The 115,343-nt window shown below is 72.9% G+C and carries 95 protein-coding genes and 1 tRNA gene (2 of these 96 cut by a window edge); 57 read left to right on the top strand and 39 right to left on the bottom strand.

The window, feature by feature from the left end; genetic code table 11:
- The 5 genes from DEI99_RS11375 to DEI99_RS11355 form a co-directional block, all read left to right on the top strand.
- Positions 1-177, top strand: the 3' end of a protein-coding gene (locus DEI99_RS11375) for a PTS sugar transporter subunit IIA (RefSeq protein WP_071261476.1). It extends 270 nt beyond the left edge of the window; only the last 177 of its 447 coding nucleotides appear in the window; its start codon lies beyond the left edge, outside the window; it ends in the stop codon at positions 175-177.
- On the top strand, positions 174-452 hold the full coding sequence (locus DEI99_RS11370; protein WP_111040775.1) for a PTS sugar transporter subunit IIB: 279 nt from the start codon (positions 174-176) through the stop codon (positions 450-452). Before DEI99_RS11375 ends, DEI99_RS11370 begins: the two co-directional genes overlap by 4 nt.
- Positions 453-541: 89 nt before the next feature.
- Positions 542-1,369 carry a purine-nucleoside phosphorylase gene (locus DEI99_RS11365; RefSeq protein WP_111040776.1) on the top strand — a complete coding sequence of 276 codons (828 nt, stop codon included), beginning with the start codon at positions 542-544 and terminating at the stop codon, positions 1,367-1,369.
- The gene (locus DEI99_RS11360) at positions 1,366-3,009 is read left to right on the top strand and encodes a phospho-sugar mutase (RefSeq protein ID WP_111040777.1); all 1,644 of its coding nucleotides are present in this window, start codon (positions 1,366-1,368) and stop codon (positions 3,007-3,009) included. The genes DEI99_RS11365 and DEI99_RS11360 overlap by 4 nt, the downstream gene beginning before the upstream one ends.
- 202 nt (positions 3,010-3,211) lie before the next feature.
- Entirely contained in the window at positions 3,212-4,165 is a 954-nt protein-coding gene (locus DEI99_RS11355; RefSeq protein ID WP_111040778.1) for a hypothetical protein, read from the top strand.
- A gap of 120 nt (positions 4,166-4,285) precedes the next feature.
- Here DEI99_RS11355 and DEI99_RS11350 read toward each other — a convergent pair whose 3' ends face one another.
- Together DEI99_RS11350 and DEI99_RS11345 are read right to left on the bottom strand one after the other, a co-directional pair.
- Positions 4,286-6,061 carry an acetyl/propionyl/methylcrotonyl-CoA carboxylase subunit alpha gene (locus DEI99_RS11350; protein WP_111040779.1) on the bottom strand — a complete coding sequence of 592 codons (1,776 nt, stop codon included), beginning with the start codon at positions 6,059-6,061 and terminating at the stop codon, positions 4,286-4,288.
- 79 nt (positions 6,062-6,140) lie between these two features.
- Positions 6,141-6,920, bottom strand: a complete 780-nt coding sequence (locus tag DEI99_RS11345; protein ID WP_111040780.1) for a Maf family protein — start codon at positions 6,918-6,920, stop codon at positions 6,141-6,143.
- A gap of 14 nt (positions 6,921-6,934) precedes the next feature.
- Between DEI99_RS11345 and DEI99_RS11340 the strand changes: the two genes are divergently transcribed.
- The 4 genes from DEI99_RS11340 (at position 6,935) to DEI99_RS11325 (ending at position 11,525) form a co-directional block, all read left to right on the top strand.
- Complete coding sequence (locus DEI99_RS11340; protein ID WP_111040781.1) at positions 6,935-8,194, top strand: class I SAM-dependent RNA methyltransferase; 1,260 nt, start codon at positions 6,935-6,937, stop codon at positions 8,192-8,194.
- 165 nt (positions 8,195-8,359) lie between these two features.
- Positions 8,360-9,076: a response regulator transcription factor gene (locus DEI99_RS11335; RefSeq protein WP_071261508.1), complete on the top strand. Its 717-nt coding sequence runs from the start codon at positions 8,360-8,362 to the stop codon at positions 9,074-9,076.
- Positions 9,077-9,081: 5 nt separating this feature from the next.
- The gene (locus DEI99_RS11330; protein WP_111040782.1) at positions 9,082-10,476 is read left to right on the top strand and encodes a sensor histidine kinase; all 1,395 of its coding nucleotides are present in this window, start codon (positions 9,082-9,084) and stop codon (positions 10,474-10,476) included.
- The gene (locus DEI99_RS11325) at positions 10,473-11,525 is read left to right on the top strand and encodes a DUF8320 family protein (RefSeq protein WP_111040783.1); all 1,053 of its coding nucleotides are present in this window, start codon (positions 10,473-10,475) and stop codon (positions 11,523-11,525) included. Before DEI99_RS11330 ends, DEI99_RS11325 begins: the two co-directional genes overlap by 4 nt.
- 688 nt (positions 11,526-12,213) lie before the next feature.
- Here DEI99_RS11325 and DEI99_RS11320 read toward each other — a convergent pair.
- Together DEI99_RS11320 and DEI99_RS11315 are read right to left on the bottom strand one after the other, a co-directional pair.
- Complete coding sequence (locus DEI99_RS11320) at positions 12,214-12,468, bottom strand: acyl-CoA carboxylase subunit epsilon (protein ID WP_111040784.1); 255 nt, start codon at positions 12,466-12,468, stop codon at positions 12,214-12,216.
- A gap of 13 nt (positions 12,469-12,481) precedes the next feature.
- Entirely contained in the window at positions 12,482-14,077 is a 1,596-nt protein-coding gene (locus DEI99_RS11315; RefSeq protein WP_071261524.1) for an acyl-CoA carboxylase subunit beta, read from the bottom strand.
- A gap of 74 nt (positions 14,078-14,151) precedes the next feature.
- On the opposite strand from DEI99_RS11315, the gene DEI99_RS11310 reads away from it, so the two are divergent.
- The 4 genes from DEI99_RS11310 to DEI99_RS11295 all read left to right on the top strand — a co-directional run bounded on the left by DEI99_RS11310 (position 14,152) and on the right by DEI99_RS11295 (position 18,454).
- Positions 14,152-14,952 carry a biotin--[acetyl-CoA-carboxylase] ligase gene (locus tag DEI99_RS11310; protein WP_111040785.1) on the top strand — a complete coding sequence of 267 codons (801 nt, stop codon included), beginning with the start codon at positions 14,152-14,154 and terminating at the stop codon, positions 14,950-14,952.
- A gap of 4 nt (positions 14,953-14,956) precedes the next feature.
- Positions 14,957-15,505 carry a PH domain-containing protein gene (locus tag DEI99_RS11305; RefSeq protein WP_111040786.1) on the top strand — a complete coding sequence of 183 codons (549 nt, stop codon included), beginning with the start codon at positions 14,957-14,959 and terminating at the stop codon, positions 15,503-15,505.
- A gap of 67 nt (positions 15,506-15,572) precedes the next feature.
- Positions 15,573-16,880 (top strand): UDP-glucose dehydrogenase family protein, encoded by a 1,308-nt coding sequence (locus tag DEI99_RS11300; RefSeq protein WP_111040787.1) that lies wholly within the window; start codon positions 15,573-15,575, stop codon positions 16,878-16,880.
- A gap of 8 nt (positions 16,881-16,888) precedes the next feature.
- Positions 16,889-18,454, top strand: a complete 1,566-nt coding sequence (locus tag DEI99_RS11295; protein ID WP_181434339.1) for a hypothetical protein — start codon at positions 16,889-16,891, stop codon at positions 18,452-18,454.
- Here the strand turns inward: DEI99_RS11295 and DEI99_RS11290 are convergent.
- Positions 18,421-19,608, bottom strand: coding sequence for a glycosyltransferase (locus DEI99_RS11290; RefSeq protein ID WP_111040788.1), 1,188 nt, complete (start codon positions 19,606-19,608; stop codon positions 18,421-18,423). The genes DEI99_RS11295 and DEI99_RS11290 overlap by 34 nt on opposite strands.
- A 48-nt stretch (positions 19,609-19,656) precedes the next feature.
- On the opposite strand from DEI99_RS11290, the gene DEI99_RS11285 reads away from it, so the two are divergent.
- A complete protein-coding gene (locus DEI99_RS11285; protein WP_181434340.1) occupies positions 19,657-20,880 on the top strand; it encodes a polysaccharide pyruvyl transferase family protein in 1,224 nt (407 codons plus the stop codon).
- 104 nt (positions 20,881-20,984) lie between these two features.
- The gene (locus tag DEI99_RS11280) at positions 20,985-21,212 is read left to right on the top strand and encodes a hypothetical protein (protein ID WP_111040789.1); all 228 of its coding nucleotides are present in this window, start codon (positions 20,985-20,987) and stop codon (positions 21,210-21,212) included.
- Between the two features lie 18 nt (positions 21,213-21,230).
- Here DEI99_RS11280 and DEI99_RS11275 read toward each other — a convergent pair whose 3' ends face one another.
- Both DEI99_RS11275 and DEI99_RS11270 read right to left on the bottom strand, forming a co-directional pair.
- Positions 21,231-22,271, bottom strand: coding sequence for a GH25 family lysozyme (locus DEI99_RS11275; protein WP_111040790.1), 1,041 nt, complete (start codon positions 22,269-22,271; stop codon positions 21,231-21,233).
- A 231-nt stretch (positions 22,272-22,502) separates the two neighbouring features.
- Positions 22,503-23,792: an acyltransferase family protein gene (locus DEI99_RS11270; RefSeq protein ID WP_181434341.1), complete on the bottom strand. Its 1,290-nt coding sequence runs from the start codon at positions 23,790-23,792 to the stop codon at positions 22,503-22,505.
- A 103-nt stretch (positions 23,793-23,895) separates the two neighbouring features.
- On the opposite strand from DEI99_RS11270, the gene DEI99_RS11265 reads away from it, so the two are divergent.
- Positions 23,896-25,770, top strand: a complete 1,875-nt coding sequence (locus tag DEI99_RS11265; protein WP_284180801.1) for an ArnT family glycosyltransferase — start codon at positions 23,896-23,898, stop codon at positions 25,768-25,770.
- An 83-nt stretch (positions 25,771-25,853) separates the two neighbouring features.
- Entirely contained in the window at positions 25,854-26,885 is a 1,032-nt protein-coding gene (locus tag DEI99_RS11260; RefSeq protein WP_181434343.1) for a lysylphosphatidylglycerol synthase domain-containing protein, read from the top strand.
- Positions 26,886-27,627: 742 nt separating this feature from the next.
- Here DEI99_RS11260 and DEI99_RS11255 read toward each other — a convergent pair.
- On the bottom strand, positions 27,628-29,124 hold the full coding sequence (locus DEI99_RS11255) for a DUF2142 domain-containing protein (RefSeq protein WP_284180996.1): 1,497 nt from the start codon (positions 29,122-29,124) through the stop codon (positions 27,628-27,630).
- A gap of 99 nt (positions 29,125-29,223) precedes the next feature.
- Positions 29,224-29,772, bottom strand: a complete 549-nt coding sequence (locus DEI99_RS11250) for a GtrA family protein (RefSeq protein WP_258369288.1) — start codon at positions 29,770-29,772, stop codon at positions 29,224-29,226.
- A 112-nt stretch (positions 29,773-29,884) separates the two neighbouring features.
- Here DEI99_RS11250 and DEI99_RS11245 point away from each other — a divergent pair, with 112 nt between their 5' ends.
- The 6 genes from DEI99_RS11245 to DEI99_RS11220 all read left to right on the top strand — a co-directional run bounded on the left by DEI99_RS11245 (position 29,885) and on the right by DEI99_RS11220 (position 36,771).
- Positions 29,885-31,021, top strand: coding sequence for a 5-(carboxyamino)imidazole ribonucleotide synthase (locus DEI99_RS11245; RefSeq protein ID WP_111041190.1), 1,137 nt, complete (start codon positions 29,885-29,887; stop codon positions 31,019-31,021).
- A gap of 217 nt (positions 31,022-31,238) precedes the next feature.
- Positions 31,239-33,221, top strand: coding sequence for a glycoside hydrolase family 6 protein (locus DEI99_RS11240; protein WP_181434383.1), 1,983 nt, complete (start codon positions 31,239-31,241; stop codon positions 33,219-33,221).
- A 204-nt stretch (positions 33,222-33,425) separates the two neighbouring features.
- Positions 33,426-34,523 (top strand): glycosyltransferase, encoded by a 1,098-nt coding sequence (locus DEI99_RS11235; protein ID WP_146247078.1) that lies wholly within the window; start codon positions 33,426-33,428, stop codon positions 34,521-34,523.
- 54 nt (positions 34,524-34,577) lie between these two features.
- A complete protein-coding gene (gene purE, locus DEI99_RS11230; protein WP_175472241.1) occupies positions 34,578-35,045 on the top strand; it encodes a 5-(carboxyamino)imidazole ribonucleotide mutase in 468 nt (155 codons plus the stop codon).
- 200 nt (positions 35,046-35,245) lie between these two features.
- Entirely contained in the window at positions 35,246-35,527 is a 282-nt protein-coding gene (locus DEI99_RS11225) for a hypothetical protein (protein WP_111041186.1), read from the top strand.
- 485 nt (positions 35,528-36,012) lie between these two features.
- Positions 36,013-36,771, top strand: a complete 759-nt coding sequence (locus DEI99_RS11220) for a glycoside hydrolase family 16 protein (RefSeq protein WP_111041185.1) — start codon at positions 36,013-36,015, stop codon at positions 36,769-36,771.
- Between the two features lie 6 nt (positions 36,772-36,777).
- Here the strand turns inward: DEI99_RS11220 and DEI99_RS11215 are convergent, their stop codons facing one another.
- From DEI99_RS11215 to DEI99_RS11190, 6 genes are all read right to left on the bottom strand, one after another.
- Positions 36,778-37,920, bottom strand: coding sequence for a glycosyltransferase family 4 protein (locus DEI99_RS11215; protein ID WP_111041184.1), 1,143 nt, complete (start codon positions 37,918-37,920; stop codon positions 36,778-36,780).
- A gap of 161 nt (positions 37,921-38,081) precedes the next feature.
- Positions 38,082-38,933: a dTDP-4-dehydrorhamnose reductase gene (gene rfbD / locus DEI99_RS11210; protein WP_111041183.1), complete on the bottom strand. Its 852-nt coding sequence runs from the start codon at positions 38,931-38,933 to the stop codon at positions 38,082-38,084.
- Positions 38,930-39,916: a dTDP-glucose 4,6-dehydratase gene (gene rfbB, locus DEI99_RS11205; protein ID WP_111041182.1), complete on the bottom strand. Its 987-nt coding sequence runs from the start codon at positions 39,914-39,916 to the stop codon at positions 38,930-38,932. Before rfbB ends, rfbD begins: the two co-directional genes overlap by 4 nt.
- On the bottom strand, positions 39,913-41,643 hold the full coding sequence (locus DEI99_RS11200; protein ID WP_111041181.1) for a glycosyltransferase family 39 protein: 1,731 nt from the start codon (positions 41,641-41,643) through the stop codon (positions 39,913-39,915). Before DEI99_RS11200 ends, rfbB begins: the two co-directional genes overlap by 4 nt.
- The gene (locus DEI99_RS11195) at positions 41,640-43,193 is read right to left on the bottom strand and encodes a glycosyltransferase family 39 protein (RefSeq protein WP_181434382.1); all 1,554 of its coding nucleotides are present in this window, start codon (positions 43,191-43,193) and stop codon (positions 41,640-41,642) included. Before DEI99_RS11195 ends, DEI99_RS11200 begins: the two co-directional genes overlap by 4 nt.
- A 1-nt stretch (position 43,194) precedes the next feature.
- Positions 43,195-44,136: a glycosyltransferase family 2 protein gene (locus DEI99_RS11190; RefSeq protein ID WP_071261627.1), complete on the bottom strand. Its 942-nt coding sequence runs from the start codon at positions 44,134-44,136 to the stop codon at positions 43,195-43,197.
- A gap of 100 nt (positions 44,137-44,236) precedes the next feature.
- Here DEI99_RS11190 and DEI99_RS11185 point away from each other — a divergent pair, with 100 nt between their 5' ends.
- From DEI99_RS11185 to DEI99_RS11175, 3 genes are read left to right on the top strand one after another with little or no spacing between them, the layout of a single operon-like run.
- A complete protein-coding gene (locus tag DEI99_RS11185) occupies positions 44,237-44,845 on the top strand; it encodes a dTDP-4-dehydrorhamnose 3,5-epimerase family protein (protein ID WP_071261629.1) in 609 nt (202 codons plus the stop codon).
- A gap of 9 nt (positions 44,846-44,854) precedes the next feature.
- Positions 44,855-45,718, top strand: coding sequence for a glucose-1-phosphate thymidylyltransferase RfbA (gene rfbA, locus DEI99_RS11180; RefSeq protein WP_111041179.1), 864 nt, complete (start codon positions 44,855-44,857; stop codon positions 45,716-45,718).
- An 8-nt stretch (positions 45,719-45,726) separates the two neighbouring features.
- Positions 45,727-47,508 (top strand): glycosyltransferase family protein, encoded by a 1,782-nt coding sequence (locus tag DEI99_RS11175; RefSeq protein ID WP_111041178.1) that lies wholly within the window; start codon positions 45,727-45,729, stop codon positions 47,506-47,508.
- 195 nt (positions 47,509-47,703) lie between these two features.
- On the opposite strand, the gene DEI99_RS11170 is transcribed toward DEI99_RS11175, so the two are convergent.
- From DEI99_RS11170 to DEI99_RS11150, 5 genes are all read right to left on the bottom strand, one after another.
- On the bottom strand, positions 47,704-48,558 hold the full coding sequence (locus tag DEI99_RS11170) for a glycosyltransferase family 2 protein (RefSeq protein ID WP_111041177.1): 855 nt from the start codon (positions 48,556-48,558) through the stop codon (positions 47,704-47,706).
- The gene (locus tag DEI99_RS11165; RefSeq protein ID WP_220037120.1) at positions 48,555-49,712 is read right to left on the bottom strand and encodes a glycosyltransferase family 4 protein; all 1,158 of its coding nucleotides are present in this window, start codon (positions 49,710-49,712) and stop codon (positions 48,555-48,557) included. The genes DEI99_RS11170 and DEI99_RS11165 overlap by 4 nt, the downstream gene beginning before the upstream one ends.
- A 74-nt stretch (positions 49,713-49,786) precedes the next feature.
- The gene (locus DEI99_RS11160) at positions 49,787-50,947 is read right to left on the bottom strand and encodes a glycosyltransferase family 2 protein (RefSeq protein ID WP_111041175.1); all 1,161 of its coding nucleotides are present in this window, start codon (positions 50,945-50,947) and stop codon (positions 49,787-49,789) included.
- Positions 50,866-52,095 carry an ABC transporter ATP-binding protein gene (locus DEI99_RS11155; protein WP_111041174.1) on the bottom strand — a complete coding sequence of 410 codons (1,230 nt, stop codon included), beginning with the start codon at positions 52,093-52,095 and terminating at the stop codon, positions 50,866-50,868. The genes DEI99_RS11160 and DEI99_RS11155 overlap by 82 nt, the downstream gene beginning before the upstream one ends.
- A 3-nt stretch (positions 52,096-52,098) precedes the next feature.
- Entirely contained in the window at positions 52,099-53,001 is a 903-nt protein-coding gene (locus DEI99_RS11150; RefSeq protein ID WP_111041173.1) for an ABC transporter permease, read from the bottom strand.
- 256 nt (positions 53,002-53,257) lie between these two features.
- Here DEI99_RS11150 and DEI99_RS11145 point away from each other — a divergent pair, with 256 nt between their 5' ends.
- Positions 53,258-53,794, top strand: coding sequence for a hypothetical protein (locus DEI99_RS11145; RefSeq protein ID WP_284180800.1), 537 nt, complete (start codon positions 53,258-53,260; stop codon positions 53,792-53,794).
- Positions 53,794-56,703 carry a hypothetical protein gene (locus tag DEI99_RS11140; protein ID WP_181434381.1) on the top strand — a complete coding sequence of 970 codons (2,910 nt, stop codon included), beginning with the start codon at positions 53,794-53,796 and terminating at the stop codon, positions 56,701-56,703. The genes DEI99_RS11145 and DEI99_RS11140 overlap by 1 nt, the downstream gene beginning before the upstream one ends.
- Positions 56,704-56,824: 121 nt before the next feature.
- Here the strand turns inward: DEI99_RS11140 and DEI99_RS11135 are convergent, their stop codons facing one another.
- Positions 56,825-58,153 (bottom strand): glycosyltransferase family protein, encoded by a 1,329-nt coding sequence (locus DEI99_RS11135; protein WP_181434380.1) that lies wholly within the window; start codon positions 58,151-58,153, stop codon positions 56,825-56,827.
- 136 nt (positions 58,154-58,289) lie between these two features.
- Here DEI99_RS11135 and DEI99_RS11130 point away from each other — a divergent pair, with 136 nt between their 5' ends.
- Together DEI99_RS11130 and DEI99_RS11125 are read left to right on the top strand one after the other, a co-directional pair.
- Positions 58,290-60,779 carry a glycosyltransferase gene (locus tag DEI99_RS11130; RefSeq protein WP_111041169.1) on the top strand — a complete coding sequence of 830 codons (2,490 nt, stop codon included), beginning with the start codon at positions 58,290-58,292 and terminating at the stop codon, positions 60,777-60,779.
- Positions 60,776-61,522, top strand: coding sequence for a polyprenol monophosphomannose synthase (locus DEI99_RS11125; RefSeq protein ID WP_111041168.1), 747 nt, complete (start codon positions 60,776-60,778; stop codon positions 61,520-61,522). The genes DEI99_RS11130 and DEI99_RS11125 overlap by 4 nt, the downstream gene beginning before the upstream one ends.
- A 787-nt stretch (positions 61,523-62,309) precedes the next feature.
- Here the strand turns inward: DEI99_RS11125 and DEI99_RS11120 are convergent.
- Positions 62,310-63,611 (bottom strand): O-antigen ligase family protein, encoded by a 1,302-nt coding sequence (locus tag DEI99_RS11120; protein ID WP_181434379.1) that lies wholly within the window; start codon positions 63,609-63,611, stop codon positions 62,310-62,312.
- A 94-nt stretch (positions 63,612-63,705) separates the two neighbouring features.
- On the opposite strand from DEI99_RS11120, the gene DEI99_RS11115 reads away from it, so the two are divergent.
- A complete protein-coding gene (locus tag DEI99_RS11115; protein ID WP_111041166.1) occupies positions 63,706-65,040 on the top strand; it encodes a hypothetical protein in 1,335 nt (444 codons plus the stop codon).
- Positions 65,041-65,071: 31 nt separating this feature from the next.
- Here the strand turns inward: DEI99_RS11115 and DEI99_RS11110 are convergent, their stop codons facing one another.
- Positions 65,072-66,451 (bottom strand): O-antigen ligase family protein, encoded by a 1,380-nt coding sequence (locus DEI99_RS11110; RefSeq protein ID WP_111041165.1) that lies wholly within the window; start codon positions 66,449-66,451, stop codon positions 65,072-65,074.
- 64 nt (positions 66,452-66,515) lie between these two features.
- On the opposite strand from DEI99_RS11110, the gene manA reads away from it, so the two are divergent.
- From manA to DEI99_RS11085, 5 genes are all read left to right on the top strand, one after another.
- The gene (gene manA, locus DEI99_RS11105) at positions 66,516-67,724 is read left to right on the top strand and encodes a mannose-6-phosphate isomerase, class I (RefSeq protein ID WP_111041164.1); all 1,209 of its coding nucleotides are present in this window, start codon (positions 66,516-66,518) and stop codon (positions 67,722-67,724) included.
- Between the two features lie 48 nt (positions 67,725-67,772).
- Positions 67,773-68,735: a UDP-glucose 4-epimerase GalE gene (galE, locus tag DEI99_RS11100; protein ID WP_111041196.1), complete on the top strand. Its 963-nt coding sequence runs from the start codon at positions 67,773-67,775 to the stop codon at positions 68,733-68,735.
- A gap of 188 nt (positions 68,736-68,923) precedes the next feature.
- Positions 68,924-69,256 carry a WhiB family transcriptional regulator gene (locus DEI99_RS11095; RefSeq protein WP_083404860.1) on the top strand — a complete coding sequence of 111 codons (333 nt, stop codon included), beginning with the start codon at positions 68,924-68,926 and terminating at the stop codon, positions 69,254-69,256.
- Positions 69,257-69,454: 198 nt separating this feature from the next.
- The gene (locus DEI99_RS11090) at positions 69,455-72,307 is read left to right on the top strand and encodes a glycosyltransferase (RefSeq protein WP_146247075.1); all 2,853 of its coding nucleotides are present in this window, start codon (positions 69,455-69,457) and stop codon (positions 72,305-72,307) included.
- Positions 72,304-73,713 carry a DUF5719 family protein gene (locus tag DEI99_RS11085; RefSeq protein ID WP_111041161.1) on the top strand — a complete coding sequence of 470 codons (1,410 nt, stop codon included), beginning with the start codon at positions 72,304-72,306 and terminating at the stop codon, positions 73,711-73,713. Before DEI99_RS11090 ends, DEI99_RS11085 begins: the two co-directional genes overlap by 4 nt.
- A gap of 54 nt (positions 73,714-73,767) precedes the next feature.
- Here DEI99_RS11085 and DEI99_RS11080 read toward each other — a convergent pair whose 3' ends face one another.
- On the bottom strand, positions 73,768-74,208 hold the full coding sequence (locus DEI99_RS11080; protein WP_111041160.1) for a metallopeptidase family protein: 441 nt from the start codon (positions 74,206-74,208) through the stop codon (positions 73,768-73,770).
- Between the two features lie 59 nt (positions 74,209-74,267).
- On the opposite strand from DEI99_RS11080, the gene DEI99_RS11075 reads away from it, so the two are divergent.
- Positions 74,268-74,483, top strand: coding sequence for a DUF3499 family protein (locus DEI99_RS11075; RefSeq protein ID WP_111041159.1), 216 nt, complete (start codon positions 74,268-74,270; stop codon positions 74,481-74,483).
- 103 nt (positions 74,484-74,586) lie between these two features.
- Entirely contained in the window at positions 74,587-76,065 is a 1,479-nt protein-coding gene (gene ahcY / locus DEI99_RS11070) for an adenosylhomocysteinase (protein ID WP_111041158.1), read from the top strand.
- A gap of 403 nt (positions 76,066-76,468) precedes the next feature.
- On the opposite strand, the gene DEI99_RS11065 is transcribed toward ahcY, so the two are convergent.
- Entirely contained in the window at positions 76,469-77,338 is an 870-nt protein-coding gene (locus tag DEI99_RS11065) for an RDD family protein (protein WP_111041157.1), read from the bottom strand.
- 46 nt (positions 77,339-77,384) lie between these two features.
- On the opposite strand from DEI99_RS11065, the gene DEI99_RS11060 reads away from it, so the two are divergent.
- On the top strand, positions 77,385-78,383 hold the full coding sequence (locus DEI99_RS11060; RefSeq protein ID WP_181434378.1) for a stage II sporulation protein M: 999 nt from the start codon (positions 77,385-77,387) through the stop codon (positions 78,381-78,383).
- On the opposite strand, the gene DEI99_RS11055 is transcribed toward DEI99_RS11060, so the two are convergent.
- Genes DEI99_RS11055 through DEI99_RS11035 form a run of 5 tightly spaced genes read right to left on the bottom strand, consistent with a single transcriptional unit; the run spans position 78,380 to position 84,132 of the window.
- The gene (locus DEI99_RS11055) at positions 78,380-79,771 is read right to left on the bottom strand and encodes a DUF58 domain-containing protein (RefSeq protein ID WP_111041156.1); all 1,392 of its coding nucleotides are present in this window, start codon (positions 79,769-79,771) and stop codon (positions 78,380-78,382) included. The genes DEI99_RS11060 and DEI99_RS11055 overlap by 4 nt on opposite strands.
- Positions 79,771-80,793 (bottom strand): AAA family ATPase, encoded by a 1,023-nt coding sequence (locus tag DEI99_RS11050; RefSeq protein ID WP_502867001.1) that lies wholly within the window; start codon positions 80,791-80,793, stop codon positions 79,771-79,773. Before DEI99_RS11050 ends, DEI99_RS11055 begins: the two co-directional genes overlap by 1 nt.
- Positions 80,790-82,052: a DUF4350 domain-containing protein gene (locus tag DEI99_RS11045; protein WP_111041155.1), complete on the bottom strand. Its 1,263-nt coding sequence runs from the start codon at positions 82,050-82,052 to the stop codon at positions 80,790-80,792. The genes DEI99_RS11050 and DEI99_RS11045 overlap by 4 nt, the downstream gene beginning before the upstream one ends.
- On the bottom strand, positions 82,049-82,690 hold the full coding sequence (locus DEI99_RS11040; RefSeq protein ID WP_146247074.1) for a DUF4129 domain-containing protein: 642 nt from the start codon (positions 82,688-82,690) through the stop codon (positions 82,049-82,051). Before DEI99_RS11040 ends, DEI99_RS11045 begins: the two co-directional genes overlap by 4 nt.
- Complete coding sequence (locus DEI99_RS11035; RefSeq protein ID WP_146247073.1) at positions 82,687-84,132, bottom strand: glycerophosphoryl diester phosphodiesterase membrane domain-containing protein; 1,446 nt, start codon at positions 84,130-84,132, stop codon at positions 82,687-82,689. The genes DEI99_RS11040 and DEI99_RS11035 overlap by 4 nt, the downstream gene beginning before the upstream one ends.
- 170 nt (positions 84,133-84,302) lie before the next feature.
- Between DEI99_RS11035 and mtrA the strand changes: the two genes are divergently transcribed.
- The 6 genes from mtrA (at position 84,303) to secA (ending at position 93,005) form a co-directional block, all read left to right on the top strand.
- Positions 84,303-84,977 (top strand): MtrAB system response regulator MtrA, encoded by a 675-nt coding sequence (gene mtrA / locus DEI99_RS11030; RefSeq protein ID WP_071261730.1) that lies wholly within the window; start codon positions 84,303-84,305, stop codon positions 84,975-84,977.
- Between the two features lie 5 nt (positions 84,978-84,982).
- Positions 84,983-86,701 (top strand): MtrAB system histidine kinase MtrB, encoded by a 1,719-nt coding sequence (mtrB, locus tag DEI99_RS11025; RefSeq protein ID WP_258369284.1) that lies wholly within the window; start codon positions 84,983-84,985, stop codon positions 86,699-86,701.
- Positions 86,701-88,383, top strand: a complete 1,683-nt coding sequence (locus tag DEI99_RS11020) for an LpqB family beta-propeller domain-containing protein (RefSeq protein ID WP_111041152.1) — start codon at positions 86,701-86,703, stop codon at positions 88,381-88,383. The genes mtrB and DEI99_RS11020 overlap by 1 nt, the downstream gene beginning before the upstream one ends.
- Positions 88,384-88,517: 134 nt before the next feature.
- Entirely contained in the window at positions 88,518-89,180 is a 663-nt protein-coding gene (locus tag DEI99_RS11015) for a ComF family protein (RefSeq protein ID WP_111041151.1), read from the top strand.
- A 171-nt stretch (positions 89,181-89,351) separates the two neighbouring features.
- On the top strand, positions 89,352-90,053 hold the full coding sequence (gene hpf / locus DEI99_RS11010; protein ID WP_111041150.1) for a ribosome hibernation-promoting factor, HPF/YfiA family: 702 nt from the start codon (positions 89,352-89,354) through the stop codon (positions 90,051-90,053).
- Between the two features lie 171 nt (positions 90,054-90,224).
- Positions 90,225-93,005 (top strand): preprotein translocase subunit SecA, encoded by a 2,781-nt coding sequence (secA, locus tag DEI99_RS11005; RefSeq protein ID WP_071261754.1) that lies wholly within the window; start codon positions 90,225-90,227, stop codon positions 93,003-93,005.
- Between the two features lie 129 nt (positions 93,006-93,134).
- On the opposite strand, the gene DEI99_RS11000 is transcribed toward secA, so the two are convergent.
- Entirely contained in the window at positions 93,135-93,584 is a 450-nt protein-coding gene (locus tag DEI99_RS11000; protein ID WP_111041149.1) for an Rv3235 family protein, read from the bottom strand.
- Between the two features lie 119 nt (positions 93,585-93,703).
- On the opposite strand from DEI99_RS11000, the gene DEI99_RS10995 reads away from it, so the two are divergent.
- The gene (locus tag DEI99_RS10995) at positions 93,704-95,203 is read left to right on the top strand and encodes a sensor histidine kinase (protein WP_111041148.1); all 1,500 of its coding nucleotides are present in this window, start codon (positions 93,704-93,706) and stop codon (positions 95,201-95,203) included.
- A 310-nt stretch (positions 95,204-95,513) separates the two neighbouring features.
- On the opposite strand, the gene DEI99_RS10990 is transcribed toward DEI99_RS10995, so the two are convergent.
- Positions 95,514-95,762, bottom strand: coding sequence for a WhiB family transcriptional regulator (locus tag DEI99_RS10990; RefSeq protein ID WP_017888820.1), 249 nt, complete (start codon positions 95,760-95,762; stop codon positions 95,514-95,516).
- A 259-nt stretch (positions 95,763-96,021) separates the two neighbouring features.
- Between DEI99_RS10990 and DEI99_RS10985 the strand changes: the two genes are divergently transcribed.
- Positions 96,022-96,444, top strand: coding sequence for a hypothetical protein (locus DEI99_RS10985; protein ID WP_111041147.1), 423 nt, complete (start codon positions 96,022-96,024; stop codon positions 96,442-96,444).
- A gap of 143 nt (positions 96,445-96,587) precedes the next feature.
- Here DEI99_RS10985 and bcp read toward each other — a convergent pair whose 3' ends face one another.
- Positions 96,588-97,058: a thioredoxin-dependent thiol peroxidase gene (bcp, locus tag DEI99_RS10980; protein ID WP_111041146.1), complete on the bottom strand. Its 471-nt coding sequence runs from the start codon at positions 97,056-97,058 to the stop codon at positions 96,588-96,590.
- A gap of 95 nt (positions 97,059-97,153) precedes the next feature.
- Here bcp and DEI99_RS10975 point away from each other — a divergent pair.
- Together DEI99_RS10975 and DEI99_RS10970 are read left to right on the top strand one after the other, a co-directional pair.
- Positions 97,154-97,226, top strand: a tRNA-Lys gene (locus DEI99_RS10975).
- A gap of 457 nt (positions 97,227-97,683) precedes the next feature.
- Complete coding sequence (locus tag DEI99_RS10970; protein ID WP_146247072.1) at positions 97,684-99,903, top strand: hypothetical protein; 2,220 nt, start codon at positions 97,684-97,686, stop codon at positions 99,901-99,903.
- 818 nt (positions 99,904-100,721) lie between these two features.
- Here the strand turns inward: DEI99_RS10970 and DEI99_RS10965 are convergent.
- Positions 100,722-101,372: an IMPACT family protein gene (locus DEI99_RS10965; protein WP_111041143.1), complete on the bottom strand. Its 651-nt coding sequence runs from the start codon at positions 101,370-101,372 to the stop codon at positions 100,722-100,724.
- Positions 101,373-101,449: 77 nt separating this feature from the next.
- On the opposite strand from DEI99_RS10965, the gene DEI99_RS10960 reads away from it, so the two are divergent.
- From DEI99_RS10960 to DEI99_RS10940, 5 genes are all read left to right on the top strand, one after another.
- Entirely contained in the window at positions 101,450-101,890 is a 441-nt protein-coding gene (locus DEI99_RS10960) for a hypothetical protein (RefSeq protein WP_071261790.1), read from the top strand.
- A 171-nt stretch (positions 101,891-102,061) separates the two neighbouring features.
- The gene (locus DEI99_RS10955; RefSeq protein ID WP_111041142.1) at positions 102,062-102,274 is read left to right on the top strand and encodes an SCO4848 family membrane protein; all 213 of its coding nucleotides are present in this window, start codon (positions 102,062-102,064) and stop codon (positions 102,272-102,274) included.
- A gap of 52 nt (positions 102,275-102,326) precedes the next feature.
- Positions 102,327-103,004, top strand: coding sequence for a response regulator transcription factor (locus DEI99_RS10950; protein WP_111041141.1), 678 nt, complete (start codon positions 102,327-102,329; stop codon positions 103,002-103,004).
- A 16-nt stretch (positions 103,005-103,020) separates the two neighbouring features.
- Positions 103,021-104,346, top strand: a complete 1,326-nt coding sequence (locus DEI99_RS10945) for a sensor histidine kinase (protein ID WP_111041192.1) — start codon at positions 103,021-103,023, stop codon at positions 104,344-104,346.
- 109 nt (positions 104,347-104,455) lie between these two features.
- Positions 104,456-105,100 carry a PepSY domain-containing protein gene (locus DEI99_RS10940; protein ID WP_111041140.1) on the top strand — a complete coding sequence of 215 codons (645 nt, stop codon included), beginning with the start codon at positions 104,456-104,458 and terminating at the stop codon, positions 105,098-105,100.
- 115 nt (positions 105,101-105,215) lie between these two features.
- On the opposite strand, the gene DEI99_RS10935 is transcribed toward DEI99_RS10940, so the two are convergent.
- Together DEI99_RS10935 and DEI99_RS10930 are read right to left on the bottom strand one after the other, a co-directional pair.
- A complete protein-coding gene (locus DEI99_RS10935) occupies positions 105,216-105,521 on the bottom strand; it encodes a hypothetical protein (RefSeq protein ID WP_111041139.1) in 306 nt (101 codons plus the stop codon).
- 79 nt (positions 105,522-105,600) lie between these two features.
- On the bottom strand, positions 105,601-107,136 hold the full coding sequence (locus DEI99_RS10930; protein WP_111041138.1) for an amino acid permease: 1,536 nt from the start codon (positions 107,134-107,136) through the stop codon (positions 105,601-105,603).
- A gap of 119 nt (positions 107,137-107,255) precedes the next feature.
- Here DEI99_RS10930 and DEI99_RS10925 point away from each other — a divergent pair, with 119 nt between their 5' ends.
- Positions 107,256-108,419, top strand: coding sequence for a mechanosensitive ion channel family protein (locus tag DEI99_RS10925; protein ID WP_111041137.1), 1,164 nt, complete (start codon positions 107,256-107,258; stop codon positions 108,417-108,419).
- Positions 108,420-108,524: 105 nt separating this feature from the next.
- Here DEI99_RS10925 and DEI99_RS10920 read toward each other — a convergent pair whose 3' ends face one another.
- Complete coding sequence (locus DEI99_RS10920) at positions 108,525-108,716, bottom strand: hypothetical protein (protein ID WP_071261817.1); 192 nt, start codon at positions 108,714-108,716, stop codon at positions 108,525-108,527.
- Between the two features lie 93 nt (positions 108,717-108,809).
- Here DEI99_RS10920 and DEI99_RS10915 point away from each other — a divergent pair, with 93 nt between their 5' ends.
- Positions 108,810-109,961 (top strand): SLC13 family permease, encoded by a 1,152-nt coding sequence (locus tag DEI99_RS10915; protein ID WP_111041191.1) that lies wholly within the window; start codon positions 108,810-108,812, stop codon positions 109,959-109,961.
- Positions 109,962-110,721: 760 nt separating this feature from the next.
- Here the strand turns inward: DEI99_RS10915 and DEI99_RS10910 are convergent.
- Together DEI99_RS10910 and DEI99_RS10905 are read right to left on the bottom strand one after the other, a co-directional pair.
- Complete coding sequence (locus DEI99_RS10910; RefSeq protein ID WP_111042874.1) at positions 110,722-111,690, bottom strand: magnesium transporter CorA family protein; 969 nt, start codon at positions 111,688-111,690, stop codon at positions 110,722-110,724.
- Between the two features lie 67 nt (positions 111,691-111,757).
- Positions 111,758-114,445, bottom strand: a complete 2,688-nt coding sequence (locus DEI99_RS10905; RefSeq protein WP_111042873.1) for a hypothetical protein — start codon at positions 114,443-114,445, stop codon at positions 111,758-111,760.
- Positions 114,446-114,651: 206 nt separating this feature from the next.
- Between DEI99_RS10905 and DEI99_RS10900 the strand changes: the two genes are divergently transcribed.
- A protein-coding gene (locus DEI99_RS10900) for an alpha,alpha-trehalose-phosphate synthase (UDP-forming) (protein WP_071261822.1) crosses the window boundary here: on the top strand, positions 114,652-115,343 show its start. It continues 901 nt past the right edge of the window; the window shows 692 of its 1,593 coding nt (coding positions 1-692); its start codon is at positions 114,652-114,654; the stop codon falls past the right edge of the window.

Raw genomic sequence — 115,343 nt, 5'->3', positions numbered from 1 at the left:
CACCCGCACAACGACCCCGTGCGGGTCGTGCTCGGTCTCGCCGTCGCCGAGGTCGGCACCCACCTCGAGTCGATCGGCGAGATCGCGAACCTGTTCAACGACGCGACCGTCACCGGGCGGATCGCTGCGGCGACCACGGCGGACGAGGTCCGCGCCATCATGGGGGTGTCCGCGTGAAGATCGTGACCATCTGCGGCGCGGGCATCGGCTCGAGCGGCATCCTCAAGGTGAACGCCGAGAAGGCCCTCACCGCGCTCGGCCTGCACGCCGAGGTCGTTGCGGCCGACGTCGCCTCGGTGCGCGATGCCTCGGCGGACGCCAACGTGATCCTGACGAGCCAGGAGTTCGTCGAGGCGATCGGGGACACCTACGCCGAGGTGATCGTGATCCGGAACCACTTCGACCAGGGCGAGATCACGGCGGCGGTGGACCGGGCGCTCGGTGAGCACTGAGATGAGCACTGAGGTGAGCACTGAGGCGAGCACTGAGGCGCGTGTGGCGGCCGCCACCGGAGCGGTCCTCCGCCTCTAGAGTTGGGGGCATGAGCACCGAGAACCCGCTGAACGACCCCGCTGCCGACCCGTTCGAGGTCGCGCGGGCCGCCGCCGCCGTCATCGCCGAACAGTCCGGCATCGAGCGGCACGACATCGCCCTGACCCTCGGGTCGGGCTGGGGCAAGGCCGCCGACATCATCGGCGAGACCGTCTCCGAGATCCCGGCGGACCAGGTCCCCGGGTTCAGCGCCTCGGCGGTCCCCGGGCACTCCGGCACCATCCGGTCGATCCGCCTCACGGACGGCCGGCACGCGCTCGTCATCGGCGCCCGCACGCACTACTACGAGGGCCACGGGGTCCGCCGGGTCGTGCACAGCGTCCGCACCGCCGCGGCGACCGGGGCCTCGGTCATGGTGCTGACCAACGGTGCCGGCGGCATCAAGGAGCACTGGACGCCCGGCACGCCCGTGCTCATCAGCGACCACATCAACCTCACCGCGGACAGCCCGCTCGAGGGGGCGACCTTCATCGACCTCACCGACCTGTACTCGTCGCGACTGCGCGCGATCGCCCGCGGCGTGGACCCCTCGCTGGACGAGGGCGTCTACACGCAGTTCCGCGGCCCGCACTACGAGACCCCGGCCGAGGTGCAGATGGCGAAGACCATCGGCGGGCACATCGTCGGCATGTCGACCGCGCTCGAGGCCATCGCCGCGCGGCAGGCCGGCATGGAGGTCCTCGGGTTCTCGCTCATCACGAACCTCGCCGCCGGCATCCAGACGACGCCGCTGTCCCACACCGAGGTGCTCGAGGCCGGCAAGCAGGCCGAGCCGGTGATCGCGGACCTCCTCGCCCGCGTGGTGGCCGCCCTGTGAGCGTCCTCGACGCCGCGCGCGCCTGGCTGCAGCAGGACCCCGACGACGAGACCCGCGACGAGCTGCAGCGGGTCGTCGAAGCCGGCGACACCGACGAGCTCGAGGCCCGTTTCGCCGGGCGCCTGGCGTTCGGCACGGCCGGGCTCCGGGCCGAGCTCGGGTACGGGCCGCTGCGGATGAACCGGGTCGTCGTGACCCAGGCGGCGGCCGGGCTGGCGCGGTTCCTCATCGACAGCGGACGCTCGCGCAGCGTCGTGATCGGCTACGACGGCCGGGTCAACTCGGACGTGTTCGCGCGCGACTCCGCCGAGGTGATGCGCGGCCTCGGGCTCGAGGTCACGCTGCTGCCCTCGGCCCTGCCCACCCCGGTGGTCGCGTTCGCGGTGCGGCACCTCGACGTCGGCGCCGGCGTGATGGTCACCGCGAGCCACAACCCGCCGCGGGACAACGGCTACAAGGTGTACCTCGGGCAGGACGACGAGGGCTCCCAGATCGTGCCGCCCGTCGACGGCGAGATCGCGGCGGCCATCGACGCCGTCGCGGCCGGTTCGATCACGGACCTGCCGCGGGCGACCGACTACACGGTCGCCGACGCCGCCCTGGTGGACGCCTACGTCGCCGCGACGGCCGCCACGGTGCCGACCCCGGCGCTCGACCCGCAGGACCAGCCCACGGTCGTCTACACGGCGATGCACGGCGTCGGGTGGCAGACCGCCCGCGCGGTGTTCACCGCGGCCGGGTTCGCCGAGCCGGCGGTCGTGCCGGAGCAGATCGAGCCGGACGGTGCGTTCCCCACGGTCTCGTTCCCGAACCCCGAGGAGCCCGGCGCGATGGACCTGGCGATCGCCCGCGGTGTCGCGGTCGGCGCCGACCTCGTGATCGCGAACGACCCCGACGCCGACCGGCTGGCGCTGGCGGTCCCCGCCGTCTCCGACTCGGGCGCTCCGACGTTCCGCCGGCTCTCCGGCAACGAGGTCGGCTGGCTGCTCGGCTGGCGTGCCGCCGCCCGCGCGTCCGACGCCGGGGTCCGTGGCACGCTCGCGGCCTCGATCGTCTCCTCGCCCGCCCTCGCCCGCGTCGCCGCGCGACACGGCCTGGAGTACCGCGACACCCTGACGGGCTTCAAGTGGGTCTCGCGGGTGCCCGAGCTGCTGTTCGGGTACGAGGAGGCCCTCGGCTACCTGGTCGACCCGGAGGTCGTCCGCGACAAGGACGGCATCTCGGCGGCGCTCGCGCTGCTGTCGCTGGCGTCGGAGCTCGCCGCGGCCGGTTCGACGATCGCCGGCCAGCTCGACGCGTTCGCCGCCGAGTTCGGGGCCTTCGCCTCCGGGCAGGTCGCGACCCGCGTGGACGACCTGTCGCGCATCGGCGAGGTCATGGCGTCGCTGCGGGCCACCCCGCCGACGACGCTCGGCGGCCTCGACGTGCTCGGCGTCACGGACTACGTCGACGGCGCCGACGGCTTCCCGCCGTCGGACATCCTGCGCTACGACCTGACCGGCGACGCGCGGGTCATCGTCCGCCCGAGCGGCACCGAGCCGAAGGTCAAGGTCTACATCGACACCGTGGCCGAGACCCCCGCCGAGGCCGCGCGCCTCGTCGACGCCCTCGCCGAGGCGGTGCGCCCGCTCGTGTCCTAGGCGCGGGCCGCCCCCGGGCGGTGCCGTTGCGCTTCCCACAACCAAAGTGACCTCGAACCGCACGAACACGCGGTTTGCGGTCACTTTGGTTGTGCGCGGCCGCACGGCCGGTAGCCGTCCACAAGTGGGCATCCGATGCACTGTGTCCACAGGTGAGTGGTCGAGCCGAGGACATCGTCGGTGGGCCGGGCACCGTACCGGCATGACACGACTCACGATCATCCGTGGCGGTTCCGCGGACCCGACCGGCAGAACCGGTCGTGACCACCGTCGTGGGGTCGACGCGGGACGACTGGTCCGGCTCACGCCCGGGCGCTTCGTCGACGCCGCCGACTGGCGTCGCGCGACTCCCGGCGAGCGACACATCGCTCGCATCAAGGCCGTCCATGACCGCTTGGACGGGCGGCTCGTGGTGTCGCACGCCTCGGCCGCGGCGCTGCACGGGTTACCGTGGCGCGGTGAGTTCCCGGATGTCGTCGAGGTCATCGACCCCCGACGCACGACCTCGCAGGCGCTCACGCACGTCCGCAAGCGTCCGGGCAGGGGCAGGACGCTGCGCACCCAGGTGATGGTCGCGAACGGGCGGGCCCTCACCGATCTGCTCACCACCGTCGTCGACGTGGCGATCTCCTACGAGCTCCGCATCTCGGTGCCCGCCCTCGACGTGGCGCTGCGGTGCGGCGTCACCCCGCGGGCCTTCCGGCTCGAGTTGGCGAGCCGCGAGGCCGTCCACGGCAAGCATCGGGCCGAGGTGGCGATCGAGCTCGCGGACGCAGCCAGCGGATCGCCGGGCGAATCGGTGGCGAGGGTCGCGCTCGACGAGGTCGGCGCCCCTCGGCCGGTCCTGCAGCAGGAGTTCCGCGACGCGGCGGGGTTCATCGGTCGGGTCGACTTCTGGTTCCCCGAGCACGGTGTGGTCCTCGAGTTCGACGGTCGGAGCAAGTACACCGACCCGGCCCTCCGCCCGGCGGGAACGTCCTCGGCCGACGTCGTCGTCGCGGAGAAGCGTCGCGAGGACCGACTCCGTCGGCACCCCGACGTCCGTTCCGTCGGCCGGTTCGGCTGGGACGAGGCGAACGACGCCGAGACATTGCGCGGAGTCCTGCTCGCCGCAGGCCTGCCAACGACGACTCGGACGTTCCACAGACTCCGATGACGCCGTTGGGCGGAGCACGGCGCACAACCAAAGTCACCCCGAACCACGCGATCGTGCGGTTCGGGGTGACTTTGGTTGTGCAAAGAGGATTCGCGCCAGCGGAGCGCGTCGCAGCCGCCGCTACGCGAGCTCGAGCAGCACGTGGCCGGACGAGATCGTCTGGCCGACCGGGGCGTTCAGGCTCGTGACGACGCCGTCCTTGTGGGCCTGGACGGGCTGCTCCATCTTCATGGCCTCGAGGACGACGAGCAGGTCGCCCTTCACCACGGTGTCGCCCTCGGCGACCGCGAGCTTCACGACGGTGGCCTGCATCGGCGAGGCGACGGACCCGCCCGACCCCGCGACGCCGCCGCGCACGGCCGACGAGCGGCGCTTCGGGGGAGCGGAGGGACCGGCGGGACGACGACCCGCGGCCACGCCACCGCCGACGATCGACGGCATCGTGACCTCGATGCGCTTGCCCTGCACCTCGACGACGACGCTCTCGCGGGCGGCCGGGGCGGGGAGCTCCTCGGGGGAGCCGCTCCACGCCGGGATGTCGTTCTGGAAGTCGGTCTCGATCCACTGCGTGTACACGGAGAACGGCTCGTCGTCGGGGGTCGCGAAGGCCGGGTCCGACACGACCGCGCGGTGGAACGGCAGCACGGTCGGCAGGCCGGTGACCTCGAACTCGGCGAGAGCCCGACGCGAGCGTTCCAGGGCCTCGGCGCGCGTGGCGCCGGTGACGACGAGCTTCGCGAGCATCGAGTCGAACGAGCCGGACACGACGTCGCCGGACACGACGCCGGAGTCGACGCGGACGCCGGGGCCCGACGGCGCGTTGAACGCGTGCACGGGGCCGGGCGCGGGGAAGAAGTTGCGGCCCGGGTCCTCGCCGTTGATGCGGAACTCGAACGAGTGCCCGCGGGGCGCCGGGTCGGAGTAGTCGAGCGTGCCGCCCTCGGCGATCCGGAACTGCTCGCGGACGAGGTCGATGCCGGTGACCTCTTCCGACACGCAGTGCTCGACCTGCAGGCGGGTGTTCACCTCGAGGAACGACACGGTGCCGTCGGCCCCGATGAGGAACTCGCAGGTGCCGGCGCCGACGTAGCCGACCTCGCGCAGGATCGCCTTCGACGACTCGTACAGTCGCTCCTGCTGCGCGTCGGTCAGGTACGGCGCGGGGGCCTCCTCGACGAGCTTCTGGTGGCGACGCTGCAGCGAGCAGTCGCGCGTCGAGACGACGACGACGTTGCCGTGCTCGTCGGCGAGGCACTGGGTCTCGACGTGGCGCGGCTTGTCGAGGTACTTCTCGACGAAGCACTCGCCGCGGCCGAACGCCGCGATGGCCTCGCGCGTGGCCGACTCGAAGAGCTCCTCGACCGAGGCACGGTCCCGCACGACCTTGAGCCCGCGGCCGCCGCCGCCGAACGCGGCCTTGATCGCGACGGGCAGCCCGACCTGGTCGACGAAGTCGAAGACCTCGGACACGTCCTGCACGGGCTCGATGGTGCCGGGAGCGAGCGGTGCGCCCACCTTCTCGGCGACGTGGCGGGCGGAGACCTTGTCGCCGAGGCGCTCGATGGACTCCGGCGACGGACCGATCCAGGTCAGCCCCGCGTCGATGACGGCGCGGGCGAAGTCGGCGTTCTCGGCCAGGAACCCGTAGCCCGGGTGCACGGCGTCGGCGCCGGAGCGACGGGCCACCGAGATGATCTTGTCGATGACGAGGTAGGTGTCGGCGCTCGTGGTGCCGTTCAGCGCGTAGGCCTCGTCAGCGAGGCGTGCGTGGAGGGCGTCACGGTCCTGGTCGGCGTAGACCGCGACCGATGCCTTGCCTGCGTCGCGGGCCGCGCGGATGATGCGGACGGCGATCTCGCCGCGGTTCGCGATGAGGACCTTGCTGATACGGGGCATGAGACATCAGCGTATTCGTGCGGTCGCGGGACGAATTGACCGGCATCGACAAAGAACCAGCCCCGCACAGTGTGGATGTCTACAGCGACCAGAGGTCGTGCCAGTCGATCCCGGAGCCCCGCAGGAGCATCGACCGCAGCACCGGCAGCGACATGCCGATCACGGCGGAGGGCGCGCCGTCGATCCGGGTGATGTACGCCGCCGCCCGCCCGTCGATGGTGAACGCGCCCGCGACCTCGAGCGGCTCGCCGGTCGCGACGTACGCGTCGATCTCGTCCGCCGAGACGTCGTCGGCGAAGGTGAGCACCGCGCTGTCGACCGCGACCACGCGGTCGCCCGCGGCGGCCAGCGCCGAACCGCCGGGCGCGACGTCACCCAGGTCGGGGACCCCGGCAGCCGACGTGACCAGGGGGCGGACGGGAGGCACGGCGCGGGCCGGACCCGTGCCTCCCGTCCGTCCCGTGGCCGGGTCCAGATCGCGGCGCCGGTCGACGACGCAGTGTCCGCTCCACAGGGTCCCGCCGCCGGCGGCGAGCATCTGTCGCCAGCGATCCCGGGCGACCGCCGGGTCGTGCGGCTTGCCGTACAGGCGTCCGTCGACCTCGAAGGCGGAGTCGCCGCCGAACACCACGCCGTCCACCGGCGAGCCGGCGACGGCGGCGTCCGCGACGGCCGACGCCTTCGCGACCGCGAGGAGCGAGACGAGCTCGGGGCCGGTCAGGTCACGGCCGAGGGACGCGGCGGCGGCGGCACCGGCGGCGTCCTCGTCGACCCCGGGGGAGACGAGCACCGGCTCGATCCCGGACTGGGCGAGGAGGGCTCGGCGGGCGGGGGATGTACTCGCGAGGTACAGACGCATGGGACCATCTCACCATGGGTGAATCCGTCGGCACGCTGCTCGAACTCGACGTCACCGGGATCGCCCACGGCGGCATCTCGGTGGCACGGCACGAAGGACGGGTGGTCTTCGTGTCGGACGCGATCCCCGGGGAGCGCGTCGTCGCCCGGGTGACCGAGGACCGCAAGAAGTCGTTCTGGCGCGCCGACACGGTCAGCGTCGTCACCCCGAGCGAGCACCGCGTCGACCACGTCTGGCCGGAGGCCGCGCTCGACCGCGACCCCGAGACGCGCCCGGGCGGTGCCGAGTTCGGGCACATCGCCCTCGCCCACCAGCGCACGCTGAAGCACGACGTCCTCGTCGACGCGTTCGCGCGGTTCGCCCGCACGGACCTCGCCGAGGTGCTCGGCCACGACGTCGTCGTCGAGGCGGCGCCCGGCGACGACGCCGCGAACGGCCTCGGCTGGCGCACCCGCGTCCGGCTGCACGTCGACGAGCACGGCACCGCCGGCCCGTTCGCCGCCCGTTCGCACTCCGTCATCCCCGTCACGAGCCTGCCGCTCGCGAGCGCCGCGGTGCAGCAGAGCGCGCCGCTCGGCCGCGGGGTGATGCCGGGCTCGTCGGTGATCGACGTCCTCGCGCCGAGCGGGTCCGAGGGGGCACGGCTCGTCATCGACGAGCAGAAGCCCACGGTCGTGACCGAGGTCGTCGGGGAGCGCACGTTCCAGGTCGACGACAACGGCTTCTGGCAGGTGCACCGCGCCGCGGCGACCGTGCTCACCGAGGCCGTGCAGGACCTGGTCGACCGCGACCGCCTCGACCCCGAGGGCACCCACCTCGACCTGTACGGCGGTGTCGGGCTGCTCGCCGCAGCGCTCGGCGACCTCGTCGGCCCGAAGGCGCGCATCACGAGCGTCGAGAGCGCGGGGCGTGCGACCGAGCACGCGCAGGAGAACCTGTCCGAGTGGATCGGCGCCCGCGCCGAGACCGGGCGCGTCGACCGCTGGCTCGCGAACACGGTGGCCAACGCCTCGCGCGCCGAGCAGGACCGCTTCCGCGCCGGCACGGTCGTCCTCGACCCGCCGCGCGCCGGTGCCGGTCGGCAGGTCGTCGAGCAGATCGCGGCACTGGCACCCGCACAGGTCGTCTACGTCGCCTGCGACCCCGTCGCGCTCGCCCGCGACGTCGCGACCTTCGCGGACCTGGGGTACACGCTCGAGGCGCTGCGGGCCTTCGACCTGTTCCCGCACACGCACCACCTCGAGGCGGTCGCCCGACTCGTGCCGACGCGCTGAGGTCGCCCCGGCGTCGCGCGGGTCCCGCCGGGGGCCGCGCGCGGGAACCTGAGCCGCGTGGCGCACCGTCCGGACTCCCCACCTGAGTCCGGGCTGGGTATCCTGGGTACTCGATGGCGACCCGGTTTCAGGGGCCGGGCCTGCGCATCGGGACGAGAGGCCACAGTGGCAGCAGGAACGACAACCACCAACGAGACACCCGCGACGGCCACCAGGCCGGTCCGGGTCGCGATCGTCGACGACCACGAGTCCGTCCGGCTCGGGATCCAGGCGGCGTGCCAGAACGAGGGGTTCGAGGTGGTGCTCACCGCCGCGAGCGTCCCCGAGTACGTCGAGAACCTCGACGGGCGAGAGGTCGACGTCGTCGTCCTCGACCTGTCCCTCGGCGACGGCTCGACCGTCACCGAGAACGTCAAGGGCGTGCAGGGCACCGGATCGGCGGTGCTCGTGCACTCCATCGCCGACCGCGTCGCGAACGTCCGCGAGGCACTGGCAGCAGGGGCTGCCGGCGTCATCCCGAAGTCCTCGGCGACGAAGACCGTGATGGCCGCCGTCGCGACCGTCGCGCGCGGGGACGTCCTCAACAACCTCGAGTGGGCGAGCGCGATCGACGCCGACCGGGACTTCGCGAAGGCGCAGCTCGGGCGCCGCGAGCGGGAGATCCTGCACCTCTACGCATCGGGCCTGCCGCTCAAGCTCGCCGCGCAGCAGCTCGGCATCGGGTACTCCACCGCCCGCGAGTACCTCGACCGCATCCGCGTGAAGTACGTCGAGGTCGGCCGGCCCGCGCCGACCAAGGTCGACCTGCTCCGCCGCGCGGTCGAGGACGGGATCCTGCCCGGGCTCGACTCGGGGATCGACCCCGACGGCGACGGTCGCTGAGTCCGATGGCGACCGCGGCTGAGCCGGCGCCCGGGTTCGCCGGAGCGGTGGGCCCCGGGGCCGGCGCGCTGCGTCCCCCGGTCGGGCGGGCGGGCGCCCGGGCCGGTGCGGTCCCCGCCTCGCCGGGCGCACCTGAGCACGGCCCGGTCCCACCGGGGCTCGACGGCACGGCACCGTTCGGCGGCGACCCGTCCCGCAACGTCCGCACCTCGATCACCCAGGCGTCGGTCGAGCGCGCGTTCGCCGTGCTGCTCGCCATGGCCGCGGTCGGCCTCGGGATCGTCGACGCGCCGGCCGTGCTGCAGCAGCTGCCGTCGCTCGACCCGTTCTGGGGACCGCTCGTCGCGCTCGCGCTCGGCGCCTCGTTCGTCTTCGTCGGCGTCTCGGCGTTCGTGCCGCGGGTCGCGCAGCTGGCGCAGATCGTCTGCGCGCTGCTGTTCCTCGTCGCGCTCGTCAGCTGGCCGGCCACCGTGCAGGACCCGATCCCGGCGGGGCAGCAGCCCTGGCCGTGGTGGTTCTGCACCGTCGGGTCGACCGCTGCAGCGATGGGCTTCGCCACGTGGCGCGCGACGATCTACACGGCACTCGTCCCCGCGGTCTACGTGGTGGTGCGCCTCGCGCCGGTCGGCGGCGAGGTCGGGCTGACCCGCGCGCTGCTCGACGGTGTCTACACGGCGCTGCTCAGCGGTGCCGTCCTCGTCATCGCGGTCGTCCTGCGCCGCGCGGCCTCGGCCGTCGACTCCGCGCAGTCCACCGCCGTCCGCCGGTACTCGTTGGCGATCCGGGAGCACGCGACCGAGGTCGAGCGGGTCCAGGTCGACGCCATCGTGCACGACAGCGTGCTCACGACGCTGCTGTCCGCCGCCCGCGCGGACACCCTCGAGGCGAAGACGCTCGCCGCGCGGATGGCCCGGAACGCGATCGACCACCTCGAGGCCGCCGCGACGGACGGACCCGGCGAAGCGCTCCCGGTGACCCTCGCCGAGCTCCGCACGCGGATCGGGGACGCCGTCGGTGCACTCGCCGCGCCGGTGCGCATCGTGCCGCCCCGGCCAGCGCACGCCGCGCCGCTCCGGCTGCCGGCCGCCGTCGCCGACGCCCTCGCCTCGGCGGCGCTGCAGGCCGCCGTGAACAGCGTGCAGCACGCCGGCGGCCCCGACGTCGACCGGTGGGTCCGGATCGAGCAGCGCGGCGACGGCGTCCGGGTCGAGGTGGGCGACGACGGTCGCGGCTTCGACGTCGCGGCGATCCCGTCCGAACGGCTCGGCGTGCGGCGCTCGATCATCGAGCGCATCACCACCGTCGAGGGCACGGCCGAGGTGCACACGGCCCCCGGCGCCGGTACCCGCGTCGAACTGCGCTGGACCGGGGCAGCGGCCGGATCGGGGGCATCCGCGTGAGGGTCTCGCTGCCGGCGAGCGTCGCGCTCGGCCTCGCCTCGCTCTTCTCCGTCTACCACCTGGTGCTCGCGCTGTCGTCGCTGTCGCGGGTCACCGAGGTCGGCCCCGTCATCACCTGCATGGTGCTGTACGCCGCGGCGACCGGCACCGCGCTGTTCGTGCCGGGCAAGGTGCTGCCGGTCTGGAGCGCGTGCTTCGCCCTGGCGACCGCGCTCGTGATGCCGGTCGTGTCCGCCCCGGTCGTCGGCGAGCTCACCCCGGGTGCGGGCTACGTCACCTGGTGGATCGCCGCCGTCGGCACGCTCATGGTCGTGCTCGTGGTGCGCGGCCGCGGCCCGTTCGCCTGGGTCGGCGTGCTGTTCCTCGCCGTGCACACCGTCGCGTGGGCCGGGCTCGACGCCCTCGGGTCGCTCGGCGTGCTCGGCAGCGTGGCCTGGGTCGCGATCGCGACGGTCTTCGCCGCGGCGATGAGCCGGGCCACCCGGAACACCCGCGAGCTCGTGCGCGCCGAACAGGAGACCGCCGACTGGCAGGCCGCGCAGGACGCCCACGTGTTCGAGCGGCAGTTCCGCCTGCGCCAGACCACCCGCATGGCCCTGCCGATGCTGCAGCGGATCATCGACTCGTGCGGCGACCTCGACGAGGCCGACCGCGCCGAGTGCCTGAACCTCGAGCAGGCGATCCGCGACGAGATCCGTGGCAGGTCGCTGCTCTCCGACGACGTCCGCGACGAGGTCATGCAGCTGCGGCGACGGGGTGCGACCGTCCAGCTGCACGACGACGGGGGACTCGACGACCTCGACGCCGAGGACGTCCGACGCATCCACGCGCGCATCGCCGAGGCGCTCCGGCAGGCCCGCGACGCCGACAACGTCATCGTCCGCACCGTGGGCGAGGGCGCCGAGGCCGCGGTGACGGTCGTGGGCCTGCGGCTCGACGGCGCGGCGAGCGAGTCGGCCGCGCTCGGCGCCGGCATGGACGACGACGAGGACGGCGAGGACGACTCCGTGGCCCTCTGGCTCGAGATCCCGCGGCACGAGACCGTCTGACGCCGGGCCGCCTGCTCGACCTGCGCCGGGCGCGCGGTCGTGCGGCGACTGCGCACGTTCCGACACGACACGAGGCGATCGACGCGTGGAGCGTCGGAACATGCGCGTGCATGCGGTGCGTGCGCATGTTCCGACACGACACGTGGTGATCGTCACGTGGATCGTCGCGGAGCTGGTGCGCGCGGCAGCGGACGCGGTCCGTGGAGGCCGGGAGGCGCGTGGCGGCGGCGCCACGGGCCTCCCGTCCGCCACCTGGTCGCGCCGCGCCAGCGCCGACGGCTGACGGTCGCCGGCTGGCGCGACCGTCCCGACGACGCACGAGTCGATCGTCGCGTGGACCGTCGCGGAGGGGGTGCGCGTGCGAACGCCCCGGAAACGGGGAACGGGCCGGTCGGAGTCCGACCGGCCCGTTCACGACCCGAGACTGAGCGACAACCCGAATGTCGCCCTGCCTCGATGCGGACGGTGGCGTCGTACCCTAGTCGGCCACCGACCTGCGATGTTCTTCAGAGAAGGACACCGAACACGTCAATCCTGCCCCCACCCGCAACCCGTGTCAGTCATCATTTCGGGGGACAAAACGCCCAGATCTGGTCGGTTTGCGCATCCCGTGTCCCCCGATCGAGGGGATACCGACCGGGAAGTGCAGCCTGCAACGCGGACGGGTCGCGCTCCCCGGAGGGGTACATCAGCGGAGCGAACGGCTCCAGGCGCCCTGCCCGTGGTCGAGCGGGCGTCGCAGGCCGCGGGCCGAGGCGTCCCAGCCTGCCCGGGGCCGGTCGACGACCTCGGCGCGGCCGGCGGCTGCTGCCTCGTCGGCCTGGCGCTGCAGGACGGCGACGACGGCGGCGAGCTCCTCGGGCGACGGCTCGCCGGACACCACGTGGACGTCGGCGACCGACGCCGGTTCGTCCGCGGGGACGGGGGCTGCGTGACGGCCCATCAGTGCGCGCCCATCAGAGGGGGATGTTCCCGTGCTTCTTCGGCGGCAGCGTCGCACGCTTGCCGCGCAGTGACCGGAGCGCCTTGATCACCGAGACGCGCGTGGCGTGCGGCTGGATGATGCCGTCGAGCTCGCCGCGCTCGGCCGCCAGGTACGGCGACGCCACGTTGTAGGTGTACTCGTTCGCGAGCTTCGTGCGCACGGCGGCGACGTCCTCGCCGGACTCCTCGGCGCGCTTGATCTCGGCGCGGTACAGGATGTTCACGGCGCCCTGGCCGCCCATCACGGCGATCTCGGCGGTCGGCCACGCCAGGTTGATGTCGGCGCCGAGCTGCTTCGAGCCCATGACGATGTACGCGCCGCCGTACGCCTTGCGGGTGATGACGGTGACGAGCGGGACGGTGGCCTCGGCGTAGGCGTACAGCAGCTTCGCACCGCGGCGGATGACGCCGGTCCACTCCTGGTCGGTGCCGGGCAGGTAGCCGGGCACGTCGACCAGGGTGAGGATCGGGATGCCGAAGGCGTCGCAGAACCGCACGAAGCGCGCGGCCTTCTCGCCGGCGTCGATGTTCAGCGTGCCGGCCATGGCCTGCGGCTGGTTCGCGATGATGCCGACCGTGCTGCCCTCGACCCGACCGAAGCCGATGAGGATGTTCGGCGCGAAGAGCGGCTGGACCTCGAGGAACTCGCCGTCGTCGACGACGTGCTCGATGATCGTGGTGACGTCGTACGGCTGGTTCGTCGAGTCCGGGATGACGAGGTCGAGCTCGTGGTCGGCGTCGGTGGTCTCGAGCTCGGGGGCGACGTCGTACGCCGGGGCGTCGGACAGGTTGTTGTCCGGCAGGAACCCGATGAGCGAGCGGGCGTAGTCGAGCGCGTCGGTCTCGTCCTCGGCGAGGTAGTGGGCCACACCGGAGACCGCGTTGTGCGTCTGGGCGCCGCCGAGCTCCTCGAAGCCGACGTCCTCGCCGGTGACGGTCTTGATGACGTCGGGGCCGGTGACGAACATGTGGCTGGTCTTGTCGACCATGATGACGAAGTCGGTGAGCGCGGGGGAGTACACCGCACCGCCGGCCGCCGGGCCCATGACGATCGAGATCTGCGGGATGACGCCGGACGCCTGGGTGTTGAGGCGGAAGATCTCGCCGTACTTGCCGAGCGCGACCACGCCTTCCTGGATGCGCGCGCCGCCGGAGTCGAGGATGCCGATGATCGGCACACCGGTCTTCAGCGCGTGCTGCATGACCTTGATGATCTTCTCGCCGGCGACCTCGCCGAGCGACCCGCCGAAGACCGTGAAGTCCTGTGCGTACACGGCGACGTTGCGGCCGTGGATCGTGCCGACACCGGTGACGACCGCGTCGCCGTAGGGGCGCTTGGCGTCCATGCCGAACGAGGTGGTGCGGTGCCGCACGAACTCGTCGAACTCCACGAAGGAGTTCTCGTCGAGCAGCTGCTCGATGCGTTCGCGCGCCGTGCCCTTGCCCTTGGCGTGCTGCTTCGCGATGGCGGCTTCACCCGCGGCGGTCACGGCTTCGTGGTACCGGTCGCGGAGGTCGGCGAGTCGGCCGGCCGTCGTCGAGAGATCGGGGGTGTCTCCTGTGGTCACCCGCTCACCCTACCGGCGGCCAGGACGGGGTCGGTTGGAGGACCCCCACGGTTCCTGGCCGTACATTTGCGTGCATGTCCACACCCGCGTCGTCGTCCTTCCCCGTCACCGCCACCGCGGTCCGGGCGTCCGGAGCGACCCTCGCGACGCCGGCGCGGACCGGGTCCACCAACGCGGACCTGCTCGACGTCGCGCCCCGCCGGCAGCACGGGAGCGTCGTCGCCACCATGGACCAGACCGCCGGCCGCGGCCGGCTCGACCGCTCGTGGTCCGCCCCCGCCGGCGAGACGCTCGCTGCGAGCGTGCTCGTCCGGGCCGACCTCGACGACCGCGACCGCGGGTGGCTGCCCCTCGTTGCCGGTGCGGCGATGCGCGACGCCGTCGCGTCGGTCCTGCCGTCCGACGCAGTGGTCGTCGTGAAGTGGCCGAACGACGTGCAGGTCGCCGGCGACAAGGTGTGCGGGATCCTCTGCCAGGTCGCCACGGACGGCAGCGTCGTCGTGGGAGCCGGCGTCAACCTCACCATCCCCGCCGACCGGCTGCCGACGCCGACGTCGACGTCCCTGCGGCTGGCGGGCGCGGTCGACGACGCACCCACCCTGGCCGACGCGGTCCTGTCCGCCTTCCACCGGGCCCTCCTGGAGGCCGTGGTCGCCCTGGCCGCCGGCGGTCCCGCCGCCGAGACGGTCCGGTCCCGCGTCCGCGCCGCGTGCGGCACGATCGGTCGCCGCATCCGCCTCGAGCTGCCCGACGGCACGGTCGAGGAGGCGGACGCGACCGGCATCGACGACGAGGGCCGCATCACGATCCGGGATCGAGCCGGCGCCGCGAGGGGCGTCGCCGTGGGGGACGTCACCCACCTGCGGTATGCATGACGGCATGACCGCCGAGCCGCCGCCCGAACGCGTCGTCGCGCGCCTGCGACCGCACGCTCGGCGCCTGGTGCGCCCGGCCGTGTTCGTCGTGCTCGTGACCGCAGCCGGCGGGTTCGGCTTCGGCGTCTTCCAGGCCCAGCTCGCGTGGCTGAACGCCGTCGTGGCGGGCCTCGTCGTGCTCCTCGTCGTGGTCGGCGGCGCCGTCCCGCTCTTCCGCTGGATGTCCGAGCGGTACATCGTGACGACGCGTCGCCTGGTCGTCGTGCAGGGGCTCGGCACCCGCACCCGGCACGAGCTGCTGCACTCCCGCGGCTACGACGTCACGGTGCGCCGCCGCGGGCTGCAGGGACTGTTCCGCTCCGGCGACGTGCTCGTGTTCCCCGGTGAGGACCCGGCCGTGGTGCTCGCCGACGTGCCGCACGCCGACCTCGTCGTCGCCGTCCTGCACGACCTGGTGGAGGCGTACGAGGCCAGGCGCCGGCACCGCGAGCCGGACTGGGACGAGATCGTCGGCGGCCCGGAGCGGCCGCCGTGGGGCGACGTCCGCTCCTGACGACGGGGGCCGCGCCGGGCGGCGGGGCCGTGCTGGCATCTGCGTGAGAAACCGGTAGCGTCTTCGCGTGCGTATCTCTGTGATCGGCTGCGGCTACCTCGGTGCCGTGCACGCCGCCTCCATGGCCAAGCTCGGACACGACGTCGTCGCCGTCGACGTCGACCCCGCGAAGATCGAGCGGCTCGCCGCCGGCGAGGCCCCCTTCTTCGAGCCGGGGCTGCCGGAGATCCTGACCGAGGCGCTCTCGTCCGGCCGGATCCGCTTCACCACGGACATGGCCGAGGTCGCCGGCGCCCAGGTGCACTTCCTCGCCGTCGGCACGCCGCAGGGCCCGACCGGCGCCGCGGACCTGACCTACGTCGACGCCGCCGTCGCCGCGCTCACCCCGCACCTGTCGGCCGGCGAGTTCGTCGTCGGCAAGTCGACCGTGCCCGTCGGCACCGCCGCGCGGCTCGCCGACGAGGTCTCGGCGGCCGTCCCCGGCGCGACGCTCGTCTGGAACCCGGAGTTCCTGCGCGAGGGCTTCGCGGTGCAGGACACCATCAGCCCGGACCGCTTCGTCTACGGCGTGCCGGACGGCGAGGACGGGCAGCGTGCCGTCGCCGCGCTCGACGAGGTCTACGCCGAGGCGCTGTCGACCGGCACGCCGCGGCTCGTCGTCAACCTGCCGACGGCCGAGCTCGTGAAGATCAGCGCGAACGCGTTCCTGGCGACGAAGATCTCGTTCATCAACTCGATGGCCGAGATCGCCGAGGTCGCCGGCGCCGACGTCACCGCGCTCGCCGACGCCATCGGCCACGACGCCCGCATCGGCCGCAAGTTCCTGAACGCCGGCCTCGGCTTCGGCGGTGGCTGCCTGCCGAAGGACATCCGCGCGTTCCAGGCCCGTGCCGACGAGCTCGGCGTCGGGGAGTCGCTCGCGTTCCTGGCCGACGTCGACGCCACCAACCTGCGCCGCCGCGCACACGTCGTCGACCTCGCCCAGGAGCTGCTCGGCGGCGACGTCGCGGGCAAGCGCGTCGCGGTGCTCGGCCTGGCCTTCAAGCCGAACTCGGACGACGTCCGCGACTCGCCGGCCCTCGACATCGCCGCACGACTGCACGCCCTCGGCGCGACCGTCTCGGCCTACGACCCCGAGGCCGTCGGCACCGCCCGTCGCGTGCACCCCGAGCTCGACTACGCCGAGAGCGCGTCCGAGGCGCTGACCGGTGCCGAGCTGGTGCTCGTGCTCACCGAGTGGACCGAGTTCCGCGAGCTCGACGCGACCACGGTGGCATCGCTCGTCGCCGGCCCGGTCGTCGTCGACGGCCGCAACTGCCTGGACCGCGACGCCTGGACCGCAGCCGGCTTCACGTACCGCGGCATGGGGCGCTGAGGCGCTCCGTGGCCCTGCGGGTGCGGCGCGTCCTGCTCGACGGCGTGCGCGGGCGCGACTGGGCCACCCCGGTCGTGCTCGCGGCCACCCTGTTCGTGCTCGTCGCCGCCGTCGCCCGGATCGCGTCGACCGAGCCGCTCAGCAGCACGGACGAGTCGGCGCACGTCGACTACGCACTCCGGGTCTGGCACGGGCAGCTGCCGGTCCTGATGGACGGGGTGCGCTTCCGGCCCGGCTTCGGCCACCACCCGCCGGTGCAGTGGGTCGCGCAGCACCCGCCGCTCTACTACGTCCTGCTCGCGCCGCTCGTCGGCCCGCTCGTCGACGGGGGACACCCCGTGCAGGCGGTCGTCGCAGCGCGCGTCGTGAACGCGCTCGTCGTGGCCGGGATCGTCCCCGCCGCGGCCTGGGCGGCGTCGCGCTGCTTCCCGGCGGCCCGCCGGCTGCCGGCCACCGTCGCGGTCGTGTCGGCCTTCACCGCGGTGCTCGTCGTGCAGGCCGGCGTCGTCTACAACGACTCGCTCGCCGCGCTCCTCGGCGCCCTCGCGTGCGGGGTGGCCGGCGCCGCCCTGCGCTCGGGTCTCACACCGCGGCTGCTCGTTGGCGGTGCACTCGTGACGGCCGCCGGCATGACCACGCGGCTGTCCTTCGCGCTCTGGCTGGTGGCCGTGGCGGTGGCGTTCCTGCTGGCCCGGACGGTCCGGCTCGGCCGGCTCCGAGGGGTGTGGGCCCGCGTGGTCGTCGCGCTCGTGCCCGTGGTCGCCGCCGCGGCGGCGTCCGGGTGGTTCTGGGTGCGCAACACCATCGTCGCCGGGTCGTTCAGCGGTCGGCCGAAGCCGTGGCCGGGCTGGGTGCCCCGCGCCCACTTCACCGACGGCGAGGTGGCGACGAAGCCGTCCTTCTGGAAGCAGCTCTTCGCGCTCTACCGCGGTGCGCTCGACCTGCGCGACCCCGTGCCGTGGACGCTCCTGCTCGTGCCGCTCCTGCTGCTGGCGGTCGCCGCCGTGGTGCTCGTGGCGCGTCGCGCGACGGGCAGGCGGCGGGAGCGCGCCGTCCGGTCCGCCGAGGCCTGGCCGCGCGCGCTCGTCGTCGCGATGCTCGTGACGGTCGTCGTGCTCTTCGTGCTCGTCGAGATCCGCTACATGGCCGGCGGCGGTGCACCGATCAACCGCTACACGCTGGCGGTCTGGGTGCCGATCGCGATCGCGGTGGCGGCAGGGCTCGGGGCCTCGCGGCGCGCGGCCGTGGTGCTCGTGCCGGCGTGGACGCTCCTGGCCCTCGTGCCGATCTGGTCGCTCCTGCACCTCGACGGCGCGACGCTCGTGCCGCACTCGGCGACCCTGGTGCTCGGCGCGACGGTGCTCGCGGGTGTCCTCACTGCCGTGACGATCGCGCTCTTCGTGCTCGGCGAGGTCGACGGCCTCCGTCGGCGCGGTCAGGACGACACGACGGCGGCACCGACCGCACCGGCGCCGACCGCACCGGCGCCGACCGCACCGGCGCCGACCGCACCGGCGCCGACGGCGACCCCGGACGGGGATCAGCCGATCGCGTCGGACAACACCGCGCGGTAGCGCTCGCCGATCCGCTCCGTCGAGAACTCGGCCGCCGACGCGACGGCCCGCTCCTGGTAGCGGGCACGTGCGGCGTCGTCGGTGAGCACGCGCTGCAGCGCGGCCCGGAGCGCCGGGACGTCGCCGGGCGGCACGAGCACGCCGGACACGTCGTCCTCGACGACGTCGCGGATGCCGGGCAGGTCGCTCGCGACGATCGCGGCACCGACGGCGGCGGCCTCGAGCAGGGTGACCGGCAGGCCCTCCTGGTCGCCGTTCGCGGCGGGGACCGACGGCACGGCGACGACGGTCGCGGACGCGAGGGTCTCGAGCACCTCGGTGCGACCGCGCTGGCCGAGGAACGTCACGGGGAGCCCGGCCGCCTGCTGCTCGAGCTGCGCCCGGTAGGGACCGTCGCCGACGACCGTGAGTCGCCACGGCACGTCGTCGCCGAGGCCGCGGAGCGCCTCGACCAGGTTGCCGAAGCCCTTCTTCTCGACCAGGCGGCCGACGGCCACGACGTGGTGCTCCTGGGCGGGCACGCGGGCGCGGGTGTCGCGGGCCGGACCGAGGTCGACGCCCATCGGGATCACCGTGGACCGCGACTCGGGTACGCCCCACTCCGTCAGGCGGTCGCGCATCTCGGAGTTGACGGTGGTGACGTGGGCGGACCGCCCGAAGACCCAGCGCTTGAGCCGGACGAGCGGCGCGGCGCGGAGGGCGTAGATGTCGCCACCGTGCGTGGTGACCACGATCGGCACCCCGGGGGCTGCGAGCGTCGCGACCAGGGCCTGCGGGATCGCCCAGTGCGCGTGGATGACGTCGGGCTTCGCGGACCGCACCACGCGGCGCACGGCCAGGTACTGCGCGAGCACGAGCGCCGGCACCTGCACGATCCGGGAGCGCCGCTCCTTGAGGTTGTCGAGGATCGCGCCGTCGGCCAGGTCCTCGAACGCCTTCGGGAAGTACGGGAAGCGCCGGACGCCGACGTCGCCGATCCGCTCGGTCCGCGCGCCGCCGGGCACCCGCGGCGTGAGCACCATCGTGTCGAAGCCCAGGGCCTCCTGGTGAGCGAGGTCGAGCACGAACGCGGGGACGCCGTCGTCGGGGTGCGCCGGGAACGTCGAACCGAGGACGAGCAGGCGGGGACGGGCGGTGTGGTCGGTGCGGGACATCGTGCCTTTCCGGGGGTGGCGGGGGACGGTCCGGTAGGCTCTCGCCCCGTGCGCGTACTGATCCACAATAGCGATTCGCCCCACAACCGCGGGGACCGGGCGATCCTCGCCGGCAACGTCGAACTCGTCCGCCGCCGCTGGCCGGACGCCGAGATCGTCTCCCTGTCGCAGTACCCCGAGCGGGACGCCGCGTGGTTCGGCATCCGGTTCCTGCCGGTCTCGCCGTACAGCACCGGCATCGGCGACCTGTTCGCCCTGCTGCGTGCCGCCCGCGGTGCCGACGTCGTGCTCTGGGGCGGCGGCGAGATCCTCAAGGACTACACGAACAAGCTCGGCCTCGTGTACTGGTTCGGCAAGATGCTGCTCGTCCGCGCGGTGAACAAGCACCTCGTCGGGGCGTTCCAGGGCATCGGCCCGACCACTGCCGGCATCAGCAAGCGCCTCATCCGTGCCACCGTCGACCTGTGCAGCGCGTTCGCCGTCCGTGACGACGAGTCCCGCGAGAAGCTGCTGTCCTGGGGCGTGACGACGCCGATCGTGTCGTCGTTCGACCCCGCGGTGGTCGGCACCGTCACCACGCCCGACGCCGACGTGCTCGAGCGCCTCGAGCGCACCACCGGCCTGACCGCCGACCGGCTCGAGGGCTCGATCGGCTTCGGCGTCCGCCGCTGGTTCCACTACAAGCGCAGCGGCTGGATCCCCTTCCGGTTCCTGCCGAAGCGCTTCCGCCAGACCGGCGTCGACAGCGACAAGCTCGTCACCTACCGGCAGGCCGTCGCCGACCTGGCCGACCGCGTCATCGACCGGTGGGACGCCGACGTGGTGTTCTACCCGATGCACATGGAGGCATCCGAGGGCGACGCCGCCTTCGCCCGCGAGGTCATCGCGCTCATGCGGCACGCCGACCGCACCCACGTGGTCGAGGCCGACGCGTTCTCGCCGTCCGAGTACGCGGGCCTGATGTCCCGCAGCCGGCTGTTCCTGGCGAGCCGCCTGCACTCCGCCATCGTCGCGACGATCGCGGGCGTCCCGGCCGCGGTGCTCTACTACGTCGACAAGGGGCGGCTGTTCTTCGAGCAGATGGGGCAGCAGGAGTTCTCGAAGCCGATCGAGTCGGCGCTCGAGCCGACCTTCGTCGACGACGTCACCGCGCAGCTCGAGCGGCTCGACGCGGACCGCGACGCGGTCCGGCAGCAGCTCGCCGACGGCGTCGCCCGGATGGCGACGGCGCTCGACGCCGACTTCGCCGAGGCGACGCGCGACGTCCGCTGACCACCGGCACGACGTGCGGCCCGCGACCGCACGCACCTGACGGACAGGAGGCCCGTGGCGACGCCGCCACGGGCCTCCTGTCCGTCGTCCCCTGTGCTAGCGCCGTGACCGAACGTCGTTCCCTCGTCCTCGCCGGTGGCATCGTCGCCGCCGCCGGCGGCGCCGTCGCCGCTGTCGGGGCGCTGATCCTCGTCGTGTCCGCCGCCACCGGCGGGAGCTTCCCATTCGGGGCGGCGTTCCTCGTCTTCGCGGGCGCACCGGTCACCGTCATCGGTCTGGTGCTGCTCGCCGTCGGCTGGGCGACGGGCCGCAGCGCGCGCACCCGTTCCTGACGGGGCGCGCCGGCGCCGTCACTCCGTCTTCGCCGCGAAGCGCTTCAGGTACGTCATGGAGTTCCGGTAGACGTCCTGGTCACCGGGCAGGGTGCCGCTCGACGCCCACTGCCAGAAGGTCCACTTCGACCAGCTGCGGCCGAGCGTGCCCGGCGTCGTGAAGTCGTGCACCGGGTACAGGGCCACGAACAGCGCGTTCTTCGAGAACTGGTTGCTGTTGTTCGTGCAGCGCTTCCACCAGTCGGTCGTCGTGTAGATCGCCGGGTAGCGGTGGACCTTCTTGTGGACCGTGTTCGAGAAGTCCTTGATCCAGTTGCGCATCTGGCCCCAGCTCAGCCCGTAGCAGGTGCCCTGCGCGGCGCTGCCGTACTCGATGTCGAGCAGCGGGGGGAGCGTCTTGCCGTCCTTCGACCACTGCCCGCCGTGCGCGAAGAAGTAGTTCGCGGTGGCCGCCCCGCTCGCCTGGCTCGGCTGCGCGTAGACGTAGCCGCCACGGATGAGGTTGCGCTGCTTGGCGGTCGCGTACTGCTGCTTGTACGTCGAGCTGACGTACGACGTGCCCTCCGTCGCCTTGACGTAGACGAAGCGCGCCCCGTTCCGGTACGACTGCAGGAAGTTGACGCTCGGCTGCCAGGCGCTGATGTCGAAGCCCTGCACGCGGCCGGGCGGCGGGCCGGACGCCTTCGCGGCGGCGGAGGTGCTCAGCGACTGCGCGCTCACCCCGCCGGGAGCGACGGTGACGTGCGTCTCACCGGCGTGCGCGGCGATGCCGGCGCCCATGGTGTGGTTGCCGGTGCGGTCCATCTCGGCGATGGAGAGCTCCTGCTCCGGGGCGGCGGGAGCCGACGTCGTCGCGGCGGAGGACGCCGAGGGTGCCGTTGCCGTTGCCGTTGCCGTTGCCGTTGCCGGTGCCGGTGCCGTTGCCGTTGCCGGTGCGGCTGGTGCGGCCGTTGCGGTCGGTGCCGCCGCGGCGACGAGCGGCCCGCTGCCGAAGGTGATGGCCCCGGCGACGGCGGCAGCGGTGCCGAGTCCGATGAGCCTGGTGATGGGTGCGCGCATGTGGTCTCGTCTTCCCTGTCGAGATGCTCGTGGGGGCCTGATCTCCCACGCCGCGGTCCGAGCGATGCTACCGGGATCCGGCGACACCTGTCCGCCTGGCGCACGCGGGCCGTCGCGGTGGTCGCTGCTGCGGGCGGCCGGCCCGTCGCGGTTGCTGCTGCTGCCCGCCGGCCTGTCGCGCTGGTCCCTGCTGCCGAACGCCGCGCCCCGGTGCTCGCGGTGCTACCGGTGCTACCGGTGCTCGCGGGCCGGGCGTGCGCCGTCGGTGTCGTCGATCTCCACCTCGGGCACCCGGCCGCGCGAGGAGACCTCCTGCGTGGCGTGCTTCTGCCGACGGTTCAGGAAGTTGCGCTCCACGAGCCACCACATGCCCACGCAGATCGCGAGCGTGACCGGGATCACCACGACGACCATCATCAGGAACTGCCACTTCGGGGACAGCCCGACCGGCAGGAGCAGCAGGTTGCCGAGGCCGAGCAACGGGCTGTGGAAGAGGTACACCGAGTACGACACCAGGCCCGCGAGCACGAAGGGCTTCCACGCGAAGAACCGCGCGAGCCAGGTGTGCTGGCCGGTGACCGCCCGGCGCCCCATCCAGGTCAGCAGGATGCCGGCGAAGATGCCGAGGACCACCTCGGACGGCCAGGTCTGGTGCTGCCAGTAGTCGCGGTTGCGGAAGAACACCAGGAGCATGCCGACGAACATCGCCGCGACGAACACGCCGCCCTGCCAGCGGGGACCGCCGAGCTTCGAGGAGTCGAGCTTGCCGGTGAGGTGCTCGTCGCGGGCCTTCACCGTCAGCTCGGCCGCGAGCATGCCGACCGCGAAGAGGCCGACGAACCACGGGTGCATCCAGGAGTAGCGGCTCTCCGACCCCATCCACATGCCGATGAGGACCAGCGACGAGGCGGTCGCCCACCCGCCGAAGACCTTCCAGAGCGGCAGGATCAGCAGCGGCATGAGGAAGTAGATCTGCCACTCGACCGCCACGGTCCACATCGGCCCGTTGATCTTGCCGATGTACTGCGGGAAGAAGTCGTGCACGAGGAACAGGTGGGTGAGGAACGTGCCCCAGCCCATCGGCAGCTTGGTGTCCCACTGCGTGCCGCCCGGCTGTCCCATCACCGGGACGAACAGGATGATGAGCGCGAAGACGACGAGCGACGCCCAGTACGGCGGGATGATGCGTCGGGCGCGGCGCCAGATGAACTTCCAGAACCCACCGGGCAGTCGGTAGCGGTCGAACCGGGTCACGACGGGCAGCATCAGGACGTACCCGGACAGCACGATGAAGAGCGGGACCCCGAGGTAGCCCCACCCGATGAACGGACGGAGCCAGGGCAGCTCGGTCGGCCCGGTGCCCTTCATCCCGGTGAAGAGGTACGCGTGGTAGAACACCACGGCCAGCGCCGCCAGGCCGCGGAGGCCGTCGAGGTACGGGAACTCGAGCCGACCGCCCGACCGGGGAGCGGCGACCGGCGTCTCGGCTGCGGGATCGGTTGCGCGGGTTTCGGTGGCCAACGAACGTCCTCGTGGTGGTCGGAGCGGGGTCGCAGGCAGTCTCCCACACGCCGACCGCGGCACGCGATCCGCCGCGGTGCGGTCGCTCGAGCGAACGGATGTCATGATGAAGCACGTGACCGTGACGACGCCCGCAGCACCGCAGATCACCTCCGAGCCCGTCCGACGGCGTCCGGAGGCGGGCACACGGCGGTACCGACACGTCGTGGCGCCCCTGGTGCTCGCCGTCCTCGTGGTCGTCGGGGTCGGTCTCAGCGCCGCCGTGGCGTACCACAACCGCCTCGGGGTGACGAACGTCGACGGCATCTCGTACATGGGCATCGCGCGCGAGTACGCGAACGGCTGGCTGCCGGATGCGATCAACGCCTACTGGTCGCCGCTGGTCTCGTGGATGATGGCGCCGTTCGTCGCGGCGGGCCTCGGCCTGCAGACGGCCTTCGCGGTCGTGAACTGCTTCGCGGTGGCCGTCGTGCTCGGAATCGGCGGGTGGCTCGTCTGGTCGCAGAACCACCGCATCGTCCCGGCGGTGCTGTTCATGGTCACGTCGATCCCCGCCCTGATGAGCGCGGTGTCGGTGCAGACGCCGGACCTGCTGGTCGTCGCGTGGATCGTCGGCTTCCTGTGGGCCCTGCGCTGGGCGGACCAGGCGCTGCACGGCACGCGGCGCGCTCGGCTCGTCTCCGGTGCGGTGCTCGGTGCCGTCGCCGCCCTCGGGTACTTCACCAAGCTGTTCCTGCTGCCGGTCGCCATCGGCGCCGTGGTGCTCTGGCTGCTCCTGCGCGTGTGGTCCGCCCGCCGCCGGCGTGAGCCGGTCCGGCACTGGTGGACCGCCCCGGTCGCGACGATCGTCGTGTTCGCGGTCGTCATCGCCCCCTGGGTCGGTGCCCTGACCGTGAAGTACGGCACGGTGACCCTCGGGTCGTCGCTGTCCGTGAACATCGGCTCGAAGTTCGACGACGGCGGGCGCGCGACCGACTGGCCCTTCCTGCCCGTCCCGCCGAACCCGCACGCCTTCTCGCCGAACGAGGACTTCACGCCGTCGGTCTACAAGCAGGGCCCGATGGACAACCCGGACCCCGACGTCGTGCCGCCGGCCGCGACCAGCACCACCGAGGACACCGGGCCGCGGGTGACGAAGGAGTCGGGCATCCCCGCCCGCGCCGCCTACTACCTGCACGAGCGCATGCTCGCCCTGCCCTACTACCTGCAGAAGATCAGCACCTTCGCGCCGTTCGCCGCGCCGATCGCCCTGCTCTTCGCCGCCGCGCTCGTCATCGGCGTCGTGCGCTTCCGCCGCTACGCGTTCACCTGCATCGTCGCCGCGACCACCCTGGTGTACTTCGTCGGCTACGGCATGATCACGTCGTCGTCGAGCGGCGGTGGCAACGCCCGGTACTACTGGCCGCTCTTCTACCTCACCGCGATGATCGGCGCGCTCATGCTGCCGGCGGTCTGGCGCCTGGTCCGTCGACGCGGGGCGGTCCGCGCCGTCGTCGCGTGCCTGGCGATCGCCGTCGTCCCGGTCGCCTCCTTCACCCAGAACTGGGTCGGCTCGCCGGCGCCGTTCTACCCGTCGGTGAACCGGACCGAGCCGCTGCGCGTGCTCGGGCCGACCGAGGTCCCCGAACTCGTCCGGCTCGCCGACCAGATCCGCGCGAGCGGCGCCCTGCCCGAGGGCGCGAACGTCATCGGCTCGAACTACCGCTCGCTCTCGTCGCTCGCGTTCCTGACCGACACGCACGTGTACGGTCGCTCAGGCCAGGGCTACACGTACCACTCCGACGCGATGCGCAGCCTGTTCATCGACGAGGGCGTGCAGTACTTCGTGCAGTTCGACCCGGCGACCGCACCGGCCCGCGACTACTCGGTGGCGGGGAAGCTCGTCGGCACCTACGACGCGACGATCTCGTGCAGTGCCGACCGCTCCACGGACCCGGAGATCCCGTGCCGCGTCCAGATCGTGCAGCTCGCCCGGTAGCGGTCCGTCCGAGCGGCGACGCAGGGAGCCGGGCGACGCTGCGTCTACGATGACCTGTGCCCGAGACCCGGCAGGAGAGTCGTTTGTCAGGAACCACCAGCGAGACCCCCGCGACCGAGGGGAAGCGTCCGTCCAGGGCGCGACGGATCCTCGGGCGGGCGATCCCGATCGTCTTCTACGTCCTGCTCGCGGTGTTCCTCGTGCTGTACGTCCGGCACGTCGACTGGGCGCAGCTCGCCGGACTCGACTGGCAGTGGTCGTGGGTCGTCGTCGCGACGCTCATCAGCCTCGGCTTCCGCTACTGGGGCGTCGGCATCTGGTTCTACCTGCTCCGCCGACTCGGGGCGACCGGCCTGAAGGGCAGCGGCGTCACCCTGACCTACGTCTACGCGAAGTCGTGGATGGGCCGGTACATCCCCGGCGCCGCGACCTGGATCATCGGCAAGGTCTACTTCGCGTCGAAGCACGGCGTCTCGAAGGCGCGGCTCGGTGTGAGCGGCCTGCTCGAGGGCGCCCTGCAGATCGCCGCGACGCTCGCCCTGGCCCTCGTGCTGCTGCTCATCGACCCGCGCACCCACCAGCTCGACGGCTGGCTCATCGTCCTGATGATCGCAGCGTTCGTCGGCTGCGTCGTCTGCCTCATCCCGCAGGTGTTCGTGTTCCTCATCGGCATCGCGCTGAAGATCCTGCGGCGCAAGCCCCTCGAAGCCGACGTCCGCCCGAACCTCGGCACGGTCCTCGGCGGCGCTGGCCTGTACGTCGCCGGTGCGGTGCTCTCCGGCACGGCCTACTACTTCATCACCCTGGCGGTGTACCCGTCGCTGAAGCTCACCGACGCGGCGTTCGTCATCGGCGCCGCGAGCATGGCGTCGGCGATCAGCATGCTCGCCGTGTTCGCCCCGGGTGGCCTCGGCGTTCGCGAGGGCGTCCAGGCCCTGCTGCTCGCACTCGTGATGCCGCCCTCCGTCGCCCTCGTCGTGGTCGTCGTCACCCGCGTCTGGAGCCTGGCCGTCGACGGCCTGTTCCTGCTCTGCGCCGCAGCCCCCACGTGGTTCCGCCGCGGCCGTCCGACCGACGACCCCTCGACGGTCGAGAGCGGCGTGCCGGCGGCCTGACGCCCGGCCCCCGCGCTCTCGTTCGGTGAGCAGAAGACGTCGAGTCGGGGTGGTGGACTCGCGGCCCGGCATCCCGCGCTCCCGTTCAATGAGTAGAAAAGGTCGAGTCGGGGTGGCGGACTCGACATCTTCTGCTCACCGGATGTCGTCGCTTCGACGCGGTGGGCAGCGCACCGGCGGCGCGCACCGCGCTCCGGGCGCTGTCGCGGCGATGCGATGGGCAGCGCGCCCGCGGGCCTGACGCCCCGCGCTCCCGTTCAGTGAGCAGAAAAGGTCGAGTCCGGGTAACGGACTCGACATCTTCTGCTCACTGAATGTCGTCACGTCGGCGGAGCGGGCAACGCACCGGCGGCCTGATGCCCGGCGCTCCCGTTCAGTGAGTAGAAAAGGTCGAGTCGGGGTGGCGGACTCGACATCTTCTGCTCACCGGACGTCGTCACGTCGACGCAGCAGGCAACGCATCGGCGCTCGCGCACCGCGCTCCCGGGTGTCGTCATGTCGGCGGAGCGGGCAACGCACCGGCGGCCTGATGCCCCGTGCTCCCGTTCATGAGCAGAAGATGTCGGGTCGGGGCGGCGGACTCGACATCTTCTGCTCACCGAGTGCCGTCGCGACGCAGCGGGCAACGCACCCGCGATGTGGCGCCAGCGCTCCCGCTCAGTGAGCAGAAGAGGTCGGGTCGGGGCGGCGGACCCGACATCTCCTGCTCACCAAGCGCCGCCACGACGACCCAGCGGCGCCGTCAGCGAGCCGCGACCGGGGCGTCGACCGCACCACGACGGCCCGCGCGGGCGACCCGCACGACCGACGCCACCAGGCCGGCCGCGACGAGGACCACCACGACGGCGAGCACGGCGGGCGGCACCGGGCCGAGCTCGGAGTACCGCAGGAGCCCGCGGCCGGTGACCGGGAACAGCGCGGCGTTCCAGAACCAGGCGGAGGCCACCGCGAAGCCGTAGACGCCGACCGCGGGGAGCAGCACGGCCAGAGCGACGGCGGCCCAGGACCGCGCACGGCCGGCCGGCACGAGTCGTCGCCAGGCGAGGGCACTCAGCACGACGAGGCAGACGATCGCGGGGAAGTAGTAGCGACCCTGCGTGGCGGCGACCTCGGTGGTGGTCAGGTACGAGTGGGCGCTCGTGCGGTTCTGGATGCCGATCAGGAGCGCCGGGAACACCGCCAGGCAGAGCGCGATCCGGAGCTGCGGGCCGCGGCGGAACGCCCAGCCGACCAGGACGACGAGCGCGACGAGCGTGAGGACGGCGGTCAGCAGGTCGCCCATGCTCACCTGCGCCCGGCCGCCGAAGCTGCCCCAGAACGTGCGGGCGAGGGTGCCCCACGACACGTCGAGGAAGTGCCCGAGGGTCGGGTGCTCACCCGGCGGGAAGTCCTTCGGGGGCCGCATCGCGGTGTACCCGTTCGGCTGCACGCGGCCGTAGGCGAACCAGTTGTGGACCCACCACCACGCGCCGATCCCGCCGGAGACCGCCATCGCGACCACGGTGCGGACCACCCGTCGCCGCAGGGACAGCACCCCGGCGCCGGCGAACAGCACGACCACGGCGACGAAGGGGACCGCCGGCAGACCGGTGCCCTTGATCCAGACGAGCGCACCGAGGGCCACGGCCAACGCGATCGTCGTCCGCCAGCGGGTGTCGCCGGTGAGCAGGCGCGTCGCCAGCCAGGCGACGACACCCGCGACGAGCAGCACGGGGGCGTCGTTCGACACCGACGAGCCGATGGACGCGAGCTCCGGCGTCGCGAACAGCGCGAGCGCACCGACCAGCGCGGCCCGCGGCGAGCGGGTCACCCGGCGGACGGACGCCCACACCAGCAGCGGCAGGGCCGTCACGGCGAGGGCGTCGGCGAGGCGGAGCGCCAGGAACGCGTGGTCCCAGCGCAGGTCGCCGTAGTCGACGGCCCGCAGGACCAGTCCGCCGGCGAGGTACGCGGTCGGCGGGTGCTGGGTCATCTGGTTGACCGTCGCCGACGGCCCCGGTGCGCCCTGCAGCAGGCCGCTCACGGTGGACCACTGGTCGGCCGGCTTCGTCGCCTGCTCGGCCTTGGCGGCCTGCACGGCGTTCGAGACCTGCAGCGCGCCCGGGTCGACCCACTCGCCGCCGAGTGCCACGTGCACCGCGGCGTCGATGTGCGCGGTCTCGTCCGGTGCCTCGAACACCGGGACGACGAGTGCCCACGCGACGAGCCAGAGGCCGAAGGTCGCGGTGACGACGGCGATGGCGATGCGCTCCCACCGGGCGGCGCGGGGGGCGGCGCGGCGGGGGAGTCGGTGGTGGGGGAGCCGGTGGTGGTCGTGGGGGCCGTCACCCGACCGATCCTACGGTCGCGCGTCGCCGCTCACCTGCGGCCCGGGCACGGCCGTGGCGTCCGCCGCACCGTCGACGACGTCGGACGGCGCCGCGGCGTGCATGGGCGTCGCGCTGCCCGGGGCGGTGGCCTCGCCGGTGCGCTCCGGGTGGTAGACCCACACCTTGTACAGCCAGAACCGGAAGACCGCGCCGAGCACGAGCCCGACGATGTTCGCGACGTTGTCGGCCAGCACCGACGTCAGCCCCATCGCGTAGTGCGACACCGCCAGGCAGGCGAGCGCGATGACCATGCCGCCGAGCGACACGACGACGAACTCGATGCCCTCGCGGGTGGCGACGGCGCGGCGCTGCTCGCGGAAGGTCCAGTAGCGGTTGCCCATCCAGTTCACGAAGATGGCGACCGCGGTCGAGACCACCTTCGCCCAGAACGGACCCGAGTGGACGTCCGCCGGGTCGAGCACCGTGCTGCGGAGGACGTTGAACACCGTCGTGTCCACGACGAAGCCGACCGCTCCGACGAGGCCGAAGCGTGCGAACTGGGCGATGAGGCGCCGCACGAGCCCTCCAGGATCCGTAGAGTTGGGACGGGTCACGCACCGCGGACCCGAAGAACGATTGTAGACAACGCGCTCTCGCCGCCCGGTGTGAGTGCCGGAAGGATCACACAGCATGGCGTTGCGCGTCGGGGTCATCGGCGGAGGACAGCTCGCACGGATGATGGTGCCCGCCGCCGTCGAACTCGGCATCGACATCCGGGTCCTCGCCGAGGGGCCGGACATGTCCGCCGCGATCGCGGCGACCGCCGAGGGCGACTACCACGACGTCGAGACCGTGCTCGCGTTCGCCCGCCAGGTCGACGTCGTCACCTTCGACCACGAGCACGTGCCGCAGGACGTCCTCCGCGCACTCGTCGACGCCGGCGTCGCCGTCCGCCCCGGCCCGGAGCCCCTCGCCGTCGCACAGGACAAGATCACCATGCGCACCCGCCTGACCGAGCTCGGGCTGCCGGTGCCGGACTGGGCGGCCGTGCACGACCAGGACGAGCTGCGCGCCTTCCTCGCCGACCACGGCGGTCGTGCGGTCGTGAAGACCCCGCGGGGCGGGTACGACGGCAAGGGCGTGCGGGTCGTCTCCGACGCCTCGGACGTCGACGACTGGTTCATCGCGACCGCCGAGGCCGGTGGCGACCAGGCCCTGCTCGTCGAGGAGCTCGTGCCCTTCACCCGCGAGCTCGCGCAGTCGGTGGCCCGGCGTCCCTCCGGCCAGGTCGTCGCCTGGCCGCTCGTCGAGACCGTGCAGCGCGACGGTGTCTGCGCCGAGGTCATCGCGCCGGCGCCGGACAGCGCCGGGCGCATCGCCGACCTGACCGAGTCGATCGCCGTCCGCATCGCCGAGGCGCTCGGCGTCACCGGGGTGCTGGCCGTCGAGCTGTTCCAGACCGACGACGAGCGCATCCTCATCAACGAGCTCGCGATGCGCCCGCACAACACCGGGCACTGGACCATCGACGGCGCCACCACGAGCCAGTTCGAGCAGCACCTGCGTGCCGTCCTCGACCTGCCGCTCGGCGCGACCGGCGCGTTCGCCCCCGCCTCGGTGATGATCAACGTCCTCGGCGGTCCGGCGGACGGCGACCTCGCCGCGCGCTACCCGGCAGCACTCGAGGCGTTCCCCGAGGCGAAGTACCACTTCTACGGCAAGGCCCCGCGCCCGGGTCGCAAGATCGGCCACGTCACCGTCATCGGCGACGACGTCGACGACGTCGTCTACCGCGCACGGGCGGCCGCAGCGCACTTCGACGACTGAGCGGCGGCCCGTCGACGTGACGGGGACCGGACGGGAGGCCCGTGGCGGGCGCCGCCACGGGCCTCCCGTCCGTCACGGGGTCGCGACCCGGACGTCCGGGACGGTCCCCAGGAGTGCCGACACCCCCTCGGGTGGCACCCGCTCTGGCGGGTGGTGACGCCGCCGACCGCGTGTTCCCATGGACCGGTCAGGGGTCGACCGTCCGAGGAGTGTGTCCATGCACCGCCGTCCGCGCCGTGCCGTCGTCTGCGCCGCCGCCGTGGCGCTCACCGCCGTCGTCGGGGCGCTGCTGCCGACGACCACCGCGTCCGCCGCGACGTCCGCGACGTCCGCGACCGACATCCGTTCCGCGACCGCCGCGTCGCTGTACGGAGCCGGGCCGTACCGTTCCCCGACGAGCGAGGCCGCCAAGGCCGCGACCGCGCTCGCCGGGTCCGACGCGGCCGGTGCCTCGGCCGCGTCGACGATCGCCCGCTACCCGGTGGCGACCTGGCTCGGCGAGTGGGCGCAGGGCACGGTGCTGCGGAAGACGATCGACACCGCCGTCAGCGGGGCCGAGCAGTCCGGCACCACCGCGGTGTTCGTGCTGTACGCGATCCCGGACCGGGACTGCGGCGGGTACTCCGCCGGTGGGTTCGACGAGGCGTCCTACGACGCGTGGGTCGACCAGGTCACGGCCGCCGTCGCCGGACACCGTGTCGCGGTGATCGTCGAGCCGGACTCGCTCGCCATGCTCAGCAACGCCGCGTGCGACCAGGCCCTCGACCAGCAGCGCTACCGGATCCTGTCCCGCACGGTCGCCGGGCTGACCGCCGCCGGGGTGCCCGCCTACCTGGACGCCGGCAACTCGAACTGGGTCCAGCCGGCGACGATGGCCGCCCGCCTGGACAGTGCGGGCGTGCGGCAGGCGCGCGGGTTCTTCACCAACGTCGCGAACTTCTACCCGACCGCCCAGGAAGAGGCCTACGCGCAGAAGGTCTCCGCGGCGACCGGGGGCTCGCACTACGTCATCGACACCTCGCGGAACGGGCAGGGCTGGCGGGGCACCTGGTGCAACCCACCCGGCGCCGGACTCGGCACCACGCCGCGGGTCGTCGCGGACGGCACCGCGCTCGACGCCCTGCTCTGGGTGAAGACCCCGGGTGCGAGCGACGGCACCTGCAACGGCGGACCGGCCGCGGGGAAGTGGTGGTCGACGTACGCGCAGTCCCTCGTCGCGAACGCCCGACTCGGCGCGGCCACCCCGCAGATGTCGCCGCGCGGCTCCCTCGAACTCGTGGCCGGATCGGGCGGCGGCGTGCGCGTGCGCGGCTGGGCGTACGACGAGGACGACCCGACGCAGCCCGTCCGGGTCCGCGCGACGGTCGACGGGGCCGCGGCCGGCAGCATCGCCGCCGACGCCGACCGGTCCGACGTCGACGCTTCCGCAGGGGTCGGCCGGTCCCACGGGTTCGACGTCGTGGTGCCCGCGGCGGCCGGTCCGCGCCGCGTCTGCGTCACGGCGGTCTCGATCGGCGCCGGGGACGACACCGCGCTCGGCTGCGCCACGGCGCGGGCCTACCGACACGACCCCTACGGCGCGCTCGAGTCCGCGCGGGTGGCGGCGGCCGGCATCGCGGTGACCGGGTGGGCCTTCGACGGCGACGCCGTCGAGTCGGCGACGACCGTGGCGGTGACCGTCGACGGCAGGACGGTCCGCTCGCTGTCCGCCGGGGTCACCCGCGCCGACGTGCAGCGGACGTGGGGATCGGGCGCGGCCCACGGGTTCAGCGGCACGGTGCCCGTCGGCGCGGGGAAGCACCGCGTGTGCGCCGTCGCGCGGAACACCGGAGCGGGCGCCGACCGGTCCGTCGGCCCGTGCCGGACGGTGACGGTGCCCGTCGCCGCCCCGGTCGGCAAGCGCGAGTCCGTGACGGCCGGTACCGCCGGCCGGGTCTCGGTCCGGGGCTGGGCCTTCGACCGCGACGCCCTCGGGCGGTCCGTCTCCGTGCGGGTCACCGTCGGCGGCCGGTCCGTCGGCACCCTGGTGGCCGACCGCACGCGGAGCGACGTCGACCGCGTGCACAGCAGCGGCGCACGGCACGGCTTCGCGGGGTCGGTCCGCGTGGCGGCCGGCAAGCGCTCGGTGTGCCTGACCGCCGTCGGCATCGGCCGCGGCGGGGACACCGCGCTCGGGTGCAGCACGGTACGGGTGCGCTGAGCCGCTGAGCCGCTGAGCCGCTGAGCCGCTGAGCCGCTGAGCCGCTGAGCCGCTGAGCCGCGGGGCCGCACGGCGCCGCCGGGGCGGTGCGGGTGCGCTGAGCCGCGCGTGCGCGGGCCCGCAGGTCTCCGCGGCGCCGCCGGGCCGGTGCGGGTTCCTGGTCGGCGTGCCGGTCGTGCGCGGCGGTGCGGGAGAATGGGCCGCATGCCGCGTGATCTCGCCCGCCGGGCCGTCCGACGACTCCGCCGTGCGGTGCTCGGGGCGCCACCGGCACCCGCCCCGCTCCCGGTGCTCGGGTACGTCGTGGCCGGCACCGACGGGGCGCACCCCGCTTCGGCGCACGTCCGGGTCGTCCGCCGCGTCGAGCACCTGGCCGCGGGTGGGAGCGCCACGGTCCGCCAGGTCGACCCCGCGGCGTTCGTGTCCGGCGCCGACACCACCGGGTACGCGGCCGTGCTCGTCCAGCGCGACGTCCTGCCGGTCGCCAGCGTGCAGCCGTTCCTCGACGCGGCAGCGGCCCGAGGGGTGCGGGTCGTGGCCGAGGTCGACGACGACTTCTTCACCGCCTCGGGCCGACAGCGGCTGGCCCGTGCCGAGTACGACCCCGACCGGCTCGCGTCGATCGACGCGATCGTCCGCGGCGCCGACACCGTCGTCGTGAGCACCCCGGAGCTCGCCGAGGTCGTCCGGCCCGTGGCCCGGAGCGTCGCGGTCGTCCGGAACGCCCTCGACCCGGGGCTCTGGACCCCGGGGGAGCCCGCTTCCGACGACGACCGGCCCCGCGGCGAGCACCGGGTCCTGTACATGGGCACGCTCACCCACGCCGACGACCTCGCGCTGCTGCACGACGTCTTCACCGACCTCAGGACGACCGACGGCACGCCGATCCGGCTCGAGGTCATCGGCGTCACCGAGGACGACGGCGCCGACTGGTACCGCCGGCTCGAGGTTCCCGACGGCCACTACCCGGCCTTCTCGCGCTGGCTCGTCGCGCACCGGCAGCGGTGGCGTGCCGGTGTCGCCCCCCTGCGCGACGAGGAGTTCAACCGCGCGAAGAGCGACCTGAAGTTCCTCGAGTACACCGCGCTCGGGATCCCCGCGGTCGTCTCGGACCGCCCCTCGTACGCCGCGGCCCGACAGCACGGCGCCGTCGCGGTCCCCGACGACACCGCGGCGTGGCGGGAGGCCGTGCGCGCCGCGGTCGAGCACGGCAGGGCCGACGAGGGCGCTGCCCGGTGGGTCGCGACGGAGCGGACGATCGGCCGCGACGGCGACTCCTGGCGGCGGGTGCTGCTCGGCTAGGCTCGTCGCGTGACCGACACCGACGCCCCCGTCCAGCCGCTCGTCTCGATCATCATGGGGTCGGACTCCGACTGGCCGACCATGCGCGCGGCGGCGGACATCCTCGCCGAGCTCGGCATCCCGTTCGAGGCCGACGTCGTCTCGGCCCACCGCACCCCCGACAAGATGACCCGGTTCGCCCGCGAGGCCGCCGGGCGGGGCATCCGCGTCGTCATCGCCGGAGCGGGCGGTGCCGCGCACCTGCCGGGCATGGTCGCGTCGATGACGACGCTCCCGGTGATCGGCGTGCCGGTGCAGCTCGCCCGTCTCGACGGTCTCGACTCGCTGCTCTCGATCGTGCAGATGCCCGCGGGCATCCCGGTCGCGACGATGGCGATCAACGGTGCGGCGAACGCCGGCCTGCTCGCCGCGCGGATCATCGGCTCGTCGGAACCCGCCGTCGCCGCCCGCCTCGCCGAGTACGCGGACGGGCTCGAGCGGCTGGTCGAGGAGAAGGCCGCGCGCCTGCGCGACTCGATCTAGCGGTCGCTGCGGCGTCGGTCGCCGAGGTCCGGGGCCCCCGCCGCGTCGAAGGGCGTGCCGGCGGTGAGCATGCCGTACGCGATAGCGGTCGTCCGGTCCGCACACGCCCGGTCAAGCGTCCGCGTCGCGGTCCGCACGGGCTCGCCCGTGATCGGTCTGCCGCACTCCTCGCACCGTGTCATGCGCGCTACCGTAGCGGCATGTCCGCTCGTCTGCGTCGTCTCGTGCCCGTCCTCGTGCTGGCAGCGGTCGTCGTCGTCGCGGCGGTCGTGTGCGTCGCCGAGCTCGCCGCCGCCGGCCCGCTGAACCCGGTGGCGTCGTGGACCGGAGCGACCGGGGACCACCTCGTGGCCACCAAGAGCCAGTTCGAGGAGTGGACCTCCGCGCGGACGGTCGCCGTCGTCGCCGCCGTCGTCGCGGTGGTCGCCGCCGTCGGCACGGTCGTGGTCACCGTCGTGACGCGTCGCCGCGACCGGCCCTGAGTCACCACGGGCACCGTCCCGAGCGGCTGGACCCGACACCGGCCGAGCACCGGAACCGGCACCGGCACCGCACCGGCCCCGCGCCGGCACCGGCACCGGCACCGGCTCGGCGCTACTACTCCTGACCCTGACCCTGAGCCGGCCCGCCAGCCCACCAGCTCGCCCTCCAGACCACCGGCACGCCGGCACCGCGGCACGCGCCAGCACGTCGGCATCGCGGCGCAGCTGCGCGGTGGCGCGCAGGCACGGCGGCACCTCGGCGCGGCGCCCCGGGGGATCCGGCGGCCCGACGGCCCGTCGGAGCGGGCGCCGCCGGGCCGCCCCGGTCGCCGCCGACGGAGGGTCCCCCCCCGTCCGGGTCGCGCGTGGACTGGGGGCGGTGCCCGTCGTGCCGCCGAACTAGCGTGATCCGCGGGTGGCCGCCGACCGGGCCCCCGACGCCCGACGGACGGGCGTGGACCGTCACGTCAGGGAGTGACCAGCCCATGCAGGACCGTGCCTCGAGACGAGCGAGCCTCGCCGTCGTCCTCCTCGGTGCCGCGCTCGTCGCCGGCGGTCTCGTCCCGGTGGCGCCGGCCGCGGCGAGTTCCGCGCCCCGCGGCGACGTGGGGAACTTCCGACAGACGGTCCGCGAGCAGTTCAGCACGAAGGCGGCGGCCGGCGGCCAGTTCGCGCGGACCTACGCGAAGACCTGGCAGCCGTACCCGGACGGCACCGGCGGCATGTACTTCTCCGGGTCGCAGGTCAGCGCGCACGACGGGTACATGGACGTCCGGCTCGACGGCAAGCGGGGCGCTGCGGGGACCTTCGGCACGCCGAAGGGCGCGTGGTCGCACAAGGGCGGCAAGTTCACCGTGCGGGCGAAGGCCACCGGCGGCGACGGCAACGGTGCGGCGTTCATGCTCTGGCCGTCGTCGGACGTCTGGTCGGACGGCGAGATCGACTACCCGGAGGGCAACTTCGACGCCCGGCCGATGGTCCACCACCACTCGATGCGCCCGGGTCGCGAGGCCACGGCGACGAGCACCGACACCGGCGTGGACTGGCGCCGCTGGCACACCTACTCGATCGAGTGGATCCCCGGCAAGCTCGTGCGCTACCGGCTCGACGGCAAGGTGATCAGCACGGTCACGCACGACGTGCCCCGGACCGAGCACCGGTACATGTTCCAGACCGGCGACTGGGGCGCGTCCGGGCACCTGTACATCGACTGGTACAGCACCTACACGTACGTGCGGCGCTGACCGACGTCAGAGGTCGGCGTGCAGCTGCCAGGTCTCGGCGGCGGCGTCGCTCCAGTCGTACATGCGTGCGCGGTCCGGCCCGGCGACGGCGAGGCGCTCGGCCAGGTGCGGGTCGTTGACGACCTGGTACACGGCCTGTGCGAGGCGCTCCGGGTAGGACTCCCGCGGCGACCGGGCGACGGTCACGCCGGCGTCGGACGCGACCTCGGCGACCGCCGGGTCGTCCGAGTGGATGACCGGGGTGCCGAAGGACATCGCCTCGACCACGGGCAGGCCGAAGCCCTCGGCCAGGCTCGGGAACACGAACACCGTCGCACGGTCGTAGACGACCGCCAGGTCGGCGTCGTCGATGCGGCCGAGCACCTTGAGTCGGTCGCGGGACAGCCCGGCGCGCTCGGCGGTCCCGTAGACGTCGACGTCGCCCCAGCCGTCGGGGCCGGACACGACGAGCGGGATGTCGGTCGGTGCGTCGGGGTGCACCATCGCCTCGATGAGGGACGACAGCGCCTTGCGGGGTTCGAGCGTGCCGACCGCGAGCACGTAGCGGTCGGGCAGTCCGAGGCGCTCGGCACGCAGGTCGGCGTCGACGGGCAGGCGGAGCCGTCCGCTCGGGGCGCCGCCGATGACGCGCAGGCGGTCGTCGAAGCGGTGGATCTCGTTGAGGGCCCCGGCCACCGCGTGGGTCGGGACGACGACCGCGTCGGCGTACTTCCAGGCCCGCTTCACCATCGCCTTGTGGAAGTGCACGCCGCGGGTGGTGAGGGTCTCCGGGTTGGTCCACGGCACCGTGTCGTGCACCGTGACGACGGTCTGCCGACCCGGGTCCTGGAAGCGGTCGTGCTTCACCAGGGGAGCGAGCACGCTCGGCGCGTGGACCATGCCCTTGGCGATGCCGCCGACGAAGCCGCCCTGCCAGGCGAGCGAGAGCTCACGACGGGGCAGCGGCAGCCGGTCGAGCGCGGCGAGTCCCGGCAGCAGCGTGCGCAGGTGGTCCATGTCGTCGGAGCCGACGGCCGACACCACGCCGACGACGTCGCAGCCGCTCGGTGCCTGGTCGACCAGGTGTCGCGCCAGCTCTTCGGCGTACCGACCGATGCCGCCCGGCACGGGGGCGACGACCTGGTCGACGAGCACGTGGAGCGTGGTCATGGTGCGGGTCTCCTCGTCGTGGTCGGGCGGGACGTGGTCCCGGCATCCGGCTGCCCGACACTACCAGGGCGAGCGGAGCGCGCCCTGGGCGGGACGGGAGGCCCGGCTCACGTCCGACGACGTCGGTGACGTGATCCGGGCCTCCTGGCAGAGCGCCGTGGCTAGGCCGTCAACGCACCTGCGGCGACCGCGGCGCGCAGCGCGTCGCGCCAGTCGCGCATGGGCGAGAGCCCGGCGCGCGACCAGCCGTCGTGACCGAGCACGCTGTAGGCGGGGCGCGGAGCGGGCCGGACGAACGCGGTGCTGTCCGTGGGCAGGACGCGGTCCGGGTCGAGCCCGAGCTCGCGGTAGATCGCCTGTGTGAAGTCGAACCACGAGCCCTGGCCGGCGTTCGTGCCGTGGTAGGTGCCGGCGGGCGCGTCCGAGTCGACGAGCTCGACGATCCGGGCGGCGAGGTCGCCGGTCCACGTCGGCTGTCCGACCTGGTCGGTGACGACGCTGACGGTGTCGTGCGACCCGGCGAGCCGCAGCATCGTGGCGGCGAAGTTCGGGCCGTGCGCGCCGTAGATCCACGCGGTGCGGACGACGTACGAGCTGTCCGGGGCGATCTCGCGGACGAACGCCTCGCCCGCGGCCTTCGTGCGGCCGTAGGCGTTGACCGGATCGGTGGGGGCGTCCTCGGCGTAGGGCGCGGTCCCGTGGCCGTCGAACACGTAGTCCGTCGACACCGTCACGAGCTTCGCGCCGTGCCGGACCGCCGCCTCGGCGAGGAGCCGCGGCCCGGTCGCGTTGACCGCGTACGCGTCGTCCTCGTGCGTCTCGGCGTCGTCGACCTTCGTGTACGCGGCGGAGTTGACGACGACGTCGTGCCCGGCGACGGCGGCGTCCACCGCGACCGGGTCGGTGATGTCGAGCTCCGCACGGGACAGCGCGGTGACGTCGCGACCGGCGAGCGCGGCCTGCAGGTCACGGCCGAGCATGCCGGCGGCGCCGGTGATGAGCCAGCGGGTCACGCGATCGCCGCGCGTTCCTTGAGCGGCTCCCACCAGGCGCGGTTGTCGCGGTACCACTGCACGACGTCGGCCAGGCCCTGCTCGAACGGCACCTGCGGCTCGTAGCCGAGCTCGGCCTGGATCTTCGAGATGTCGACCGAGTAGCGCAGGTCGTGGCCGAGGCGGTCGGCGACGCGCTCGACGGACGACCAGTCCTTCCCGGTGGCGTCGAGCAGCAGCTGCGTGAGCTCCTTGTTGGTGAGCTCGGTGCCGCCGCCGATGTTGTAGACCTCGCCGGCGCGGCCGCGGGTCAGGACCATCGCGATGCCGCGGGTGTGGTCGTCGACGTGCAGCCAGTCGCGGACGTTGTTGCCCTCGCCGTAGAGCGGCACCTTCTTGTCATCGATGAGGTTCGTGACGAAGAGGGGGATGACCTTCTCGGGGAAGTGGTACGGCCCGTAGTTGTTCGAGCAGCGCGTGATCGAGAGGTTCAGCCCGTGCGTGCGGTGGTAGCTGCGGGCGAGCAGGTCGCTGCCGGCCTTCGACGCCGAGTACGGCGAGTTCGGCTCGAGCGGGCGCTCCTCGTCCCACGAGCCCTCGCTGATCGAGCCGTAGACCTCGTCGGTGGAGACGTGCACGAAGCGCTCGGTGCCGTGCCGGAGCGCGGCGTCGAGCAGGCGCTGGGTGCCGACGACGTTCGTCTCGACGAAGATGCCGGAGTCGCGGACCGAGCGGTCGACGTGGGACTCGGCGGCGAAGTGCACGATGGCGTCGACGCCGGGGACGACCTCGTCGAGCTTCGCGGCGTCGCGGATGTCACCGTGCACGAAGGTGTAGCGGGGGGAGTCGGCGACCGGGGCGAGGTTCGCCTCGTTGCCCGAGTACGTCAGTGCGTCGTAGACGACGACCTCGGCGCCCTCGAGGCCGGGGTACGCGTCCTCCAGCGTGCGGCGGACGAAGTTCGAGCCGATGAAGCCGGCTCCTCCGGTGACGAGGATCTTCACGGGTGCTCATTCCTTGTGGTCGGTGCGACGGTCGGCCGCGATTCTAGCGGGGAGTCGGTCGTGGGCCGGGCGGGAGCCGCGGCGCGGTCGGTGCCGGGCACGCCGTCGGCACGGGCTCGGGGCGTGCCCGGCCCCGGCGTCTCGTCGGTCGGGGCGCGCGTCGGAGCGGTCGGGGTGCGCGTCTGGTCGGTCGCGGTGCGCGTCGGGTCGGTCGGGGTGCCCGCGGCGGTGCCGGTGGCGGTGCTCGCCGCGGTGCCCGTCGCGCGCCAGAGCAGGACGGTGCTGACGAGGGCGGCGGCCACGAACAACGCGCACGCCAGCGCTGCCGTGTACGGCCCGGCGACGGAGCCGCCGGCGAAGGCCGAGGCCCCGGCGCGGCTGATCCGGAACTGGCTGGCCTCCCATGCGCCGCGGTAGCAGACGCCGATGCCGTACAGGCCGATCGCGTACGCCGCCACGGCACCGCCGCGAGCGAGCCGGCGGCGCAGCTCGGGGCGCACGACGAGGGCGTGCCAGGCGACGACCTGGCCGAGCACGAGCGCGACGATCGCGACGAACAGGAACCGGCCCTGCTGGCCGTTGCCCAGGTGGGTGCCGAGGTAGTTCCGCCAGTTGTAGGCGAGCGTGGCGACGAGGACGAGCACGGGCCAGACGAGCACGACGGTCGTGACGCGCCGGGTGGCGGTGCGCCGAGCCGTCGACCACGCGAGGACGGTGAGCGCACCGATCGCGAGCACGTCGAGCAGGGCGGCTGGCAGCGGCCACTGGTTCGCGCCGAACGACCCGAAGAACGTGGTGGTGAGCCCGTCCCACTGCCGGCCGGCGAACGCCCCGGGGTTCACCCCACCGGGGCCGTAGGGCTGCACCTCGGTGACGCCGCGCAGGGCGTCCGGCACCGGGGTACCGCTCACGAGCACCGTGCGGACCCACCACCAGCCGGACACCGCCGCGGCGGCGACGACCACGACGGCGGCGTGCAGGACACGTCGCACGACGGGGCGGCCGGGGGTCAGCAGCAGCACGGCCGCGGCGAACGGCACCGCGAGCAGGCCGAGCGCGTTGAGCGACGCGAGCCCGGTCACGGCGACGGCGAGCCCCGCGGTGGTCCACCAGGAGCGGTCGCCGGTGAGCACGCGGGTGACGAGCCAGACGAGCACGGCGCCGAGCAGCACCATCGGCGCCCAGACCGTGACCCCCGACGTCACCTGGGCGAGCTGCGGCACGGCGAAGAGCACCAGCGGTGCGACGAGCGCGGTCCGCGGTGAACGGGTCACCCGCCGGACGGTCGCCCAGACGAGCACCGGCAGCGCGGTCACCAGGACGACGTCGAACAGGCGCAGGACGAGCACCGCGTGGCCCCAGTCGAGCGCTCCGAAGCGCACGACCCGCAGGACGCCTGCGGCCACGAGCCAGTACGTCGGCGGGTTCTGGGACATCGGGTCGACCGCGGGGGAGTCGCCGGGCGTCGCCGCGAGCAGGGCGTCGACGGAGAGCCGGTCGACCGCGGGGACGGGCTGCTCGACGACCTGGCGGATCGCGGCGAGGTAGTGCATCTCGCCCGGGTGCGGCCAGCCGAGCCCGAGTGCGAGCCGGAAGGCCGCGTCGACGTGCGCGGGCTCGTCCGGGGCACCGAGCACCGGGGTGACGAGGGCGAAGGTCAGCAGGAACGCGAACCAGGCAAGCGTCAGGGTGCCGAGCAGGAGCCAGGTGCTGCGGCGGGGGCTCATGCCTGCACCTCCGGTCGGCGCAGGAACCGCACGAGCAGCACGGCCGTCGCGACGAGGGCGGCTGCGGCAACCGTCGCCAGGGTGAAGGCGCCGCCGGCCGCGAGCGTCCCGGTGCGGTCGAAGGAGCGGACGACGGCGTCGTCGATCCAGAACGCGGCGTCCTGGCCGAAGGCCCGGAGCGCGTAGACCACGCCGTACAGGCCGAGGGCCATCGCGGCGACGGCGATCCCCACGGCCAGGCGGGTCCGGCCGGCCGCGGTGACGGTGACCCGCCGCCACGCCAGGGCGCTCAGTGCGACGAGGGCGAGCAGCGTCGGGTAGTAGTAGCGCCCCTGGGTCCCGGCGACGATGGTGTTCCGCAGGTAGCCGCCCCACCCGCTCTGCATGTGCAGGGCGATGAGCACCACCGGGTACGACGCCAGCACGACGGCCGGACGCAGCAGCGCACCGCGTCGGAACGCCCAGATCACGATGCCGGCCAGGCACACGACGGTCAGCCCGTCGATGACGAACTGCGCCAGCTGGAACTGCGTGAGGCCGCCGACGCTGCCCCAGAACGTCCGGCTCACCCCGTTCCAGTAGTCGCGCAGGAAGATCTCCGGGCTCGCCCCGGTGCCCTCGGGGAACGGCTTCGGCGGCCGGGCGTACGGCGCCAGGCCGTCGGGCTGGACCTGGTGGAACACGAGCAGGTTGCGCAGCCACCACCACGCGCCGACGACGGCGGCGAGGCCGAGCGTCCACAGCGTCCGGAGCACGTTCCGCCACACGGTGGCGCGGGTGCAGCCAGCGGCCATCACGGCGATCGCCACGAACGGGATCGCGGGCAGCGCGGTGCCCTTCACCAGCAGCATCGCGCCGAGGAACAGCGCGATCCAGATCGTGGTGCGCACGCGCAGGTCGCCGGTCAGCAGCCGGACGACGAAGTACACCAGGGCACCGGCGAGCGGCAGCATGAGCGCGTCGTTCGTGACCGAGGCGCCGATGGCCGCGATCTCCGGCACGCCGACGATCACCGCACCGGCGACCAGGGCGGCGCGGGGCGACCGGGTCAGCCGTCGGACGGTCGCCCAGGCGAGGAACGGCAGCGGCAGGACGAGCAGGGCGTCGAAGAGGCGGAGCACCAGCACCGCCAGGTCCCAGCGGAGGTCCTCGAAGTGCACCAGGTGCAGGACGCCGGCGGCCAGTGCGTAGTACGTCGGCGGGTGCTGCGACATCTGGTCGATGCTCGTCGGCGCGGTCCCCGGGTGCTCGCGGAGCAGCTCGCCCCAGGTCTGGTGCTGCGACGCCGGTTCGCGCAGGTTCGCGTCGAGCGAGGCGTTCGTGGCGGCGAGGTAGTGCAGCTCGCCGGGGTCGGCCCAGTCCGTGCCGATCGCCACGTGGAGCACCGCGTCCACGTGGGTCGGCTCGTCCGGCGCCTTGTACGTCGTGGTGACGACCGCCCAGACCGCGAGCACCGCGGCGAAGGCGATCGTCAGGGCGATGACGACGACACGCTCGGCGCGTCCGACGGAGGGGCGCCCCACACCCGTCCCGGACACGACCGGAGTCATGTCAGTCGCCATACCGCTGCAGTTTCTGCAGGTCGAGCTGCTCCTCGGCCAGCGTGCGGTTCAGGCGCGTGAGGTCGGCCACGACGCCGATGACGATCGAGAGCAACGCCGTGATGAGCAGGACCACCCCGAGGATGATCGACTGCAGGTGGTTGCCGCCGGTGTTCATCGCGAGCAGCACGAGGTACCGGATGAGCGGCCAGAGCCCCAGGGCGCCGAGCACCACGCTCACCCAGGCGAAGAGCGCCATCGGCCGGTACATCAGGTAGACGCGGGCGATCGCCGACCCGGACTCGAACATGTGCTGGAAGATGTTGCTGAAGAGGCGGGACTCGCGCGTCTTCGGGTTCGTCGTGATCGGCACCGACGCGATCGCCAGGCGCTTGTAGCCGGCCTGCACGATGGTCTCCATGCAGTAGCTGAAGCGCGTCACGATGTTGAGGCGGATGAGCGAGTACTTCGAGTACGCGCGGAACCCGCTCGCCGCGTCCGGCAGGTCGAGACCGGCCGCGCGGCTGGCCACCCAGGACCCGAAGCGCTGCATGAGCTTCTTGAAGCCGGAGAAGTGCTCGATCGTGCGCGTCTGGCGGTCGCCGATGACGATCTCGGCCTCCTTGCGGAGGATCGGCTGCACGAGCTCGGCGATCTGTGCCTGCGGGTACTGGTTGTCGCCGTCGGTGTTCACGACGATGTCCGCGCCGTGCAGCAGGGCGTAGTCGACCCCGTCACGGAACGAACGGGCGAGGCCCATGTTCGTGGTGTGGTGCACGAAGTGCTTGACGCCGTGCTCCTTCGCGACCTCGACGGTGCGGTCCGTGCTGCCGTCGTTGATCACCAGGATCTCGATCTCGTCGATGCCGTCGATCTCCGTCGGGATGGAGTCGATGACGCTGGCGAGGGTGTTCTCCTCGTTGAGGCAGGGGATCTGGACGAATAGCTTCACAGGCTCGCTCGGTCTCGTTTCGGGGCGTCGCAGTGCGCAGGGCGCAGGGCACAGAACCAGGACAGCCTATGCGATCCGCCACCCTTGCTAGGCTTCCCCGGTGCAGATCCGCGAACTGAAGATCCCCGGCGCGTGGGAGTTCACGCCCGTCCAGCACGGCGACGCACGAGGAGCGTTCCTCGAGGCGTACCGGGCCGACGTCGTCGAAGACACGGTCGGCCACCCGCTGGACCTCCGCCAGGTGAACATGTCGATCTCGTCGGCCGGCGTCGCGCGGGGGATCCACTACGCCCTCGTCGCCCCGAGCCAGGCGAAGTACGTCACCGCGGTCCGCGGGGCGTTCATCGACTACATCGTCGACATCCGCGTCGGGTCGCCGACCTTCGGCCAGTGGGACTCGGTCCGGATCGACGACGTCGACCGCAAGGCCGTCTACCTGTCCGAGGGGCTCGGCCACGCGATCGTCGCGCTCGAGGACCGGTCGACCGTGAACTACCTGGTCAGCGCGCACTACGACCCGCAGCGCGAGAAGGGGATCACCATCCTCGACCCGACGGTCGGGCTGGAACTGCCGGACGGCATCGGCGAGCCGGTGCTCTCCGAGAAGGACACGACCGCGCCGACCCTCGAGGAGGCCGCGGCCCAGGGCCTGCTGCCGACCTACGAGGAGTGCATCGCGTACACCGAGTCGCTCCGGACGAAGAAGTAAGGGAAAGCGATGAAGGGCATCATCCTCGCCGGCGGTTCCGGCACGCGCCTCTGGCCGATCACCAAGGGCATCAGCAAGCAGCTCATGCCGATCTACGACAAGCCGATGGTCTACTACCCGCTGTCGACGCTCATGATGGCGGGCATCCGCGAGGTCCTCGTCATCACGACCCCGGAGTACAACGAGCAGTTCAAGGCGCTGCTCGGCGACGGCTCCGCGCTCGGCATGGCGATCCAGTACGCCGTGCAGCCCTCGCCGGACGGCCTGGCACAGGCCTTCGTCATCGGTGAGGACTTCATCGGCGACGACAGCGTCGCACTCGTCCTCGGCGACAACATCTTCCACGGCACCGGCCTCGGCACCAACCTGCGGAAGAACACCGACGTGCAGGGCGCGACGATCTTCGCGTACCACGTGGCCGACCCGAAGGCGTACGGCGTCGTCGAGTTCGACGACGACTTCACCGCGGTCTCCATCGAGGAGAAGCCCGCCGAGCCGAAGTCGAACTACGCCGTCCCCGGCCTGTACTTCTACGACAACAAGGTCATCGAGATCGCGAAGACGATCGAGCCGAGCGCCCGTGGTGAACTCGAGATCTCGACCGTCAACGAGCGCTACCTCGAGGCCGGCGAGCTCGGCGTCCAGGTCCTCGACCGCGGCACCGCCTGGCTCGACACCGGCACGTTCGAGTCGATGATGCAGGCCTCGGAGTACGTGAAGGTCATCGAGGACCGGCAGGGCTTCAAGATCGGCTGCATCGAGGAGATCGCCTGGCGCAACGGCTGGATCGACGACGCACAGCTCGCCGAGCTCGCCGCGCCGCTCGTCAAGGGCGGCTACGGCGTCTACCTCCAGCGACTGCTCGGCGCGTAGTCACCGTCGTGGCGTCGGGCACCGGGTGGTTCGGTCGCCGTCGCGACCCCTCCGGCCGGGAGGCCCGCCCCGCGTCGCCGACGTCGGCTGACGTCGACGGGGCGGCCGGGTCGCAGGACGCCGCGCCGCGGTCCGCCGCCGAGGTCACGGTGCTCGTCACCACGCGCTCGGACCGGCACGCCGAGGTCGCTCCGCTCGTCGCCGTCGCGCGCCGGGCGTTCGGCCGCTCCGCCGACGTCCGCGCGGTGAGCTACGTCGCCGACGCCTCGCCGGTCGCCCCGTTCGGCCGCGGTGTGCCCTGGGTGCGTCGCACCCCGGTCGACGGCCTCGGCGCGGCGATCGACGCCGGCGTCGCCGGCGGGGTGGGCAGCACCCTCGTGCTCGTCGACTCGTCGGTGCAGGTCGACGTCCCCACGCTCCGTGCCCTCGCCGCCGCCGGCACCGTCGCCCAGGCGCGTGTCCGGCTGCCGGACGGCACGGTGCGGTCGGGCGCCCGGCTCCTCCGCCCCGGGGCGCTGCCGTGGTCCGACGACCGCGCCGACGTCGACACCGTGTTCGCGGCGGACCAACCGGTGCTCTCGGTGCCGGGGGCGGCGCTGGTGCCGGCCCCGGGCCTCCCGGACGAACGCACCACCCTGGCTGCCTGGACCCGCGCGGTCGCCGACGTGCACGGTGGACCGGTGCGCGTCGTCGGCGACGCGACCCGCTCCGTCGAACCCGGCCGCACGGTCGACGCCGCGACGGTCGACGCCGTCAGCGCGTGGCGCGACCGCGGACCGGAGGGCGCGGACGTCGTCGCGGGCCCGCCGCTGCCGCCGTGGGGCGCGCGACCGGTGTCACCAGCCGTACGGACGACGGCCACGGGGGAGCGACTCGCCTGGTCGCTGAAGATCGCCGCACCCGCCGGACCCGAGGGCGACGGCTGGGGCGACGTGCACTTCGCTGCCGAGCTCGCCGGGGCACTCGAGCGGCTCGGGCAGCGGGTCCGTGTCGACCGGCGCGACGCCCACGTGCGGGACGACGACACGTCCGACGACGTGACCCTGGTCGTCCGCGGGCTCGACCGGGTGCCGCCGAACCCGGCGTCGGTGAACCTGCTCTGGGTGATCAGCCACCCCGACGACGTCGCCGACACCGAGCTGCGGTCCTTCGACGCGGCCTTCGCGGCCGGGCCGGTGTGGGCGGCGGCGGCCGCTGCCCGCGCCGGCGTGCCGGTCCGCACCCTGCTGCAGGCGACCGATCCCGCGGTGTTCCGACCGGGGGCGCTCGGCCCGGCGGGTCCGGATGCCGGGCACGTGGTGTTCGTCGGGTCGACGCGGGGGGCCGCTCGGCCGGTGGTCTCCGACGCGGCGGCGCTCGGTGCCGACCTGCGGGTGCACGGTCCGGGGTGGGAGCCGCTCGTGCCGTCCACGATGCTCGGCGAGCCGTCGTTGTCGCGTGCCGAGGTCGCGCGTGCCTACGCCTCGGCGCGTCTCGTGCTGAACGACCACTGGCCGGACATGGCGTCGGGGGGCTTCGTCTCGAACCGCGTGTTCGACGTGTTGGCGTCCGGGGGAGTCGTCGTGACGGACCCGGTGGCCGGGCTGGCCGAGGTGCTCGACGTACCGACCCTGGCGGTGGCACGCTCGCGCGAGGAGCTCGCCGACCTGCTCGACCCGGCGCACGCCTGGCCGACCGCCGCCGAGCGGGCCGCGGTCGCCGAGCACGTCGCCGCCGAGCACTCCTTCGACGCCCGGGCCCGGGTGCTGCTCGAGGCCGCCCGCGCCGAGCGCGCCCGCCTGCGGCGGTAGGGCCGCGCGGCGACGGCGCGTCGCTGTCGCTGGTGCCTGCCGGCGCGGCCGCCGTCTCGCGGCGGGTGCGCGCGCTGCGCACAACCAAAGTGCATTCGCGCCGCGCAACCGCGCGGTTCGGACGCACTTCGGTTGTGCGGCGCGCGTTCGCGTCAGCGGCGCGGCCCCGCGGCCACGCTGCCCCGCGGCCCCGAGCTACTTCCGCGTCACCCAGCGGGCGCGGAGCGACAGGCCCGCGTGCAGGGCGACGCGCAGGGGCCAGAGCCACCACGACCGGTACTTCCGCGACAGGAAGCGGTACGCGCTGCGGTGGTGCTCGATCTCCATGCGGCGCCGGTTCGACGACGTCGAGTGTGCGCCGGTGTGGGTGACGACGGCGGAGGGCACGTAGACGTTCGCCCGGCCGGACCGTCCGACGCGCTGCCCGAGGTCGACGTCCTCGAAGTACATGAAGTACGACTCGTCGAAGCCGTCGAGCTCGCGGAACAGCGACGTGCGGATGAGGAAGCACGCGCCGGAGAGCCAGCCGGCCTCGCGCTCGACGACCTCGGTGGTGGACCAGTAGCGCTGGCTCCAGGGGTTCGCGGGCCAGAAGCGCGAGAACGCCGCGTGGCCGAGGCCGGTCCGGAGCGAGGGGAGCTGCCGCGCGGACGGGTAGGTCTCGCCCTGCTCGTCGAGGATCCGCGGGCCGAACGAGCCGCCGGACGGCAGCCGGTCGGCGGCGGCGACGAGCTCGTCGATCGAACCGGGGGCGAGCACGACGTCGGGGTTCGTGACGAGCAGGAACTCGGGCTGCACGTCGGGCAGGACGTCGTCGAGGGCGCTCAGCGCCGCGTCGATGCCCCCGCCGTACCCGCGGTTGCCGCCGGAGGACACCACGACGGCGCCGTAGGACTCGCCGATCGCGCGCAACGCGTCGACGTCGGTCGAGCCGTTGTCCGCGATGACGACGGCGACGGGATCCGTCGACGCCGCGGCGACGCTCGCGAGGAACGGCCGGATGGTCTCGCCGGTGTTGTAGGTGACCGTCAGCACCGCGACCCGGATCACCGCGGGGCCCCGTCCCGGACCCCGGCCCCGGCGACGTCGGTGTAGGCGGCGACGTGCACGGCGGCGGTGGCCTCCCACGTGAACGAGGCGGCCCGGGCCAGCGCGGCCGCGCGGTGCGACGCGACGAGCGACGGGTCGTCGAGCAGCTCCGTCATCGCGGCGGCCAGCGCGGGAGCGGAGGGCTCGGAGTACACCGCCGCGTCGCCGCCGACCTCGGGCAGGGACAGTCGGCGGGTGGTGAGGACGCACGCGCCGGAGGCCATCGCCTCGACCACGGGCAGGCCGAAGCCCTCGCCGAGGGACGGGTAGACGACGAACTCGGCGCCGCCGAGGTAGCCGGCGAGGTCCTCGAGGGGCAGGTAGCCGGCCTCGATGACGTGGTCGGCGTCCTGCAGGGTGTCGAGCCGCTCGACGGCTGCGGTGTCCCAGCCGCGGGCGCCGGAGAGCACCAACCACGGGGTGTCGGGCCGTTCCCGCCGCACGGACGCGTAGGCGTCGAGCAGCGCGGTGACGTTCTTCCGCGGCTCGATCGTGCCGAGGAACGCGATCCAGGCCGCCCCCTCGGGCAGGGTCGCGGCGATCCGTGCGTCCTCGACCTCGGCGGTGGACGGTTCGTGGAACACGGCGCGGTCGACCCCGAGCGGGGCGACCCGGACGTCGGCGCGGATGCCGGGGACGACCCGGGCGGCCTCGGTCGCGGTGGCGGCGCTCGGCACGACGACGACCGGGCGGGTGCGCAGGGACCGGCGGCTCCACCACGTGAAGAACGTGCGCTTCAGGCGGGAGTGCCACTCGGGGTTCGAGAAGAAGGTGGCGTCGTGCAGGGTGACGACCGAGCCGCCGCGCCAGCCGAAGGGGAACGTGTAGTGCGGCGAGTGCAGCACCCGCGCACCGAGCCGACGGCCGAGCGCCGGCAGGCCGGTCTGCTCCCACAGGAACCGGAGCGGCACGGAGTCGGTCCACCGCGGGGCGGTGTGCACGGTGACGCCGGGGGCGATCGCGCTGAAGTGCGCGGCGTGCACCGGTCGGACGACCAGGTGGACGTCGAGTGACGGGTCGGTCAGGTGCGACACGACCCCCTCGACGTAGCGGCCGACGCCGCCGAGGTTCTCCGGTACCGCTGTTCCGTCGACGAGGACGGTGAGCTGCGGCACGCGGGGGTCCTTCCGTGCGGACTGGTCGCGGCCGGGGCCGTCGACGGGGGAGTGACCAGGATAGCCCGAGCCGCTCATGCGCCCGTGTCGATCCGGCGGCGCGGGACCGAGGCGCGACGCGTCTCGCGGAGCCGCCGCGCCAGGTGCGACGGGAGCGCCCCGGCGACGTCGACGAGCGCTGCCAGGACGAGCCGGGCCTCCCGTCCGGAACGTCCGGAATGTCCGGAACGACCGGAACGACCGGAACGACCGGAACGACCGACCACCAGCCCGCGGACCCCGCGCACCAGGGTGCGGGCGGCCGCCCGCAGCACCGTCGGCCACGGCGCGTGCCAGAGCGCGACGACCAGCCGGTTGCGGGCGTTGCGGAAGACGAACAGGTCGCTCTGCACCCCGGAGGACGCCGAGTGGTCGTGCTCCACGACGGCGTCGGCCGCGTGCTCGACCCGCCAGCCGCGGCGGCGGAGCCGCCAGGCGAGCTCGGTGTCCTCGTAGTACATGAACAGGGACTCGTCGAGCAGGCCGACGTCGTCGAGCGCGCTCCGTCGGAGCGCGGACGCGCCGCCGGAGAACCCGAAGACGTCGACGTCCGCGACACGGTCGGCCGGCGCGAACCAGTCGCGGTCCATGCCGTTGCCGTCGCGGTCGACCAGGACGCCGGTCGAGTTGAGCCGCACGTCGCCGTCCGGCGACGGCGTCCACGCGCGCCCGGTGTGGTCCCGCAGCACCCGCTGGTCGGGTTCGGGCGTGGCTCCGGCCGGGAGGCCCGTCCAGCGTCCGGCGAGCACGATGCGGCCCGTCACCGCCCCGACCTCGGGCCCCGCCTGCGCCAGGTGGTCGCGGAGCGCCGCGACGAAGCCCGCGGCGGGGACCGCGTCGTTGTTGAGCAGGACGACGGTCTCGGCGTCGGTGTGCCGGATGCCCGCGTTCGCACCGGTGGCGAACCCGCCGTTGTGGTCCAGCGCGACGACCGTGGCGTCCGGCAGCTCGCGCCGGAGCACCGCGAGGGAGTCGTCGGACGACCCGTTGTCGACGACGACGACCTCGTCGGCAGCGCCCTCGGCGAGCACGGCCCGGACGGCCGTCGTGGTCAGGTCGGCGCGCTCCCAGTTGACGACGACGACCGCGAGGCGGTTCGTGCCGTCGGTCGGGCTCAGTCGAGCTCCTCGATCGAGGGCCGCGCGTAGACGGTGCCGACGGCGTCGCCGAACGAGGGGACCTCGAACGAGTCGCACTCCGGCATGTCGTGCAGGTGGCGGCCGGCGGAGTCCATCATCGAGACGTTGACGAAGTACTTGCCGGTGCCGAAGGCGGTGTCGGCGATCCGCAGGCGGAGCTTCCGGCGACCGTGCAGCGGCTGCAGCGTCATGCCCATGATGCCCGTCGTCGTGCCGTAGACGACCTGGCCGCCGGCGTTGTTGATCTGCACCGCGGCCTCCCAGTCGTCGATGCCGTCCAGGTGCTCGAACTCCATGTCGACGACCAGGTCGTCACCCGGCAGGACGTCGGCCTTCGGCCCCTTGCCCTCGACCTGCACGCCCGCGCCGAGGACCCGGCCGCGCCCGACGGCGACGTCCGTGCTCAGCTCGCCCTGGCGGCGTTCCTCGAGGACCTCGCGGAACATGCTCACCGCGGCCACCGGGTCGCCGTCGTGCAGCACCTTGCCCTTGTTGAGCAGGACGACGCGGTCGCACATCTCCTGGACCTGGCTCAGGGAGTGCGTGACGATGATGATCGTCTTGCCGGCCTCCTGGAAGGTGCGGATGCGGTCGAGGCACTTGCGCTGGAAGGCCTCGTCGCCGACGGCCAGGACCTCGTCGACGAGCAGCACGTCGGGGTCGGTGTGCACGGCGACGGCGAACGCGAGCCGCACGTACATGCCCGACGAGTAGAACTTCACCTGGGTGTCGATGAAGTCGCCGATGCCCGAGAACGCCAGGATGTCGTCGAACTTCTCGTCGGTCTGGCTGCGGCTCAGCCCGAGCAGGCTCGCGTTCAGGTAGACGTTCTCGCGGCCGGACAGGTCGGGGTGGAAGCCGGCGCCGAGCTCGAGCAGCGCGGCGAGGCGACCACGGCGGGACACCGTGCCCGAGGTCGGCTGGATGATGCCGCCGATCGCCTTGAGCAGCGTCGACTTGCCGGAGCCGTTCTGGCCGATGAGCCCGACGGTCGAACCGGCCTGGATCGACACGGAGACGTCGTCGAGCGCCCAGAAGTCCTGGCGGTGCTTGCGGCCGGCGCGGCCGAGCGTGACGATGCGCTCGCGCAGGGTGTTGTCCTTGCGCACGGTGAAGCGCTTGCGCACGTGGTCGATGACGATGACGTCGGGGCGCTCGGTGGTGTCACCGGTCCCGACCGGGGCGACGGGGGTGCTGATGGCCATGGTCTACAGCTCCTGCGCGAAGTTGCCCTGCAGGCGGGAGAAGATCCGCTGCGCGCCGAGGAGGCACAGGACACCGATGACGAACGCGACGCCGAGGCGCAGCATCAGGTGGTCCGGGTACGTGACGTCCGCCGGGTCGTGCAGCCAGATCGCGTTCTGCATCCCGAGCACCGACAGGGTCAGCGGGTTGTTCGTGTAGACGGCGAGCAGCCAGTCGGTCTTCACCGTGGCGACGACCCGTGCGTACGCGTAGACGATCGGCGACGCCCAGAGCAGCACCATGAGGCCGACGTCGATGACGAACTGCACGTCGCGCAGGTACACGTTGAGCGCCGACAGCACCAGGCCGATGGCCGCGCCGTAGACCAGGATCACGGCGAGCGAGGGGATCAGGTAGAGCAGACCCTCGTGCCAGGGGAACACCCCGATCACCACCGTGGCGGCCAGCAGGATCGCGAACTGGATCGTGAAGTTCACCAGGGCCGCGCCGACGCTCGCCAGCGGGAAGACCTCACGTGGGACGTAGACCTTCTTGATGAGGCCGCTGTTGCCGACGATCGAGCCCGTGGACCCGGCGACGATCTCGCTGAACAGCGTGTAGGCGGTCAGGCCCGTGAAGACGTAGATCGCGAAGTTGTCGATGCCGTTGGCGGCGCCGAGCACCTGCCCGATGACGAAGTAGTAGATGAGGAGCTGCGTCAGCGGACGCACGAGCGTCCACACGAAGCCGAGGGCCGAGTCCTTGTACCGCGCCTTGAGGTCGCGGCGGACGAGCATGCCGAGCATCTCCCGCTGCCGGAAGACGTCGCGCAGTTCGCGCCAGGTCCCGCGGAAGGCGCTCGTCGGAGCGCCGATCACGACGAGGGGTTCCTCCGCGAGCGCGGTCATGCGTGCTTGGTCGACCATACGTCTCTTCGTTCGTGGGGGCAGGACCGGAACAGCATACTCACCGGGCCCGAGGGCGGGACCGCCGCGAGCGCGACAGTCGTCGGGTACCCCCGACCGGGGGTGATTCGTGACGAACCAACCCTCAACCTTGACTTTCGAGTTACCGTTGTCGCAACCCGGACCCTTGTCAACTCCCTCAGGACGGCCCGTCAGCATGCTCCACGCATCCAGGCCGATCGCTGCGTTCGCGGTGGTCGGTGCACTCAGTCTCCTCGTGGCCGGTTGTTCCGGCGGCGACGACGCCTCGCCGAGCCCCTCGGCGTCGCGCACCACCAGCGCCACGGCCACCCCGACGTCGACCGCGACGAGCGGCGGCACGGTCGCGCCCACCGACGTCGCGTCGTCGCCGAGCGACGACCCGTCGGACGGCGGCGAGGCCTCGGACGACGACACCCCCGGGCCCTTCCCCGGCAGCGGGGCGACGAACGAGCCCGACGCCGACCCGACGGACTTCGCGGCCACGGCCGTGGTGACCTACGCCGGCTGGGACACCGGGACGAAGACGCTGCAGGCCGGCGGCCTCGTCTCCGGCACCACCGACACGTCCGGCACGTGCCGCTTCACCGCCACGAAGGGCGGTGTCACCCGCACCGCGACGAGCGCGGCTGCGGCGAGCGCGTCCTCGGTGAACTGCGCACAGGTCGCGTTCCCCGCGTCCCAGGTCGCCAGCGGCACCTGGTCCGTCACCCTGACCTACGCCGTCGGCTCCGCGTCGACGGCGTCCGACCCGATGACGGCGGAGGTGCCGTGATGCGTCCCACCCGTACTCCCCGCCGGGGACTCCGATCCGCGCTGGCCCTCGTCGCCGCGCTCGCCGTGGCCGCGACCGGCATGACCTTCGGCACCGTGCTCTCCGAGGCGACCACGACGGAGCCGGCCTCCGCCGCCGTCGCGTCGCAGTTCGACCCGGGCAACATCATCAGCGACGCCGCCTTCTACAACGGCTCGGCGATGAACGCCGCCGCCGTGCAGTCGTTCCTGAACAGCGTCGCGCCGAGCTGCACGCAGCAGAGCGGTGGCCCGGTCTGCCTCAAGAACTTCTCGCAGAAGGTCAGCACCATCAACGCGGTCTCCGGCCGGTGCAGCGCGATCGCGGGCGGCACGAAGTCCGCCGCGACGATCATCGCCCAGGTCGGCGCCGCGTGCGGCATCAGCCAGAAGGCGCTCCTCGTGCTGCTCGAGAAGGAGCAGGGCATCGTCTCGACCTCGCGGCCGACGAACTGGATGTACCAGCACGCGACCGGGTTCGCCTGCCCGGACACCGCGCCGTGCGACCCGGCGTACCGCGGCTTCGCGCAGCAGGTCTACGCCGCAGGGCTGCAGTTCAAGCGGTACCAGGCCACGCCGACCTCGTGGGCGTACCAGGCGGGCCGGAACAACTCGATCCTGCTCAACCCGAACGCCGCCTGCGGCCGGAAGACCGTGTACATCAAGAACCAGGCCACCGCCGGGCTCTACATCTACACGCCGTACACGCCGAACAGCGCCGCGATGTCGAACCTGTACGGGTCCGGCGACAGCTGCTCGGCGTACGGCAACCGCAACTTCTGGCGCATGTACACCGACTGGTTCGGGTCCTCGAACGGCGGGGGCAACCCCTACGGCAACGTCGACGCGGTCACCGCGAGCTCGACGTCGTCGATCACCGTCACCGGCTGGGCGGTCGACCCGGACACCACCAAGGCACTGCGCGTCGCGTTCTACGTCGACGGCGCGGGTGCGAAGACGGTCACCGCCGACGTCAAGCGGTCCGACCTCGCGAACACCCTCGGCTCGGGCAACACCGCGCACGGCTTCTCGACGGAGCTCACCGGGCTGTCGGTCGGGGCGCACTCGGTGTGCACGTACGCGATCAACCAGGGCGCCGGGTCGAACACGCTGCTCGGCTGCTACACCCGCACGATCACGAGTGCGGCGCCGAAGGGCGTCATCGACAGCGTCACCGGCGGTGCCGGCACGATCTCGGCGAGCGGGTGGGCACTCGACCCCGACTCGACGAAGCCGGCGACCTACAAGCTGCTCGTCGACGGCACGAACCGCGGCGGTGGGACCACCTCGACCACCCGCAAGGACGTCGCAGCGGTGTACCCGGGCGTCGGCACCACCCTCGGCTGGTCGAAGAAGCTGACCGGCATCGCGGCCGGCAAGCAGACCGTCGTGCTCTACGTCATGGACAAGCCCGGCACCGGGTACGTCAAGGTGGCCTCGAAGACGGTCACGGTCACGCCGCCCACCACGGGCAAGACCGGCAAGACCGGCACGGTCCGGGGCACCTACGAGTCGGTGACCGGTGGCGTCGGCACGGCGACGGTCACGGGGTGGGCGATCGACCCGGACGTGTGGGACCCGGTGCAGTACCTGCTGCACGTCGACGGAGCCCGTGGTGGCACCGGGACGGCGAACGCGAAGCGCACCGACGTGCAGGCGAAGCACCCGGACTGGGGCTCGGACGTCGGGCTGTCGGTGAAGCTGACCGGGCTGTCGGCGGGCAAGCACACGGTGCGGGTGTACTTCCAGGACCTGCCGAGCGGCAAGTGGGTGAGTGCCGGCACGAAGACCGTCACGGTGACCAGTGCCGCGGCCGCCGCGCCGTCCTCCGGCACCACGGGCAAGACCGGCAAGACCGGCACCGTGCAGGGCACCTACGAGTCGGTGACCGGCGGTGCCGGCACGGCGACGGTCACGGGGTGGGCGATCGACCCGGACGTGTGGGACCCGGTGCAGTACCTGCTGCACGTCGACGGTGCCCGCGGTGGCACCGGGACGGCGAACGCGAAGCGCACCGACGTGCAGGCGAAGTACCCCGGTTGGGGTTCCGACGTCGGGCTGTCGGTGAAGCTGACCGGTCTGTCGGCGGGCAAGCACACGGTGCGGGTCTACTTCCAGGACCTGCCGAGCGGCAAGTGGGTGAGTGCCGGCACGAAGACCGTCACGGTGACCAGCGCCGCGGCCGCCCCGCCGACCTCCGGCACCACGGGCAAGACCGGCAAGACCGGCTCCGTCACGGGTGCCTACGAGTCGGTGACCGGCGGTGTGCACAGCGCGACGGTCACGGGGTGGGCCATCGACCCCGACGTCTGGGACCCGGTCAAGGTCAAGATGCACCTGGACGGGGTCGCGATCGACCCGGGCGTCGCGAACGCGAAGCGCACCGACGTGCAGGCGAAGTACCCCGGCTGGGGCAGCGACGTCGGGCTGTCCCGGACCCTCACGGGCCTGACCGCCGGCACGCACACCCTGCGCGTCTACTACCAGGACCTGCCGAGCGGCACGTACAAGAGCTTCGGGACCAAGACCTTCACGGTGATCGACCCGCCGTCGACCGGCAAGACCGGCGGCACCGGGCCGGTCACGGGCGCCTTCGAGTCGGTGACCGGCGGCACCGGCACGATCACGGTGCAGGGCTGGGCCGTCGACCCGGACGTCTGGGACCCGGTCAAGTACAAGATGCACCTGGACGGCGTCGCGGTCGCCCCGGGAACCGCGAACGCGACCCGGACGGATGTTCAGCGCAGCTACCCGGACTGGGGTTCGGACGTCGGGCTCTCCCGCAAGCTCACCGGCCTGGCGAAGGGCACGCACACCGTGCGCGTCTACTTCCAGGACCTGCCGAGCGGGACCTACAAGAGCTTCGGCACGAAGACCGTCACCGTCCGGTAGACGGTCACCGACGACGGACGGGAGGCACGGTGCCAGCTGGCACCGTGCCTCCCGTCCGTTGCGTGGGTGCGTCCACCGGACCCGCTCCCGTGCCCGCCCGGGGTGCGCGGAGCGCCGGGTGTCAGCGGCGCGCGCGCCGCGCCATGAGACCGAGGCCGTGCAGGACGCGGTACTCCGGCGACCGGGTCAGGCCGTGGAACCGTGCCGCGATCTGGTCGCGCTCCGCCTCGGCGACCTGCCGCGCCGTGTCGTGGGCGCCGACCTTCTGCTCCGAGACGATGAGCCGCTCGTTGATGTCGTGCACGCCGGCCAGGTGGACGTCGCGGTCGTGCTCGGTCCGACGCAGGAGCTCGCGCTGCTCGGTCGCCCAGCGCAGGAAGGCGCTCCGCTCGCCGCTCCGGCCCGAGGCGGCGGCGACGGCGGCGTCGAGCGACGGGCCGACCTGCTCGGCACGGCTGCGGAACGAGTGCCGCTCGACGACGACGGCCCGGAGCCGTTCCACCAGGGCGGTGCGCTCCTCGCGCGGCATCGCGAGTGCACGCTCGAGCGACGCGGCGTCGTCGAAGACCGGCACCTCGGCGAGTCCGAGCTCGTCGAGGCCGAGCGCGCAGTCGGTGACGGGCAGCGCGCCGCAGGCCAGCGACTCGTACAGCCGCGAGTTGAGCGTGCCGTAGGCGGCGGCCGGGGCGATGACGTCGTCGACGACGAACCCGGCGGCGCGGTACACCTCGGGCAGCGAGAAGTACGAGACCATCGGGCGGAGCTCGACACCCGGCGAGGGCTCGACGTGGTCGACGTTGGCGGCGTACCAGATGATCGGCTCGGCCGGGGCGACCTCGGCGAGGACGTCCTGCACCAGACGGCGGACTCCCCAGAAGTTCACCGTGGTGACCGCGCGGTCGGTCCGGGCGGCGTCGGCCGCGGCGACGGGGTCGACGTCGGCCGGCTCGGCGTGGGCGTGCGGCCGGTCGGTGGTGAACAGGTCGAGGTCGACGCCGATCGGCACGACCTCCACCGTCGTGGCGACGTGCGGGGCGATCGCGTCGCGGGCGATCGTGGACGACGTCCACACGGCGTCGAACTCGTCGAGGTAGGGCAGCGCCGCCCACTTCTCGGTCCAGTTGCGCACCCAGGCCACCAGGGCGGTGCCGGCCGGCACGTACCCGGGCACGAACGACTCGATCATCACGACGACGGCCGCGGTGTCGGCGGGGACCTCGTCGCCCCAGCGCTCGAGCGGCCACATCGCGACGCCCCAGCCCTCGGCGCGCAGGGCTCGGGCCAGGCCGAGTGCCACGAACAGGTCGCCCTTGCCCTCGGCGGGGTCGGCGGTCGACACGGCGAAGCGGACGGTGCCGCGGGGGCCCTCGGCGTGCGTGCCGGCCGCGATGGCGGCGTAGTCCTCGTGCAGGACGGAGGGCAGGGGGGTGCTCGGGATGGCGGCAGTCACGCCCGCCATTCTGCACGAACCGGCGGCGGCCACCGGGGAGCGGCCGGGCGCGCCTTGTAGGGTGTCATCGGCCGCGGCACCCCGCGACCGAGCCACCGATCCGCGCCCCCGCGCGGCAGCTGCTGGAGGAACCCGCGTGACAGAGCGCAAGCCGGGAGTCGTGTCCGTCGTCCTCGTGAACTACAAGGGCACCGACGACACCCTGACGAGCATCGCGGAACTCCGCAAGCAGGACTGGCCGCAGGACAAGCTCGAGGTCATCGTCGTCGAGAACGGCTCCGGGCCGGAGCACCTCGGGCGGCTGCAGGCCTCGACCCTCGACTTCACGCTGGTCGACGCCGGTGCCAACCTCGGCTTCACCGGCGGTTGCAACCTCGGCGTCGCGAAGTCCTCGGGTGAGATCGTCGCGTTCCTCAACAACGACGCCCGGCCTGACACCGGCTGGGTGCGCGAGGCGATGGCGACGTTCGCCTCCGGCGCCGACATCGGAGCCGTCGCGTCGAAGGTCCTCGACTGGGAGGGCGTCAACGTCGACTTCACCGAGGCCGCGATGACCTGGTACGGCATGGGCTACAAGCCCTTCGCCGGGTCGCCGGACACCGGCCGGTGGGAGAGCGAGACCGACGTGCTGTTCGGCACCGGCGCCGCGATGTTCATCCGCGCCGAGCTCTTCGAGCAGCTCGACGGCTTCGACGACCGCTACTTCATGTTCTACGAGGACGTCGACCTCGGCTGGCGGCTCAACCTGCTCGGCTGGCGCTTCCGCTACCAGCCGAAGTCCGTCGCGTTCCACAAGCACCACGCGTCGATGAACAAGTTCGGCGACTTCCGCGAGACGTACCTGCTCGAGCGGAACGCCCTCTTCACGCTCTACAAGAACCTCGGCGACGAGCAGCTCGCCGCCGCCCTGCCCGGCTCGCTCGCACTCGCCGTCCGCCGGGCCGTCGGCCGCGGCGAGCTCGACTCCACCTCGCTCGACCTGCGGAACCCCGGGGACGACAGCGTCCCCACCGTCCCGGTGCCGAAGACGAGCATGGCGGGCATCTACGGCGTCGACCAGTTCGTCGAGCAGCTGCCGTCGATGACCGAGTCCCGCCGGCAGATCCAGGCGACCCGCGTCCGCACCGACCGCGAGCTCCTCCGCCTGTTCGGCAACCGCGACGAGCCGGCCTACCCGATCGAGAACTACCTGGCCGGGTACGACAAGATCGTGCACTCCCTCGGCGTGCTCGAGGTCGGCACCCGTCGCCGCGTGCTCATCATCACCGGCGACTCGATCGGCGCGAAGATGGCCGGCCCGGCGATCCGCGCGACGCAGATGGCGAAGCAGCTCGCGTCCGAGCACGACGTCCGCGTCGTCAGCCTCACCCGCTCGTCGCAGATCGACCCCTCGTACGAGGTCGTCACCGTGCCGCACCGCCACCCGCGCCAGATGGTCGAGCACGAGGGCTGGGCCGACGTCATCATCGTGCAGGGCCACGCGCTCCGGCTGTTCCCGGTGCTCGAGTCGACGAGCAAGATCCTGGTCGTCGACGTGTACGACCCGCTCCACCTCGAGCAGCTCGAGCAGGGCCGCAGCGACGACGTCGACAAGTGGAACCGCCAGATCCTCGACGCCTCGGACACGCTGAACCACCAGCTCGAGCTCGGCGACTACTTCATCTGCGCCTCGGAACGCCAGCGGATGTTCTGGCTCGGCCAGCTCGCCGGCTCCGGCCGCGTCAACGCCCGCACCTACTCGCGCGACGCCGACCTGCGCTCGCTCATCGGCGTCGTGCCGTTCGGGCTGTCCTCGACCCCGCCGGTGCACGACCAGCAGCGGGTCAAGGGCGTCGTGCCGGGCATCGGCAAGAACGACAAGCTCGTCGTCTGGGGCGGGGGGATCTACGACTGGTTCGACCCGATCACCCTGGTCCGCTCGATCGCCCAGCTCGCCGAGCGCCGTCCGTCGGTCAAGCTCTTCTTCATGGGCGTGCAGCACCCGAACCCCGACGTCCCCGAGATGGACATCGTGGCGAAGGTCCGCGCCGAGGCCGACGCGCTCGGCCTGACCGGCAAGCACGTGTTCTTCAACGACCAGTGGATCCCGTACGAGGAACGCGGCGCCTACCTGCTCGAGGCCGACGCCGGCGTCTCGACGCACTACGAGCACCTCGAGACCACGTTCTCGTTCCGCACCCGCATCCTCGACTACCTGTGGGCTCGTCTGCCGATCGTGACGACCGCGGGCGACTCCTTCGGCGACCTCGTCGCCGAGGAGAAGCTCGGCATCGCCGTGCACGAGCAGGACGTCGACGGCCTCGCCGCGGCGCTCGAGACGGCCCTGTTCGACAAGAAGGCCCGAGCGACCTTCATCGGCAACGTCGACCGGGTGCGCGAGCAGTTCACGTGGGAGAACGTCCTCGCCCCGCTCGTCGACTTCTGCCGGAACCCCGTCCGTGCCGCGGACAAGACCGTCCGCGACACCACGTCCTCGATCCAGCCGCACACCATGCGCGTCCGGGTGCCCGAGCGCAAGAAGCTCTCCGGCGTCCGCTACGACGTCGGCCGCGCGGTGCACTACCTGCGCACCGAGGGCCCGCGCAGCGTCGCGGGGAAGATCAAGCGGCGCCTCGACAACCGGTGAGCCCGACCGACGCCTCGGCGCTCGTCATCGTCCCGACGTACGACGAGGCCGAGAACGTCCGCGCGATCACGTCGGCCGTCCTGGCGGCGTCGCCCGGGGTGCACGTCCTGGTCGTCGACGACGGCAGCCCGGACGGCACCGGCGACATCGTCCGCGCGATCGCCGCCGAGGACGACCGCGTGCACCTGCTGCAGCGCTCCGGCAAGCTCGGGCTCGGCACCGCCTACGTCGCCGGGTTCCGCTGGGGCCTGGAGCGCGGCTACCCGCTGCTCGTCGAGATGGACGCGGACGGCTCGCACCCGGCCGACCGCTTGCCCGCGCTCGTCGACGCGGTCACAGCCTCGGACGACGTCCTGCTCGCGATCGGCTCCCGCTGGGTGCCCGGCGGCTCGGTCGTCGACTGGCCGCTCCGGCGTCAGGCGCTCAGCCGCGGCGCGAACACCTACGCGCGCTGGGTCCTCGGGCTCGACGTGCGGGACATCACCGCGGGGTACCGGGTGTACCGCGCCTCGGCGGTCGCCCGGATGGACCTCGGCTCGATCGACTCGAAGGGCTACTGCTTCCAGGTCGACATGACCCTGCGCGTGGACGACCTCGGCGGCCGCATCGTCGAGGTCCCGATCCGCTTCCGCGACCGCGTGCACGGTGTCTCGAAGATGAGCCGCTCGATCGTGGTCGAGGCGATGCTCCGCGTCACGCAGTGGGGCGTGCAGCGCCGCCTCGGGCGACGCACCCGTCCCTGAGGCGCGCAGCCGCGTCGCGCTTCCCGTCCGGCGGCGGGACGGGCGCGTCGTCGCTTGGTGAGCAGGAACGGTCGCGTCCGGTGCATTGAGGCGACGTCTTCTACTCACGATGTGCGCGTCAGGCGCGCTTGTCGCGTCGGACGGGAGGCGTGGCGTGCTGCCGCCACGGGCCTCCCGTCCGGCGGCAGGCGGCGACCGCGTCGCTGCGTGAGCAGAACGGAGGCGACGTCTTCTGCTCACGATGTGTGCGCCAGGAACGCACGTCGGGTCGGACGGGAGGCGCGGCGCGGTGCCGCCACGCGCCTCCCGTCCGGCGGCGGGCGCCCACCGCATCGCTTGGTGAGCAGAAACGGTCGGGTCCGATGTGCGGAGGCGACGTCTTCTGCTCACGATGTGCGCGTCAGGTACGCGTGTCGGGTCGGACGGGAGGCGCGGTGCGGTGCCGCCACGGGCCTCCCGTCCGGCGGCGGGCGCCCACTGCGTCGCTTGGTGAGCAGAAACGGTCGCTTGGGGTGCGTTGAGGCGACCGTTCCTGCTCACGATGTGCGCGCCAGGAACGTACGCCGCGTCGGACGGGAGGCGCGGTGCGGTGCGGTGCCGCCACGGGCCTCCCGTCCGGCGGCGGGCGCCCACCGCATCGCTGAGTGAGCAGAAGAGGTCGGGTCCGGAACGTGGAGGCGACATCTTCTGCTCACCATGTGCGCCCGGCGCCCCGCGCCAGGAGCCCCGCGCCCGCGCCCGCGCCCGCGCCGCGCCCGCGCCGGCGCCGCGCCCCGCCCGCCGCGCCCTACACGCGCGGCAGGTGCCGGCGCCAGGAGCGCCGCCGGGCGGCGATCACGAGCACCGTCACGAAGACCATCAGCCCCGCGCCGTGCAGCAGGTAGCTCTCGGCCGAGCTCGTCACCGCGAGCAGCACGAGGACCGCGGCGGGCCACACGTACGCGACCCCGGGGAAGGTCGTCGCCGTCACCCAGGCCCGGGCGAACGCGAGCAGGGCCGTCACCGCGAGGATGATCGTGCCCGCGAGCCCGATCTGCAGCCAGGCGTCGACGAAGGCGTTCAGGCCCGAGGTGAACCGGGCGCCGGCGGGGTCGATGAAGGTGACGTAGGGGACGACCGCCTCGTTCGGCCAGGTGCCGACCCAGCCCCAGCCCTGGATCGGGTACTGGGCGACGAACACCCGGATCTGCGACCACAGGTCGACGCGGGTGGCGGTGCCGCCGGCGGCGCCGATCTCGGCGAGCAGGCGGCCGCGTGCGAGGACCGCGAGCACGAGGGCGAGCAGGACCGCGGCGCCGAGCACGCCGTTCACCACGGGGCGGGTCGCCGGGCGGGCGTGCCGGAGGGACCAGAGCGCGAGCGCCGTGATCGCCAGGGCGATCATCGCGAGGCCGGTGATGGGGGACTGCACGAGCATGAGGGCGATCACGGCGAGTGCGGTCGACCCGATCGCCCGCCAGACGGTCACCGACCGGGTGAGGAACTCGACGACGAAGGTGACGAGTGCCATCGCGGCGATGAAGCCCATGAAGTTGCGGGTGCCGCCGATGCCCTGGATCGGGCCGCCGTAGGCGATGTCCCCGCGGATGCCGAAGGCGGGGAAGGGGACGTCGAGGACGAGGCCGGCCAGGACCTCGAGGCCGAGGGCCGTGACGAGCAGGATCCGGAAGGCATCGCCCGACGCCCGGATCACCTGCACCAGGTCGCGCCCGAGCGCCAGGTAGAGCCCGAGTCCGATGAAGCCCACCGTCTCGGTGAAGCCGCGCAGGGCGACCCAGGAGTACTCGCTCCAGAGCACGCTCAGCGCGCAGTAGCCGACGAAGGCCAGCAGTGACAGGGGGAGCACGCCGTGCCACTCGATCCGGTAGCGCTGCCCGAGCAGGCTCAGCCCGGCGAGCACGAACAGCGTGACGAGCACGGCCCAGGTGCCGGCAGGGCCGACCAGGGCCTGCACGGTGGGCTGGCCGAAGCCGAACAGCACGATGACGGTCGCGAGCGCCTGGCTGAACCGGCCACCCGCCGAGAACCCGATCCAGGCCGACAGGTAGCGGCGCCCGAGCACGTGTCTGTCCACCCGGCCGTCCGTCACGCGTCCATCTTGGCGCACGTCCGTGTGACGAGTCGCCAGGGTGCCGACGGACCACCCCTATCGACGATGCGCGATCAGGACCTACCCTCGCCCGATGGACCGCGTGCGCAGGGCCGCCGGAGCGCCGCTGGCAGCGGTCGTCGTCGGCCTGCTCGCCACCGCGCTGGCCTGGCACCGGCTCGGTCCGGTGACCCGGGGCACGGTGTGGGCCGAGGACGGCGGTGTCTTCCTACGGGAGCGCATCGCCCTCGGACCGGTCGACACGCTCCTGCACCCGTACGCCGGGTACGTCCACCTGGTGCCGCGGCTCGTGGTCGACCTCGGGTACGCGCTGCCCGCGGTCCGCTACGCCCAGGTCGTGTCGCTCGCGAGCTGCCTGGTGGTCGGCGGCGTGAGCGCGCTCGTGTTCCTGCTGTCGCGGGACCTCGTGCGCCCCTGGCCGTTCCGGCTGGTGCTCGCCGCCGTGCCGGTCGTGCTGCCGCTCGCGCCGGTCGAGACCAGCGGGAACGCCGCGAACCTGCACTGGTACGCGCTCGTCCTGGTGCCGTGGGTGTTCGCACACCGCAGCGGCACCACGTGGGGAGCGGTCGCGCTCGCCGCGGTGGCCGCCGCCGCGGTGCTCACCGAGCCGCAGACGGTGCTGTTCGCGCCGCTGCTGCTGCTCGGCTGGTGGGATCGGCGGGGGCGTCTGCGGGCACTCCCCGTCACCGTCGCGACCGTGGCGGCCGCTGCGGTGCAGGTGGTCACCGCCGTCACCCACCCGCGGACGGTCGTGCCGGGTGCGCCCGCGGTGCGCGACCTGCTGGCCGGGTACCTGCTCCGTCCGGTCGCGGGGGCGTGGGACCCGCACCTCGGTTCCGTCCTGACGGCGGTCGTCGAGCGCGGGTGGTGGGTCCTGCTCGTCCCCGTCGCCGCGCTCGCGCTCGTCCTGGTGGCGGCCGTCGTGGCCGCGCCGCTGCGGGCGCGCTGCGTCGTGGTCGCCTTCGCGGTGGCTTCCGGCGTCGTGTGGACCGCCGCCGGGCTCGCGAACGGCGGCACCGGGCGGCACTGGGCGCAGCCCGTGGCGTCGATGGCAGCGATCAGCCCGCAGCGCTACGACGCGGCCGCCGGCCTGCTGCTGGTGAGCGCCGCCGTGGTCGCCGCCGCCGTGCTCGCCGACCCCGACCACTGGTCGCCCCCGGCGCGTCGGACGGGAGGCCCGGGTCGCCTCCTCGGGGCACTGGCCGCCTGGACGGTGGTCACCCTGGTCGTCGCGTCCGCCGTGCTGCACGTCGCTCCCGACGCCACCCGGCGCAGCGGCGGACCGGTGTGGGCCGCGCAGATGCCCGCCGCAGCCGAGCAGTGCCGGGTGGACCCGTCGACCGGGGTCGTGCGCGTGCGGACGGCGCCGTGGTCGGCGCCGGTCCCGTGCGCATGGCTGTCGCGCTGACGGACGGGGAGCGGACCTCGCGGCGGTGGGGTCAGCGCGTCGCGGTCCCGCGGAACTCGCGCCGGGCGGGTGGGGTGCGCGGCCCGTCGCCGGTGGACAGCGGTTCCTCGCCGACGAGCACGATGCGGCTCTTGATCGCCAGCAGGGCGAAGAGCACCCAGTTGCCCTGGTAGAGCAGTCGTGACTCGGCGACCGACTGCACCAGGAGCGCGACGACCACCAGGAGCGGCAGCAGCGACACCGGGTCGAAGGTGCGCGGCCGGAGCGCGGCGTCGTACCCGATGCGGGTCGCCGACGCCCACGAGCGGGAGAGCGTCGTGAGCACGTACACCGCGAACAGGAGCAGACCGATGATCCCGGTCTGCATCCAGACGTCGAGGTACGCGTCGTGCGCCTGCAGGTAGGTGACGCCCTTCCGGTGCGCCAGGTCGGCCAGGGTCGGGATGCCCGGCCACCAGTAGCCGATCCAGCCCCAGCCGACGACCGGGTGCTGGTCGACCAGGCCGAGCACCTTCACCCAGATCTCGCCGCGTCCCGTCGCGTCGGAGCCCTTGCCGAGCAGCTCGGACACCGGGCCGCGCAGCACCGCCGCGGCGACGGCCGCGGCGACCGCGACGACCGCGAGCACGAGGTACCGGGGGGTGCGCCGCTCGGTCGGCACCCGGCGGATCCAGAGCGCGGCCAGCGCCACGACGACGACGACCACGGCAGCGGCGACGACCGTCGAGGACCGGGTCAGCACGAACACGAGCGCGGCCAGGGCGAGCCAGCCGACGGCCCGGTTGCGGCGCATGCGGCCCTCGGCGAACTGCACGGCGACGACGATCGCCACCAGGAGCGCGACCATCGCGAGCAGGTTCGCGTTGCCGGGGAGGCCCTGGATGCGCCCCCCGGTGAACAGCTCGGCGCGCGAGAAGTAGAAGGCGTCCGGGATGTCCGCGTCGCCGTAGTCGGTCCAGATCGGGGCGATCGGGTGCCGCACGACCACCGCGACGACGGCCTCGAAGACCAGGGAGAGCAGCAGCACCCACCGCAGGGCGAGGCCGATCGCGTCCCCGATCCGCCGCCAGGTGAGCGTGGAGGCGATGGCGAACGCGACGGCTGCGCAGATCACCTGCACGACCAGGCTCGAGATCGTCGCGAACCGCCAGTGCGACCAGACCAGCGAGACCAGGCACCAGGCGAGGAACGCCCAGAGCGCCCACGGCGTGCGCACGATCGGCGGGCGGGCCCGGACCAGGATCGTGCCGCCCCACGCCGCGACGAGCGCCCAGAGCACGCCCGCGCCGACCCAGGTCAGGGTGTTCGGCACCGCGTCGCCCGCGAACAGCACGAAGAGCGTGGTCGCCCCGAAGGCGAACGCCTCGCGCTCCGGTACGGTCCCGCGTGCGAGCGGCCAGGTGTTCGTCACGTCGCCAGGGTACCGGCCGGGCCCGGCCGCGTGGGCCCCCGGACGGCGCCGGTAGGCTCGCGGCATGTTCCTCGGCATCACCAACACGCCCCGCGACTACGCCTGGGGCTCGGTCACCGCCATCCCCGAGTTCCTCGGTCGGACCGTCACCGGAGCGCCGCAGGCGGAGCTCTGGCTCGGCGCCCACGCCGGCAGCCCGAGCGTCGTCGTGAACCCGGCCATGGTCGGCGGCGCCGACACGCTCCGCGACTGGATCGCCGCCGAACCCGAGACCGCCCTCGGGTCGGACCGCACCGGTCTGCCGTTCCTGCTCAAGGTGCTCGCCGCCGCGGCGCCGCTGTCGCTGCAGGCGCACCCGACGCCCGAGCAGGCCGAGGAGGGCTTCGCGCGCGAGGAGCGCGACGGCGTCCCCCTGGACGACCCGGCGCGGAACTACAAGGACCCGTTCCCGAAGCCCGAGCTCGTCGTCGCGCTGAGCGACCGGTTCGAGGCACTGAGCGGCTTCCGCCCGGTCGAGGACACCCTGGCCGAGGTCCGGGTGCTCGACGCCGGCAGCGGTCGGCTGGGGCCGCTCGAGGTCCACCTGATGCACGGCCTCGAGGACACCGTGCGCTGGCTCGAGACCGCCGACGACTCGGCGCTCGCCGTCGTGCAGGCCGTCAGCGACCTGGCCGCCGCCCTCGACGACGACCTGCTCACGCCGAACACCGCGACCGTCCGCGACCTCGCGGCGAGCTGGCCGGGGGACCCCGGCATCGTCGTCTCGCTGCTCATGCACCGCGTGACGCTCACCGCCGGGCAGTCGATGTACCTGCCCGCCGGGAACATCCACGCCTACCTCGACGGCCTCGGCATCGAACTGATGGCGCCCTCCGACAACGTCCTGCGCGGTGGCCTGACGCCGAAGCACGTCGACGTGCCGGAGCTGCTCCGCGTGCTCGACTTCACGGCGTACCCGGCACCCCTGCTCGAGCCGGAGCACCTGGCGGCCGGCGTCGACCGGTTCGCGCCCGAGGGCGTCGGCTTCGCGCTGGTCCGGGTGACCGGCGACGGCCGACCGGTCGGGCTGAGCACCGGCGGGGTCGCACCGCTGCGCGGCCCGTCGATCGCGATCTGCACCGAGGGCGTCGTGACGCTCGTCGGGGCGACCTCGGCGACGCTGCTGCGCAAGGGGGAGTCCTGCTTCGTCACCCCGGACGAGGGAGACGTCACGGTCGAGGCCGACTCGTCCGGCGGCGTGACCTCGACGGTGTTCATCGCCACCGGGGCGTGACGGCCGCGCGCCACCGGGGCGTGACCGTCGTCCGCTAGCGTGGCGGACATGAGTTGGCTGGTCACCGGCGGTGCCGGGTACATCGGGTCCCACGTCGTCCGCGCGCTCGGCGCTGCGGGCCTCGACACCGTCGCGTTCGACGACCTGTCGAGCGGTTTCCGTTCGTTCGTCGCCGAGGACGTCCCCTTCGTCGAGGGCACCATCCTCGACGGCGAGCTGCTCGGCCGGACGATCCGCGAGCACGGCGTCACCGGTGTCGTGCACGTCGCCGGCTACAAGTACGCCGGCGTCTCGGTGCAGCGCCCGCTGCACACCTACGAGCAGAACGTGACCGGGACGGCGACGCTCCTGCGCGCGATGGCCGAGAACGACGTCACGAAGGTCGTGTTCTCGTCGAGCGCCGCGGTGTACGGCACGCCGGACGTCGACGTCGTCGTGGAGTCCACCCCGAAGGCCCCGGAGTCGCCCTACGGCGAGTCGAAGCTCATCGGCGAGTGGCTGCTGCGCGACATGGAGGTCGCTGCCGGCTTCACCACCACCTCGCTCCGGTACTTCAACGTCGTCGGCTCCGGCGAGCCGGACCTGTACGACGCCAGCCCGCACAACCTGTTCCCGCTGGTGTTCGACGCCCTGCTCGCCGGCCGGACGCCGCGGATCAACGGCGACGACTACGCCACGCCCGACGGCACCTGTGTCCGTGACTACGTGCACGTCGCGGACCTCGCGCACTCGCACGCCGTCGCGGCCCGCAAGCTCGCCGACGGGGAGCCACTCGAGCGTGCCTACAACCTCGGCAGCGGCGACGGCGTCAGCGTCCGACAGATCATGGACGCGATGGCGTCGGCGACCGGGATCGCGTTCGAGCCCGAGGTCGCTCCCCGGCGTCCGGGCGACCCGGCCCGCATCGTCGCGACCGGCGAGGCGGCCGCCCGCGACCTCGAGTGGTCGATGCGCCACACGCTCGACGAGATGGTCACGAGCGCGTGGGAAGCCCGCCGCAGCGTCTCCTGACGGCTGCCGAGGGCCCTCGTCGTCCCCCGTCCGCGCTGCCGCAGCGTCGCGACACGCCCGTACGGGGGACATGACACGCCGAAGCGGTCAGCACCTTCTATGATCCGCGACTTGACTCCGAGGAATCACACCGGTGTAATTACACCGACGACATCAGTCGTCGTGGTCCCGATTCCGAGACGTCAGGGGTGATCAGGGTGAACGGTTCCGACTTCCACGCCGGAGTTCCGGAGGACTGGCACGTCGACCCCGTCGCGCTCGGCGTGCCCGGGGTCCGTCGTCCGGAGACCGACGACGAGGAGAACCCGCTCGCCTGGCAGGCCGACTCGCTGTGCGCGCAGACCGACCCCGAGGCGTTCTTCCCGGAGAAGGGCGGTTCGACGCGCGAGGCGAAGAAGATCTGCACCTCGTGCGAGGTCCGCAGCCAGTGCCTCGAGTACGCCCTCGAGAACGACGAGCGCTTCGGCATCTGGGGCGGCCTCTCCGAGCGCGAGCGTCGCAAACTGCGGAAGCGCGCCTGAGCGTTCACGGGGCGCCAGCCCCGTGCGAAGGCGCCGAAACCCAGCCACAATGGCGCCCCTGAGGAGCCTGCGACGAAGGCGCCGGAACCCAGCCACCTGCGTCCCGACGCTGCTGGTCGTTGAACGCCCCCACATCTTCACGCCGCGCCGCCGTCCGCAGGCCGAGCCGCGCCTCCAGACCGTAGAGTGACGCGCGTCATGCAGCCCAGTGTCTCCCAGCCCCGTGTCACCGCGATCCTCGTCGCCGCCGACGGAGCGGACCACCTCGACCGCACGCTGGACGCCCTCGCCACCCAGACCCGGCACCCGGAGAACCTGGTGGTCGTCGACGTCGGCTCGACCGACGGATCGACCGCCGAGCTGTCCTTCGGCGGGTCCGCCCGCCTGCTCCGGATCCCCGCCGGACGCCCGTTCGGCGACGCCGTCCGGGCGGGCGAGCGGGAAGCACCGCCGGCCGCCACCGACGAGCCGGTCGACGAGTGGATCTGGCTCCTCGGGCACGACAACGCGCCCGCACCGACGGCGCTGGCCGACCTGCTCTCCGCGGTCGAGATCGCCCCGTCCGTCGTCGTCGCCGGGCCGAAGCTCGTCGCGCAGGACGACCCGTCCGTGATCCGCTCGCTCGGCGAGGCGACGACCCGCTTCGGCCGGTCGCTCGCGCTCGTGCAGGACGAACTCGACCAGGGACAGCACGACCGGCACACCGACGTCATGGGCGTCGCGGCCGGCGGCATGCTCGTCCGCCGGTCGGTGTGGACGGAGCTCGGCGGGTTCGACCCGGCGCTGCCCGACGTCGACGCCGCCCTCGACTTCTGCATCCGGGTCCGGCTCGCCGGGCACCGCGTCGCCGTCGTCCCGGAGGCCAAGGTCACGAGCGCCGGGCCGGTCGAGGAGTTCGGCCGCCGGCGGGTGTCCGAGGGGCGCCGCGTGCGGATGCACCGCCAGGCCCAGCTGCACCGTCGGATGACCTACGCACCGGCCGGGCTGGTCTGGCTGCACTGGTTGACCCTCGTGCCGTTCGCGGTCGGCCGTGCCGTCGGCCACCTCGTCGCGAAGCACCCGGCTGCCGTGGCCGCCGAACTCGCCGCCGCCTTCGCCGTGGCCTTCGGCGGCGGGACCGCCCGGGCGCGGAAGAACCTCGCCCGCACGAAGAAGCTCGGCTGGTCGGCCGTCGAACCGCTCCGCGTCAGCTGGAAGCGCGTGCACGAACGGCGGACGACCACGCGCGACGTCGAACTCGCCCGCGTCGAGGACGCGCCGATCGCCCGGGCGTCGTTCCTCGGCGACGGCGGCATCTGGGTGGTGCTCGCCGCGGCCGTCCTGAGCGTCGTGACGCTCTTCCCGCTGCTCGGCTCGCCGGCCCTGACCGGCGGCGGCCTGCTGCCGCTCAGCACGACCGTCGGACAGCTCTGGGAGAACGTCGGCTACGGCTGGCACTCGCTCGGCACCGGCTTCACCGGACCGTCCGACCCGTTCGCCGCGGTGCTCGCCGTCCTCGGTTCGATCGTCTTCTGGTCGCCGTCCACCGCGGTCGTGGTCGTCGTGCTGCTCGCCCTGCCGCTGTCGGCGCTCGGCGCCTGGTTCGCGGTCCGCAAGGTCACCACGCGCACCTGGGTGCCGGTGATCGGGGCCGCGCTGTACGCCGTCGCCCCGGCCCTGATCGGCGCGGTCACCACCGGACACCTCGGCGCGGTCATCGCGCACGTGCTGCTGCCCTGGCTGTTCATCGCCGTGCTCGAGTCGCACCGCTCGTGGGCGTGGGCCTCCGGCGCGTCGCTGCTGTTCGCCGTCGTGGCGGCCTCGGCGCCGTCGCTGCTGCCCGTCCTGCTCGTCGGCTGGCTCGTCGCGCTCGTGGTCGGCTGGCGCCGGGCGCACCGCCGGGCCTTCATCCCGGTGCCGACCGCGGTGCTGTTCCTGCCCCTCGTCCTCGCGCAGGTCGCCCGCGGCAACGTCCTCGCGGTCTTCGCCGACCCGGGCGTGCCCTCGGCGACCCGGGCACCGTCGGCCCTGCAGCTCACCATCGGCCAACCGCTGCCGGACTGGAGCGGTTGGCTGCCCGCCACCTCCGGCCTCGCACTGCTGGCCTCGCTCCTGCCCGTCGTCATGGCGGTCCTGGCGCTGCCGCTCGCGGTCGCCGCGATCGGGGCCGTCCTCGGCCACCGGTGGTCGGTCGCCGGCTCCGCCCTCGTGATGGCGCTCCTCGGCTTCGCGACCGCGTTCGCCGCGACCCACGTGACCGTCACCGGTGTCGGGTCGACGACGACGATCGTCTGGCCGGGCAGCGGGCTGTCCGTCTACTGGCTCGCCCTCGTCGTCGCCGCGTGCATCGGCTTCGACGTGCTGCCGAAGGCCGCCCCGCTCGCCGGGGTCGTCACCACCGTCCTCGCCGCGGTCGCCGTGGCCCCGGCCTTCGCGGCGTTCTACCTCGGCGGCGCGGCCATCCAGCCGACCACGGGTCGCGTGCTCAGCGCCTACGTGAACGCCGAGGCCCAGGCCAACCCCGACGTCGGCACGCTCGTCGTCGAGCCGCAGGACGACGGCTCGCTCGCGGTCGCGCTCGAACGCGGCCAGGGCGCCACCCTCGACGACCAGTCGACGCTCGACGCCACGGCGCTCCGCCTGAGCACCTCCGGCTCGCGGCTGGCGACGCTGGCCGGCAACCTGGCGAGCCGCAGCGGGTACGACCCGCGCCCGGCGCTCCGTGAGCTCGGGGTCAGCTTCGTGCTGCTCGACGACGCCGGGTCCGACCCCGAGGCCCGCGCGGTCCACGACCGTGCCGCCGGGGCGATCGGCCAGAACGCGCTCTTCACGAGCATCGGCGAGACGACGAACGGCCAGCTGTTCCACTACGACGGCGAGGTCGACCGGACGGCCACGGGTTCCGCCGCCGCGCGGGCGACCCACGTGCTGTACCTGGTCGTGCTCGGGGTGGTGTTCGGCGCCGCCGCGCTGCTCGCCGTCCCGACGGCCCCGCGTCGCCGCCGTGCCACCTCGAACGTCATCGAGGCCGAGGAACCCGCGACCACCTTCGACGAGGAGCGTGACGAATGAGCACCACCACCGGCTCCGTCCGTCGCTGGCTGATCCGCGGCACCGCGACCGCCGTCGCCGTGGTGGTCGCGGCGGGCGCCGTGACCGCGGCGCACGCCTACGGCACCTCGTCCGAACCGGGCCGCCCGGCGGGCCGGACCGTGCAACCCGTGGCAGCGGACGCCGAGCGGGTCTGCGCCGGCAGCGCCCTGCGGCTCTCCGACGCCGCGGGGAACGACGCCACCCGGGCGAGCGCCGTCGGCACGCCGACCGTCGCCACGGCGACGACCGGCTCGACCGTCGAACGCTCTGCGCTCGACGCGTCGACGACGGGCGGCAGCGACCCGCAGCTGCTCACCGCCCCCGCCGGGGACCGCACCCCGCAGGTCGCCGGCAGCAGCTACCAGAGCGTCTCGAGCGGCGACCTGGTCGGCGCCGGAGCGGCGTCGTGCGACGACCCGTCACAGTCGACCTGGCTCGTCGGCGGCTCCACCGAGACCGGACGCACCAGCATCATCACGCTGTCGAACCCCACCGACGTCAACGCGACCGTCGACCTGGCGATCTTCGACGGCGACGGCACCGTGAGCGCCCCGGGGACGACGGGGATCGTCGTCGCCCCGAACACGCAGAAGGTCGTCCCGCTGTCCGGCTTCGTCTCGGACCAGGGCTCGACGGTCGTGCACGTCTCGTCCTCCGGCGGCCAGATCGTCGCGCACATGCAGGAGACCGTCGTCCGCACCCTCACCCCCGGTGGCTACGACGTCGTCTCCGGCGGTGCCGCCCCCGCGCGCTCGCAGGTGATCCCCGGCGTCGTGCTCGCCGGTGCCGAGGCCGCCCAGCGCGGCGACGACACCGCGGACGCGGCACCGATCGTGCGCCTGTTCGTGCCCGGCACCCGCGCGGCGCGCGTGACGCTCGGCATCTCGACGGCGGACGGCGGCGGCACCACGGTGAACGCCACCGCGGAACCCGGCGTCGTGACCGACGTCACGCTCGACGACTTCCCGGACGGCCGGTACTCGTTCACGGTGACGAGCACCGAACCCGTCGTCGCCGGCGCCCGCACGACGTCGCCGACGGACGGCAACGGCGACGGCAGCGACCTCGGCTGGTTCGCGTCGGCCGAGCCGCTCGGCGACTCGGCGATCACGGCGATCGCCCCGGGGGAGGGCGTGCGCCTCAACCTCGTGAACCCCACCCGCGAGGACCGCACCGTCACGATCCGCTCCGGCGACGAACGCCTGGCGGTGTCGCTGCCGTCCGGTGCGACGTCGACGGTGCCCGTGCAGACGGCGAAGCAGCTCACGCTGACCGGTGTCGACGGGGTCGTCGCGGGGGTCACCTACCGCGGCACGGACGGCATCGCCGGGTTCCCGGTGCGGCCGACCACGCAGGTGTCGAGCCCGGTCCGCGTCTACCCCTGAGCCGGCGCTCCGGTCCCGGTTCGTGGACCACGGACTCCGCGGTCCACCGCCGGGTCACCAGTGGCGGTAGCGGTCCGGGGCCAGGTCCCACGGGTCCTTGTCGATGAGCTCGCCGACCGCGCGGAAGACCGCGGTCTCGACGATGATCCGTCGGTCGAGGTCGTCCTTCTCGGGGCTGCGCGTCACCCGCTCGACGGGGATGCGGAACACCGTGACCCGGCGGCCCTCACGGTCCACCCGCCACCGCGGCATCGCGTCCGGCAGGGTCGCGTCGGTCGGCATGTCGGCGACCTGGAAGACGACGCCCGCGAGCTCGTCCGGCCACAGCCCGAGCAGGTAGTGCGCGCTGTCCCCGACGATCCGGTCGAAGTTCTCGGCCCGGGTGGTGATCGGCGCGAGCTCGGGGCCGGTGACGCTGGAGCGACCGCCACGACCGTGCCGGGAACGGCCGCGAGCGCGGTCGATCGGGGTGACGAGGCGGGGCTTCCGACGCATCCCCACATCGTACGCGCGCACCGGGTCCGGCATGACCCTCCGCTAGGCTCCCTGGCGAGATGGACGTCAGGATCTGCAGCAAGGTCGCGTGCGGCGCGAGCGCGTCGTCGACCCTGACCTACGACTACGGCGACTCCATGGTCGTCGTCGGGCCGCTCTCGACCCGGGTCGAGCCGCACGGGTACGACCTCTGCGCCCGGCACGCGGCGCGCCTGCGTGTGCCGCAGGGCTGGCAGGTGATCCGGCGGGAGCCGCTGCCGCGCGAGGCGGACTGACGGACCGCGGCCGCGACCGTGCCACAGCGGTGGACGGTCGCCGTGTGGGAGGTGACCGACGTCGGCTGGGGAGCCGCGCCTCCTGGCGTGGAAGACTGACGCCATGCCCACCGAAGCCCAGACCGCAGCACCGTACCGCGTCGCCGACCTCGCCCTCGCCGAGGCGGGACGGCACCAGATCCGCCTGGCCGAGAACGAGATGCCGGGCCTGATGGCCCTGCGCGACGAGTTCGGCGCGTCGCAGCCGCTCGCCGGCGCGCGCATCGCGGGTTCGCTGCACATGACCGTGCAGACCGCCGTGCTCATCGAGACCCTCGTCGCGCTCGGCGCGCAGGTCCGCTGGGCCAGCTGCAACATCTTCTCCACCCAGGACGAGGCCGCCGCGGCCGTCGCCGTCGGCCCGACCGGCACCCCGGACGCCCCCGCCGGCGTCCCGGTGTTCGCGTGGAAGGGCGAGACGCTCGAGGAGTACTGGTGGTGCACCAGCCGCATCTTCGACTGGAGCGCCGAGGCCGCTGCCGCCGGTGCCGACTGGACCGGGCCGAACCTGATCCTCGACGACGGCGGCGACGCCACGATGCTCGTGCACACCGGCGCCGACGCCGAGGCCGCGGGGGTCGCACCGACGGCCGGTGCCGACGCGAGCGCCGAGTGGAAGATCGTGCTCGACACCGTCGCGCGGTCGCTCGAGTCCTCGTCCGACCGCTGGACCCGCATCGCGGCCGACATCCAGGGCGTCACCGAGGAGACCACGACGGGCGTGCACCGCCTGTACGAGCTCTTCCGCAACGGCGAGCTGAAGTTCCCCGCGATCAACGTCAACGACTCGGTGACGAAGTCGAAGTTCGACAACAAGTACGGCATCCGGCACTCGCTGCCCGACGGCCTGAACCGCGCCACCGACGTGCTCATGGGCGGCAAGGTCGCGTTCGTCGTCGGCTACGGCGACGTCGGCAAGGGTGCGGCCGAGGCCCTGCGCGGGCAGGGCGCGCGCGTCATCGTGTCCGAGGTCGACCCGATCTGCGCACTGCAGGCCGCGATGGACGGCTACCAGGTCGCACGCCTGGCGGACGTCGTCGGCGAGGTCGACATGGTCATCACCTGCACGGGCAACCTCGGCGTCGTCGGCGTCGACGAGATGCTCGGCCTGAAGCACCTGGCGATCGTCGCGAACGTCGGGCACTTCGACAACGAGATCGACATGGCGGGGCTCGAGGCGCTCCCCGGTGTGGAGAAGGTCGAGATCAAGCCGCAGGTGCACGAGTGGCGCCTGCCGACCGGTCGCTCGATCCTGGTGCTGTCCGAGGGGCGGCTCATGAACCTCGGCAACGCCACCGGGCACCCGTCGTTCGTGATGAGCAACTCGTTCACGAACCAGGTCCTGGCGCAGATCGAGCTGCACACCCGCCGCGACGAGTACCCGACCGGCGTCTACGTGCTGCCGAAGCACCTGGACGAGAAGGTCGCCCGCCTGCACCTCGAAGCGCTCGGCGTGCAGCTGACCGAACTCCGTCCGGAGCAGGCGGCGTACATCGGCGTCCCCGTCGAGGGTCCCTTCAAGCCGGAGCACTACCGGTACTGAGCGCGAGGCGCGGGCCGCGCGGGCGCGGGCCGCGCGGGCGCGGGGCGCGCGTAGTCGGCCGGGCCCGCGCTGCGCGCCTGCCGACACGCGGCTGTCGAGCGTCTGTGTCGGACCGCGCCCCTTGACGGTCGTTGCGCCTCGAAGAGTCGGGGCGCAACGACCGTGACGGGGCGCACGGGGCGCACGGGGCCCGGGCGGCGCGGGCGTCGAGGAGATCAGAGCGGCGCTGGCGCTGGCTCTGGCGTTCCGGTGCATCGGGCGCCATGTGCTCGTGCCGCAGCGCGCCCGCTGGCGGTCGTTGCGCCTCGAAGAGTCGGGGCGCGATGCCCGTGATGGGGCGCACAACCGGCGCGCACAGCGCAGCGCGGCGGCGCGGGGCGCGGCCCGCAGCGGCGCCGCCCCCTCAGCGCGGGAACCCCGGGGGCCGCGCCGTCGCCGCGGCCCCCGCCGCGGTCAGCAGCTCGGCCCGGGCGCGCAGCGCCCGGACGTCCCGTCGGCGGCGCAGCACGGCCACGCCGGCCAGGAAGGCCTCCGGCGCGACGGGCGGCACCGGGTGCGCGAACGGCGCGACGTCGGCCGCCAACGCCCGCGCCGCGGCGTCGCGGAGCTCCGGCCGCATCGAGGCGGCGCCACGGAAGAACGCGCCGAGCCGGCTCTCCAGCCGCTGCGGGAGCGCCGACACGTCGGCCACCCCGGCCCACGCCGTCAGCTCCGGCGGCAGCACGACCTCGGGGTCGTGGTGCCGCGGCAGCCGCTCGTGCTGCACCACCGTGCCGGCGAGCAGGTCGCCGAGCCGCCGTGGCCGGGTGCCGAACAGCGCGACGAGCACCGCGACGGACCCGAGCGTCATCCACAGCTCGAACAGGCCGACCAGCGACCGGGTGAAGGCGTGCCGGAACCCGATCGCGCCGCCGTCGAGCCGGACGACCCGGGTGCCGGTGGCGTACCGGCCGACGCTCCGGCCCCTGGTGACGGTCTCGACCGCGGCCGGCACGAGCACGACCACCAGGACGAGCACCGCGATCGTCAGGGCGGGGATCCAGGCGTCGTCGAGGCCGCTCGGCCAGACGCGCGACAGCCCGAACAGCAGCATCACGTAGAGCAGGACCAGGCACAGCCCGTCGAGCAGCGCCGCCGCGAGCCGCAGCGCGATGCCCGCCGGTTGGACGTCGAGCGCGACGGCCTCACCGACGACGAGTTCGTCGGTGGTCTCGTCGAGCGCGCGCGAGAAGCGGGCATCGGCGAGGTCGCGCGGCGTGCGGGGCTTCGGCATGGCATCATTCTGTCGCAAGCGACACGCGCGACGTGAGGGGGAACACGTGGACCTGGACGCCTACGCCGAGGTGCACGGCGACCGGTGGCGGGAACTCGACCGGTCGGCGCGGGCCCGGAGCGTCTCCGGAGCCGACGTCGACCGCCTCGTCGCGGGCTACCAGGAGGCCGCGACGGACCTCGCCCGCATCCGCGGCGCCGCACCGCGGACGACGGCGGGGGACCGCCTGTCGCTGACGCTGTTCCGCGCCCGCCTGCGCTTCACCGGCACGCCCGTCGACCCGCTCACCGCCCTGGTCCGGTTCTCCACCCGGCAGCTGCCGGCGGCGCTGTACCGGATCCGGTGGGTGACGATCTGGGTCGCCGTCGCGACGGTCGCGATCGCGGCGCTCGTCGCCGTCTGGATCCAGGCCACCCCGGGGGCGACGGCGACGTTCGGCACGCCGGAGGCGCTCCGGCAGTACGCCACCCAGGACTTCGTCGACTACTACTCCGACCACGGCCTCGGGGCGTTCACCGCGCAGGTCTGGACGAACAACGCGTACATCGCGGCCACCATGGTCGCGTTCGGCATCACGGGGCTCTTCGTGCCGTTCTCGATCATGCAGAACGCGGTCAGCCTCGGGGTGTCGGCGGCGATCATGCACTCGCAGGGGCGGCTCGGCGACTTCTTCCTCTACATCGCCCCGCACGGGCAGCTCGAGCTGTACTCGGTCTTCCTCGCCGGCGGTGCCGGGCTGATGGTGTTCTGGTCGTGGGTCGCTCCGGGCCCGCACCGGACGCGGGCGCAGGCCCTCGCCGAGGACGGCCGTGCCCTCATCACCATCGCGATCGGCCTCGTGTTCACGCTGCTGCTCTCCGGCATCGTCGAGGGCGTCGTCACCCGCCAGGACTGGCCGTGGCCGGTGAAGATCGGCATCGGCACGATCGCCCTGGCCGCCGTGCTGGCGTACCAGTGGGTGCTCGGCGGTCGCGCGTTCCGGGCGGGGGAGCGCGGCGACCTCGAGGAGTTCGAGCGCGGCGCCTCCGCCCTCGTGGCCGGCTAGAGCCGCCCGCTCGCCTTCGCCCGCAGGTACGCGTCGGCCACCAGCGGCGGCAGCGCCTCCGGTGTCCCGCGCACGACCTCGGCCCCGGCCCGTCGGGCGACGTCGGCGACGCCGTCCGCGTCGAGCAGGGTGCGTTCCGCGGCGGCCCGGCGGTAGACGTCGCGCTCCGCCCCGGTGGCGGCCCCGGCGGGCAGGCGACCGGTCCTGCGGCGTCCCGGGAGGCCCGGCACCCGTCCGCCCCGCATCGCACGTCCGTCGTGTCCCGGCTCCACGGCCGTGCTCGCCATGGCCCGCACCGCCGGGTCGTCGACGGCGGTGACGACGACGGCGTGCCGCCGCGTCAGGCGCGGCAGCACGGCGAGCAGGTCGCCGGAGGCCCCGACGGAGTCGAGGCTCGACGCGAGCACCACGAGCGCCCGCGAGGTCGTGACCGCGTCGACGAGCGCCGGCACCGCGGACCAGTCGGTCGCCGCGAGTCCCGGTTCGGCCAGGGCGAGCGCCTCGCCGAACCGCTGCACGACGTCGGTCCGGGTGGCGCCGTGCACGCGGTCGTGGACGGTGTCACCGAGCACCGCGAGGTCGACGCGGTCACCGGCGGCCGCGGCGAGGGCGCCGAGCAGCAGCGCCGACTCGATGAAGGTGTCGAGCCGCGGTTCGTCGGCGACGCGCCCGGCTCCGGCCCGGCCCGCGTCGACGACGACGACCACCCGACGGTCGCGTTCCGGGCGCCAGGTGCGCACGACGAGGTCCTGCCGACGCGCGGTCGCCCGCCAGTCGATGGAGCGCACGTCGTCGCCGCGGACGTAGTCGCGCAGCGAGTCGAACTCGGTGCCGTGGCCCCGGAGCTGCAGCGTGGTCTCGCCGTCGAGCTCCCGGAGCCGTGCGAGCCGCGAGGGCAGGTGCCGTCGCGACCGGAACGGCGGCGTCACGACGAGTTCGCCGGGTGCCGCGAGCACCCGCTGGCGGGCGGCGAGCCCGATCGGTCCGAACGCCCGGACCGCGACCCCGGCGCTGCGGCGGCGACCGCGACGGAACGGTTCGAACCGCATCCGTGCGGTGCGGCGTTCACCGGCGGGCACGGTGAGCCGGATCCGCCGCGGCTGCTGTCCGGCGGAGGGCTCCCACATGTCCCGGACGACGCCGCGCAACGGTCGGGTGCCGTCGTTCGCGACGACGAGGGTGGCGGCCGTGGCGGTGTCGCGCCGGGCGAGCCGGGGCATCCGACGGTCCACGCGGACGCGGCGCAGGTCGGCCGCGAGCAGGACGTCGAGCGCGGCGCCGAGCACGACGACGGCGACCCACGCCGCACCCGCCCACGCGCTGGCGAGCAGCACGGTGGGGACGATCGCGACGGCGAGCAGGACGACGAACCGGCCGGAGACCGCCACTAGATCGGCACCCGCACCTGCTCGAGCACCTGCTGCAGCACCCCGTCGGCGCCGACGCCCTCGAGCTCGGCGTCCGAGGCGACCCGCAACCGGTGCCGCCAGACCGGCAGCACCATGGCCTGCACGTGGTCGGGCGTGATCGCGTCGTACCCGGTGAGCCACGCCCACGCCTTCGCCGCCGCCAGGAGCGCCGTGGCACCGCGGGGGCTGACCCCGACCCGGACGGACGGCGCCTGCCGGGTGGCGCGGGCGAGGTCGACCACGTAGGCCAGCACGTCGTCTCCGGCGCGGACGGCGCGGACGGCTCGCTGCGCGGCGAGGACCTCCTCGACACCGACCACGGGGGTGATCCCGGCCGACCGGACGTCGCGGGGGACGAAGCCGTCGGCGTGTCGACGGAGCACCTGCCACTCGACGTCCCGCGGCGGGATGTCGAGCGTCAGCTTCACGAGGAAACGGTCGAGCTGCGCCTCCGGCAGCGTGTAGGTGCCCTCGAACTCGATCGGGTTCATCGTGGCGGCGACGAAGAACGGGTCCGGCAGCCCGCGGGCGTCGCCGTCGACGCTCACCTGCCGCTCCTCCATCGCCTCGAGCAGCGCGGACTGGGTCTTCGGGGGCGTGCGGTTCACCTCGTCGGCGAGCAGCACGTTGGTGAAGACCGGCCCCTCCCGGAACGGGAACGTGCCGGTGGAGGCGTCGTACACGAGCGAGCCGGTGACGTCACCGGGCATCAGGTCCGGCGTGAACTGGATGCGCTTCGTGTCGAGCGACATGGCGCTCGCGAGGCTCCGGACGAGCAGGGTCTTCGCGACGCCGGGCACGCCCTCGAGCAGCACGTGTCCCTGTGCGAGCAGGCCGACGATCATGCCGGAGACGGCGCCCTCCTGGCCGACGACGGCCTTGCCGACCTCGGCGCGGACCCGGCCGAAGGCCTCGCGCAGTGCGGGGACGGTCGGGTCGGTCGTGCTCGCGGTCGTGGTCGGTGCGCCGCGGTCGGCGGCGTCGTGGGGCAGGTCGGTCACGGTCGTGCTCCTGGTCGGTCGTGGTCGGTCGGTCCGGTGCGGTCCCGGTGGTCGTCGGTGGTGGCGGACGCCGCCCGTCGGACGTCGCCCGAGGTCGCCCGCCGCACCGCGTCCTCGAGGGCGTCGAGCGCCGCGGTCCCCGCGACGAGTCCGCGGTCGTCGGTGGTCGGGCCGCCGACCAGGACCGCGCCGACGCGTGCCGGTGGGGTCCCGGTCGCCCGGGCGACGGCGCGGACGACCTCGTCGACGTGCGCCGAGCGGGGGAGTCCGAGCGCCCGGCCGAGTCGGCGCACCGCGGCGACCCGCAGCGTGTCGAGCGCGTGGGTGCGGTCCCGCGCACCGGCGTACATGCGGGCGCGGCCCTCGGTGGTCTCGGCGGCGCGCACGACGACCGGCATCTGCTCGACCACGAGCGGGCCGAGCCGGCGGCCGCGCCAGACGGCCGCCGCCACGGCCACCAGTCCGAGCAGGGCGAGGGCGCCGGGCACCCAGGGCGGGGCGAGCTCGCCGAGGGTCGGCGCGGCGTCGGGTGACCCGGCCACCGGCGTGTACCAGGTCAGGTGGTCGTCCGAGCCGAGGAGCGCGAGGGCGAGTGCCGCGTTGCCCGCCGTGGTGACCGTGTCGTTGCGGAGCGCCGCGGTGGTGCCGAGCAGTGTGACGTCGCCGCCTGGCCCGGCGGTGCGGACGAGCCCCCACACGCGGTCGTCCCCGGTGCCGGTCGGGGCGCACCGCTCGGCGGTCGGGTCGTCGACGGCCCACCCGTACCCGCCGGTCGACACCCGCCCGGCCGCCGCCGCCTCGGGGATCGCGCAGGTGGTCGTCGCGACGGTCTCGTCGCCGTCGACCGGGGCGCTCCCGGTGACGTCGAAGCCGAACGCCTGCAGCGCGGCCTCGTCGGTGGTCACGACGACGACGTGCCGCGCGGACCGGGCGATCCGGGCGGCTGCCCCGGCGCCGAGCAGCCCGTCGGAGTCCTCGACGAAGACCGTGCCGCCGTCGACGTCCGCGGCGCGATCTGTGACGGTGACCGTCGTGCCGCGTTGCTCGAGGACCCGGACGAGGGCGGCCGACCCGCTCGCGGTGGTGGAGGTCGGGTCGAGCGGCCGCGGGGTCCCGCCGTCGGTGCCGCGGGCCACGGCGGTGAGCACCGCGAACAGCACGGCGACGACGGCGACCGCGACCCAGAGGCCGAACCGTCGGCGCCGGGTGTCCTTCGACGCGGCGTCACCGACGACGCGGGCCGTGGTCGCGGTGCTCATGCGGGGACCGCCGGCTCGTCCGCACGGACCGGGCGGGCACGACGGACGTCGCGCTCGGCGTCGAGGACCCGGCGCGCGGTCGCCTCGTCGGCGTCCGACCCGAGGTAGCGGACCGCGTCGAACGCCGTGGCGGCGTCCTCGAGGCGGTCGCGGACCGTGGGGAACGACGCCGCGCCCCGGTCGGCGATGGCGCGGGCGGTCGCACCGGGCACGTCCGGCACCAGGTCGCGTTCGCCGAGGCCGCGGGCGAGGGCGCGGAAACCGTCGAGCACCGCCTGCGTCCAGTCCGCACGGGCGAGTGCCGCGCGGGCGGTGTCACGGAGCTCGTCGGCGGACCGCAGGTCGTCGTCGTCGAAGACGCCGCCGGTGTCGGAGGCCTTCGCGCGTGGCCGTCGTCGGGGCAGTCCGCGGGAGACGAGGACGAGCACGACCACGGCGACGAGCACGACGACCGCGATCCAGAGCGCGGTCTGCGCGACGACGGGGGAGTCGAGGCCGCCGAGGCGGAACGACCCGAGCCAGTCGAGGAACGCACTCGAGGCGCGGTCCCACCACGTGACGTGCGCGCCGTCGTAGGCCGAGCGGTCCAGCTCGCGTTCGAGCAGCCGACGGGCCTCGTCCGGGTCGACCGTGCTCACGCGCTGCCGTCCGACGGGGGGTTCCCCGGGGCGGGGTGGCCGGACGCGTCCTGCTGTCCGGACCACGGCTGCTGCGGAGCCCCCTGCTGGTGACCGGGCGCGGGCGCGGGCGGCTGCGGTGTCGACTGCTGCTGCCCCTGACCCGGCCACTGTTGCTGCGCAGGCCACTGCTGCGCCCCGGGCTGCTGCGGGGTCCACGCTTGCTGCGGGGTCCACGGCTGCTGCTGCGCCCACGGTTGCTGCGGCGTCCACTGCTGCTGCGCCCACGGCTGCTGCGGCGTCCACTGCTGCGGGCCGGGGCGCGGTCGGACGTCGCCGGTGCCCGGCGCGAACGGGTCCGTCGGCAGTCCGGTGTCCAGGTGCGACGCGATCCGTTGGTCGAGCGCCTCGGTGCGGATGCGCCGGTCGATCGCCAGGAACGTGGTGACCGACCCGGACAGCACGTCGGTGATGCACTGCACGGCCGTGGCGAGCAGGCTGCCGACCACCACCGCGATCGTCGCGCCGATCCCGATGCCGGCCGAGGCGTCCGTCTGCCCGAGCGGGTCGAAGACCCCGGAGAGCAGCGACGCACCGACGGTCAACGGCACCGCGGCGATCGAGACGGCGATGCGGAACATCACCTGCACCAGGAGCAGCACCCCGAAGGTGCGCCAGAACGCACCACGGGTGAGCCGCCACGACTGTCCGGCGGCGTCGAAGACCCGACGACCCTCGAGCGCGATGGTCGGCACGGTCAGGGAGAAGCGGGTCGCCAACCAGGCGATCAGCACCCCGAACCCGGTGGTCACGGCGAAGGCCCCGAGCAGGAACCCCGCGATGCCGGAGTCACCGGCGCCGAGGACGGCGAAGAACCCGGAGAAGACCAGGACGTAGGCGACGACGAGGACGAGGGCCGCGGCGATCTGCAGGAACATCCACGCGACGACGGAACCCCGCCGACCGGCGAGGAGCCGCCACGATCCGCCGAAGGTCGCGCGCCGGCCGAGCACGCGCTGCGCGGTGTCCGCGGCGACGGGTGCCACCAGGAACGTCCGCCCCAGGTACGCGACGAACGGCAGGCCGATCGACAGCAGCAGCCAGGCCGTCGTGCTGCCCGCGAGGATCGCCGAGGACCCGCTGCCGCCGTCGAGGGCCGAGAACACCCGCGACTGCACGGCCCGCTGGCCGAAGGTGCTCACGAGCGTCGACAGGAGCCCGACCACCCCGCTCAGCAGCACGCTCCAGAGCAGCAGCACGCGGGCGTTCCGTCGGAAGACCGTGAAGGCACCGCCGAGCACGTCGCCGAAGCCCAACGGACGCAGCGGGACCACCGGGCGGACGCCGGCGGGCCGTGGACCCGGCCCCGGGGCGGGCGGCAGCGGCACGGAGAACTGCCGCGGGCCTCCCGGCCGGCCGGGTGCCGGCGTCGGCTCCCCGCCCGGTGCGTGCCAATCGGTCATGACCCGAGCCCCCCCCTCGTCGTGTCGGGACGCGCCGCAGCGCGTCGTCCCGCCCATCCTGGCGGAAAACCCGGCGTTCCGTCGGGACGCCGCGCGACGGGCACCGGCTATCGTGTGGGGACACGTGCCGACCCGGGCACGGTCAGCACGCCACACGGAGTCCAGATCACATGACACCGCGCATCCTCGTCGTCGACGACGACCAGGCACTCGCCGAGATGATCGGCATCGTCCTCCGGTCCGAGGGCTACGAACCCGAGTTCAGCGCCGACGGCAACGACGCCGTCGAGGCGTTCCACAGCACCAAGCCGGACCTGGTCCTGCTCGACGTGATGCTGCCGGGCATCGACGGCATCGAGGTCTGCAAGCGCATCCGTGCGGAGAGCGGCACCCCGATCATCATGCTCACCGCGAAGAGCGACACCGCCGACGTCGTCGCCGGGCTCGAGAACGGTGCGGACGACTACGTGGTCAAGCCGTTCAACCCGAAGGAGCTCGTCGCCCGCATCCGCACCCGGCTGCGGCCGAGCGCGACCGACGCGACCGTGCTCCACGTCGGCGACCTCACCGTCGACGTCGCCGGCCACGAGGTCCGTCGCGGCGACACCGTCATCGCGCTCACCCCGCTCGAGTTCGACCTGCTCCGCGCCCTCGCCGAGAAGCCGAACCAGGTGTTCACCCGCGAGATGCTGCTCGAGCAGGTGTGGGGCTACCACTACAAGGCCGACACCCGTCTGGTGAACGTGCACGTGCAGCGGCTCCGCGCGAAGATCGAGCACGACCCCGACAACCCGAAGACCGTCACCACGGTGCGCGGCGTCGGGTACCGCGCCGGAGGGGCCTGACCCCCGTGCCGCCCGCCCCGCCCGCCACCGGGACCGCCGCCGGCACGACACGGTCCGTCGGCAGCGCCACCGCGCCGATCGGCGTGGTCGGCCGCGGACGGCGACGGATGCGGCGCTGGGTCCGCCGCGGGTGGCGCCCGGTCGCCTACCTGTGGCGCCGTTCGCTCATGCTGCGGTCGGTGGCGATCACCGTCATGACCACGGGCCTGGCCATCGGCATCATCGGCGCCGCGGTCATGGTGAGCATCTCGACGAACATCTACTCGCAGCGCCGCGACCAGATCGAGTCCGAGTCGGCGCGGGCGACGAACGTGGCGCAGGGCATCTTCGACGCGGCCACCGCGACCGAGGACAGCAACCAGGCCGAGCTCGAGACGCTGCAGAACGAGGCGCAGCAGGCGATCCTGTCGAACACCACGAGCCCCGGTGGCACGACCATCGCCATCGAGCGCACCCCCGGGCAGTCGACGCCGCAGACGCTGCAGACGATCGTCAGCCCCGGGTTCCCCGACGCCGTCATCACCGACTCGCTGCGCAAGGCCGTCGGGGCGAACACCGGCAAGCTCAGCCTCCAGCCGGTGGAGCTCGAGGACGGCGGACGCCGGGTCCCCGGCCTGGCGGTCGGGTCGACCCTGCAGGTCCCGAGTGCCGGCCAGTACGAGCTCTACATGGTCTACGAACTGTCCGACGCGCAGAAGACGCTCGACTTCGTCTCCCAGACGCTCTCGATCGGGGGCGTCGCCCTCATGGTGCTCATCGCCCTCGTGACCTCGCTCGTGGTCCGCCTCGTCGTCGTCCCGATCCGCGGTGCCGCCGAGACGAGCCGGAAGATCGCGGCCGGCCGGCTCGACGAACGCATCCCGGTGCGCGGCCAGGACGACCTGGCCACCCTGGCGCGGAGCTTCAACGGCATGGCCGAGGCCGTCAGCCGCCAGATCACCCAGCTCGCGGAGCTCTCCCGCGTGCAGCAGCGGTTCGTGTCCGACGTCTCCCACGAACTCCGGACCCCGCTCACCACGATCCGGCTCGCCGGCGACGTGATGTACGACTCCCGGCACGCGTTCGAACCGGCCGTCGCCCGCTCCGCCGAACTCCTCCACGCGCAGGTGGAGCGGTTCGAGCTGCTGCTCGCCGACCTGCTCGAGATCTCGCGGTACGACGCCCAGGCCGTGCAGCTCGACACGGAGCCGGTCGTCCCGGCGGCGCTCGCCGCGGACATCGTCGAGGAGTTCCGTCCGCTCGCCGAGCGCGCCGGCATCGAGCTGCAGCTCGCCACCCCCGGCGGACACACCACCATGCGGCTCGACGCGAAGCGCGTCCGCCGCATCCTGCGCAACCTGGTCGGCAACGCCGTCGAGCACGGGGACGGCCGGCCGGTGCAGGTCGTCGTCGACAGCGACGTGCGCACCGTGGCGATCGCCGTGCGCGACCAGGGTGTCGGCATGCCGGCAGAGGACACCGCCCGTGTCTTCGACCGGTTCTGGCGCGCCGACCCGAGCCGCAAGCGCACCATCGGCGGCACCGGTCTCGGCCTCGCGATCAGCCTCGGCGACGCGAAGCTGCACGGCGGCCGCATCGACGTCTGGTCCCGCCCCGGCGCGGGCTCCACCTTCGTGCTCACCCTGCCGCGCAACGAGCAGGCCACCACGGCGACGTCCGCGATCCCGCTGCCCGAACTCGACGAGTCGTACGACGGCCCCCGCGCCGTGCGAGAGGAGTCCTGATGCGATCCCGCCTCCGGCACGTCGTCGCCGCCGCCCTGGCCGCGGTGACGCTCGTCGCGCTGACCGCCTGCGTCGCGATCCCGACCGACGGCGCGGTGCGCACCGGGCAGGCCGTGAAGGACGAGGCCGTCGCCGGCTTCGACTACCGACCCGACAAGCCGACGACCGGTGCCGACCAGACCCAGATCCTGCGGGGCTTCATCGCCGCGGCCACCGGCTCCCAGGACAACTACGCGGTCGCCCGGCAGTTCCTGGCGTCGTCCTTCGCCCAGCAGTGGAACCCACGGCACGGCGTCACGATCCTCGACGGCAGCGGGACCGTGCAGCGTTCCGACGAGCGCGAGCTCACCTTCACGCTCACCGCGAGCGCGTCGGTCGACGCCGAGGGCGAGTACACCCAGGCCGTCCGCCCGACGTCGTCGACGCTCACCTTCCAGTTCACCCGCGAGGACGGGGAGTGGCGCATCGCCTACGCCCCCGACGGCATCATCCTGACGCCGACGAGCTTCGAGTCCGTCTTCCAGCAGCACGCGCTGTACTTCTTCGACCCGACCTACCACTTCCTGGTGCCCGACGAGCGGTGGTTCCTCGCCCGCTCGTCGACGAGCACCCGCATCGCGAGCGCCCTGCTCGCCGGCCCCGCCGACTGGCTCAAGGGCGCCGTCGTGTCGTCGTTCCCGGAGGGCACCCAGCTCTCCCTCAACGCGGTGACCATCGACAGCGGCACCGCGCTCGTCGACCTGTCCGGTGACGCCCTGCGCGCGAGCACCGTCGACCGCGTCCGGATGCGCGAGCAGCTCAGCAGGTCGCTCGCCTCCGTCGCGACGATCTCGTCGGTGTCCCTCACGGTGGAGGGCGCGACCCTGTCCGTGTCCGACGCGGGCGGCGCGAACGCCCAGCAGAACCCGGACGTCGACCCGCGGCCCCTCGTCGAGGAGCAGGGTGTCGTCGGCTACGCCACCCCGGGCACCGGCAAGGTGTCCGAGCTCGGCAGCGGCGTCGGCGACGCGGTCGCCGCGCTCGACCCGCGGTCCCTCGCGATCTCGGCCACGGGCCGGAACGCGGTCGTCGGCAACCGGGACGGCGTCTTCGTGGTCACCGGCAAGCGGAGCCTGCGGGTCGACACCCGCCAGGCGCTCGTCCCTCCGTCGATCGACGACCTCGGCTTCGTCTGGGTCGGGCAGCGCTCCGACACCCGGCGGATCACCGCCTACGGGCTCGGCGGCGACCCGCACCAGGTCACCACGACCCTGCCGCGCGGGGAACTCGTCTCGTTCCAGGTGTCCCGCGACTCGACCAGGGCGCTCGCCCTCATCGACACCACGGACGGTCCGGCGTTGTACGTCATGGCGATCATCCGCGGGTCCGACCGCTCGCCCTCGTCGTTCGGCGCGCCCGTGCGCGTGCAGGCGGCGACCGGCGACGCCGTCGGGGCGACGTGGGTGAACGACACCGACGTCGCGTCCGTGGCACAGGCGACGTCCGGTCCGAACATCGTGCGCTCCACGATCGGCGGCCGGTCGAGCACCCTGCCCCGGCCGGACGGGCGCGCGACGGCGATCACCGGCGGTGGCGGGGGAGCGCTCCTCCTGCGCACGGCCGACGGTTCGGTGCTGCAGTCGACGGGCGGCAGCTGGGACACGACGGGCGTCACCGCCCACGTGCTCGGCGTGCAGCGGTAGGGCGCGCGGTGCGGAGCGGTGCGGTGCCGTGCCAGCGCGCGGTCGCCCCTCCACAGGACCCCCGCTCTGGAGGCCCGTCCACAGTCCGCCGCGCCGGCCCGCGTCCGACGTCCGGTCACCGCCAGACTCGCGGCATGCCCGCCACGGATCGACGCACCGTCTGGACCGACGCCGCCCTCGCGGTGCTCGGGCTCGTCCTGCCCGTCGCCTGCCTGGGCTGCGGCCGACCGGACCGTGCCCTCTGCCGTGCCTGTCGCACCGCCCTCGACGCCCGGCCCCGGCGCGTCCGGCTCGTCGCCGGCGTCCGGCTCGACGCCGCGTTCGAGTACGAGGGCCTCGTCCGCACCCTGCTGCTCGAGCTGAAGCTGCGCGGCCGGGTCGACGTCGCCGGACCGCTCGGGCGTCGGTTCGGCGGCCTCGTCCGCGCCGCGCTCGCCGCGTCCCCGGCCGACACCGTGGTGCTGCGGGTCCCGCCGTCCCGGACCGGTGCCCGGCGCCGCGGCTTCGACCCCGTGGTGGTGCTCCTCGCACGGGGCGGGGTCCGGCGGACGGGACGACTCTCGCGGGTCCGGGCCGCACCGGGCGCGACGCACCCCGGGCAGAAGGAACGCACCGCCACCGAACGCGTCGCCGCCACGGTCGGGACCCTGCGGGCACGCGGCGTCGACGGCCGGTGCGTGGTGCTGGTCGACGACGTCGTGACCACCGGGGTGACCATGGCCGAGGGGGTCCGTGCCGTCCGCGCCGGCGGTGGTCTCGTGGTCCGGTGCGTCGCCGTCGCGAGCGTCGAGGACTGACCGGCCAGTGTCACCTCGGTGGACGCCGGGTGACCACTGGGTGTCCGGTGGGGGTCTCGAGGACTCGCCGGTGATCAGTGACGCGGGCTGCTCCACGGGGCTAGCCTCGCGACAAGGCGTTCAGGATCGCCGGATGGAGGCGACGCGCTGAGTCTGGATGGGAGCCGCCACATGGACGTGACGATCACGGGCCGGAACGTCGGGGTCACCGACCGATTCCGCACCTATGTCGAGCAGAAGTCCGAGAAGATCGACGTGCTCGCTGACCGTGCGCTGGCCTTCGAGGTCCGCATCAGCCGCCACCACGAGAAGTCCGGCAGCAGCCAGGGCGAGGACCGCGTCGAACTGACGCTCATCGGTCCCGGGCCCCTCGTGCGGGCGGAGTCCGCGGCGTCCGACAAGTACGCCGCCTTCGACCTCGCGTTCGCCCGCATCACCGAACGGCTGCGCCGCGCGCGCGACCGCCGCAAGGTGCACCGCGGACGCCACCGCCCGACCTCGGTGGCCGAGGCTGCGGGCAGCGGCTTCGACGGCATGGGTGTGGTCCCGGCCGACGGCAAGCTCATCGAGGACGTCGCCACCGGTGCCGTCCCCGTCGTCGACGCACAGGGGCCCGAGGACGACGAGACCGAGGTCTACAGCCCGGTCGTCATCCGGCACAAGGTCTTCGAGGCCGCCCCGATGACGGTCGACGACGCGCTGTACTACATGGAGCTCGTCGGGCACGACTTCTACCTGTTCGTCGACGCCGAGACCCACCGCCCGAGCGTCGTCTACCGGCGCAAGGGCTGGGACTACGGCGTGATCGGCCTCGACGGCACGTCCGACGCGTCGTCCGAGACCGCAGCCGAACCGGCCGCGGCGATCGCCTAGCGCGACCCGCACCCCACCTCCGCCCGCGGCGTGCGCGCGGCCCCCTGCCGGGGAGCGCACGCCGCGGGCGGACCCGCGACGGTGCTCCCAGCGCGGGGCACCCGCGGGTTGCTAGCATGACTGGTCGATCGGGCGCGCAGGTCGCGCGCGACGACCTCGTAAGGAGCTCACGTGGCAAACGTGCTGGAGAAGGTCCTCCGCATCGGCGAAGGACGCACCCTCCGCCGGCTGAAGGCGTACGCCTCGGCGATCAACGACCTCGAGGACGACTTCTCGAGCCTCACCGACGAGGAACTCCAGGACGAGACGAAGGAGCTCCGCGAGCGCTACGCCAACGGCGAGTCCCTCGACGACCTCCTGCCCGAGGCGTTCGCCGCCGTGCGCGAGGCGGCGAAGCGCACCCTCGGCATGCGGCACTTCGACGTGCAGCTCATGGGCGGCGCGGCCCTGCACCTCGGCAACATCGCCGAGATGAAGACCGGTGAGGGCAAGACCCTCGTCGCGACCACGGCGGCCTACCTCAACGCGATCCCGTCGCGCGGCGTGCACGTCATCACGGTCAACGACTACCTGGCGTCGTACCAGTCCGAGATCATGGGCCGCGTCTTCCGCGCCCTCGGCATGACGACCGGCTGCATCATCGCGAACCAGACGCCGGCCGAGCGCCGCGAGCAGTACGCCGCCGACATCACGTACGGCACGAACAACGAGTTCGGCTTCGACTACCTGCGCGACAACATGGCGTGGCAGGCCTCCGACATGGTGCAGCGCGGCCACTTCTTCGCCGTCGTCGACGAGGTCGACTCGATCCTCATCGACGAGGCCCGCACGCCGCTCATCATCTCCGGCCCGTCCTCGGGCGAGGCCAACCGCTGGTTCACCGAGTTCGCCTCGATCGCCAAGCGCCTCACCCCGGGCGAGGACTACGAGGTCGACGAGAAGAAGCGCACCGTGGGTGTCCTCGAGCCCGGCATCGAGAAGGTCGAGGACTACCTCGGCATCGACAACCTGTACGAGTCGGCGAACACCCCGCTCATCTCGTTCCTCAACAACTCCATCAAGGCCGTCGCCCTGTTCAAGAAGGACAAGGACTACGTCGTGATGAACGGCGAGGTGCTCATCGTCGACGAGCACACCGGCCGCATCCTGATGGGCCGTCGCTACAACGAGGGCATCCACCAGGCGATCGAGGCGAAGGAGGGCGTCGAGGTCAAGGCCGAGAACCAGACCCTCGCGACCGTCACGCTCCAGAACTACTTCCGCCTGTACCAGAAGCTCTCCGGCATGACCGGTACGGCCGAGACCGAGGCGGCAGAGTTCATGTCGACCTACAAGCTCGGCGTGGTCCCGATCCCGACGAACAAGCCGATGCAGCGCATCGACCAGACCGACCTCGTCTACAAGAACGAGAAGTCGAAGTTCGAGCAGGTCGCCGAGGACATCGCGGAGCGCCACGAGAAGGGCCAGCCCGTCCTCGTCGGCACCACGAGCGTCGAGAAGTCCGAGTACCTGTCGAAGCTCCTCGCCAAGAAGGGCGTGAAGCACGAGGTCCTCAACGCGAAGAACCACGCGCGAGAGGCCGCCATCGTCGCGCAGGCCGGTCGCCTCGGCGCCGTCACCGTCGCCACGAACATGGCCGGCCGCGGTACCGACATCATGCTCGGCGGCAACTCCGAGTTCCTCGCCGTGCAGGAGATGCACGCCAAGGGCCTGTCCCCGGCGGAGACGCCGGACGAGTACGAGGCCGCCTGGGACGACGTCTTCGCCGAGGTCAAGAAGACCGTCGAGGAAGAGGGCGACAAGGTCCGCGAGGCCGGCGGCCTCTACGTCCTCGGTACCGAGCGCCACGAGTCGCGCCGCATCGACAACCAGCTGCGCGGTCGTTCCGGCCGTCAGGGCGACCCGGGCGAGAGCCGCTTCTACCTGTCGCTCACCGACGACCTCATGCGCCTGTTCAACTCCGGTGCCGCCGAGAGCCTCATGGGCCGCTCGAACGTGCCGGACGACCTGGCGATCGAGAACAAGCTCGTCGGCCGCGCGATCCGCTCCGCGCAGGCGCAGGTCGAGGGCCGCAACGCCGAGATCCGCAAGAACGTCCTGAAGTACGACGACGTCCTGAACCGGCAGCGCGAGGCCATCTACAGCGACCGCCGCCACATCCTCGAGGGCGACGACATCAACGACCGCGCCCAGGCCTTCCTGAAGAGCGTGATCGACGACGTCATCGACACCCACACTGGTGAGGGCTCGCCGGACGACTGGGACCTCGACGCCATGTGGACCGAGCTCGGCACGCTCTACCCGATCTCGATCTCCATCGACGAGGTCATCACCGAGGCCGGCTCGAAGGGCAAGGCGTCGCGTGACTTCCTCGGCCGCGAGATCCTCTCCGACGCCAAGCTGGCCTACCAGCAGCGCGAAGAGGTCCTCGGCGACGAGGCGATGCGCGAGCTCGAGCGCCGCGTGGTGCTCTCGGTGATCGACCGCCGCTGGCGCGACCACCTGTACGAGATGGACTACCTCAAGGACGGCATCGGCCTCCGTGCGATGGCGCAGCGCGACCCGCTCGTCGAGTACCAGCGCGAGGGCTACGCCCTGTTCCAGAGCATGATGGGCCAGATCCGCGAGGAGTCCGTCGGCTACCTGTTCAACCTCGAGGTGCAGGTCCAGTCCGACGGCGAGAACGCGGTCATCGAGGCCAAGGGGCTCGGCGAGGACGAGGTCTCCGGCCTCGAGTACTCAGCACCGTCCATCGACGGCGAGGTCGAGGTCCGCGACGAGAAGGGTCGCCTCGAGCAGGCGGCCACCGCCCGCGCGCAGAAGGCACAGGCCGAGGCCGAGGCCGCAGCCGGCCCCGAGCAGGGTTCCGCCTTCGGCAACGCCGCGACGGCGTCCGGCCAGGCCGCTGCGAGCAACCGCGCGGAGCGCCGCCAGGCTGCGAAGAAGAACTAGTCCGCACCGGGCGCGCGAGCGTTCGGCGAACAGCAACGGTCGGTCCCGCCTCGGCGGACCGGCCGTTGCTGTTCCCCGGCGCCGGAGGGCCTGCGGACCGTGCGGGCGCGGGATCGAGGGACCCGCCCGCTACAACACCCCGATCGCGGTCGCGCGCCACCGGCCGTGCCAGTCCTCGAGCCGGATCGCCACCGCGCGGGCGTGGCTGCGCGTGTGGACCACGACCGACGCCTCGACGACCCCGGGAGCCGGACGGCAGAGGACGACGCTGCCGACGTGGAGCGCGGGCCGGGCCCGGGACCGCCGGGCGATCGACCGGGCGTGCGCGGCGACCGCGGCGCGGTGCTGCAGGTGCCGGTGCACGTCGTCGGTGATCCAGCGCGCGATGCTGTCGACCTCGCGCGAGCCGGTGAGCACCTCGGCCACGCAGAGGCCGAGCGCGCGTGCCGCCGACTCGGGGTCCGGCGGCTCGGAGGGACGTTCCTCGACGGGGAGCGGCGGGACCGCCACCAGCGCGGGGACGGGCGAGGCCGGTTCCCTCGTCGTCGTCTCGTCGATGCGTCGTGCCTGCTCTGCCACCTGTGCCCCTTCCGATCGTGTGGCGAGCGTACGGTCGGAGCAACATGCGAAATACCACTGGCTCTGGGCCTGTGGACAGGCGGCAGTTCTCCACAGTCCGGCGCACCTAGACTGGCGGGGTGTCGACCCTCAGTGACCTCGTCCTCGCACAAGGCCGTTCCTCCGAAGCGGACGTGGAGTGGCTCCACCTGCTGGTGGGGGACTGGCAGCTGCTCGCCGACCTGTCCTTCGCGGACATGGTCCTCTGGGTCCCGACCGCCGAGGACGGCTCGTTCGTCGCGGTCGCGCACGCCCGCCCGAGCTCCGCGGCGACGCTGTTCTACCGCGACATCGTCGGGCAGGAGATCCGCGAGGAGTGGCGCAGCCAGGTCACCGAGAGCTTCGCCGGTTCGCGGGTCGTCGACTCCGCCGAGCCGGACTGGTACGAGGACACCCCGACCCGCGTCCGTGCCATCCCGGTGCTGCGCCGCCTCAGCGCGAAGAGCGCCGAGACGACCGAGCGGCCCATCGCCGTCGTCACGCGGCACTCCAACCAGGATGAGATGCGGACCCCGAGCCGCCAGGAGCTCAACTTCACGGCGAGCGCGAACGACCTGTTCGGGATGATCGCCACGGGCGACTTCCCCGACCTCGGCGCGCCGGCCGGTCCCCGTCGTGGGGCGCCGCGCGCCAGCGACGGCCTGCTCCGCCTCGACACCGCCGGCATGGTGACCTTCGCCAGTCCGAACGGACTCAGCGCGTTCAACCGGATGGGCTTCGAGGGCGAGCTCGAGCGGAAGTCCCTCGCCGAGGTGACCACCGAGCTCATCGGCGCCCAGCTCGACGTCGACGAGTCGCTGCCCCTCGTCGTGACCGGTCGTGCGCCGTGGCGTGCCGACGTCGAGTCGAAGGGCGTCACCGTGTCCCTCCGCTCGATCCCGCTGCGCGACCACGGTGAGCGCATCGGCGCGATCGTCCTGTGCCGTGACGTGTCGGAGCTCCGGCACCAGGAGCGCGAGCTCATCACGAAGGACGCCACGATCCGCGAGATCCACCACCGTGTGAAGAACAACCTGCAGACGGTGGCGTCCCTGCTGCGCATCCAGGCGCGGCGGACCCACTCCGACGAGGCCCGCACGTCCCTGCAGAACGCGATGCGCCGGGTCGCCGCGATCGCCGTCGTGCACGACACGCTGTCGAGCGGACTGAGCCAGACGGTCGACTTCGACGACGTGTTCGACTCGGTGCTCAAGCTCGTGACCGAGGTCGCGGCCTCGCACAACACCACCGTGCACCCCAAGAAGACCGGGGAGTTCGGCGTCCTGCCGTCCGAAGCGGCGACCCCGCTCGCCCTCGGGCTCACCGAGCTCGTGACGAACGCGGTCGAGCACGGACTCGACGGTCGCGACGGCGAGGTCGAGATCGTCGCCCGCCGGTTCGACGACCACCTGGAGATCGAGGTCCGCGACAACGGCGTCGGCCTTCCCGAGGGCAAGGTCGGCTCCGGCCTCGGCACGCAGATCGTCCGCACGCTCATCCAGGGCGAACTCGGCGGCACGATCGACTGGCACACCCTGACCGGCAGCGGCACCGAGGTGACCATCACCATCCCGTTCCGCTGGCTCACCGCCCCGGCCTGACCCCGCCCGGGCACCGGAGGCCGGACGGTCCGCGCCCCTGCACGGACATCGCGCCCCGACTCCTCGGGGCGCGACGACGGCACCGGGGCGCGCCGCGCCTCGCCGCCGCACGCCGCACGCCGCACAACCACAGTGCACTCGCGCCACGCCATCGCGCGGTTCGAACGCACTGTGGTCGTGCGCCGCTACCGCCGCGCGCCGCGCGCCGCGCGCCGCGCCTGCAAGCCAACACGACCACGCCCCCCCCGCACACGACGACGCCCGCCGCCCCGGAGGGACGGCGGGCGTCAGCCGCGCGGGTGGTGCGGCGTCAGGAAGCGCGGCGGGCGCGAGCGGCGCGACGCTTCAGCGCACGACGCTCGTCCTCGCTCAGGCCGCCCCAGACACCGGAGTCCTGGTTGTTCTCGAGCGCGTACTGCAGGCACATCTCGGTGACCGTGCAACGAGCACAGACCGACTTGGCCTTCTCGATCTGGTCGACGGCGGGCCCGGTGTTCCCGACGGGGAAGAAGAGCTCGGGGTCCGCGGTGAGGCAGGCTGCCTTGTCACGCCAGTCCATGTGTGGTGCTCCTTGATGTCGATGCTCGAACGGCAGGCCGGGGCCGTGGTTCGGGGGATCGGAACGCTGACATGCATGCGGCATGACGGGACAACTGTGGGGAGGAGTCCGCAGGAAGCGAGTCTGACGCCCGCGTGACGCTCGGGGGAGGAGCGACGAACCACGGGAGACGCACACCACATCGTGCCGTCCAAACGACCTCCAATATCGTTCCATACTGATAGGGCCAAATCAAGGGTTGCGATGCTGGAGGATCACTGTGCACGACGACACCCCGACCGAGGTCGGCCGCCCCGAGCGACGGTCCCCGGCCCTGATCGGCCTGCTCGTCGTGGTCGGTCTCGAGTTCCTCGCGCTCGTCGTCGTGACGGTCGTGCTCGTCGTCGAACTTGTCGTGGCGCCGGCGACGAGCCTGGCGTCGGGGATCGCGTTGACGATCCTGGCCGCCGTCGCCGCGCTGTGGCTCGGCGCCCTGCTGAACGGCCTGTGGCAGCGTCGCGCCTGGGTCCGGTCCGGGATCATCGTCTGGCAGGTCCTGCAGGGCGCGATCGCGATCGGTGCGTTCCAGGGCGTCTTCCGCGTGCCGGCGATCGGGTGGCTCCTGCTCCTGCCGGCCCTGCTGGGCATCACGCTCGTGCTGTCGCGGTCGGTGACCGCCGCGCTCGCGCACCCGGCGGAGTAGCGCGCGCCCCGCACGGGGCGACGCGCCAGCGGCGCGCGGCGCCAGCGCCGGCCGAGCCTGCGAGGGCGGTCTGCAGGCAGCGCACTGGAGGCCCGGTGCCGGTTCTCGGAACCGGCACCGGGCCTCCAGTGCGTGGCCGGTCCTCAGACCAGGCCGAGCTTCTTCCGCAGGCTCGCCACGTGCCCGGTGGCCTTCACGTTGTAGAGCGGCAGCTGCACGGCGCCCTGCTCGTCGACGACGATCGTCGAGCGGATCGTGCCGGTGACGATCTTGCCGTAGTTGTTCTTCTCGCCCCAGGCGGCGTACGCCCTGTGCACGGCGAGGTCGGGGTCGCTCAGCAGCGGGAACGTCAGGGCCTGCTCGTGCTGGAAGTCCTTGAGCTTCGCCTGCTCGTCCTTCGAGACGCCGAGCACCTCGTAGCCGGCTGCCTGCAGCGACGACATGTTGTCGCGGAAGTCGCAGGCCTCGGTGGTGCACCCCGGGGTCGACGCCGCCGGGTAGAAGTACACGATGACCTTGCGGCCGCGCAGGTCGGCGAGCGAGTGCTCGACGCCGTCCTGGTCGGGCAGCGTGAAGTCGGGGGCGGTGTCGCCGGCGGCGAGACGGTCGGTCATGGTGCTCCTGTTCGGATCGTGTGCCCACGAGTGGTCGTGAGCGCGCGAAACCCATGCTATTGTTGATTCCCGTTGCGGCACGGAAGCCGGAACATGCACCTCTAGCTCAATTGGCAGAGCAACTGACTCTTAATCAGTGGGTTCTCGGTTCAAGTCCGAGGGGGTGCACCGCAGGACGAACGCCCCGGCTCATCGAGTCGGGGCGTTCGTGCGTTCCGGGGGAGTGACGGTCGTCAGGGCGGGACACGCCCGGGCCGCACGAGTCGGTCGATTCGGTCCGGGGGCTCCTTGCAGCCTGTCCCTCGTCGACGGCGGGCTCGATGACACCGCGCCATGCCGATGGCGGACCCTCGTCACGGGCGTCGCGGCCTGGCCCGTGGAGCCGCGGTGATGACCGCCTCGTTCGGAGACGGCGACATGAGGAAGGTGCGCGCTCACCGGCAGCCGTCGAACCGGGCAGTGGCGGGGGCTGCAACGTGGAGCGAAGTGATGCTTCGAGGCTTGCAAGTGCGGCCCGTGCCATTGAAATGTAGAACCCTGGACATGACACGTCCGTCCTGCGAGGATGACCGCTGGTCTGGAGGGGAACACGTTCATGGTCGAGAGTGCACAGAACGTCGGAGGCGTGATCACGCCGAACGAGTCTGCGAAGCGGAAGCAGTACGGCCCACCAGTGGTGCCGTCGATCGCCTGGGGCGGCGGCGGTGCCGTGGTGGCGTTCGCAGCTCCCGTTGTTGTCGGAGCGCTCCTCGCAGGGGTGGCACTGCTCGTCGGGGTGCGCGACGGCCGTGTCGTCCTGGCGAACGGTGTGTTCTCGGTCGTCGAGTCGCCGGCGGTGTCGGTGCTGGTCGTCGTCGCCGGCGCGGTGCTCGCCGTGGTGGGGTTCGGGTTCGGCGCCACCGCGTCGACGGCGGTCATGATCGCCGGAGCGGACGAGGAGTCGCTCGGTCCACGATCGGCATGGCGATGGACGTTCGGACAGCGACGGCTCGTCGTCGAGGCCGCGCTGGCAGCGGCCGTGTCGGTCGCGGTCGGGACGGTGGTGGTGCGCTCGTGGCAGGACGGCGGGCGGGTCGTCGTCGCGGCCGTGCTGGTGCTGCTGGTCGTCGTCGCGGTGCTCGCTGCGCCGCTCCTGCTCGGCTGGGTGCTCGTCGTCGCGGGCGTCCCCCGCGGTGAGGCGGTGCGTCGGGGCTGGTCGTCGGGACGCGTCGTGGTCCGAGGCGGGCTGGAAGCGACGTCGTCACCACGCCGGGCGCTGGTCGGAGCGGCCTCCGTGGCGCTGGTGCTCGGCATCGGTGTCTGGTTGCTCGTGCGGCTCCTCCCGGCATCGGCGGCGCGCGCCAGCCTGACGGTGGCGTGGTCCTGCGTCGCGGTGACCGTGCTGGTGGTGTTCGTCGTCGCGGTCGCTGCACGCGGGGCAGTAGTACGCGGCGAGGAGAGTCGGCTCCGGGCTCCGGTGGTGGCGGACTCCGGGGGTGCTCGGCGGCCCCTGCGTGACGGTCTCACCGGGGTCGGCGTCCTGCTCGTGCCTGCCCTGGTGTTCGCGGTGCTGGTGACGAGCAACCCGTTCGGCTTGGTTCAGTACAGCGTCGCGACCGTGGACACGGGGGACCTCGGCGGCGCGGATGTCGCTGACGTCGGAGATCGAACGGTCGTCGTCAGCTCGCCGCGGGCACGCTCGAGTCTCTACCGCTCGTGTCAGCGAGCACGATGCGGCGTCGGCTCCGGCGTGAGTCCCAGCGAGGTCAACTCCGCCATCGGCCCGGCCGGTGACGGCGGTCTCCTCACCGTGCAGTGGCATCCTCGCGGCGAGCGGTACACCACGGAGCGGTTCGAGCTCGAGGTCGTCCACTCCCACCCGGATGAGCTCGAGCCTCCTCAGAAGCCGCAGGACAACGCATGGCCGCGCGGGCGACGCGCCGGACCGTCCGGAGTGGAGGACGAGACCGACGCCGATCGACCTGCAGGGCGACGGACCTCGCTCGCCACCGTGCAGGTCGTCGACCGCGACCAGAGCAACTACCACGTATCCGATTCAGCCATCGCCGCACATGGTCATCGACCGGTCATCGCAGGCATCGCCCGGAGCGGCGAACCGGACGCCCGAGCACACCTGTTCGTTGTCTTCTGCCAGGAGCCGTCGTGCGCGCGGCACGCGGTCCGGCACGTGGCGCTTCCGTGGATCCCGTCGTACATCGGCGATCAAGGGTTGGACCTCGCCGTCGCACCGGACGGTACGGCCGTGGTGTCGCTGGTCTCCGAGACGGTGTCGTCGTGGCCGGAGCTGCCGTCCCTGCGAGTGGTGTCGATGCACCCGGACGGCGCGGAGCCGGTCGTGCGCGACCTCCCTGAGGCGTTCCCGCCCGCGGCATCTGCGCGGTCGTACGAGGCAGCCCCCGACGCTCGCGTCGCGATCGGCGGAGACGGCAACCCGGTCGTGCTCGGGCGGACGCACGGGGTCGATGCGCAACGGCTGACGTTCTGTTCAGACATCTCGTGCTCGTCGGCGACGCACAGGGAGATCGCGACGGTTTCGTCATCGGACGCCCCGCCGGCGTTCGTCATCGACCGATCAGGTCGACCGCTGATCGCGACCCGCGACGACGAACGAGGTGCCGTCGGGTTGGTCTCGTGCAGTGATGCACGGTGTGACGACCACCAAGAGGCCACGATCGCCCGGTTCGTACCGCCGGGGCCCATCTGGGAGAGCAGCAGCGCGCTGGCGATCGGACTGACAGCCGATGACGTGCCGATGCTGGTCTCCAGCGTGATGTCCGACAACCGGGACGAGGGTTCCCATGGGTTCGTCATCCGCTGCGACCGAGCACGCTGCGGGCTGCAATGACGCTCCCACCGCCGGTCGGAAGACGACTGCCGCCCCCGGTGTGGCCGCTGTGGATCGTCTTCGGAGTGGTCCTGCTGGTCGCGCCGATCACGGTGTTCAGCTTGGATGCCATCGCTGGGACGAGTCGAGAGCACGCCGCGCGGGAGCGGGATGCGGCGAACCGCTCCGCCGTGGTCGTCGGAGCCCTCGTCGACACGGGCACGACGTCTGGGCTACCAAAGGAGACACCGATCTACCTCCTCCGCCTACCGGCTCGGGCAGGGCTTCCGGCGCGCACCATGCGAGCGACCGGACCGTCCACGTGGGGCTTCCCGCCCTCCGTCGACCACGCACCGCAGCGAGAGTTCCTCGTCGTGATCGATCAACAGCCCCGAGTGATCGCAGACGGTGCAGTCGGCACGCTGCGTGCACCGACCCTGGAGTCGGCTGCTCGGGAGGAAACGCGCGCTCAGCGCGATGCGCGCAACGTCACTGCCGGTCGCATCGTGCTGCCCGTGGCGCTCCTCGGGGTCTCGGCGACCGCGATCGTTCTCGGCTTGCGTCGCGCACAGGCGGTCAGAGCGCTTCGGCGATCGAGGTTCGTCGACCCCACGTGGTGGGCTCCGCCGCGTGACGGATGAGGAGGGCGCCGTGACGGACGAAGTGGAGACGATCACCGCTGAGATCCAGCACCACGGGCAGGCGCGACGACTCACGCTCGACGACGTCGGCGGAACCGTACAGCCCCGAGCGTGAAGTGCATCGACCTCCTCGACGGCGCTGGCCGCAGACTGCAGGGACCCTCGTGGGACACGCCCGGACTGTGTGGTCCGCCGGAATCAGCTCGACGGGATGTCGACGATCCGCTCCTCGCCGACGACGGTCTCAACGGCGCCGCCCGACGCCGAGGCCAGGTCGGCGGTCAGCACCGCGAGGTCGTCCGCCGGGACCCAGACCTCGAAGGTCGCGGCGCGGCCGTACGTCGTCGGACCGAGTGTGGCGTGGTGGTGGCGGACCCAGTCGCGCAGGACGTTGTCGAGCCGACCTGCGTCTGCGTGGTCGGCGTCGAAGCGCACGGCGGTCAGCGCTTCGCGGCGCACGGTGTCGGCGGCGTCGAGCGTCTCCGAGACGGCCGACGAGTACGCGCGGACCAGTCCGCCAGCGCCGAGCTTGACGCCGCCGAAGTACCGGGTGACGACGGCGACGACGTCGGTGAGGTCGCGGCGGCGCAGGACCTCGAGCATCGGCACGCCGGCGGTCCCCGACGGCTCGCCGTCGTCGGACGACCGCGCCTGGTCGCCGAGCACGCCGGTGACCATCGCGGTGCAGTTGTGTCGGGCGTCCCAGTACCGACGCTTCACGTCCGCGATGACCGCCTCGGCCTCGGCGACGCCAGGGGCCGGTGCGACGGTGGTGATGAACCGTGACTTCGAGATGACGATCTCGTGCTCCACCGGGCCGGCGATGGTGGCGGGGAAGGAGCGGCTCACCCGTCGAGGGTATCGGCGCGGTGCCGGGGTGCCGCGCTACGATGTCGTGCACGCACGCGGCTGGGGAGGAGTCCGACATGGAGCCACGGGATCCGAAGGGCGGTGCCCTCGACGCATCCGAACTGGCACGACGGCTGAACCTGCTGCTCGACTTCGAGGAGTCACAGCGGGGCGCCCCGGTGCCGTTCGCCTCGATCGAGGAGTACGTCGCGTCGCACGGCGGTTCGCTGTCGCGGGCGAAGTGGACGTACATGATCTCGGGCGACGGACGACGCAACCGCGACACGGAGCTGCTCCGCCTGCTCGCGGGCTTCTTCGAGGTCGACGAGCGGTTCCTGCTCGAGGACAGCGACGTCCCGGAGCGCATCGGTGCCCAGCTCGCCCTCGTCCGGTCCCTGCGCTCGGCGCGGGTGAGCGGGTTCGCCGCACGCACGTTCCCCGGGGAGCTCTCGCCCGAGGCGCTCCGGCGCATCGCCGAGGTGCTCGAGGAGGAGTCCCAGCGCGGCACGGTGGTCTGACGCCGGGTCGATCCGACGTGTACGACGCTCCGAGGCCGCGGCGCCTCGACCTCAGCGGCACGGACGTGTACAGTCTGTAGCAAGTGCTACACACTTGAGTCCGACGGGGGTGGGACTCGGCCGCGTTGGGGGCGGCCGAGCACCACCGACCCCGTTGTCTAGACTCGGACGGTGCTCGTCTTCGCCGCAGTCGTCCTGTTCCTCGGTGCCGTCTTCAACGTCATCACGTGGCCCCGCTTCTTCCAGCGCGTGGCGAACGACACCCGGGCCCGCGACGCCGCGGGCAAGCCGACGACCTTCTACACGGTGCACCTCGTCCTGCTGCTCGTTGCGCTGGCGATCGCCGTGGCGTCGATCCTCGCGGGCATCCTGCTGTTCGTCTGAGCCGACCGGACGCTTCAGCCCTGCTTCAGCGGCGCACGGCAGGATCGTCGCCATGCGCGTGCTGGTGGTCGACGACGAGGTCCGGCTCGCCGACGGGGTCCGTCGCGGCCTCGAGGCCGAGGGATGGGCGGTCGACGTCGCCCACGACGGCGTCGACGGCCTGTGGCACGCCCGGGAGTTCCGCTACGACGTGATCGTCCTCGACCTCATGATGCCCGGGCTGAGCGGGTGGGCGGTCTGCGCCGAGCTCCGCGCCGAGCAGGACTGGACGCCCGTGCTCATGCTCACGGCGAAGGACGGCGAGTGGGACCAGGTCGAGGCACTCGACGCCGGCGCCGACGACTACGTCACGAAGCCGTTCTCCCACCCCGTGCTCGTCGCCCGGCTCCGCGCGCTGGTCCGCCGCGGCGCCCGCGAGCGTCCGACGGTCCTGGAACTCGGCGACCTCGCCGTCGACCCGGCGGCGCGGTCGGTGACCCGCGCGGGGACGCCCGTCGACCTGACGAGCCGCGAGTTCGCGGTGCTCGAACACCTGGCGCGACGGGCCGGGCAGGTGTGCTCGAAGCGCGACGTCATCGAGAACGTGTGGGACGTCGACTTCGACGGGGACCCGAACATCGTCGAGGTGTACGTCGGGCACCTGCGCCGCAAGATCGACCGCCCCTTCGGGCGCGCCGCGCTGGAGACCGTGCGCGGTGCCGGGTACCGGTTGGCGGCCGACGGTGGCTGACCGCGGGGACCGGTCGGTGCCCCGACGACGTCGGTTCCGCTCCGTCCGGGCGCGCACCACGCTCGGCGCCGGACTCGTCGTGCTCGCCGCGCTGGTCGTCGGTGCGGTGGGGTTCGTCGTCGTGCTCCGGCTGGTCCTGCTCGACGGTGTTCGTGCGGCAGCAGAGACGGGGCTCGAACAGGTGTCGTCGCGGGTGGAGTCGGAGGGCGCCGGGGCGGTGCGGGACGCCGAGGACGTGCTCGTCCAGGTCGTGGGGGAGGACGGTGCCGTCCTGGCGCACGGCGAGGACACCGAACCTGCCCCGCTGCCGACCGCCGACGAGTCGACGTGGTCGGACGACGGCGACCGGTGGCTGGTGGTGGCGGACGACGTCGACCTGCCCGGTTCCGGGTCGGCGACGCTGGTGTACGGCGTCCCGCTCGAGCAGACCGACGCGGCGATCCGGACGGCGACCGTGCTGTTGGCCGTCGGGGTGCCGGTGCTCGTGCTCCTGCTCGTGGCGGTGACCTGGTCGGTGACCGGACGGTCACTCCGCCCCGTCGAGCGGATGCGGCGCGAGGTCGAGGCGATCCGCGCCGCCCGACCGGAGGCGCGCGTCGACGTGCCGGACACGGGCGACGAGATCGCCCGGCTGGCGAGCACGATGAACGTCATGCTCGACCGGCTCGACCGGTCGGCGGAGTCGCAGCGACGCTTCGTCGCCGACGCCTCGCACGAGCTGCGGTCGCCGATCACGTCGATCCGCCAGCACGCGGAGGTCGCGGTCGCGCACCCCGACCGGTCCGACGTCCGCGACCTCTCCGCCGTCGTGCGGTCCGAGGCGGTGCGGTTGCAGGACCTCGTCGCCGCCCTCCTCGAGCTCTCCCGCCTCGACGAGGGCGGCACCGGCACGCGACGTCCGGTGGACCTCGACGACCTCGCGTTCGACGCCGTGGCCCGCGCCCGGACGACCGCGAGGGCCGGGGTCCGCGTCGACGGTTCCGGGATCTCGGCCGCTCGCGTGCTCGGTGACGAGCGCGTCCTCACCGCGGTCGTCCGCAACCTGGTCGACAACGCCGTCCGACACGCGTCCTCGCGCGTCGCCGTCACGCTCGGCACGGGCGGCGGCGAGGCCGTGCTCGCGGTGGACGACGACGGTCCCGGGGTGCCCGTGCAGGAGCGCGAGCGGGTGTTCGAGCGCTTCGTCCGCCTCGACGACGCCCGGAGCCGCGACGTCGGGGGAGCCGGCCTCGGGCTGGCGATCGTGCGCGACGCCGTCCTCGCCCACGGCGGCGACGCGATGGTGACCGACGCACCCCTCGGCGGCGCACGGTTCGTCGTGCGCATCGCACTCGCCGACTGAGCACTCGGCGGCTGAACGCGCGGCGACTGAGCACTCGGCGACTGAGCGCTCGGCAGCTGAACAGGGGGCTTCAGGCCTGCTTCAGCACCGCGCCGACATGCTCGTGCCCATGATCTTCCGCACCCAGCACCAGACGTCCACCACCCGCCGCCTCGCCGCGGTCGCCGCCCTGCCCGTGGCGGCGGTCCTCGCCCTCGCCGGCTGCTCGTCGGACGACGACGACGCCGACCGCACCGACCGGGTCGCCGGAGCCGGCGCGACCTCGGGGCCGGCCACCGGTCCGGCGACGGGCGGCACGACGGCCGCGTCCGCCGGGTCGACCGACGCACTGCTCGCTGCCGCCGCGACCGCGCGTGAGGACGTCGGATCGGGCACGGTCCTCGCGGTCGAGTGGGAGCAGGACGGCTCGGGCCACGAGGTCCTCGTCGTCACGAAGGACGGCACCGAGCACGAGGTGCGCACGGACGCTGACGGCACCGCGGTGGTCGGCACGCCCCAGCAGGAGACCGCCGACGCCGACGACCGTGCCGAGCACGAACGGTTCGTGGCGGCCGCCGACCTCGACGTCGAGCGGGCCGTGCGCGCCCTGACGGACCTGCACGACGGCGCGGTCACCGAGATCGGTCTCGACGACCACCGCGGCGCGGTCGTGTGGGAGGGCGACGTCGTCGACGCGTCCGGCACGAAGCACAGCGTGCGGGTCGACGCGGGCTCGGGCGACGTGGTGACCGACCGGGTCGACACCGACGACTGACGGCGGCCGCGGTCGCCGGGCCGCCGACCGCGTCGGATGCCGGCCCGCCGACCGCGTCGGACGCCGGGCCGCCGACCGCGTCGGGCGCCGGGCCGCCGACCGCGTCGGGCGCCGGTCAGGAGGCCGGCGGCAGCGGCGTGCCGAGAGCGCGACGCAGCGCGAGACCGGCGACCTTCTCGTCGGCGGTGTCGAGGAGCACCCGGAAGGTCTCCTGCTCGGTCACGAACTCCACGCAGACGGCGTCGAAGTCGCACGGCTCGATGCGCCAGCCCCGCACCGCGTCCATCGGGATGCGGGTGCGGGCGTCGCGCTCGAAGTCGGTCTCGGCGTCGATGCGGTCCGGGAACACCCGGACGCGACCGAAGGTCCCCCGCCAGACGAGCTGCAGGTCGAGCGAGGGGGAGACAGGAGAGTCCGGCACCCGCCGATCGTACCGACGGGTGCCGGACCACCGGCACGTCCGGAGCGCGTGGTCGCGTTCCGGGGACAGGTGTGCTGCGCTACTCGGTGCCGCCTCCCTCGCGGCGACGCACCTGCTTGGCCGGGTCGCGGCCGGTGACCGGGTACGGACCGGTCACGCCGGACCGCAGCGAGGCGATCTGCATGATGCGGTCGCGCTGCAGGTACCACCCGAGGATGAGCAGCGGGATGACGACGACGAGCGATGCGACCGTGAAGGTGCCTCGCGGGTAGTCGATCGCCATGAGCACGATGACGGTCGCAAGGAACGCCAGGGTCAGCCAGGACGTCACGGGGGCACCGGGCAGCTTGAAGGACGGCTCCTTCGCCAGGCCCTGCTTCGCCCACGAGCGCAGCTTCATCTGGCACAGGATGATCGTGCCCCAGGCGGTGACGATGCCGAGGCTCGCGATGTTCAGCGCGATCTCGAACGCCTGAGCGGGGACGAACAGGTTGAGGATCACCCCGATGAGCGTGAACGCCGAGGTGAGCAGGATGCCGGCGAACGGCACGCCGCCCTTCGTCATCTTCGTCGTCCACTTCGGCGCCGAGCCGTTCATGCCCATCGAGTGCAGTGCACGGCCGGTCGAGTAGAGCCCGGCGTTCAGCGACGACAGCGCGGCCGTCAGCACGACGAAGTTCATGACGGACCCGATGACCTCGCCCACCTGCCGGTTGCCGATCGACGAGAAGAACGTCACGAAGGGGCTGACGCCCTCCTTGTAGGACGTGTACGGCAGCAGGAGCGACAGGAGCACCACCGAGCCGACGTAGAAGACCGCGATGCGCAGCACGACGGAGTTGATGGCGCGGGGGATGACCTTCTCGGTGTCCTGCGTCTCGCCCGAGGCCGTGCCGACGAGCTCGATCGCGGCGTACGCGAACACGACGCCCTGCACGACGAGCACGGTGGGCAGCAAGCCGGTCGGGAACAGGCCGCCGTTGTCCGACCAGATGCTGAAGCCGGTGCGGACGGTCTCGCCGCCCGTCTCGACCGGGAAGGCGAAGAACAGCCAGATGAGCGCGACCACCAGGAAGGCCACGAGCGCGGCGACCTTGATGATCGCGAACCAGAACTCGAGCTCGCCGAACACCTTGACGGCCACCAGGTTCGCGGCGAGCACGATCAGCAGCGCAGCGAGGGCGAGCGCCCACTGCGGGATCGCACGCGGTCCGGCCCAGTAGTGCAGGTAGAGCGCGACCGCGGTCGTGTCGACGATCGACGTCATCGCCCAGTTGAGGAAGTACATCCAGCCGGCCGCGTAGGCGAACTTCTCGCCGTAGAACTCACGGGCGTACGAGATGAACGACCCGGAGGACGGGCGGTGCAGCACGAGCTCGCCGAGCGCCCTGAGGATGAAGAAGGCGAACACGCCCGCGATCAGGTACACGACGGCCAGGGCGGGACCCGCGGTGTGCAGGCGGCCACCGGCGCCCAGGAAGAGTCCGGTCCCGATGGCGCCGCCGATTGCGATCATCTGCAGTTGCCGGGGCTTCAGACCGTGCTGGTAGCCCTCCTGCTCGTGCGAGAAGTCGTTCGCGGGCGCGGGGGATCCCGTGTCGTTCTGCGCTGTCATTCGCGACACGCTACAGGCGGTCCGACACCGTGCGGCACCCCGACCCAGTTGAACGTCCGCACAGCATCGACCCGACCGGAGCCTGGGCGTCGCACGACGTCCGTTGCTTGCATGGAGGGATGGACATCCTCCTCCGACTCCTCGTCGCGACCGGGTTCGCCCTCCTCGTCACCGCCGTCGTCGCCCTCGTCCTGCACCTGGTGCTCCGGACGATCGCGCGCCGGGAACGGTGGGCCGGCGTGCTCTCGCGGCGGACGAAGCACCCGTTCCGCACGGTCCTGCTCGTGGTCCTGCTCTGGGTCGCGTTCACCGCGAGCGTCCCGCGCGACCCGGACGCCTACCCGTGGCGGGACGAGGTCGTGCACGGCTTCCTCATCGTGACGATCGCGGTCGGCTGCTGGCTCGCCTGCCAGGTCGCGATCTTCCTCGAGGACCTCGGCCTGCACCGCTTCCGCATCGACGTGCCGGACAACCGCCAGGCCCGACGCATCCGCACGCAGGTCCTCATCATCCGACGGCTCACCGTCGCCGTCCTCGTCATCATCGCCGTCGGCGCGATCCTGCTCACCTTCGACGGGGTCGAGGCAGCGGGGGCGAGCGTGCTCGCGAGCGCCGGGCTCATCTCGGTCGTCGCGGGCCTGGCGGCGCAGTCGACCCTCGGCAACGTCTTCGCGGGCATGCAGCTCGCGTTCTCCGGCTCGATCCGCGTCGACGACGTCGTCGTGGTCGAGCAGCAGTGGGGGCGCATCGAGGAGATCACGCTGACCTACGTCGTCGTGCACCTGTGGGACGACCGGCGTTTCGTGCTGCCGTCGACGTACTTCACGAGCACGCCGTTCGAGAACTGGACGCGCACGAACAGCGAACTGCTCGGTGCAGTCGAGTTCGACCTCGACTGGCGGGTCCGGCCGGGGGAGATACGGGACGAACTCGACCGGATCCTCGACCGCACCGAGCTGTGGGACCGTCGGGTCAAGGTGCTCCAGGTCACCGAGGCGGTGCAGGGCTGGGTGCGCATCCGGGTGCTCGCGACGTCGCACGACGCCCCGTCGCTGTTCGACCTGCGGTGCTACATCCGCGAGGAGCTCGTCGAGTGGATCCAGCGCACCCACCCGGACGCCCTGCCGGTGCAGCGCGTGCTCATGGTCGACGAGACCGCGCCGCGCCGCCGTGGCACGTCGTCCGCCGCCGACTCGGCGCTGTTCGCGCCCGGGCAGGAGGACCGCGCGGCGCTCTTCACCGGGCCGCTCCAGACGTCGGACATCCCGCGTTCGGAGCGCTGACCCCCACTGCGCGACCAGGTGCCGTGGACGGGACCGACGACGGACGGGAGGCCCGTGGCGGATCCGCCACGGGCCTCCCGTCCGTCCTGTGGTCGCGCTGGCGACCTACGGCTGCCGCGCCTTGACAGCGCGGTCGTCCTCGACGACCGTGCCGATCGCCACGATGGTGGTCGCGAGCCAGGCCACCCAGGTCAGGGCCAGGCGCCAGTCGCGCGGTCCCTGTCGGGTGGTCTGCAGCACGCTGTAGCCGCTGATGAGCGAACTCCACACGGCACCGTTGAACATGAACTTGCGCACAGAGGCCTCCTGTCGTCGTCCTGACAACGCTACCGGTCAGTACATTGGAGCGCCGCTGGTCGCCCGGGCCGGTGTGCTCGCGAAGGAGTGCCCGTGCGTCAGGCCGTCATCGGTGGAGCCCTGCTCCTGGTGGGCGCGGTGTGCGTCGCGCTCGGTCTGCTGCCCCTGGACGACCTCGGCGCCCTGGCCGAGCGGGTGCTGCCCGTCCTCGGCTTCGTCCTCGGGCTGACGATCGTGTCGGAGCTCGCGGCGGACGCCGGGGTCTTCGACCGACTCGCCGACGTCGCTGCTCGGGTCGGCGGCGGACGCACGATCGGCCTGTGGGGCGCGGTCGTCGTGCTCGCCGTGCTCTGCACCGTCTTCCTGTCCATCGACACCACCGCCGTCCTGCTGACGCCGATCGTCATCTCGCTCGCCCGACGCGTCGGCCTGCCGCCGATGCCGTTCGCCCTGACCACCGTGTGGCTGGCGAACACCGCGTCGCTGCTGCTGCCGGTGTCGAACCTCACGAACCTGCTCGCGGTCGACCGGATGGGGCTCGGCGGACCGCTGCCCTTCGCCGGCCTGATGGTGTGGGCGGCCGTCGCCGGCGTCGTCGTGCCGTGCGCGGTCCTGCTCGTCGTGTTCCGTCGCGGACTGTTCGGGCGGTACATGCGCGTCTCGGTGCGGCAGCCGTCGGACCCGGTGTCGTTCTGGGCCGCCTCGGCCGTGCTCGTCGCGCTCGTCGTGGCGCTGACGGTGGGCGTCACGGTGTGGATCGCCGCGATCGCCGCAGCGGTCGTGCTCGTCGTCGTCTCGGCGTTCCGGGCGCCGGAGCAGCTCCGCCCCTCGCGGGTGCCGTGGTCGACGCTGCTGTTCGCGGCCGGCCTGTTCGTCGTGGTCGAGACCCTGCACGCGACGGGCGTCACCGACCCGGTCGTCGATGCGCTCGGCTCCGGGACGGGAACCGGGCCGCTCCTGCTGCTCGGCGGTGCGGGCGCGGTGGCCGCGAACGCCATCGACAACCTGCCTGCCTACCTGGTGCTCGAGCCGGCCGCCGGCCACGACGCACTGCGCTACGCGGCCCTGCTCATCGGCGTGAACGCGGGCTGCCTCGTGACCCCCTGGGCGTCGCTCGCGACCCTGCTCTGGCACGCGCGCCTGTCGAGCGAGGGCGTGCACCTGTCGTGGGGGCGCTACATGCTCCTCGGTTGCATCGCGGCACCGCTCACGGTCGTCGCCGGCGTGCTCGCCCTCGCGCTCTAGCGCCGCGAGCGCCCCGGCGAGCCGCGCTGCACCCCGTCGCGGCGAGCGCAATGAGCAGAAGATGTCGAGTGGTTCCTGCCGACCCGACATCTTCTGCTCACTCGATGCCGGGGCGCCCGGCAACGCTCTCGGTCCCGCCCCGCTGCCCACCGCCCCGCCGATGGTGAGCAGAAGATGTCGAGTGCGTCCTGCCGACCCGACATCTTCTGCTCACTCGGTGCCGGGGCGCCCGACAACGCTCTCGGGCCCGTCCCGCTGCCCCCGGTCGCGCCCGATGCCCGACGGCGTGCCCCGCTGCCCCCGGTCGCGCCCCGCTGCCCATCGTCACGCCCCTGGTGAGCACAAGATGTCGAGTGGGACGTGCCGACCCGACATCTTCTGCTCGCTCGATGCAGGGCGCCGTCGCCGACGCCCCCGGTCGCGCCCGATCCCTGACTGCCCGTCCCGCTGCCCCCGGTCCCGCCCCGCTGCCCATCGCCGCGCCCTTGGTGAGCAGAAGATGTCGAGTGGGCCCTGCCGACCCGACATCTTCTGCTCACTCGATGCGGGGGCGCCGGCAACGTTCTCGGTCGCGTCCCGCTGCCCATCGCCGCGCCCTTGGTGAGCAGAAGATGTCGAGTGGGCCTTGCCGACCCGACATCTTCTGCTCACTCGACGCCGAGATCGACGCCGAGATCGACGCCGGGCCGACGCCGGGGCCGCGACCCCGACGCGGGACGCCCGACACCGACGCGCGACGCGCGACGCGCAACGCCCGGCGTCAGAGCCAGTCGCGGGAACGGAACGCGCGGTAGAGCAGCAGCGACGTCGCGATGATGAGGGAGACCGACGCGAACAGGCCGCTCCACTGTCCCTCGCCGGGGAAGGTCACGTTCTGCCCGAAGAAGCCGGTGATCGCGGTCGGGATCGCGATGATCGCCGCCCAGCTCGTCACCTTCTTCATCACCGTGTTCTGCCGGTTCGACGCCAGGTTGAGGTTCGTGTCGAGGACGCTCGACACCGCGTCGCGCAGTTGCTCGACCGAGTCGGAGATCGAGACGAGGTGGTCCTCGACGTCGCGGAAGTACGGCCGGATGCCGGTGCCGACGGCCTCGGCGTCGCCGTGCAGCAGCGACGAGACGCCGTCGCGCGTCGGCACCACGAGCCGACGGATGACGCCGAGCGCCTTCCGCAGGCGGAACGAGCGTCGCTGGATCTGCTGCTCGCGCGGGTCGCTGCGTTCGAACAGGTCGTCCTCGAGGTCGTCGATCGCCTGCTCGATCGACTCCACCACGTCGGTGGCGTGGTCGACGACGGCGTCGAGCAGCGCCCAGACGAGCCACGGCACCCCGTGCGCGGCGACGTCGTCGTTGGTCGCGAGCCGGTGCTCCATCGACGAGGTGTCGACGTCGGCGCCGTGGATCGTGACGAGGGCCCGTTCGGTGACGAAGGCCTTGACCTCGTGCGTCGCGAGCTCGCCGTCCCGCGTCCAGCCGACGTCGTAGACGACGAGGAACAGGCTGTCGCGGTAGCGGTCGAGCTTCGGGCGCTGCCCGTGCTCGAGGGCGTCCTCGACGGCGAGGGCGTGCAGCCCGAGCTCCTGCTCGACGTGCTCGAGGTCGGCGCCCTGCGGGTCGGTGTAGTCGACCCAGACGAACGTGTCCGGGTCGCTGACCAGGTCGGAGATCCGGTCGACGGGGAAGTCCTGTTCCGTGACGGCACCGTTCCGCCACGCCCGTGTCCTGACCATGCCGGTCAGCCTACGGCGACGGCCGGCCCGGGGATCCCAGGCCGGCCGTCGCGGTGCGCGGTGTGCGTCAGTAGGCGGAGACGAGCTCGCCGTCCTCGACCTTCAGGTACTCGTTGATCGCGAACTCGTCCTCGCCGTGCTCCCGGTCCCCGGTGTACGACGTGTAGTCGTACTCGACGACGCCGTCCTTCGTGCTCTGCACGATGACGTTGCCGGTGCCGGACGCCTCGAGCTCGATCTCCGGCATGGTCGTGACGTCGTACCGCACCGCCCCGTCCGCGTCGTACGGCCCGTACCAGGGGCAGTCGCTCAGCGCGCTGATGTCGGTCTTCGCCGCGCACTCCTCGATGAGGTCCGACACGTACTGGTCGACGTCGTCGTGCAGCGCCTTCGTCGGCGTCGGCTGGAAGTCGATGTAGTCGGTGGCGCGCGGCCCGACCGTCACGGACTTCGTCCCGCCGGTGAAGTACTCCGTCCCACCGACCTCGACGCCGTAGGTGCCGGGGTAGGCGAGCGACTGGAAGCGGCCGTCGGCGATCTTCCCGACCTCCTTGCCGCCGATCGTGACCGGGGCGCCCTCGAGGGCCTCGGACGCGGTCAGGGTGACGATCTGGGCGAGGGGCTGCACGATGCGCCACTCGTCCTTCACCACGAACGACGTGCCGGTGCGGCGCAGACCGATCTGGCCGGAGCGGTTCTTGCCGCCCTGGGTGTAGCTGATCGTGGCGATCGCGTTGTCCCCGCTGGTGGCGACGCGGCCCACGCGGACGTCCGTCGGGCGGTCCTTCGCGCTCTTCAGCACCGTCGAGTCGAGCATGGTGGCGTCGTCGGGCTGGTCGCTCAGGCGGCCGGCGGCGTCGGCGTCGCCGCGCTCGATCGCCTGCACGTACGACTTGACCGTCGCGCCGGGGCCCCAGACGTTCGAGCGCAGGACGCCGGCCGTGACGGCACCGGCGATGACGACGACGACCACGACGCCGCCGGCGACCAGCGAACGGACCAGGATCTTCCGCGACCGCGCCGACATCGGCTTCGGTGCGGGGCCGTCTCCGCCGATGAAGGGCTGCGCGGGCTGGGCGACGCCGGGCGTCGCGCCCCACGCCGAGGCGGCCGGGTCGACCGGACCGCCCGTCGACCACGACTGTGCGCCGGTGTGGGCCGGAGCACCCGGGGCGGCGCCGGCCTGAGCCGGGGCACCGGGGAACGCGCCGGCCTGCGCCGGGCCACCGGGGAACGCACCGCCCTGTGCCGGGCCACCGGGGAACACAGCGCCCTGTGCCGGGGCGTCCGGGAACGCACCGGCCGGTGCGGCTGCGCCGGCGGGAGCGGACACGAGCGGTCGGGGGTCCGCGCCGACCAGGCGCGACACCGCGAGCACGACCCCGCCGCCGAGGCGGGGGAGCAGCACGGGCGCGAGGTACCGGGCGACGGCCTCGACCAGACCGCCCCAGAGCAGGAACACGAACGGCGTCCACGGGGTGACGCCGAGCGAACCGCTGCCGCCGACGGCCGTGTACCCGCTGGTGTCGTAGGACACGATCCCGGTGCCGAGCACGAAGAGCAGGAGCCCGAGCGCGAACCACACCACCGGCGTGGCGACCCAGTCCAGGACCGAGCGGACCCGGTCGTTGCGCCGGACCGCGAGGGCGAGGCCCGCGACGACCGACGTGGCGAGGACGAGCAGCACGGCGAGCCACGTCCAGCCGCCGGCACCGTCGAAGACCGTGGCGCTGTCGCCACCCGACCCGAGACCGGCCGTGCCGAGGCCACCGAAGAAGCCGAGGGCCGTCACGGCGACCGCGACGTTGCCGATGAAGACCGGCAGGGCCGCACCCCACGAGGGCTGCGTCACGAGCGCGACGACGACCACGGCGACCGCGACGACGACGACCAGCACGACGGCCTGCGACGCGGCGACCCGGACGGCGCCGAGGACGCGGCCCGACCAGGTGCGGCCGCCGATCAGGACGGACGGGCGTGCGAGCAGGGCGGCGAGCGCGCCGATGAGGAACGCGCCGACGACGCTGCTGAACCCGACGGCGTGCACGGGCTCGATCTCGATGCCGGGCAGGTCGGGGAAGCGGATCGCGAGCAGCCCGGCGAAGGCGTTCACCAGGACGGTGGTGACGAGCCCGGAGACCACGGCGAGCACGACGACCTGCCAGCGGCCGAGGGCGCGCGACCGGATGCGCCGCGTCAGGACGACGGCGAGGACGACCTGCGCCGCGAGCACGAGCACCGGCACGACCGCGAGCGAGCCGGAGCCGGAGCCGAGCAGGCCGACCGAACCGGATCCGTGCAGGCGGCCGAGGTCCGCCATCGCGACGAGCTGGGCGGGGGCGCCGAGCAGGACGCTCACGCCGGACAGCAGCGACTGCACGTCCGGTGCGCCGCCGGTGCCGAGCTCGCTGCCCGACCCGCTGACGGAGCCGGACCCGAGCGACGACCCGCTGCTGCCGGTCGCGGCGACCGCGACGGTGAGCAGCAGGGAGAGGCCGGCGACGACGTAGGCGGCGACCCAGCCGCCGACGCCCGCCAGCACCGACGCGAGCCAGTCGCGGCCGGTCAGCGACTGCAGCAGGCGACCGAATGCGTCCGACGACTGCGGAGCCGGGGCGCCGGCGGGGGTGGGCTGGCCCGACCACTGGGGCGCGCCTCCCGGCTGCTGCTGCTGCCAGGGCTGCCCCTGCCCCTGCGGGGTCGACGGGTCCTGCGGTCCTGGCTGTCCCGGCGGGACGGGCGGGTGGTCGCTCACGGCTGGTGGTCCTCTCCGGCCAGGAGGCCGGTGCCGCCCTTCAGCACCTGTGTCCCCCCGACACGCGAGGAGCAGCGTACCGGAACCGCCGATCCGCCGTGAATGCGCTGTCCGGGCGCTGGTAACTTCGGGGTCGCACGCCGGCGCCCGAGCCGGACCGACGCACCCGGCGCGCCGCCGGGCGGAACGAAAGATCCCACCACCCCATGTCTGCAGACCGCACCGATCAGACCCGGTACTCGTTCGTCGTCGCCTCCAACCGCCTCCCGGTGGACCGCGTCGTCGACCAGGACGGCAACGAGGGCTGGCGGCACTCGCCCGGCGGCCTCGTCACCGCGCTCGAACCCGTGATGCGGGCGAACGACGGCGCCTGGGTGGGGTGGGTCGGGCAGCCGGCGGTCGAGGTCGAGCCGTTCGACAACGACGGGATCCACATCGTGCCGGTCCCGCTCTCCGTCGAGGACGTCGAGGAGTACTACGAGGGGTTCAGCAACGACACCCTGTGGCCGCTGTACCACGACGTGATCGAGCACCCGAGCTACCACCGTGACTGGTGGAACGCGTACAAGCGGGTCAACGAGCGCTTCGCGACGCAGATCGCCGAGATCGTCGAGCAGGACGGCATCGTCTGGGTGCAGGACTACCAGCTGCAGCTCGTGCCGGCACTGCTCCGGGCGAAGCGGCCCGACCTGACGATCGGCTTCTTCAACCACATCCCGTTCCCGCCCGTCGGCATCTACGCGCAGCTGCCCTGGCGTGCGCAGATCCTCGACGGCCTGCTCGGCGCCGACGTCATCGGCTTCCAGCGGCAGGACGACGCCAGCGACTTCCTCCGTGCGGTCCGGCACATCAAGGGCTACACGACGAAGGGGTCGATGATCGACGTGCCCGTCGACGA

This window comes from Curtobacterium sp. MCLR17_036, assembly GCF_003234445.2.
Classification (GTDB): Bacteria; Actinomycetota; Actinomycetes; order Actinomycetales; family Microbacteriaceae; genus Curtobacterium.
This window is presented reverse-complemented; position numbering and strand designations above follow the sequence as displayed.

What these genes read in the sequence shown, in the direction of transcription:
- DEI99_RS11310 (WP_111040785.1), top strand. Translation starts at nt 14,152, where the DNA reads ATGTCCACACCCGCGTCGTCGTCCTTCCCCGTCACCGCCACCGCGGTC.
- DEI99_RS11085 (WP_111041161.1), top strand. Translation starts at nt 72,304, where the DNA reads ATGAGCACCACCACCGGCTCCGTCCGTCGCTGGCTGATCCGCGGCACC.
- DEI99_RS11215 (WP_111041184.1), bottom strand. Translation starts at nt 37,920, where the DNA reads ATGACCACGCTCCACGTGCTCGTCGACCAGGTCGTCGCCCCCGTGCCG.
- DEI99_RS11290 (WP_111040788.1), bottom strand. Translation starts at nt 19,608, where the DNA reads ATGTCCCGCACCGACCACACCGCCCGTCCCCGCCTGCTCGTCCTCGGT.
- DEI99_RS11195 (WP_181434382.1), bottom strand. Translation starts at nt 43,193, where the DNA reads ATGACTCCGGTCGTGTCCGGGACGGGTGTGGGGCGCCCCTCCGTCGGA.
- galE (WP_111041196.1), top strand. Translation starts at nt 67,773, where the DNA reads ATGAGTTGGCTGGTCACCGGCGGTGCCGGGTACATCGGGTCCCACGTC.
- DEI99_RS11150 (WP_111041173.1), bottom strand. Translation starts at nt 53,001, where the DNA reads ATGGTCGACCAAGCACGCATGACCGCGCTCGCGGAGGAACCCCTCGTC.
- DEI99_RS11140 (WP_181434381.1), top strand. Translation starts at nt 53,794, where the DNA reads ATGCGTCCCACCCGTACTCCCCGCCGGGGACTCCGATCCGCGCTGGCC.
- DEI99_RS11035 (WP_146247073.1), bottom strand. Translation starts at nt 84,132, where the DNA reads ATGACCGATTGGCACGCACCGGGCGGGGAGCCGACGCCGGCACCCGGC.
- DEI99_RS11365 (WP_111040776.1), top strand. Translation starts at nt 542, where the DNA reads ATGAGCACCGAGAACCCGCTGAACGACCCCGCTGCCGACCCGTTCGAG.
- DEI99_RS11075 (WP_111041159.1), top strand. Translation starts at nt 74,268, where the DNA reads ATGGACGTCAGGATCTGCAGCAAGGTCGCGTGCGGCGCGAGCGCGTCG.
- DEI99_RS10930 (WP_111041138.1), bottom strand. Translation starts at nt 107,136, where the DNA reads ATGACAGCGCAGAACGACACGGGATCCCCCGCGCCCGCGAACGACTTC.
- DEI99_RS10940 (WP_111041140.1), top strand. Translation starts at nt 104,456, where the DNA reads ATGATCTTCCGCACCCAGCACCAGACGTCCACCACCCGCCGCCTCGCC.
- ahcY (WP_111041158.1), top strand. Translation starts at nt 74,587, where the DNA reads ATGCCCACCGAAGCCCAGACCGCAGCACCGTACCGCGTCGCCGACCTC.
- DEI99_RS11355 (WP_111040778.1), top strand. Translation starts at nt 3,212, where the DNA reads ATGACACGACTCACGATCATCCGTGGCGGTTCCGCGGACCCGACCGGC.
- DEI99_RS11340 (WP_111040781.1), top strand. Translation starts at nt 6,935, where the DNA reads ATGGGTGAATCCGTCGGCACGCTGCTCGAACTCGACGTCACCGGGATC.
- DEI99_RS10990 (WP_017888820.1), bottom strand. Translation starts at nt 95,762, where the DNA reads ATGGACTGGCGTGACAAGGCAGCCTGCCTCACCGCGGACCCCGAGCTC.
- DEI99_RS11220 (WP_111041185.1), top strand. Translation starts at nt 36,013, where the DNA reads ATGCAGGACCGTGCCTCGAGACGAGCGAGCCTCGCCGTCGTCCTCCTC.
- DEI99_RS11225 (WP_111041186.1), top strand. Translation starts at nt 35,246, where the DNA reads ATGTCCGCTCGTCTGCGTCGTCTCGTGCCCGTCCTCGTGCTGGCAGCG.
- manA (WP_111041164.1), top strand. Translation starts at nt 66,516, where the DNA reads ATGTTCCTCGGCATCACCAACACGCCCCGCGACTACGCCTGGGGCTCG.
- DEI99_RS11245 (WP_111041190.1), top strand. Translation starts at nt 29,885, where the DNA reads ATGGCGTTGCGCGTCGGGGTCATCGGCGGAGGACAGCTCGCACGGATG.
- DEI99_RS11320 (WP_111040784.1), bottom strand. Translation starts at nt 12,468, where the DNA reads ATGGGCCGTCACGCAGCCCCCGTCCCCGCGGACGAACCGGCGTCGGTC.
- DEI99_RS11115 (WP_111041166.1), top strand. Translation starts at nt 63,706, where the DNA reads ATGGACCGCGTGCGCAGGGCCGCCGGAGCGCCGCTGGCAGCGGTCGTC.
- DEI99_RS11155 (WP_111041174.1), bottom strand. Translation starts at nt 52,095, where the DNA reads ATGGCCATCAGCACCCCCGTCGCCCCGGTCGGGACCGGTGACACCACC.
- purE (WP_175472241.1), top strand. Translation starts at nt 34,578, where the DNA reads ATGGGGTCGGACTCCGACTGGCCGACCATGCGCGCGGCGGCGGACATC.
- DEI99_RS11020 (WP_111041152.1), top strand. Translation starts at nt 86,701, where the DNA reads ATGCGATCCCGCCTCCGGCACGTCGTCGCCGCCGCCCTGGCCGCGGTG.
- DEI99_RS11080 (WP_111041160.1), bottom strand. Translation starts at nt 74,208, where the DNA reads ATGCGTCGGAAGCCCCGCCTCGTCACCCCGATCGACCGCGCTCGCGGC.
- rfbA (WP_111041179.1), top strand. Translation starts at nt 44,855, where the DNA reads ATGAAGGGCATCATCCTCGCCGGCGGTTCCGGCACGCGCCTCTGGCCG.
- bcp (WP_111041146.1), bottom strand. Translation starts at nt 97,058, where the DNA reads ATGACCGACCGTCTCGCCGCCGGCGACACCGCCCCCGACTTCACGCTG.
- DEI99_RS11240 (WP_181434383.1), top strand. Translation starts at nt 31,239, where the DNA reads ATGCACCGCCGTCCGCGCCGTGCCGTCGTCTGCGCCGCCGCCGTGGCG.
- DEI99_RS11045 (WP_111041155.1), bottom strand. Translation starts at nt 82,052, where the DNA reads ATGAGCACCGCGACCACGGCCCGCGTCGTCGGTGACGCCGCGTCGAAG.
- DEI99_RS11350 (WP_111040779.1), bottom strand. Translation starts at nt 6,061, where the DNA reads ATGCCCCGTATCAGCAAGGTCCTCATCGCGAACCGCGGCGAGATCGCC.
- DEI99_RS11345 (WP_111040780.1), bottom strand. Translation starts at nt 6,920, where the DNA reads ATGCGTCTGTACCTCGCGAGTACATCCCCCGCCCGCCGAGCCCTCCTC.
- DEI99_RS11090 (WP_146247075.1), top strand. Translation starts at nt 69,455, where the DNA reads ATGCAGCCCAGTGTCTCCCAGCCCCGTGTCACCGCGATCCTCGTCGCC.
- DEI99_RS11015 (WP_111041151.1), top strand. Translation starts at nt 88,518, where the DNA reads ATGCCCGCCACGGATCGACGCACCGTCTGGACCGACGCCGCCCTCGCG.
- mtrA (WP_071261730.1), top strand. Translation starts at nt 84,303, where the DNA reads ATGACACCGCGCATCCTCGTCGTCGACGACGACCAGGCACTCGCCGAG.
- DEI99_RS10925 (WP_111041137.1), top strand. Translation starts at nt 107,256, where the DNA reads ATGGACATCCTCCTCCGACTCCTCGTCGCGACCGGGTTCGCCCTCCTC.
- DEI99_RS11275 (WP_111040790.1), bottom strand. Translation starts at nt 22,271, where the DNA reads ATGCGCGCACCCATCACCAGGCTCATCGGACTCGGCACCGCTGCCGCC.
- hpf (WP_111041150.1), top strand. Translation starts at nt 89,352, where the DNA reads ATGGACGTGACGATCACGGGCCGGAACGTCGGGGTCACCGACCGATTC.
- DEI99_RS11065 (WP_111041157.1), bottom strand. Translation starts at nt 77,338, where the DNA reads ATGCCGAAGCCCCGCACGCCGCGCGACCTCGCCGATGCCCGCTTCTCG.
- DEI99_RS10950 (WP_111041141.1), top strand. Translation starts at nt 102,327, where the DNA reads ATGCGCGTGCTGGTGGTCGACGACGAGGTCCGGCTCGCCGACGGGGTC.
- DEI99_RS11200 (WP_111041181.1), bottom strand. Translation starts at nt 41,643, where the DNA reads ATGAGCCCCCGCCGCAGCACCTGGCTCCTGCTCGGCACCCTGACGCTT.
- DEI99_RS11305 (WP_111040786.1), top strand. Translation starts at nt 14,957, where the DNA reads ATGACCGCCGAGCCGCCGCCCGAACGCGTCGTCGCGCGCCTGCGACCG.
- DEI99_RS11235 (WP_146247078.1), top strand. Translation starts at nt 33,426, where the DNA reads ATGCCGCGTGATCTCGCCCGCCGGGCCGTCCGACGACTCCGCCGTGCG.
- DEI99_RS10910 (WP_111042874.1), bottom strand. Translation starts at nt 111,690, where the DNA reads ATGGTCAGGACACGGGCGTGGCGGAACGGTGCCGTCACGGAACAGGAC.
- DEI99_RS11265 (WP_284180801.1), top strand. Translation starts at nt 23,896, where the DNA reads ATGATGAAGCACGTGACCGTGACGACGCCCGCAGCACCGCAGATCACC.
- DEI99_RS11330 (WP_111040782.1), top strand. Translation starts at nt 9,082, where the DNA reads ATGGCGACCGCGGCTGAGCCGGCGCCCGGGTTCGCCGGAGCGGTGGGC.
- DEI99_RS10960 (WP_071261790.1), top strand. Translation starts at nt 101,450, where the DNA reads ATGGAGCCACGGGATCCGAAGGGCGGTGCCCTCGACGCATCCGAACTG.